Source organism: Muricaecibacterium torontonense, from assembly GCF_004793925.1.
GTDB lineage: Bacteria > Actinomycetota > Coriobacteriia > Coriobacteriales > Atopobiaceae > Leptogranulimonas > Leptogranulimonas caecicola.
Map to the genome: position 1 here is coordinate 1 of NZ_SRYE01000005.1, position 115,343 is coordinate 115,343.

The following is a 115,343-nucleotide window of genomic DNA, read 5'->3' on the forward strand; positions in this document are numbered from 1 at the left end:
GCGATTTCTGCACTGGGGTTTTGTAAAACCCCAGTGCAACTAGACGCACTAATAACGAGAAGGCGCCAATATCCTGCTGCCCCTTAGGCAAAACCATGCAAAAGCGGCTCTAATAACGAGATTGGCAAAGAGAAGGCCGCCTCTACACAAAGATATTGGGCAAAGCTTGATGAACCACCGATGGCGAGGAGCCGTCAGCCATCCAAGAAGTGCCGCATAAGAGCTGTAGTATGTGGCATACTACCAACACAGGTGGTTAGTTCTCAGGAAAGCCCATAACTTACGGCGTCGACGTTGGGCTTCGCTACTCCAATCAAAAGATACGCCTAACATAGATGAGAGCCGCTCAAAAGTGAGATTGCGCAATAACTCATCGCGACAAACGCTTCTGTCGATAACCACCATCTGAAAACCCAGGCGCTCCATGACGTCGCGGCGCCTTCGATCCCTCTCTATCTGGGATTCTTGAGTGTCGTGTTCTTGATAACTGTCGTACTCATAGCAAATTTGTTTATTTAACCAGAGGCCATCAGGGATTATATGTTTAGAACCATTCAAAATATAAGAGTGTTCTTCGCTGATCTCTATAGGGGTATTGAGGGAGGGAAGTGGCAGCCCGCAGCCTCCTAACTTTTTAGGCAGGCATAGTGCTAGTTGAATGACAGTTTCCATTGGAGAATGCGCCCTATTTGCAACATAGGGGAGCACATCTTTCACTGTCGAAACACCTCGGGTTTGTGCTGGCATCCTATCTGCTATAGCTTTGATGACTTCCACAGTGCTCAGGGGTGATGCCAGGTATTTTATCGAGTTCTGATGCGGTGCGCATAGGTAGTCACCGCAGAGAGTTGATATCAACACTGCAAGATCAATCATATCTAGATGGCGCGATCTCAAGATCACGTATCCTGCGGGTCCCACTATTTGCAGAGAATCCAGTGGTTTTGGTGCGTGGATATCAAATAGAAAGCCATTTGGCAGTGGTCCAGAGATGGTATGTAATACGATGCTTTTTTGTGCTCCATGAAAGTGCTTGGGAGTTACCAAGAGATGCATAGGTATCTCTTGGCTGGAAGGGGCTGCCATTAAGCTACGTCCCAATGCCGAAAAAGACTTCCACCAGGGCAGGGAGCGAATAGACTTTGCAGCTCCAGCAGTAGCGATAGCCCCAGAGAGGCGCTCTTGGGCTTGAGCTGCATTTAAAGGCGTCGCAGGCAGCTGGGATGCAAAGTACATCCATGCGACAATGTCACACACAATCGCGTTCATAGACTAGAGCGTAGTCTGAAGGCAAGTGTAATAAAGAGACAATTTTGAGGTCTTCTGACCATATTTTGACAAAAATCTGGCCGATTTCTGTCAAATTAGAATAAATTGTGCAACATATGTATAAATCATGCACGCTCAGAGGCCAACAGTCTCAGTCGAAAATAAGTACTAGCTCGCGTTTCATCGCGTTAGGCTGGTCTGTAGCTCCGCTTCTGCGTTCTCAGCTCGTTATTATTGCGATTTCTGCACTGGGGTTTTGTAAAACCCCAGTGCAACTAGACGCACTAATAACGAGAAGGCGCCAATATCCTGCTGCCCCTTAGGCAAAACCATGCAAAAACGGCTCTAATAACGAGAATCCCTTCGCCTAGTCTCACGATTGATGCCGGGAACAGGCAAGGGCGGCAAAAGCAGCAAGGGCGGCAAAAGCAGCAAGGGCCGCAGGTGCAGCGGTCCCCTTCGCATGAGTTAGATCTTGTGGAACACCAGTCCGCTTCGCAGCTTGGGCTCGAACCAGGTGGACTTGGGAGGCATCAGCTCTCCGGCGTCGGCGACGGCCATGAGCTGCTCTACTGAAGTGGGCCAACAGGCAATGGCCACGCCCTTCTCGGCAGCGGCGTCCTCCAGTGCGCCCAAGCCCCGAATGCCTCCCACAAACTCGATGCGCGGGTCTTCTCGGGGGTCGCCAATAGACAGGATGGGCGCCAGAATCTCGGCCTGCAATCGAGCCACATCCAACGAATCCGCCGCCCCCAGCGCGCCGCGGCGCGCCACAAGCTCAGGGGTGGGGGAGAGCTCGTACCAGTGGCCGTCGGTATAAAGGGTGAAATTGCCCTGCCGAGAAGGACTTGCCGCCTCAACCCGCGGCTCTAGGGTGTACCCGGCGTCCTCGACGGCAGCGAGCAGCTGGGCGGGGGTGAGCCCGGCGCGGTCGGCTACCACGCGGTTGTACGCCAGGATGGAGAGCTCGGAGGCGGGGAACAGCACAGCCATGAAGGCATCGGCGTCGTCGGCGGCATCGGGGTCGCCGGCGTGGCGCTGGGCCACCTTCACTGCCGAGGCCCCGCGATGATGCCCGTCGGCGATATAGGCGCACTCCAGCGCTCCGGCAGCCGTAGAAAGCTGTCCCAGCATCCAGGGATCGTCCACGCGCCAAAGGCGGTTGCGCACTCCCTCGTCGTCCACGAAGTCTGCCCAGGGCTCGCCTGCGCTGGCCGCATCCAACAGCTCTTCCAGCGAGCCGTCCTCGCGCTCGTCGTCGTAGGCCAAAAAGACCGGGCCGGTTTGGGCGCCCACGGCCTCGATGTGGGCAATGCGGTCGTTCTCCTTGACCACCCGGGTGTTCTCGTGGCGCTTCACCCGACCTTCCAGGTAGTCGGCGACACCTACCACGCACACCAGGCCCCGCTGGGAGCGCTCGCCGTCTTCCAGCTGGTAGATGTAGTAGTGGGGCTCGGCATCTTGGACGTAGTCGCCAGATCCCACAGCTGCCGAGAAAAGCTCCTGCGCCCGCTGGTAGACCTCAGGTGCGTAGGGGTCCTTGTCGGCTGGGAACCCGGTTTCTGCAGGCAGGTCGATGGCCAAGAAGCTCTTGGGGTGGGCGGCCACGGCGTCGCGGGCCTCCTGGGGGCTCACCACGTCGTAGGGCAAGGCGGCTACCTGGGCCATGAGGTCTGGGCGGGGATGGATGGCGGCAAAGGGTCGGATGTCCATGGGACCTCCCGGTGAGCAAGGGGTGGCAAGGGGCGTGAGAAAAAAAGGCGGCGCTCCAAGAAGGACACGCCGCCGCTACCTGCGAGTTTGGGCTACTGGATGACGCGCACGCGCCACATGTTGGGGATGGAGCGTAGACGCTCGATGATCTGGGGCTCCAGGTGCTCGTCGGTGTCAAACATGGTGTAGGCGGCGCGGCCGGAGTTCTCGTTGGTCATGCGCTGCACATTGGCCGAGGCGTCAGCCAGGATGGCGGTGATCTGGCCAATCATGTTGGGCACGTTGGCGTGGAGGCAGGCGATGCGGCTGGCGCCGCGGCAGGTGCCCATATGGCACTCAGGGAAGTTCACCGAGTTGGTGATGTTGCCGTTGGCCAGATAGTCGCACATCTCGTCCACGGCCATGCGGGCGCAGGAGGCCTCGGCCTCCACGGTGCCGGCGCCGGAGTGCGGGGTCACCAGCGTGCGGGGCATGTGGAGCGACTTGGGGGTGGCGAAGTCGGTGAAGAATTGCTTCACCTGGCCGGATGCCAATGCAGCCTCCATGGCGTCCTCGTCGATGATGTCCTCGCGGGCATAGTTGAGCACCACCGCGCCGGGGTTCAAGAGAGCCAGCTGCTCGGCGCCTATCATGCCCACGGTGTCCTCTTTGCGGGGCACATGCACGGTGAGGTAGTCGCACTCGCGGCAGAGCTCGTCTAGGTCGTTGATGGGGGTGACGTCGCGATAGAGCTGCCAGGCGTGGTCTACCGAGAGGTAGGGATCGTAGCCATAGACCTTCATGCCTAAGTCCACACAGGCGTTGGCCACCTTGGAGCCTACGGCGCCCAGGCCCACTACGCCGATCTTTCTGCCTTTGACCTCGCGGCCCACAAAGGCTTTCTTGTGGGCCTCGGCCTCGGCGTAGGCGTTGGGGTCGTCCTCGTGGGCACGACACCATTGCATGCCCCCCAGCACGTCGCGAGAACCCATCATAAGCAAGCCTATAACCAGCTCTTTCACGGCGTTGGAGTTGGCTCCTGGGGTGTTGAACACCACAATGCCCCGCTCTGCCAACTCGGCATGAGGGATGTTGTTGACGCCGGCTCCCGCGCGGGCGATGCAGCGGATGGAGGCGGGCATATCCATGCCGTGGATGTCGGTGGAGCGCATGAGGATGGCGTCTGCCCCCTCGACGTCGCTGGTGATCTCGTAGCCCTCGCCAATGGTGGTGAGGCCGTCTTTTACAATGTCATCGATGATCTTGATGGTGCGCATGGGACTCCTTAGAGGTGGGTGTGCGTGAGGCGGGCAAGCGATGGGATGGGCGGCCCGGTGGCGGAAGCGGCGTCTTGGGGATGCCGAGACGAACGCGCCCCCTCAACAAGGCGGCCCTAGAAAGATCGTGAGCCGTGGGCCAGCTCGAACGATTTCATGAAGCCTGCCAAGGCATCCACCGCCTCCGGAGTGACGGCGTTGTAGATGGAGGCGCGGATGCCTCCCACCAAACGATGACCCTTGAGTCCCATCAAGCCCTGGCCGGCCGCTTCCTGGCAGAAGGCGGCGTCGAGCTCAGGCGTGGGAGTGCGGAAGCATACGTTGGCGATGGAGCGGGAGTCGCGCTGGGCGGTGCCACGGTAGAAGTCAGAATCGTCAAGGGCGCCATACAACGTGTCTGCCTTGGCCTGATTGTACTGGCCCATGGCCTCAAGGCCGCCTTGGGCTTGCACCCATTCAAAGACCTTGGAGCACAGGTAGATGCCAAAGGTGTTGGGGGTATTAAGCATGGAGCCTTTGGCCAGCTGCTTGGAAAAGTCAAGGTAGGTGGGGCAGTAGGGACTTACCGGGCCAAACTCCACCAAGTCGCGGCGCACACAGATCACGGTGACGCCGGCAGGCCCCGCATTCTTTTGGGCGCCGGCGTAAAACAGGCCGTAGCGCTCGCAATTCAGCGGCAGTGAGAGGAAGCAGCTGGAGACGTCGGCCACTAGCGGCGTTGTGCCCGTGCGAGGCAGCTCATGGTACATGGTGCCAAAGATGGTGTTGTTCTGGCAGATGTAGGTGTAGTCAAGCCCCGCGCTCTTGGCCTCGATGGTGCCCAGGGCAGGAATGCGGTCGAAATGGGTCTCTGCGCTGGAGGCCAAGCATTCTGCGACGCCGTACTTCTCGGCTTCAAGCCAGGCGCTCTCTGCAAAATGCCCCGACACAATGTAGCCCGCGCGCCCTGCAGCCATGAGGTTCATGGGGATGGCGGCGAACTGGAGCGTGGCGCCTCCCTGCAAGAAGAGCACTCCGTAGGAATCGGGAATGCCAACCAGGGAGCGCAAGTTATTCTCGGCAGCGTCGATGACCTCCTGGTAGGCAGCCGACCTGTGGCTCATCTCCAGCACCGACATGCCTGAGCTCGCATAATCCAGAAACTCCCGCTGGGCTTCCTGGAGCACGGAGACCGGCATTGCTGCGGGGCCGGCAGAGAAGTTGTAGACGCGAGCCATAGCGAATCCTTCCTGTGCCAAGGCATGCTCGTCTCTTGAGAGCGAAGCATGGGGCCGTCGCGTTAGCTCACTAGCATAGACGGGCCCTATGTCGAGGAGGTAACGGCATTCTGCACCCCGGCTTGAGGGTGGGCGGCGTCGCGTGCGTCGGGTAAGCTACAAGGGACCTTAAAGGAGGAGTCATGATCGTAGGAACCAGCCGCGCTGCCGACCTTGCCGTCAATGCAGAGGTGATCCTCTTCGATTTCGACGGGACTATCGCCAACACGCCCGACGGCATCCGATTCACCGCCGTCAATACCTTACGCTCTCTTGGGTGGTCCGATGAGCGCATTGGCGACGTGAACCGTATCATTGGCCCTCCCTTCCCTGCTGCCTTCTCGCAGGTGTACGGTGTCGACGCCCAAGAAGCCGAGAAGATCACCCATCTCTACCGGGAAACCTATAAACAGCTAGGGCCTGAGGCCTGCATGCCTTATCCAGGAATCCCTGAGCTGCTGGAGCATCTGGCAGCCGCTGGCAAGCCTATGGGCCTTGCCACCTGCAAGCAAGAGCAGCTGGCCTGCTCCATGGCGCGCGCCCAAGGGCTTGACGGCTACTTCTCCCAGGTGGTGGCCAATCAGCCGGGACAAAGCATCGACAAGGTGCAGATTGTTGCGGGTGCTCTTCAGGCGTTCGACGTGAGGCCCCGCGAGGCGGTGATGATCGGCGACAGGGCAGACGACGTTCGTGGCGCCCAGGCCTATGGAGTCACTTCCATTGGAGTCACCTGGGGCGCCGGCGATGCGAGCGAGTTGAGAGATGCAGGGGCTGACCTTCTGGTGGATACTCCGTCAGAACTTGAAGAAGTGTTGTTGGGCCCTTAGTTGGGTACGTAAACTTGAATATGTGGATAGGGCCTTGCGCTGTGGCGCAAACTTCACAGTTAGGAGTTCAAGATGGCAGACAATCAAAAGAACGGCCTTGGCGACCTCGTGCACAACGCGTTTCTGGCAGGCGTAGGGGCTGCCGCCATCGTAGGCGAGAAGGCTGGCCAGGTGGTAGACGACCTGGTAAAGAAGGGCGAGCTTACCGTTCAGCAGGGCAAGGTGGTAAACGAGGAGCTTTCTCAGAAGGCTTCCGATGCCGTCTCCGAGACCGTCCAGGCTACCGTGAAGAGCACCCTCAAGACCATGTCCCCTGAGCAGCGCCAGAAGTTCATGGATGCCATGCAGGAGGCATTGGACGAGGTCAACGCTTCTGAGGCCGAGGAACCTGCGCCCACTGCTGCCGGCGTTGACGCCATGGAGTCTGAGGGCGGCGTAGATCCTGCCCAGGGCACCCCTACGGCAGAAGAGGTCGACGCCGTTGAGGCAGACGTGGTCGAGACCCCTGACGAGAAGTAAGAGAACCCCTACAAGGATCAATGATCAATGGCTGAAGACTCCCGCAAAATCTCGTTGCCTGAAGGTGTGGTGGCCCAAGACCTAGATTCCACCGGGTCCCAGGAGGTCCTTCTCGGCATTTTTGGCGAAAGGACCGTGAGCACCGGCGACCTTTCAAGGGGCGCCCGCCGCAAGCGCTTGCGGGAGATCTTTGGCATTTTGCGCAAGTACGACGTGGTAAAGGGGCTTACACCCCAAAAATTCGTGTCTATGCTGGAGGATCTGGGTCCCACCTTTGTGAAGGCGGGCCAGATCCTCTCTATGCGCTCGGAGATTTTGCCCGAGCCCTTTTGCAAGGAGCTTGAGAAGCTCCGCACCGACGTGGAGCCCATGACGTACGACACGGTGCTCGAGGTGCTGGAGCACGAGTACAAAAAGCCGGTCGCAGAGCTTTTTGAAGTCATTGACGAGAAGCCCTTGGGCTCCGCCTCGATAGCCCAGGTGCACAGGGCGCGCCTGACCACCGGTCAGGATGTGGCAATCAAGGTGCAGCGTCCGCGCGTGCGCGAAGTCATGGGGCAGGACATCGAAATCATGCGTATGGTGGTGCGCCATCTGTCGCCGTTTATGGGCGGCGATCAGTTTGTGGATCTCAAAAGCGTGGTGAGCGAGCTTTGGGACTCCTTTAACGAGGAGACCGACTTTTTGGTGGAGGCTAAGAACCTTCAGGAGTATCGGTCCAACAATGCGGAGATTCGCTACGTGACTGCTCCCAAGCCCTATCCAGAGCTGTGCACCCAGCATGTGCTGGTGATGGACTATATCGATGGCATCTCCATCTCCGACCCCCGTGCCATTGTCGCTGCAGGCTACGACCTCACAGAGATCGGCACCAAGCTGGTGGACAACTACGCCAAGCAGGTGCTGGATGACGGCTTTTTCCATGCCGATCCCCATCCAGGCAATGTCATGGTGGCCCATAAGAAAATCGTGTTCATCGACTGGGGCATGGCAGGTCATCTCTCAAGCTATTACCGCTCCATTTTGCGTTCCATGTTGCTGGCAGTGGCTTCCCATGATTCTGCGAGCTTGGAGCGGGGTCTGATCGAGCTCTCAGAAAACCACAGCTTGGATATCGACCATGCAGCCCTATTGGCCGAGCTGGACAATATCTTGGACACCTACGGCACCATGGATTTGAGCGATTTGGATCTAGGGGCGTTCCTAAGCGACCTTATTGGACTGGCGCGCCGCTATGCCATCGAGCTTCCGGGTGCCATGACCATGATTGCTCGAGGGCTTGTGACTCTTGAGGGCGTCATCGACGAGTTTTTGCCAGGCGTCTCGATGATCGAGATCATTGAGCACCACCTCAAAGATACCCAAGATGTCCAGCAGATGGCAGCAGAGGAGCTCAAAGAGCTGGCCTTGCAAAGCCGCAAGGCGCTCCATGGCACGCTGGAGGCGCTGTCTCAGGCCGGCCTTGTGACCGACATGCTTACCCGGGGCGAGCTCAAAATGAACCTGGACTTCTCGGGCTCCCAGGATCCCATTGAGGACCTGTCCCACATCGCAGACCGCCTTACTATGGGCATTATTATCGCAGGCCTGCTCATTGGATCGTCCATTGTGTATTTTGCGGGCGCTTCATTCACCATCATGGGTGTGCCGCTTTTGGGCTTTTTGGGCTACCTTTTGGCCATTGGCCTCTCGATCTACATGGTGCGCGATATCCTCAAACACGACAAAAAGCGGCGCAAGTAGCTGCGATATGCGTTAAACGCGCATGACAATCGGAAGCTTGCGAATAAATTCTTACGCTGATTGGCCTCAACCTTAAGAAGGGCATATCTTGCTGTTAGCTATCCTCATAACACTGATTATATACGTGCTGCCAGGAGCGACGTTGCTCTATGCTCTCACGCTTTCCTTCTGGTTCTCGATGGTGTTTTCGCCAGTTGCCTCAGTTGCTTTAGTTTCTTTATTGAGCATGGTTTATGGGGCGATTGGTATTCCCGCAGGGTTGCTATCTATAGTGATTGTGCCTTCTGGACTATGCCTTCTGATGGCATTGGGTCGTAGACAGTTCGGCCGGCATACATGGGCTTCATTAGAAACCAAATCCCAAGATGCCCATAATGGGCAAATTATTTCGGCACGCCCTTTTAGCTACTATAGGCTTGTCCGTGGGGTCTCCAGAGATTGTTGTCACGCAGGGAGGCTGCCTGTAGATTGGGGGATTCCAGCTCTTTACGTAGCTATCGGGTGCCTGCTGATGTGTTGCGTGTTTTTGTGCAACCTTTTAGATGTAAACATGATGATTCCAGCTTTCGATGGCCTCTTCCATGTGAACCTGATTAAGAACTTTTCTGATTCAGCCAACTATTCCTCGTTTGGCAGCTCTCTTTATCGCGGCCTTTCTGATGTCCGCGCTCCTATGGTTTACAGTGGTTTTTATCCCTCTGCTTGGCACGCCATGACTGCTCTGGGGCTCATTGGAGATAAGATTTCCGTGGCTTTGGCTGTCAATGCGTCTTTGTTTGTGATCGGCGCTTTCGTATTTCCTCTTGGTCTTTATGCCATGCTCGCATTTGTGTTTAATCACGACAAGAAAAAGCTGCTGGCTGGTTCCGTTGTAGCTCCAATGATTGCGGTATATCCCTGGTGGCTGTCCATCATGCAGGGATTTCAAGTGGCGCAATTACTGTCTCAGGCACTTGTTCCCTACGCTGCGGCACTTTTAGGATGGCTTGTGGTTCCATGGGTGTGTGGCGAGACAACAGGGAGGTTATTTACTGTCGGTTTGTTTGTAGTGCCTGGGATCATTGCCCTTCTTGCTCTGGGAGCCGTGGGGCTCTCGCAGCCCAATGGAGTCTTTGCCGTTGGGGTTTTTGGAGTTTCCTTCCTTATCGAAGCCCTCTATGCCAAATGGCTAAAGCCTGGAAAGAATAGGAATATCCTAAAGTATCTGGCATTTTTTGTTGTGGTTGGAGTTATCTGGGTTCTTCTTTATAAATTTCCTCCGCTTCGAAATGTCGTGCAGTTCAACTGGCAAGCCACCCAGATGCCAGAAGACGCTATTGGTCAAATTCTTTCTTTCACTTTTGATACTGCTGCGCAGCCTCAGTGGACGTTCACGGTCTTTTTGGCCATAGGCTTGCTTGTGATGCTTGCATATTCCACTCAGTGGTGGCCGCTGGTTGCTACTGGCTACTTTGCAACAGCCTACGTGCTCTCTACTGCTGCTGAGGGGTCCTTAAAACACCTTTTTGGCGGCTTTTGGTATACGGATCCGGCTCGTTTGGCTTCCCTCTGTCTTGTCGCCATGGTCCCAACGGTGGTATTAGGGTTTTGGGCGATTTGCTCATGGATGATAAAAGGTCTTTGCACACTTACCCAAGAGGCTCCTGCCTTGTCTATCAGAGTAGGTGATGAGACCCTGCTATCTAAAGGTGCCGAGAAAACCACGCCTTCAAACCGAGTAGCTCAAAAAGGCCTCGTTGCTTTTGGATGTGGTGTCGTTGTGTTTGTTATTGTGGCTATGCCAACCTATCAATCCTCTCCTGACGAGCGGATGGAAACTTCTTATGGCTACATTGAGGAGCAGATCGAGTGGCTGAGCGATCCCTCAAGCGAGACGTTGCTCAATGAGGCGAAACGGGATTTTGCTCAAGAGGCAAAGCAAATTGCAGGCAATAATCTGGTGATTAATAGTCCCGATGATATGAGCGCTTTCTTGTATGCCAAGGATGATTTGAATGTGTACTACCGGCGCAACCAGGTGCCCTCTGAAGAAGATAGACAACGGGGGGACGACACAGAGACATCCTTTAGTCGCACACTACGCCTGAAGCTAGCTGAATATGCCACTAATCCTGATGTTCAATATGCCGTTGAGTCTACTGGGGCAAAATACGTGCTCAAACTCGAGGGCAGCCATGAGACGGGGCACTTTCACACCTACCAAGCCAAAGATTGGGTGGGCATAGACTCCATTACTCCTGAGACACCTGGTTTCAAGTTATTGATTTCCAACGGCGAAATGCAGTTCTATGAGATCGAACCGCTTTCATAGCAGCTAGTTTGCTTTTTTTGGGTATTGCTCTCTCATACATTTGGCAAAGGGGTTGTTGCCGGGAAGCCAGCAACAACCCCTTTGTGCGTGTACACTCTTTCGGCAGGCTTATCAAGCCATAAAGAAATGATTATTTGAGGCCCCGCAGGGCGCGACCCATAGCCTTGAACACTTCACGTCGACGAGTGCCATAAGGCATAAGAGGGTCGATCACCTTGCGAATGGGGTTATCCTCGGCCATTACTTTGGGAGGGCGATCTGCCACTGGCACGTGCATCTTTGCGGGGGGAAGGTTCTTGGCCAGAAGGGCTGCCAGCTCTTCATAGAACGGTGTAAGTCGAGCATAGTGCCAATAAAGCGGTGCTCGGTCACAACGCACCATGTTCCAGGGCTTTTGGAAGCCTGCATAGTGGGTGATGCGGGCTTCTTGGCGGGCGCGCATAAAGTCATTGAAGATCTTGGCGGGAGCGAAGGAGAAGACGCGCTCGATGCGGTAGTCGCAATCGATCATGACATTCCAGCGCTGGTCTAAATAGAGTACTTGACCTTGGCATTCTGCATTAAGCACGTCCTGGTCGTTGTAGATGTACTCGTCGTTGGTGGCTTTTTGGAGCCACTGCTCCATGGTAAGCTTTTGGCGCATTGCGTTGGTGTTGAGTAGCAATACGCCGGCCTGAAAATAATCGTAGGGATCTTTGAGCCCTAACACCTTCTTGGCATAGGCCATGCGCTTGCCGTCGGGCATGTTGATGTTGCCCAAGAAGTCGATGTCGCGAGTGGCTGCCAGCAGGTAATCGTTGACATCGGTATCAAAGAGCTCAGCTACATCTCCAGTCACAATGAGGTCGGAATCAAGGTAGAGCACCTTGTTGTAGAAAGGCAAAAGCTCCTGGATGAGGAAGCGATAGTAGGTCTCATTGGAAATATGGGGGTTGTTGGTAGTGAGTTTGAATTTGGCAATGAACGGAGTGGCATCCACAAAGCGCACCGAGGCATCGCCATAGCTATCTACTAACGAAGAGATGAGGGTGCGGTTGTCACCAGAGATATTGTTGGTGAGCACCACAATGTCGTAGTGCCTGTCTTTGCTCGCGTTCTCCAGCATAGATGTGATAGTGGTGGTGAGCATAGGCACGTAATTGTCATCAGCAGCAAATGCTACCGGCACAATGGGTTTGGTGATCGAGGAAGGTAAGGGCTTCTCTGTGGCACGAGGAGCAGGATCTTCAAAATGCACTACCTGAAGCTCTTTAATGGCAAGAGAGCTTTGAGTGCGCTTCAGGTGAGCAAGGTAAATATTGAACAGACGCTCTGCCAGATGGCCTGGAGTGCGTACTCCCTCTACAGAGTAACGATCCATATCCAGATGCTTCATGGTCTCATCAAGGATGGGAAACACCCAGGCTGCATAGTCTTTGAATAGCTGACCACGCATGATGTACATATTGCAGAAGCAAGAGAAGTGGCCGTTGAGGTAGCTGTCGACATCCTCTGCGTAATCGGGATAGAGCGTTTTGGCAACCTCACCACAAAGGATAAGATCCTCCACATGAAGCTTGGGAGCATCAGCGTATTGCTCGAGTGGGGTAGTGGCTGCTCCAGGCATTTTGCGGATGTCTTGGATGGGCGCTGAGATAATGTCATAACCCTCGATGGCTTTGGCAATCGTGGCATCGTCTAGGCCATATTTTGCTTGAGCGACCTCATCGATGCGGCCATCCATGATTTCGCCGTAGGGGTTTTCTTTATAGCGCTTGTCAGAGAAGTTGAAGTAACGCCGATAATGGCAAAAACCAATGTAGGAAGCATTTACATGCTTCCAAGCCCAATACTGGGCAGTCATTTCGCAAAGCATGCGATTGAGTTTCGAGTCGTTGTCGCCTTCGTCGTCATGAAGCATGTTCTGGAAATGGGTAGATGCAAGAGCCGCGCCCACTTGAATCATCTGAAGACTGTCAGCATCAAAGTGGGCAAACTTGCGGTGGGCCGACACCAGGATGCGGTTAGGCTGAGCTGCTGCAGTGTCGACATAGTGTCGTTGAGCCTCTTCGTGAGCCCTTTGGTTGATGTCGTTTGCATGGTTGAAATAGGCGGTAGTGGCGTCCAAGTAACGATTAAACCAAAGCTCGTCATCCTTTTTCACGCCATGGATTTCTCGGCCGAGGTTGGCCCAGATGACAGGCGTAGGATCGTCCTGAAAGGATTTACCTTCAACCCATAGTGCATAGGCTCGATCTCGAGAAAGGCGCATAAGATTGGAAGCCATCTCGTTGGCACCCATAATCTGTGCGGCACTATAGGCCACGCTTGCTTTGTGTGCATCATCGATGCGGGCAGCCCAATCGTTGCTCACAATTTCAATTACTTTGTACTTAAGGCCTTGGGCGGCTTCTTCTATGAGGGGATTGGACTCCACGTCTGCCCAGGCCAAAGCTGCCTCCCAGCACTGGCGGGAGTATTCGACCTCCTTAAGATACTTGTTGGGAGCAAGGGGCTCGTAATTAATTATTCCGCGCCCAAGGTAGTAGTTGTATCCCAAGATGTCATTACGTGTGGCTTCCTCGTTGAGGAAGCTGCAAAGTACGAGGTATTCGTAGGCATCCTCAGCACGCTCAAGACGCTGGTCAGTCATCGCGTCGAAGGCTTTTTGGCACATGTCCCTGCGATAGGCATGGTTGGTGATGCGCCAATCACGGCGAAATCCACCGTCGATGCAAAAGACCATGCGAATAAGGTCTGTCTGCGACAGGGTTCCCTCGCCGGAGTTATTGAACGCTTCGAATGCCTGTGCGGCGGCGGCACTTGTGACACCTGCGGCAATGGCATTGAGACCGTAGTGAATAGAATCCACGGGCTCGTCTTTGAGGGCCTCATCAAGCCTCTCAAGGGTGTCGAGTTCGAGGCTGTCATCGCCATCCAAAGGCACGATATAGTCGCCAGTAGCTGCGGCAACACCGGTTTTGCGCGTGAGGTGACGGCCTTGGTTATACTCATGGCGAATCACACTAAAGCGAGAGTCATCCTGGGCAAATGAGGCGGCGATGCTATTGGTGGTGTCAGTGCTGGCATCGTCTACGATGATCGCTTCAAAGTCAGAGAAGGTCTGGTCTTTGAGGCTTTGGAGGCAGTCGCCCAGGTAAGAGCCTACGTTATAAGCCGGAATTACGAGGGAAAAACGAGGCATAAGTGCTCCTTGTAAGAGAGACGCAACGAGACCGTTCATCATCCATTGTGGTCAATATTCCTCGCAATGGGACAACGCCGACAAATTTAACAGGCTGCAGTAGAAAAGTTAGTCAGCGACTAGGGCTAATAATTTTGTCTACAGCTAGCCGTATCCTATGAAGCCAAGAGTCACTATTTTTCTCATTGGTGGACGTTATACGAGAATTGCTCTGAGGGCAAACTTGAGATGCCTGGTTTTCTGAAAGATACTCTGGCCACATTCTTAAATCCCTAAGATGACCCTGGGCAACAGCTTTCATAGTGTCATAACGATAGTGATTTGTGGCATCGAAAGATGAATGGGCTTCTACTTTTGTAACGATTTCCAACAGAGAATCGATGTGCTGCTTTTGCGTTTGGGCTTGGGGCGTCGCACGGTCTTCGGTTATCCAAAGACCGTAGGCCTCGTCACGGATAAAACGCCATAGTTCTGCAGCCATAGCAGGTAGTCCACCTACAGGCTGCCAGGCAGAGATAATGAGGTCTATGCCTGCTGGTCTATCCTTATCAGGGAGATTGTCATACCATTCGTTCATGGTATGAAAGATGATGCGTTCCTTAGCGTCGCGAAGCCGGTCGGCCCAATCTTTACGCATAGGTGCTTGAGGACTGTTGGCATAATCATCCATAAGCTTGTAGGCATCCGCTTCTGCTTGAGCAAGAGTTGAAAGGTGTTTGAGGTCCATGGCATTGCCAAAAGTGTCTCCCGCACCCAGATGATACCGATACCATGGAGCTTGAGGAATAGCACGATAGCTATGAGCCAATGAGTCAATAATGAAACAAAGATAGATATCATCTGACAAGATTAAAAAGGTATCGGCAGCGGCAGTATAAGCATTTTGAAGTAGTTCTCGGTCGTAAAGTTTGTGATGTACATGCCAGTCAAACCCATTGGATTCTGAAAACTGGATTTGAAGGATAGTGTCATCCTGAAGTGATCGTACCGGTGGAGTAAGAAAATGCTCCATGCCTGCAGCCGCCTCATAGGCCTTGTTATTTTCTGCAACTATCTCTACTCCAAAATGAAGGATTTGGGCTGGATCGGTCTTAGCTTCTTGAAGTAGCTTTTCTAGGGTTCCAGCAGCCAGTTCATCATCGGCATCCATGAGCATGACCCAGGGAGTTGTGGCTGATAAAACACCTTGTTTGCGATTGAGAAGCGTTCCTTGATTATGAGGGCTCACGATGAGCGAGATGCGCTTGTCATTTTGCGAAAGGCGTTCTACCACAGCCACGGTATCGTCAATGCTGGCGTCGTCACAAACAACTATGGCTACTTGATCATAAAGAGAAGATCCTTTTGGCGCTTGAGAAAGGACGCTGTCTACAGTCTTTTCTATGGTGTTGGCATGGTTGTAGGTAGGGATAATCACAGTGATGCTCATGAAAGCGACTCCGAAGAAAGAGAAATAAAATAGATATCACCAAAGCGTTATTGCTAAAGTGTCAGAGGTAAGTTGCAAACAACTTGTTGCCAAGAGCAGTGTATCTGCTCCTCTCAAGATCATCGCATTTTCCCTATGCTTCTGGGAAATGGCTCGAGGATATTCCTCCAAAGCCATTTTATTGTTTTCGTAGACAGGTTGACTCCCAACCTTAGCGAGACATTTTAGGCTGATTCGGCCTTTTCGTACTGTGACGGTGGCCAGTAACCTTCAAAGGCTGTATTTTGTATAGGAGAAAAACGCAGGATCAGCTATTCTGCAAGCCCATGCTCGGTGGGCACATGGTGCTCGTAGGTGACAAAGGACTCAAAGCCTAGGTCTCGCAGGGTCTGTTGAGCGTCGCTCAAATGGGCGCCAAGATGCTCCGGCTTGTGAGAGTCGCTGCCCAGGGTGAGAAGAGTCCCTCCTAGGTCGCGATAGAGTTTGAGCAGGGGCGTCGAGGGTTGCAGGTCGTCCAGCCGATAGCGCCAGGAAGAGGTGTTTACTTCCAGAGCCTTGTCCTGGGCGATGAGCTGCTCGAGGATGGCGGCCACTTGGTCGCGTGTGGCGTCGAAGGGATAGGGGCCATAAGGGTCGTAGCGGCGAATGAGGTCCATGTGGGCAAGGCTGTCCCAACCAGAGAACGCGTCTATGACGGCGAGCATCTCGTCGTAGTAGGCTCCATGGATTTGCGCCTGCTCGCGCCCTTGCTGGTAGTCGCCGTTCCAAAACTCCCGATCGCCCACTTGATGGATGGAGAGCAACACAAAGTCAAGCTGATCACCCCACTGATCGAGCACCTGCTCAAAGGCGGGAACGGTGTGGCGTTGGACACCAAATTCAAGACCAATGCCAATGGAGAGCCTGTGCTCCCACAATTCGCGAAGCGCGCCTAGGGCGGGGAAGTAGCGGGCGTAGTCCACGTTGGTGACGCCTTTGCCATTGTCGGGGTCGTAGCGCCAAGGAGTCTCACCGGCATCGGGCTTGACGCCGTAATCCACATGGTCGGTGAGCACAGGGCTTCAATGCCTTGCTCGTAGGCATCGCGGGCCACATTGGCCGCCTCGTAGACGGAGTCGTCGGAAAAGTTTGAATGCACATGAAAGTCTGCCAGCATGAGAGCCTCCTGCAGCGTATGAGTCCGGTCTTCATGCTTTGACTCTAGAGGGAGTCGTCAAGGTAGGTAAGAGGGGAGTTTGTTCTCGTTGGGCTTGCAGCAAAATCGCAGCTCAAGACTGGCATCCTGGGCTTCAGGCAGCCTTTGTCTGCACCTAAGGAATTAGTAGCAAAACGGATCGTCGTCCTTCTCGGCAGTGAGGATGTCAAAGCGCAGGTCGTGTCCGCACATGGCGCGAAGGCCATATTCCCAGCAGCGTCCCTGCTCGTCAAAGACCTCCCGTTCTAGGCGAAAGGCGGGCTGGCCAGGCTTGGCATCCAAGAGCGCGGCGTTGGCTGAGGTAAGAGCTACCGCACCCAGCACTTCACGGGCGTGCAGGGGGCCAGAGCCCGACTGGTGGAGCACCTGGGCCAAAGAGCCCGCGGCTTGGTCGACGTCAAGGGAGGGGACACGGGCGCAGGCCATACAAGAGCGCTCAACGATCCTGGGGCATCCATCGAGATAGTGGAGGCGTGTGATACGCCAGATGGGGCTTGCGGAGTCGATACCCAACCTATCTTGTTGGATGGTGGTGGGCGCCGCTTTCTCGATGCCGAGAAGCTCGCACCTGTGGTCGCAGCGCGCCTGGGCCAGCTGGAGCTGCTGGCGGGTGCCCAGAGTAAGCTCATAGACGTAGGCGCCTATCAGCTTACTCTAGCTCGAAGGCTCCAGTATAGAGCTGGTAGTAGGTGCCCTTCTTGGCGATGAGCTCCTCGTGATTGCCGCGTTCGATGATGCGGCCATGGTCGAGCACGATGATGACGTCGGCGTTGCGCACCGTGGAGAGGCGGTGGGCGATCACAAAGGTGGTGCGGCCCTTCATGAGGGCGTCCATGCCGCGTTGGACGATGGCCTCGGTGCGGGTGTCGATGGAGCTGGTGGCTTCGTCCAGGATCATGACTGGAGGATCGGCCACGGCAGCGCGGGCGATGGAGACCAGCTGACGCTGACCTTGTGACAGTTGCGCGCCATTGTCGGTAAGGAGGGTGTTGTAGCCCTCTGGCAAACGCTCGATGAAGTCATGGGCCCCTGCAAGCTTGGCGGCGTCGAAGCACTCCTCGTCGGTGGCGTTGAGGCGCCCGTAGCGGATATTTTCCAGCACGGTGCCAGTGAACAAGTTGACGTCTTGGAGCACGATGCCCAGCGATCGGCGAAGGTCGTTCTTGCGAATCTTGTTGATGTTGATGCCGTCATAGCGGATCTTGCCGTCTGCGATGTCGTAGAAGCGGTTGATGAGGTTGGTGATAGTGGTCTTGCCTGCGCCCGTGGCACCCACAAAGGCTACCTTTTGGCCAGGCTTGGCAAAGAGGGATACGTCGTGGAGCACGGTGTGGTTGGGGGTGTAGCCAAAGTCCACGTCGAAGAAGCGCACGTCTCCTGCCAGCAGGGTGTAGGTGGTGGTGCCATCATGATGGGGATGCTTCCAGGCCCAAAGGCCGGTGCGCTCGGGAGCCTCGGTGAGCTGGTCGCCTTCCATCTTGGCGTTTACCAAGCGCACATACCCAGAGTCGGTCTCGGAGGGCTCGTCGATGAGCTGGAAGACGCGCTCTGCGCCGGCCATGCCCATGACGATGGGGTTCACCTGCTGGGAGATCTGGCCGATCTGGCCGGCGAACTGCTTGGTCATGTTCAGGAAGGGCACGGCGATGGCGATGGTGAACGCGGCGCCCGAGATGGAGAGGCTGGGCACGTCCAAGGCAAGCAGTAGGCCTGCCACCACGGCAACGATGACGTAGATCACATTGCCCATGTTCATGAGGATGGGGCCCAAGATGTTGGCGAAGGTGTTGGCTTTGCGGCTGGCCTCATAGAGGCGCTCGTTGTAGCGGTCGAAGTCCGCCTCGCACTCCTTTTGGTGGCAGAAGACCTGCACCACGCGCTCGCCGTTCATGATCTCTTCCACATGGCCCTCGACCGAGGCGATGGCTCGCTGCTGGGCCAAGAAGAACCTGGCAGACCTTCCGGCCAGCGCCTTGGAGCACAGCGCCATGACCGCCACACCCAGCACCACCACGATGGTCATCCAGACCGAGTACCACAGCATAATGAAGAATGCCGATAAGAGCACCAGGCAGGTCATGGTCACTTGGGGCAGCGATTGGGAGATCATCTGGCGCAGCGCGTCGATGTCGTTGGTGTAGTAAGACATGATGTCGCCGTGCACATGGGTGTCGAAGTAGCGGATGGGCAGCGTCTCCATGTGGTCGAACATCTCTTCGCGCAGCTTCTTGAGGGTGCCTTGGCAGATGATGGCCATGAGGCGGTTCCAGGTGAAGTTGGCGGTGAGGCCTGCAGCGTAGCAGCAGGCCAGCGTGAAGGTGAGCTGGGTGAGGGGGCCTGCCGCAGCCGCCCAGTCGCCTGTCTGCCAATGGGCAGCCACGATGGTCAAGGCCTGCTGCATGAAGATGGCAGGCACGGCGTTGGTGAGGGCGTTGATGATGAGGCAGAGAAACACGATGGGCATGAGCACCGGGTAGAAGCGGAAGAGCGACTTGAACACCCTTCCTATGACCTGGGGCTTGATGGGCGAGCGCTTGGCAGCAGCCTGGGGTTTAGCGGGCATTGGCGGCCTCCTTGCGATCGATGTCGTCGAGCTTCTCGTCATGAGACTGCTTGTTTTGGGACAGGTACACCTCGCGGTAGATAGGGGAGCGGCGCAAAAGCTCCTCATGGGTGCCTATGTCTTGGATGGTGCCTCTGTCCATGAGCACGATGCGGTCTGCATCCTTCACCGAGCTGGTGCGTTGGGCGATGATGATCTTGGTGGTCTCGGGGATGTAGGACTCGAAACCCTGGCGGATCAGGGCGTCGGTCTTGGTGTCCACGGCGCTGGTGGAGTCGTCAAGGATGAGCACCTTGGGCCGTGCCAAGAGGGCGCGGGCGATGCAGAGGCGCTGTTTTTGGCCGCCGGAGACGTTGGTGCCTCCCTGCTCTATATAGGTGTCGTAGCCATCGGGGAAGCGCTCCACAAACTCGTTGGCTTGGGCCAAGCGGCAGGCTTCGATGATCTGGTCCATGGTGGCCTCTGGATTGCCCCAACGCAGGTTGTCGGCGATGGTGCCGCTAAAAAGCACGTTCTTTTGAAGCACCATGGATACGGCGTGGCGCAGCGTGTCCAGGTCGTAGTCGCGCACGTCTACTCCGCCTACCTTGACGGTGCCGGCTGTGACGTCGTAGAGGCGGGGGATGAGCTGCACTAGCGTGGACTTGGCAGAGCCAGTGCCGCCGATGATGCCTATGGTCTCGCCGCTCTTGATGGAGAGGTTGATGTCGTGGAGGGCCACGCGCTCGGTGGAACCGTTGTAGGAGAAGGACACGTCGTCAAACTCGATGGAGCCGTCCGCCACTGAGGCCACGGGGTTCTCGGGATCGTGAATGGTCGTGGTGGCCTCGAGCACCTCGCAGATACGCCTGGCGCTCTCCAGCGACATGGCGATCATGGCAAAGATCATGGAGAACATCATGAGGCTCATGAGGATCATGAAGCCGTAGGTGAAGAGCGAGGAGAACTGGCCGATGTTTACCAGGGTGCCGCGGCTGGTGATGATGGCCTGACTGGCAAAGTAGATGACGCACAGGAAGATGACCGACACAGAGAGGTTCATCATGGGGCCGTTTAAGGCCAAGAGCTTCTCGGCGCGGGTGAAGTCCATCTGCACGTCGGTGGCTGCCACGTCGAACTTCTTCATCTCGAACTTCTCGCGCACAAAGCTCTTTACCACACGAATGCCGGAGACGTTTTCTTCTACCGACTCATTGAGGGCATCGTACTTGCGAAAGACCCGGCGAAAGATAGGAAGTACTTTTCGGATCACGAAGAAGAGGCCGAAGGCCAAAGGAATGGTGACATAGACGTAGATCCAGGCGAGGGACCCGGCCATAGAGAAGGCCATGACCATGGCGAAGATGATGATCATAGGGGCGCGGATGGCGGTGCGGATGATCATCATGAACGACATCTGGACATTGGTGACGTCGGTGGTCATGCGGGTCACCAAAGACGGGGTGGAGAACTTGTCGATGGTGGCGAAGGAGAAGGTCTGAATGTTGTAGAACATGTCCTGGCGCAGGTTTTTGGCAAAGCCCGCCGCTGCACGGGAGCAGGTGATGCCTGCCAGGGTGCCAAAGGCCAAAGAGATGAGGGCCAACGCCAATAACAGGGCGCCCGCCTTCAAGATCTCAGGCATCTGGGCGCCGCCGTTGATGGCGTCGATGAGCTGAGCGGTGACAAAGGGGATGAGCACCTCGATGATCACTTCGCCGGTCACCAAGATTGGAGTGGCGATAGCAGGCCGCTTGTACTGGCGGACGCTTTGCATGAGTCGTTTAATCATCGCTCTCCTTTGCTTCGACATCGTTCCAATGGGCGCGCACCCTATCCAACAGGTCGCGAAGCTCTCGCTGCTCCTGATCGCTTAAACACGATAGGCACCAGGCACCAAAGGCATCGCGCTTCTTGATCTCTTCTGCTGCTGCGTGAGCCCCGCGCTCCGTGAGCTTCACGATGAGCTTGCGGCTGTCTTCCGGATCACGGGTGCGGCAGATAAGCTCCCCGTGCTCCATGCGCGTGAGCACCTCAGAGAGGGAACCGGGCGTGATTTGAAAGCGCTCGCCCAGATCGCGCTGGGTCAACTGGCCCCCATGGTCATAGAGCTCGCAGAGGATCTGCGGTTGCCCCGAGACTCCCCTGTGGTGAAAATAGAGCGTGTGCCCTAGCGATTTGATGTCACCCAAGATGGCTGCTACCAGCTCATTTCGCGACGATAGGTCGCCCATGGACACCCTCCCTCAAATACTTGTCAGTCCGGCTTTAGCATCCTATTCCCCTCTCCCAAAGATTGCAAGGTACCGAATCATTAGGCCCCAAAGTTATGTCATAGCTATGGAAGCAACTTGAAAGCATCGAGTTCCATGGGTGCCTTGAAGCGAGCAGAAGGTCTTTGGCTGCCGAGAAAAACGACCCTACCAAGAAGGGGGGGGCTTCTCGGCAGGGTCGTCTGAGAACAGTGCTTTGAGGCAAGGGCCTTTAGGCCAGCAGCGACTCCAGCGTGGCGCGGGAGGCGGCGAGCACCTCTTTGATGAGGGCTTCCTTGTGCTGATCCAACCTAAAGGCCGGGGTAGTCACGCCAATGCCCCAGGGGATCTGGTCGCCTTTGTGCACAGGCAGCGCGATGCAGGTGACGCCTTCGGAAGTCTCGCCGCGGTCATAGGCGAAGTCGCCGGCACGCACTTGGTCGAGCTCCAGGTGGAGCAGCTCCGGCGTGGCCAAGGTGTGGGAGGTGAGGCGCTCCCAAGGGATCTTTACCAGCTGATCCACCTCCTGGTTAGGGAGGGCGGAGAGAAGGGCTTTGCCAATGGCGGTGGTGTGCAAGGGGAGGGTGACACCCGGGACGCTGGCGAGCCTTACGGGCTGGGGAGAGTCCACGCGCAGCAGATAACGTACGTAGGAGCCATCGCGAAAACCCACTTGACAGGTCTCTCCGCAGGCATCCACCACCTGGCGGGCACACTCGTTTAACAACTTGAAGGTGCCATCGTTTTGCTCGAAGGCTCGGCCGCAAAGGGCGGTCATGGCACCCATATGATAGCGGCCGCTTGTGGGATCCTGGGAAAGGAACCGCTGGTCAGACATGGTTTTTAGGATGGGGTAGAGACTGCCTTTGGGGGCATCCATGGCACGGCAGAGATCGGTCAAGGAAAGGCCGTCTTTCTCGGCAGCTATCAAGGTGAGGATTTCGAGGATGCGTTGGGTGGTCCTGTGGGCAGGAGCGTGGGATGGTGCCATGTTACCTCGCTTACTATGAGCATTCAAATAGTTTTCAGATTGAGTGGTTAAGCCCCTAAAATAACCGTTCGCGGTCGAAAAGCATCCGTTCATGGTGTGCCTGGGGAGTCGACGCGCCCATTTGAAAACTTGCACCCTAGTATAGCAATCGTAATAACTAACTAAGTTCGTATATACGAACTTGCACAGAGCGACTAAACAGTTGCCTGCGAGGAGGTCTCCATGCGCAATGCGGTGCTTATCGATGACGCCGACAACGTAGTGGTTGCCATCGAACCCATTTCCGCAGGTTCTCCTGTGGCCTACGTCAACCGTAAAGGCGAGTCCTTCGAGCTTGTGGCTGCAGATGACGTTCCCCTGTACCACAAGGTGGCCCGTCGCCCCATCGCCAAGGGCGAAGCCGTGGTGAAGTACGGCGAGTACATCGGCCTGACCACCCAAGACATCGTCTCAGGCGCACATGTCCATACCCATAACTGCATGTCCACTGACGGCCTGCGCGCCGCTGAGGAGGTCGACCATGACTAAGACGTTCAACGGCTATCGCCGCGCCGACGGCCGAGTGGGCATCCGCAACCATGTATTGGTGCTGCCCACCAGCATCTGCGCATCCGACACCACCGAGCGCATCGCCAATGCCGTGGAGGGCTGCGTGTCCTTCCACAACCAGAATGGCTGCTCCCAGGTGCCGGCCGACCAGCAGATGACCATGGACGCCATGGCCGGCTTCGCAGCCAACCCAAACATCGCCTCGGTGCTAGCGGTGTCTTTGGGCTGCGAGGGCTGTCAGAACGACCTGGTGGTGGATGCCATCCGCCAGCGCACTGACAAGCCCGTTGAGACCCTGGTGATCCAGCAGGTAGGCGGCTCTATCAACGCCGTGGACGAAGGCATCCGCATCGCCCGCCGCCTGGCTGAGACCGCCGCTGCAGAGCAGCGCGTGCCCTGCGACATCTCCGAGCTTATCCTGGGCACCAACTGCGGCGGTTCCGACACCACCAGCGGCCTGGGCTCAAACCCCCTCATCGGCGAGGTGTCCGACTGGCTCGTTGCCCAAGGGGGCACCTCGGTGCTCTGCGAGACCTCCGAGTTCTTTGGTGCCGAGCAGATCTTGGCCAGGCGTGCCGCCACCCCTGAGGTGGGCCAGGAGATCCTGCGTATTGTGAAGGACTACGAGGATTACGTGCACCTTTTTGGCGCCGAGATGCGCCAGGGAAACCCCAGCCCAGGAAATATCGCTGGCGGCCTTACCACCTTGGAGGAGAAGTCTTTGGGCTGCATCCACAAGGGCGGTCACAGCCCCATCAATGCGGTGTATCCCTATGCCGGCCAGCTCAAGGCTCACGAAGGCCTCGTCATCATGGACACTCCCGGCAACGACCCCACCTCGGTATCTGGTCTTGTGGCTGGCGGCTGCCAGCTGGTGGTCTTCTCCACCGGCCAGGGCACGCCCACAGGCAACGCCATGGCTCCGGTCTATCGCCTTACGGCCAACCGCGTGACAGCCCGCACTATGGCCGACAACATCGACTTTGATGCAAGTGCCACCATCTATGGCCCCCAAACCATGGTTGAGCTGCGCGATGCCATGATCGACGAGCTCATCGAGGTATGCAACGGTCGTCTCACCTGTGCCGAGGCCATCGGCTACACCGAGACGGCGCTACCTCACCTCTGCAACTACATGTAGGCGTTTCCTGGGCGCCTGCCCAGTATCAAGTGTCATTCCAAATCGACCCTTGTGGCAAGAGCGGCCACAAGGGTAAGAAAGAAGGGAATCACCATGGATCTCCACCTCGAAGGCAAAGTCGTTTTTGTTACCGGCGGGTTCAAGGGCATTGGCAAGGGCATCGTGTTCGAGCTCGCCCGCGAAGGCGCCATCCCCGTGATCCTCAACCGCCAGGACGGCGCTGAGGACGAGTTTCGCAAGGAGCTCGAGGAGGTCACCTCTACCTACGAGATCTTCTTCATCGACCTCAACAACACTGACGAGATCAAGCCCATCGTCGATGAGGTCTACGCCAAGTACGGCCACATCGACGGCGTGGTGAACAACGCCGGCAAGAACGACAACAAGGATGTGGAGACCACCTCTTGGCGCGAGTTCGAGGAGTCCATCCACGGCAACCTCACCCATTACTACGAGCTGGTACACGAGACCTGCCCCTACCTCAAGGCGTCCAAGGGCTCCATCGTGAACATCTCCTCCAAGACCGCCCTCACCGGCCAGGGCAAGACCAGCGCCTATGCTGCCGCTAAGGGCGCCATCCTGGGACTCACTCGCGAATGGGCCGCCGCCTTTGCCGCAGACGACGTGCGCGTCAACGCCATTGTGGTAGCCGAGGCCTGGACTCCGCTCTACGCCAACTGGATCAAGACCTTTGGCGACGAGGCGGCACAGGAGGCTCGTCTCAAGGTGATCACCGACAAGATCCCCCTGGAGCACCGTATGACCTCCACCGAGGAGATCGCCGACGCCTGCGCCTTCCTGCTCTCCGACCGCTCCTCTCACACCACCGGCCAGTGGGTCTTCGTGGACGGTGGCTATGTGCATCTCGATCGTGCCCTGAGCTAATCCGGAGGTATCCCTATCATGACCTCATCTGCGGGCAAAGCTCAAACCAAGGGCGCCAAGGCTACCATCGCCATCGCTCTGGTGACCTCCCTGTTCTTCATTTGGGGCCTGGCTATGAACTTGGTCAACGGCCTCAACAGCCCCATGGAAAACTACCTGGAGCTCTCGGCTACCGAGGCCTCTCTGCTTCAAGTGGCTTACTATGGCGCCTACTTCGTCATGGCGATCCCTGCCACCATGGTGGCCAAGCGCTTTGGCTACAAAGGCGGCGTGATCTTGGGCATCGCCCTCTTTGCCATTGGCTCCTTCATCACGGTGCCTGCCACCAGCACTGCCAGCTACGCTATCTTTTTGGTCTCCATGTTTGTGATCGCCGCTGGCGCCTCCAGCCTCGAGGCCAACTGCAATCCCTACATCACTAAGCTGGGCGATGAGCGCCACGAGGCCATGCGCCTCAATCTGGCCCAGGGCTTCAACGGCGTGGGCACTATGGTGGGCCCCCTCATCCTGGCTCAAATCCTGGGCGCCACCGTCTCGGCGGGCCAGCCTGGCTTCGATGCGGCCAAGATGGAGTTCTTGACCTCCATGCGCACGGTCTACATCGTCATCGGCGTCGTGCTTTTGGCGCTTCTGGCCATCTTCATCCTGGTGAAGCTCCCCACTCCTCCCGGCGACGTGGCCGGTATGGAGTCTGGCGACGAGCTTCATGAAAAGGACGTCTCTTTGAGCGCCATCCTCAAGCGTCCTCACGTGGCGCTGGGCGTTGTCGCCGAGTTTCTCTACGTGGGCATCCAGACTATTGGTATGTCGCTCTTCTCGGGCGTAGCCCTCTCCCAGTGGGCCGGCCTTGAGGCAGGCGCTGCAGCCGCCATGCTCTCCATCCTCTCGCTGCTGTTCACTCTGGGCCGCTTTGCCTCGGTGCCCCTTTTGGCCAAGTTCGATGCTGGCAAGATGCTGGGCATCTACATGGGTGCCGCTGCCATCCTATTCTTCGTCACCTTCCTGGGACTTGGTCCTGTCTCGGTGATCGCGCTCATCTTGGCGTTCCTGTTCATGTCCATCGGCTATCCCACCGTCTTCTCGCTCACTCTGTCCGGTCTGCACGGCGCTGCTACCAAGACTGCGTCCTCCCTGCTCATCATGTCCATCGTGGGCGGCGCGCTCATTCCGCCTCTGGCGGGCGTGCTCATCGACGCCACCGGCAGCACCTGCTTCGCCATGATCGTCGCCGTGCCCTCCTTGGCCTATGTGGCCTGGTACGGCCTTAAGGGCTCGAAGCTTGGTTTGGAGGCAAAGTAACCATGGCTCTTCAACTCATTGACGCGCACTTTCACGTATGGGATCTCGACGCCCAGGAGCTTCCCTGGCTTGAAGGAACCGACGGCTCCATCACCCACACCTACACCCTTGAGGAACTCGAGGTGGCCTATGCCGCTATTGGCGGGGTAGATTTTCTCGGCGGCGTCTATGTGGAGGTCGACGGTGTAGATCCTTTGCTGGAGGATCGTCTTACCTGGGAGCGCATGAGTCAGGATCCCAAGATCCTGGCCACCATGATGCGCGCTCGCGTGGAGCCCTGGATGCGGCTGCCGGTCTTTGCCACCGGTGTTCGCGAACCGCTGCATATCGGCTCTCAGCCCAAAGATCGTGCCCTGGACCCCAACTTCATCGCCGGCCTTCGTGTGCTGGCCGGCGCAGGCAAGCCCTTCGAGTCCTGCAACCGGGTGGAGGACCTGCCCATCGCGCTTGAGGCATTCTCCCAAGTCCCTGAAGCCACCGTGGTCTTGAACCACCTGGGCAACGTGACTCCTGAGAGCTTCACCGAGGACTACCGCGCGACCATGGCCTCTCTGGCTCAGCTGCCCAACCTCTATCTCAAGGTATCTGGTTTCCCCACTGCCGATAAGGACTTTGCCACCTCGGTCCTCACCTTTGTGAAGGAGACCTTCGATCCTGCTCGTCTGCTCTATGCCTCCAACTGGCCTGTGGTTGGCATGTATTCCAGCCTGGCCGAGCACTTGGCAAGCGTCCGCGAAGTCTTTGGCGACGACGAGCGCCTCTTCTGCGAGAATGCCTGCGACTGTTACGGCATTCAGCTCTAGCGCATCTTTGGAAAGGAACCGTTGTGCTCAAAGGCATTTCACCTCTCATTCCTCCCAAGCTTCTCTGCGCCATGGACGAGATGGGCCACGGCGACACCCTGGTCATCGCCGACGCTAACTTCCCCGCGGAGTCCGTGGGCAAGAACTCCCTGGTCATCCGTTGTGACGGCCATGGCGGAGCCGAGCTGCTCCGTGCAATCCTCGCGCTCATGCCGCTGGACCAGTACGTGGACAACCCTGTCACCCTCATGGCTAAGGTTCCCGGCGACACCGTAGAGAGCCCCATCTGGGATACCTACGCCCAGCTGGTGGCCCGGGTGGATGACCGCGGGGCCGCAACCATCGGCATGGTGGACCGCTTCCCCTTCTACGAGAAGGCCTCCAAGGCCTACGTGGTGGTTGCCACCGGCGAGCGAGCGCAGTATGCCAATGTCATCCTGCAAAAAGGCGTGGTTTATGAAGGGGAAGCCCTGGCCTAACGCCTCACTCTAGCAATCAGAAAGTGTCAGGTGGCTCAAAGGGGCTGCCTGGCATTCTCGCGAATCGAAAGGACCGTCCATGTTTGACGGCGTGTTCTGTCCATCAATTACTATCACCAATGACGAGGGTGAGCTCGATCTCGAGCTTTGGGGCCGTCACCTGGACCACCTGGCCGAGGCAGGCATCACCGGCGTGCTGCTCTTTGGCTCCATTGGCGAGTTTTACTCGGTGTCCTTAGAAGACAAGAAGCGTGCTATCGACTTTGCCGTCAAGCACGTGGGCGGCCGCATGAAGGTCTTCGCGGGTATCGGCGACACCACCTATGCCAACGTGCTCGAACTGGCTCAATACTCTGAGAAGGCTGGCGTCGACGCGGTGCTCGCCGTCTCTCCCTACTACTTTGGCCCCAGCCCCGACTGTGCCCAAAACTACTTTGGCGGCATCGCCCAGGCCGTAGATGTCCCTGTGATCCTCTATAACTTCCCGGCCCGCACCGGCACCGACCTCGCCCCCGAGCTGGTTGCCACCCTGGCTGCGCGCTACCCCAACATCCTGGGCATCAAGGACACCGTGGACACCATCTCCCACACTCGCCAGATGATCAACGCCGTGCGCGCCGTGAACCCCCAGTTCTCCGTGCTCTCCGGCTTTGACGAGTACTACATCCCCAATCGCATCGCGGGCGGCAACGGTGTGCTTTGCGGCCTCACCAACGTGGTGCCCGAGATCTTTGGCACTATGGATCGTGCCTACAAGGTCCATGACCTGGATACCGCGTTCGCTTGTGCCGAGAAGATCTCCCGTCTCATGAGCGTCTACGACTGCGCAGACCTCTTCGTCTCGGCCATCAAGGGCGCGGTGAAGGCGCAGGGGCTTCCCATCTCCACCAAGATCTTTGACCCCGCAGTTCAACTTTCGGACCAGCAGCTCGCCAAGGTTAAAGCCCTTCTAGACGAGAATTAAGCTTGTCTTCATCCATACTGCAATAGAGCTGAAGGCCGTCAGAGGGGCGGCCTTTTTGAGAAAGGATTTGTCATGGCCAATCGAATCGTCTTGAACACGATTTCCTATCATGGCACTGGCGCCATCGCCGAGATTCCCGGCGAGCTTAGCCGCCGCGGCTTTGAGAAGGTTTTTGTGTGCACCGATCCCGATCTGGTGAAGTTTGGTGTGGTCACCAAGGTCACCGACTTGCTGGATGAGGCCGGTATTCCCTACGTGGTCTACTCCGATATCAAGCCCAATCCCACCATCAAGAACGTGCAAGACGGCGTGGAGGCGTTTAAGGCTTCCGGCGCCGACGCTATCGTGGCGGTGGGCGGCGGCTCTGCCATGGACACCGCTAAGGCCATCGGCGTCATCATCACCAATCCCGAGTTCGCCGACGTTCGCTCGCTCGAAGGGGTCGCTCCCACCAAGAATCATGCTGTCTTCACCATTGCTGTGCCCACCACCGCCGGCACCGCAGCCGAGGTGACAATCAATTATGTGATTACCGACCCCGAGAAGATGCGCAAGTTCGTGTGCGTCGACACCAACGACGCCCCTGAGGTCGCCGTGGTGGATCCTGAGATGATGGCCACTATGCCTGCCGGTCTCACCGCCGCCACGGGCATGGACGCTCTCACCCACGCCATCGAGGGCTATACCACCAAGGGCGCCTGGGAGATGTCCGACATGTTCCATCTCAAGGCCATCGAGCTCATTGCCAAGCACCTTCGTGACGCCGTAGCCGAGGCCAAGAGCGGCAAGCCCGGTTCTGGCCGCGAGGGGATGGCGCTTGCCCAGTACATCGCCGGCATGGGCTTCTCCAATGTGGGACTGGGCGTCGACCACTCCATGGCCCATACCCTTTCTGCCCATTACGACACGCCTCACGGCGTAGCCTGCGCCATGCTGCTTCCCATCGCCATGGAGTTCAACAAGCCTGCGGTGACCGATCGCCTCGCCGACGTCGCGGTTGCCATGGGCGTTGACACTACCGGCATGACCGCTGACGAGGCGGCCGACGCCGCCATCGCCGCAGTCAAGCAGCTTTCCGTGGATGTGGACATCCCCATCGTCTGCGATGCCATCGTAGATGACGAGCTCGATACGCTTGTAAACGATGCTATGGCCGATGCTTGTTTCCCCGGCAATCCTCGTGACGCTTCCTACGATGACGTGATGGGCATGTTCCGTCAGATCATGGCCTAGCCTATTGCACCGCTCGTGCATAGCTGTGCCTCTCTTTGACCGAAGGTCTATACAAAGACGCGCTGGCATCCAATCCAGCGCGTCTTTTTTGCGCACGGCCAGCTATGCCGTCATTAGGCAGGGGGTGGCCCATGTTGCAACGGTCTGTTTCTTGTCAGCCTGACGGGTGGCCCCTCATGATGGTGATAACGCTCATCTGTCCCAGGAGGAACCCATGGCCATGAAAGACGTCATCGTCTCTATTCGCAAGGGAGCCGGCATCACCCAAGAGGAGATGGCTCGGCAGCTCTATGTGACCCGCCAAGCGGTGTCAAGGTGGGAGACGGGCGAGACGGCTCCCGGCATCGATATGGTCAAGCTCATTTGCACGGTGTTCTCGGTGCCGCTGGAGCGCTTCTTCGAGATGCCCAAGGAATACTACTGCCAGTGCTGCTCTATGCCTATTCCCGATCCGGCGATCCACGGCACCGAGGCCGACGGAAGCCTCAATGACCACTATTGCAAGTACTGCTACTCAGACGGCGAGTTCACTTCTGGCGACGTGACCATGGACGAATTCATCGAGAGCACTGCCGATCTTGAGGCTCAGGCATTGGACATCTCCCGCGAGGAGGCGGTGTCGCTCATGGCCACGCTGCTGCCGCATCTGGATCGCTGGAAGGATTCGTGCAAGTGAGTAGGAAGGTTGCTTATCTAAATCATGGAAGTGGCGAGGGGCTTGGCACCACTTAGCGGCAGGCATGACGCCGCCTTTGGCACGAAACGCCATTAGGCGATGGCATGCATGACCGTGTCAGGACAAGCTAGTTGTTCTACCTGGGGTTTTGAAATCAAACTTTGGAAATCTATCGTCTAGAGGCGCTTTATGGCAGTTTTTCTATCGCCTAACCGCCTTTCGTGCCAATTGGAACCGCCACATCTGATAGATTAAAAAAGTATTGTATAAAACCCTACAGTGATCTGGATAAATGCAACGATCGTTGCATAGGCATCGCAAACCCATGCCAATCCAAGCCACTCCACCCTCGCTTATTGCTCAATGCATCAGCTGCTTGGCTGCCGGTCCACAAGAAAGCGCCGCCTACCTCGTGCAATACGGGGTAGGCGGCGCTGGCCATGGATGCAGATGCGGCGGCGCTGGCCGAAAGTGGAAAGAGAGCCGTTGCGACCCACCAGCCGAGAAACCCGCACCTCAAGGGTTGCAACTCCGGGGGCTCTGGCGCCCTTCGCGCAAGGCTGCGACCCTAGGGGTTTCCCGAGGCTTTTGGCGCAGGGGGCGCAAAGCGAGTGCCCTACTTCTTCTTGAACTGACTCTCGTGCTTGGAGAAGAAGTCGGTGCGAGGGGGCAGTTCCACCAGCTGGTGGCTGGCAGGGTCAATGCCGGCCGCCTCCAGCAGCTGCTCAATGCTTTCGAAGGCATGGTCCCAGCTAAAGAAGAGGGTCGGGTCCACCGCCAGGTGCTCGCAGATCATCTGGCAGCCAGTCGGGGCTGCGGGGTGCATGAGCAGGGTGAGGGTGCGAAGGGCGCAGAAAGCGTCGGCCAAGGCTTGCTCGTAGGCGACCTCGTTGTCCTTGGCGGCTTTGGAGGCTGCATCCCACAGCTTGTTGGCCTCGCGGCCAAAGTCCTCGGCGACGGCCATGGCGCGAGGGAAGTCCAGCTCATACATGGCCAGCTCGAAGGCCAGAGTGGCCTCATCTGAGGCAGAGACGGCGGCTGGGGTGGCCGAGCTTCTCGGCAATTTGCCGTCCAAGTGCTTTTGGGCGCCGTAGAAGCAGGAGCGGGCGAGGCGGTTAAAGATATTGGTGAGGAAGGCGCTCTCTTTAAGGGCGGGGTCCACTACGCGGGGATCGTCTTTTACCAGCACTTCCTCGCCGGTTTTCTTGTCTTTGTGCGAGACCGAGGTGTCGTAGGGCTTAGGCGCGAAAGAGACGGCCTTGGCGCCCAGGCCCAGCGAGAGCCAGTGGCAGCGCAGCTGCTCGGGGGTGTAGTGGGAGAGCAGGTCGGAAGCCATAGGCGGCTTGATGGTGCCCGAGCTGGAGGCCTTCTTGTTCATGAACAGAATGTGGTAGTTGGCCACCGGGGTGTCCTGGAAGAGATCCCAATCCAGCGCCTCCCAGATGGCGGGTTGGGCCACGCAGTAAAAGTAGATGTTGTCCTGGCCAATGAACTGGAAGACCTGGGCGTCTTTGCCCTCGCACCACCAGTCGTGCCAATCGCAGGAGCTGTAGGCGGCAGGCAGCACGGAAGGGTCGCAGGCGTTGGCCGCCGCGGTGACGGGGTCTTCTTGCAGCAGCGTCTGGGTGAACGAGATGGGCGCCCAGAGCGACTCCGGCCAGCACCATACGGTGAGGTCGGGCGTGTTGTCCAAATCCGGCGCCGGCACGCCCCAATCTATGTTGCCGGTGATGCGGAAGGGCAGCAGGCACTTGCCGGCCCTGAAGCGGATGGAGTGTGAATCCAGAGCCCCCCGGGCCTCATCGCGGGCATCCCAAGACTCAAAGGCTACCGAGAAGGACGCGGCATTGCCCTTTGGCTCGTGTACGGTGTGGGGCGGCAACTGCTGCGCGATGGCGTCGAATTGCGGCCGCAGCTCGTTTTTGATGTAAATGGCAGGGGGCACCAAGAACTCGCGCACGGTAGTGATCACCACGTCGCGCACCTGGGGATCGTGGGCCCATTCCTCATCGAGCTTTTTGAGGTCCTCCTCGAAGGCCGGCAGGTCAAAGTACCAGTTGGCCACGGGGCGAAGCTCGGGCACAGTGCCGGTGACCTGACTTATGGGGCTGATAAGGTCCTCGGGCTCGAACTGATGGCCCAGGTCGCACTCGTCTGCGTAGGCCTTCTCAGACTTGCAGCCGGGCACCGGGCAACGTCCCTGCACCTGGCGGCCATTCAAGAACTGATGGGCCTCGGTGTCGTAGAACTGCAGCGTCTCGCGCTTGGTAAGATAGCCGCGCTCATAGAGCCGCGTGATAAGGGCGTCTGTCATGGCCGCATGGACGGGCTTTGCCGGATCCAGTCCCGATCCGCCATAAAAGTTGAGCGATACCTCATAGGCAGCCAGCGCGTCCTTTTGGGCCTGATGGTTGGAGCTCACATAGTCTGTGATGGTGCCCTCATAGCCCTGAGCGGCCAATTTGCGGTAGCCCTCCATGATAGGGGAGCCATAGCAGTCGGTGCCGCTCACAAAGACCACGTTTTGAGGGCCAATGCGATCGCGCAGGAAGCGGGCATAGAAATCCGCCGGCACAAACACGCCGCCGATATGGCCAAAGTGCAGCCCTTTGTTGCCATAAGGCATGCCAGCGGTGACCACGGCGCGGCGAGGAAAATGCGGCCGCGAAGCAAATGAAGCTGTCATAGAGCACCTTTCGCACATCCCTTGCGCGAAGGCGCAAGAGGGGAGTGACTGCTTTCTCTAACTGCACCATTCTACTTGTTAGCGGGGGCTGCGAAACCCTCAAAGGCGCGCCTGGACCGCCTTGGGTCCTTAAGCCCTCTAGAGATGCTATAAGCTCCCAAAGGAATGCTTGAGACGGGCTAGAATGAGAGCCGCAGGAATGTGCTGCAACTGGCCAGCTGCAGTTATCTGGCCGCAACTGCCCAACTGCAGGATCGCCTGCGAGGACACAGCCCCCGACCTCAGGAAGGAGCCCTATGAAAGATGAATCAATGATCACTCTGGACTCCTTTCGAATGGTAGACGACACCGCAACCCTTGAGGCCATGGTCGCCCATTCCGGCTTCATCCTCGCCGCCGGGCTCGCCCTCACCATTCTCTGGCTCGCCCATGGATGGCCTCATGCTCCGTTTTCCTGGACTTGGGCAATCGTCGCCGTTGCCATCGGCCTCATCAGCCTCGCGGTGCTCCCTGCCCACGAACTCTTCCACGGGCTGGCCTTCAAGCTGTTGGGTGCAGGCGACGCCACCTTGCACTTTGGCTATCTCTCTTTGGGCATGCTCTATACCTCCTGTGAGGGGGCGGTCTTTTCTCGGCAGCGCTATATTGCGATCCTTCTGATGCCTGCGGTGTGCGTCACTGCGATTCTTATGACGGCAGGCATGTGGCTGGGCTATCCGCTGGCTGCCTTTATCTGCGCCTATCTTCACCTTGCAGGCTGCACGGGCGATTTCGCCATGGCACGCTACCTGCTCAAGACGCCTGTGCCTTACGTGCGCGACACTGCCTATGGCATCGATCTTGTGGAGCCGGCCTCCGAGCCTGCCACATCCAGGCCCACTTTGCCTACCATCTCCGGAGCCGATGCCCTGTGACCTCGTCTTTTGCCCTCTCATCCGTCGATGTCGCACAGCCGCAGGCTCCCAGTCTTGCTGCCGAGAAACCCACGCCCTCAGAAGCCGGGGGCTTTGGGCGCGATGGCAGCAATGGCCAGGTGACGCCCATTGCGGTGCATGTGTGCTGCGGACCCTGTGCGCTGGAGCCTGTGGCTCAGCTCAAAAGCGAGGGATTCTCCCCCACGCTCTTTTGGGCCAATCCCAATATCCAGCCGGTGGCCGAGCACGATCACAGGCTTCAAGTGCTTAAGGGGTGGGCAGCCCAAGAGGGCATAGACGTGGTGGAATGCGAGCAGGATCGCGCCGCTTGGGAGCGTGCGGTGGCGCCCAAGGGGTTCGAGCGGGAGGCGCGTTGCAGGGCATGTTATAGCCTTCGGCTGGCAGAGACGTGCAAGGCGGCTAAGGCAGCCGGCTTTGCCCATGTCACCACCACCTTGGCGGTGTCGCCCCATCAGCTTCATGAAGTGTGTGACGAGGCGCTGGTGGCAGTGGCCCATGCCCACGGATTGGAGCCGGTGGTTCGAGACTTTAGGCCTCGGTTTCAGCGGGCACAGGAGCGCGCGCAGGAGCTGGGCCTTTATCGGCAGAATTACTGCGGCTGCCGCTTCTCCAAGGTGGAGGCCACGCTGGAGCGCCTGGCAGCCCGGGCAAAAAAGCAACCGCCCCCAAAAAAGTAACCGCCCGCCTCGACAGCGGCGAGGCGGGCGGCGTGCAGTGGACCAGGCGGCTATTGGATGAGCATGGCGTCGCCAAAGGAGAGCATGCGGTAGCCCAGGTCGATGGCTTGATGATAGGCGCCCATGATCTGGTCGCGGCTGGCAAAGGCGCTCACCAGCATCATGAGGGTGGAGCGGGGCACGTGGAAGTTGGTGATCATGGCATCCACCACATGGAAGGTGGAGCCGGGCATGAGATAGAGGTTGGTGGTGGCGTTCTCTTTGGCCACCAGGTCGCCTGAGCGGGTGACGGCGGCGGAGTCAGGAGCCTCCTCAAAGTAGCGGGCCACCATGGGCGGGTCGCTTACCGGGGCCTCGGGATCGAAGGCGCTCTCCAGCGAGCGCACCGAGGTGGTGCCCACGGCAATGACGCGATGGCCGGAGGCTTTGGTGGCATGGATCAGGTCCACCACTTCCTGGGGGACATGGTAGCGCTCGGTGTGCATCACGTGCTGGGTGGGATCGTCTTCCTCCACCAGGCGGAAGGTGTCGATGCCCACTTCCAGCTCCACAAAGGCCATGGCCACGCCCATGGAGGCCAGACGGCCGATAAGGGCGGGCGTGAAGTGCAAGCCAGCAGTGGGGGCTGCGGCGCTGTGCTCCTCGTGCATGGCATAGACGGTCTGGTATTTCTCGGGGTCGCCCTGGTAATCGGTGATGTAGGGAGGCAGGGGCACATGGCCTGCCTCGTGCATGGCGCCATCCAGGGTACGGCCGCCCAAAGGCTCGAAGCGCACCAAGCGGCCGCCCTTGGAATCATCCACAAAACTCTCGACGGTGCCGCGCAAAATCACGGGAGCGTCTGTGGGGGCGTGGAGGCCGCCGGCGCGGTACTCGATGGTGGCGCCGGGCTTCAGGCGCCGGCCGGGATTCACCAGGCACTCCCACACATGGCCCAGAGGATCGATGTCTTCGCGGCGGGTGAGCAGCAACGTCTCGCAGACCGCGCCCGTGGGCTTGCGGCCCACCAGGCGCGCAGGCAGCACACGGGTTTTGTTGGCCACCAGAAGATCGCCGGGCTCCAGATAGTCGCAGATGTCGGTGAAGATGCGATGGGTCACCTCGCCTGTGGCGCGATCCAGCACCAAAAGCCTGCAGGAGTCGCGGGGCTCGGCGGGAGACTGGGCGATGAGGGTATCGGGAAGGTCGTAATCAAAATCGTCGGTTTTCACAGCAGGCCAATCAATTATAGGAGTGACAATCCAAAGAAATGAAGCGCCTGGTCACAGGGAGGCGTCGCCAGGCCGCAGGTAGAAGGTCATGCGACCCGGCGCTTCGAGGCGCCTTGGGCATCGCAGCGGCTCGTTAAGCTCCTTTGCCGCCAAAGAACACCAGGAAGAGCACCAAAAGCACGATAATGGCGGCAGCCACTACCAGGATGAAGGCGATGCGGCTGGTGCGGGTGCGCTGACGAAGCTCGTGCTCGTCGGCTGCCAGCGAGTCTACCTGGGCTTGCTGGAGCACGGCGGCCGCATTGTCGTCTGCCAGCTGCTCGAGGAGCTCTTGGGTCTTCTCGGGCGTATGGTGGATGTCGTTGGCCTCTGCGATGGCTTGCTCGGCCTCCTCTTTGGTCTTGGCGGTCTGGGCCAACCGGGCTTTGAGCGTCTTGAGATGCTTTTGCACCTCGATGACCTCGTCTTCTGCCGCCTGCTCGGCCGACTTTGCCGCATCTTCCATGCCTTCGAGGGTGTGGGCTTGCTTTTTAGCTTCGCGCTTGGCCGAGTCAGCCGCCTCCTGAGCGCCCTCCAGCCTGCGCTGGGCCTCATCTACTTGACGCTCCGCGGCGCTGATGGAGGCGCTGCTTTCATTGGGGGCCACCTGAGCGTCTTCCTGCGCTTTGGAGAGCCTGGCCATCTCTGCGGTGATCTCTGCCCTGAGATCGGCCAGCTGCTGCGGCGTGGCCTCGTCGTCGTGCTGAAGGTCGCTCAGATCCCCCTGCAGGCGGTTGAGGCGCTGGCGGGAGTTGTCCACCGCTTTGTGTGCCGCGCTCACGCGGCTATCGCGCCTGCCGATAAGATCGCGCAACGAGTTCTGGGCAGCCTTGAGGTCGCGTTTGGCGCCGGAGAGGGCCCGGGCCGCATCCTCAGAAGAGGCCTTGGCATTCCGCGCCAGCTTTTCATAGGGGCGCAGGTCCTTGGCGTTTTTTGCCTTGAGCTTATCGAGGGCCTCTTGCAGCTGGGCTTCTTGCTCTTGGGCTGCTTCCTGCTCCTCTTCCAGCGAGGCGATGGAGGCCAGCGACTCCTCGATGACCTCGCTGTTCTCATTGATTATCTGGTCGTAGCGAGCCTCCACATCTTGGCGATGCTCCACTTCCTGGGTGCGCGACTCGATAGAGCTCTTTAGCTCCTCCAGGCGCCCCCTCGCTTGCGCATGGGCGCGTTTGGCCTGGTTGACAGCCTTAAAGGCCGAAAGCCCGCTGGCCGTCTCTTGCCCCAGGGCGCCGGCTGCCTTGCGCGCGCCGTCCACCGCCGAGCCCGCCACCGCCTTGAGCTTCGAGGCTGCGCTGGACTCCTCGTCCTCCTCTGGGCCCCCGACCTCATCTGCTGCCGAGAAACCCTCCTCGCCGGGTTGAGACTCTAGGTGGGAAGGCTCGCCCTTCTCGGCAGGGGAGCTAAGGTCTGCCTGGGAGTCAGAGGCGGGTTGGGCGCCGATAGACTCCTCTGCAGTATCTTGTGAAGATGGCGCATCTGGGGCCGTCGCGTCGCCAGATTTGGCACCATGGGATGTCGAGGTGTCAAAAGGTGCGTGGCCGTCGCGAGGGTCGAGCGCGTTATCGTCGTTGGGTGTGGGCATGATACCTCCCAAGAGTGTGCGGGTCTCTTTTATGGTACCCGCCCAGCGGTCTGAGTGAGCCCTTCTGGGCCAGGCTGCGTTCAACCATCATGGAGGCAGGCAGATGAGCGAGCTGTTTTCTTTTGATATCGAGGCGGAGGACCCTCAAACCGGGGCCCGTGCGGGCGTGTTTCATGCTGCCCATGGCGACATTCCCACCCCCATCTTCATGCCAGTGGGCACCAAGGCTACGGTAAAGGGCATCCTGCCAGACACGCTCAGAGAGATCGGCGCCAAGGTCATCCTGGCCAACACCTATCACTTGAGCCAGCGGCCTGGCCCAGAGCTTATCGACGGGATGGGCGGCCTTCATGTCTGGGAGCGCTGGGACCGGCCCATCTTGACCGATTCCGGTGGGTTCCAGGTCTTCTCCCACAACGAGCACGTGAAGCTCTCCGACGACGGCGTCACCTTTAGGGTGGTGGACTACGACGGCTCCTACGTCACCTGGACTCCCGAGGAAAACATGCGCATCGCCCAGCTTCTGGGCTCAGACATCTGCATGCAGCTGGATGTGTGCCCGCCCTATCCCTGCGACCGTGCCTACCTCGAGCGTGCGGTGGACCTCTCCAGCGCTTGGGCCGAGCGCTGCTTCGCGGCCCATACGCGTCCCGATCAAACGCTCTTTGGCATCGTGCAGGGCGGCATGGACCTGTCCCTTCGCCGGGAGAGCCTCCATCGCCTGGAGACCATCGGCGACTTTAAAGGCTATGGCATAGGCGGCTACTCGGTGGGCGAGAGCCACCAGACCATGTTCGAGAGCCTGGCGCCCCTCTGCATGGAGTACATGCCTCGAACCAAGCCCCGCTACCTTATGGGAGTGGGCAACCCTCGCACGCTGGTGGAAGGTGTGGGCATTGGCGTCGATATGTTCGACTGCGTGCTGCCCACTCGCACCGCTCGCCTGGGCACCGCCTTCAGCGACGAGGGCCGCATGAACCTCAAGAACGCCCGTTTTGCCAAAGACGACCGCCCCATTGGCACAGATTGCGGGTGCCCCGCCTGCACCCAGGGCTTCTCCCGCAGCTATTTACATCATCTTATCAAGCAAAAAGAGATGCTGGGCGGCATCTTGCTGTCCATTCACAACCTCTGGTACCTGCTGGATCTCATGCGCCGAGCCCGGTGTGCCATCATCGACCACTCTTACAAGGCGTTTCAGGAAGCCTACCTAGACCGACTGGGCGATGCCCGAGACTTTTAGGTTTCGCAAAGGCGCCGGCACCCTCGGCGGGTGCGCCGGAGTGCCATACTAACAAGAGCACGGCAGCCAAAGGGTTGCTGGATCGGGGGCCACGGGTTTCTCGGCAGCGCGGCATGAGCTGTCTCACCGCACGCCGAGAAGGTCGCAGCCCCGGTGGCTGCCAGAGGTGTCTTGCAAGAAGAGGGGAGGGCTATGCCCGGTTTATACGCCAGTGATCGCTGGAAGGTGCGCGCACAAAACCCGGAGGCTGCCCGCTTCCTCAAGGACGCCTATGGGCTCGAGGGCTTGGTGGCTCGGGTGCTGGCGGCCAGAGGCATCACTGATCCTGAGCAAGTGGAGACCTATCTCTCGCCCTCTCTTGCCAGAGACTGGCATGATCCGTCAGAGATCCCCGGGCTCGAAGCGGTGGCCCAGCGGGTGGAGCAGGCCATAGTCGCTGGCGAGTCCATCGCAGTCTTTGGCGACTTCGATGTGGACGGCATGAGCTCGGCTTCGCTTCTGTGTTTGGCGCTGCGCGAGTTTGGGGCCAGGGTGCATGCCTTCATCCCCCACAGATTTGGGGAAGGCTACGGTCTTTCTGAGCAGGGCATGGCCCGGGTGATCCAGCAGTGCGACCCCTCGTTGGTGGTCACCGTAGACAACGGCATCTCCTCTGCGACAGAGGTGGACTATGTGCGCTCGCTGGGTATCGACGTGGCGGTCACAGACCACCATGAGCCTGGGGCTCAGGTGCCCCAGGGAGTGCCGGTGGCAGATCCCAAGCTAGATCCCCATAACTACTCTCGCGATCTGGCCGGCGTAGGCGTGGCGCTCAAGCTGGTGCAAGCCGTGGGCCGGCGTGTGGGCCAGCCCGAGCTCTGGCGCAATTACCTAGATTTGGCCAGTCTGGGCACAGTGAGCGATATGATGGAGCTCACTCGTGAAAACCGCGCGCTGGTGACCGAGGGCATCGCCCAGATGCGCCAAGGCCTGCGTCCGGGTTTGGTGGCCCTGGCCCGCACGGCACGCACGGATATCGCACGCATCAATGCAGATAACCTGCCTTTTTCCTTGGTGCCGCGCTTGAACGCCGCCGGCCGCATGGGCCAAGAGGACGTGGCCTTCAACCTGCTGCTCACCTCTGATCCTGTGGAGGCAGAGGCCCTCGCCTCCGAGCTGGAATCCATCAACGCCTCCCGCCGCTCCATCGAAAGCGAGATGGCTGCCGAGGCCTTCGCCCAGGCAGAGGAGGTATATGAGGAGGGGCCCTGTGTGGTGCTGGCCCACGAGGGGTGGCATGAAGGCGTCAAGGGTGTGGTCGCCAGTCGCGTGGCCAACCGCTACAAGGTGCCCACGCTGCTTTTCACCATCAAAGACGGCATTGCCTCTGGCTCTGGCCGCTCTGTGGGCCAAGTGGACCTGTTCCACGCTGTGGAGTCCTGCTCCGATCTGTTGCTGCGCTTTGGTGGTCATCCCAAGGCGGTGGGCGTCACTTTGGAGGCAGACAATCTTCCCCAGTTCAAAGAGCGCCTCACTGCGTGGCTCGATCAGGTGGACCCTGCGGAGTTCTTGCAGGTGGACGAGGTTGCCTGCACCGTGCGCTTAAGCGAGCTTAGCCTGGGTGCCGTGGCTTCACTGGATCTCTTGCGCCCCTTTGGCCAGGGCAACCGCGAGCCGCTTTTTGCTGCCTGTGGCCTTACTTTGCGAGGGGCAAGCCCCGTGGGTGCTCAGGGCGACCACGTGCACTTCTATGCCACCGACGGCATCACTTCTCTGCCCGCCATCATGTTCCGGGCCCCCAACGTGGCGCGGGTGCTTGCTTGGGAAGGCGTGGTGGACCTGGTCTTCGAGGCTACGGTGGAGCAGTGGCAAGGAAAATCAAAAGTCAAGCTTATGGTGCGGGACATCCTCTTCCGGGACGAGCAGCCCCAAGACCCCGGCGACCAGCAGCTCATAGAAGAGCTCTTTGCCTCTCCGGCTGCCCAAGACGCCGCTGCCGAGCAGACCGCAGTCTTCGCCGCCCGTCTGCCTGAGGCTGCTTTGGCCCTTTCGCCCGAGCCCTCGTTGGGCTCCCTTCCTCTGGAGGGGCTCACGGCTAAGCTCAAGGGTGCCTTCATTGGCGATCATGAGCTTTTGCCCTGCCAGGCCCAGGTGCTCGATGCCTTGGCCCAGGGCAAAAGCTGTCTGGCCATCATGGCCACCGGCCGCGGCAAGTCCCTTATCTTCCAGCTCCATGCCGCGCGCCTGGCCCTCAAGGAGCATAAGTCCAGCATCTTTGTCTATCCGCTGCGTGCCTTGGTAAATGACCAAGCCTTTCACCTAGAGGAGAGCTTTGGGGCCCTAGGCCTCAAGGTGCGCGTCCTCTGTGGCGAGACGCCTCAGGAGCAGCGCGACGAGATCTTTGGCCAATGGGCTGCAGGGCAGCTGGACACTCTGCTTACCACGCCGGAGTTTCTGGCGATCCACAGCGCTCAACTGGCCCAAGCGCCGGTGGGCTTCGTGGTCATCGACGAGGCCCATCACGCCGGCCAGTCCAAGGGCGGCAATCGCGAGGCTTATCAGGAGCTTCCCCGCGTCCTTCAGGAGCTGGGCGACCCTCAGGTGCTGGCCTGCACCGCTACGGCCACCAGCGCGGTGGCTCAGGAGATCTGCCGTCTGGCCTCCATTGATGCCGTCTTTACCGATCTGGCTTCCCGCGACAATCTCCATCTGGTAGATGAGCGCAATCCCGATGATGTGATAGCCTGCGCGGCCTCCCATCTTTCTGCCCAGCAGAAAGCCATCGCCTATACCAACACCCGCGACGCTGCCGTGCGGCTTGCCCGAGAGTTGCGTCGCCGGGTGCCCGAGTTGGGTCATCGCATCGCCTTCTACCATGGCGGCATGACCCGCACTCAGCGCCTGGAAGTAGAGCAGGCGTTCCGGGCTGGCAGGCTTTCCTGCATCGTGGCCACCTCGGCCTTTGGCGAGGGCGTCAACCTGCCCGATGTGCGCTCCGTCATGCTGTGCTCGTTGCCCTATGGGCGCGTGGAGTTCAACCAGATGAGCGGCCGTGCGGGCCGCGATGGCCAGCCCGCAGAGGTGTGCTTGCTTTATGGCTCTGCCGACATCGCTACCAACCAGGCAGTCCTTGGCGCTGCAGCCCCTTCGCGCCAGGTGCTGGTGGCCCTCTATCGCGCCTTGCGCACTTTAGAAGACCCCACAAGCCACAGGCTGGCCTTTGACGCTTCCCAGATACTGGGACTCGCGCGTTCCATCGACAGCTCTGCCACCTTGACGCCAGGGGCACTCGAGCAGGGAGTGGCTGTCTTTAGCGAGCTGGGGTTTTGCTCGGTAGATGGCTTTGGAGAAGATCGTGTGATCACCATGGTGGACAGCGCTGGCCGCATGGATCTGCTCTCCTCGGCACGCTATAGCGAAGGTGTGGCGGAGCAGCACGCGTTTGGCGAGTTCGCCTCTTGGGCTTTGGAAGCCACGGCTTCTGAGTTGGAATGCGCCGTCGACAGACCCATCGCGCCCGCAGAAGACGTGCCCCTTCCTTAGGGGAGTTTGAAAGCTTACGGTAACTAGCGATACTCTTAAGGACGTGAACGTTTCAGGCGTCGCATCACGGCGCCTTGCCTCTGCGGTCTCCTTTAAGGTGGCCCTTGAGGGAGACTCATTTCAGGGAGGGGAGCCATGACCGAGATAAGCGCTGCCACGCAGGCACGACCCATGCCTAAGGTAGGGGCTGACAGCTACCCGCAACTGCGCAGCACCTGCGAGTCCTACATGACTCCCGAGGCCATGGACCAGGTGGAGAAGGCCTATCTCTTTGCAGCAGACTTCCACTCAGAGCAAAAGCGCCGCAGCGGCGAGCCCTACATCAATCATCCGGTAGAGGTGGCGCTTATCCTCGCTCACGACCTGCGCATGGATGCGGATGTGGTCTCGGCCGCGCTGCTCCACGATACGGTGGAAGACACTCCGGCTACCAAGGAGCAGCTCATCGAGCTTTTTGGCGAGACTGTGGCAGATCTGGTGGACGGTGTGACCAAACTCACCAACATCGATGTCAACTCCATGGACGAGAAGCAGGCTTTGAATCTGCGCAAGATGTTTCTGGCCATGTCCAAAGACATCCGCGTGGTGATCATCAAGCTGGCAGACCGCCTGCACAACATGCGTACGCTGGCGGCCTTAAAGCCTGATCGCCGCCAGTTCAAAGCCCGCGAGACCATGGATGTCTATGCGCCCTTGGCAGACCGTCTGGGCATCAGCTCTATCAAATGGGAGCTCGAAGACCTTTCCTTCTTCTACTTGGAGCCTGAGGAGTATCAGCGCATCGCCCGCATGGTGCAGGAGTCTCGCGAACAGCGCGTAGCCTCCACCAATGAGGCCATCAAGGTGCTGGATGACGAGCTTAAAGCTGCCGGTCTCTCGGGCTATCAAATCAGCGGCCGCGCCAAGCACCTTTGGTCCATCTACCAAAAGATGCAGCGCAAGGGCAAAGACTTCACCGACATCTACGACCTTATTGCCCTGCGCGTCATCACAGAGACGGTGGGGGACTGTTACAGCGTCTTGGGCGCGGTTCACAGCCTGTGGCACCCGCTGCCCGGCCGTTTCAAAGACTATATCGCCACCCCTAAGCCCAATCTCTATCGCTCGCTGCATACCACGGTAGTGGGGCCCGAAGCCCGGCCCATTGAGATTCAAATTCGCACCAAAGAGATGCATGAGCAGGCCGAATACGGCATCGCCGCCCACTGGCTCTACAAGAGCGCCGGCAACTCCAACGGCGTCATGGCCCAAGACGACCAATCCATCGACTCCACCATCTCCCACATCCGCCGCTCCCTCGACTGGGCGGTGGAGGGCGAGATCGACGATCCCAGCCGCTACCTGCATGATTTGCGCGTGGACCTCTTTGACGAGGAGATCTTCATCTTCACCCCCAAGGGCGAAGTCATGAGTCTGCGGCGCGATTCCACGCCGCTGGACTTCGCCTATGCCGTCCACACCGAGGTGGGGAACCACTGCGTGGGCGCCAGGGTCAATGGCTCGGTGGTCCCGCTCACCTATCACCTCGAGATGGGCGATCGCGTGGAGATCCTCACCAACAAGAACTCCAAGCCCTCCGCCGACTGGGTGAACATCGTGCGCACCCCCTCGGCCCGCGCCAAGATCCGCAAGTACTTCTCCAGCGCCAACAAGAGCGCCGACGCCGAGCTGGGACGCTCCATGTTGGCTGTGGAGCTGCGCAAAAAGGGATACGGCATCTCCACACGCCGTTCGGTGCGCGCCATTGCCAAGGTGTGCGAACAGCTTAAATTCCCTGGCCAAGACGAGCTTTTCGCCGCCATCGGTTCCAACAAGCTCTCACCCAAGAGTGTGGCCAACAAGGTGGAGCAGATTCTTGAAGAGGGCTCGCCGGCCCAAATCGCCGCTGCCGAGAAGGCCACCCAGCAGGCTCGGGAACGCCAAAAGGTCTTCACCGAAGACCGCCCCATGCTCCCCACACACGCAGCCCAGCGCGCCCAGCGCGACCTCTCGAAACGCCAGCGCAACAGCTGCGGCGTAGTGGTGAAAGACGATCCGGACCTGCTGGTGCATCTGGCCCATTGCTGCAACCCTGTGGCTGGCGACGAGATCGTGGGATTCATCACCCGCGGCCGCGGCGTATCGGTGCATCGCGCCAGCTGCCCCAACGTCAAGGGCCTCATGGTACATCCTGAGCGCCTCATCGAAGTGGCTTGGGACACTTCGATGAGGCGCCACCCAGTTCCAGGTGGAGATCGTGGTAGAAGCCACCGATCGCATTGGCCTTCTCAAAGACGTCACCATCGCCATTGGCGACGCGGGCGGCAACATCCTTTCAGCTGCCACTCAGGTCTCTTCCGACGGTTTTGCCCGCCTGCGTTTCTTGGTACATATCTCAGACGCCAGCTTGCTCGACCCTCTCCTGGCCGCAGTAAGCCGCGTGCCCAGCGTCTATGACGCCCGCCGCATCATGCCTGGCGAGGGCGCCAACCAAATGAAACGGAGAGTCTAGCCATGGAAGACACTGCTGCCTCCACTGCAGCCAACACCCCTGCCCAGAACAACCAACCTCAAGAGTCAGAAATCACCGATCCTTCCGACACCCATGTGGAGATCCGGGCCTTTACCGTGGGACCCATCGAGACCAACTGCTACGCACTCATTTCCGACGGCCACGGGCTGGTGGTGGATCCCGGCGCTGCCGGTGCGGCCATCGCCCAGCACTTGAGTGACGTCACGGTGGATCTGGTGGTCGCCACTCACGGCCATGGCGACCATGTGGGCGGAGTGAAGGCTCTTATCGGCGCTTTGGGCGGCAACGTGCCTTTTGCCATTGGCGCTGCCGATGCCGAGCGTGCCATGAAAGCCGGAGGCGTGGGCAACCTGGGCGTGGCCTACGATGACGATGCGCCTGAGCCTTCCCGCGTGCTTCATGAGGGGGACACCATTACGGTGGGCGAGGTCACGCTGGTGGTAGTGGATGCTCCCGGTCATACCGAGGGCGGCATTGTCCTGTTGGGGGACGGCATCGCCTTCACTGGCGACACGCTCTTCAAAGGCACGGCCGGACGCACCGACTTCCCCGGCGGCGACGCCGACACCTTGGCTGCCACGCTCGAGCGACTCAAAGGCCTTCTGCCTGCCGACACCGTCATTTTGCCCGGCCATGGCGACGCTTCCACTATGGAGGAGGAGTTGGCCTCCAACCCCTTCTTACAATAGGGAAGCCCACTGAGCGTTGCGCAGGCGCCTGCTTTTGCTAGAATAAGTACTCGCGACTCGCCCGAGTGGTGGAATGGCAGACACGGAGGTCTCAAAAACCTCTGAGCTCGCGCTCATGTGAGTTCGAATCTCACCTCGGGCACCATGAAAACATGCAGGTCATCGTCTGGTTTGGCGGTGACCTGTTTTCTTGTTTGATTATGCAAAATCGGCTGAAGCGCCGCACTGGGTCGCAAGGCGCTTGCGAAGGTGCGCGAAGTGCATCAACTATGAAAAATTCACGCCATAAGAGGCGTGGCTGCAATGGGCAACGCGTGTGCCCATTGCCGATAATGCTCTAATAACGCGAATAGGAGCATTTGGGGCATCTCCACCACAGCTTATTAGTGAGGATATGGAGAATGGGGCGAATAGGTAGGGGCTATAGTTCCCCAACCAGGTCATCTACCTGCGCCTAGCAACCAACGGGCGCCTGAAATAAGTCAAAAATGAAGCCGCCGGTTGGTAGAATGAGCACCCTTGCACCTGCATAGTGAAGCCAGCGTTCTTCCCCAGATGGCCTGTGCACAGCCCAGGCCGGAAGCATGTGCACTGCTCGTCCAACCTCTGAAAGGCACATTATGAGCTTTCGTACCAACCTCTCCTACCTGCGCATGAGCCGATCCATGACCCAAGAGCAACTGGCCATGTTGTTGGGGGTTTCTCGGCAGTCGGTGACCAAGTGGGAGTCCGGCAAGTCTGCGCCCGAGATGGACAAGCTCTTGAAGCTCTGCGAGATCTTCTCCTGCACCCTGGATGAGCTGGTTTGCGGCGATCTTACCAGCCGAGAAACCCAAAACATTCCACCAGCCAGCTCGGCGCCGGTGGACCTTTGCGGCTACGATGAGGAGCGCACCGGCTTTGCCTGGAGCATCTCGCTGGGCGTGGGCTGCTTCATTCTGGGGCCGGCGCTGCTGTGCCTGATCCAATCCGCTGGCGATGTATTGGGAATAGCCGCCAAAACCTCTGAGACAGCGGGTGCCATAGGGCTGCTCGCACTGGTGGCAGTGGGCTTGGCGCTCATCATTCCTGCAAGCATGAGGCATGCCGCCTTTGTGAAGGATCATCCCTACATCGAAGACTTCTACACGGCTCAAGAGCGCGAGCAATGTCAAGAGAGCTTCATTCGCCACCTGGTGGGAGGCATCTTGCTCATCTTGGCAGGGGTGGGCATCTGCATACTCATCGAGAGTCTCCTGGCCAAAGACACGCTAGGTGCGGGTTTGCTGTTGGGCTGCGTGGCTCTAGGAGTATGGTCCATCATCTACGGCTCGATGCTCAGGGGCGGTATGGATATCGATTCCTACAACTCCCAATCGGCGGAGTTTGCAGAAATCCCTGTGGCCAACGATGGCGGCCTCACGCCCAAAGGCCGCCGCGATCGCATCGCCGGAGGTCTCTGCGGCGCCATCATGCTCATCGCCACCATCGCAGGGCTGGTCATGCTCTTCGTACCGGGCTATGCAACCCCCTATTTCTGGTTGGCCTGGCCTATCGGCGGCCTGCTGTGCGGAGTGGCCAGCAATCTCACTTCAGCCTTTGTGGCAGAAGGCTGAGGTGTCCAGAGCCCATCGGGTTTCAGAGGAGCGCCTGCCGCCTGCGGGAATGAAGCCTCCCACAGGCGCTCTCCAGCGTTGCAACTCATCAAAAGCAGGAACCCATCCCGGGCTATTCAACTAGGGTGAGCCGGGGCTTCTCGGCAGTGAGGATGTCTTGAGCGGTCACTGTGCCCCCAAGGAACTCGCCAATCAAGGACCCTAGGTCGGCCAAGGCTGCTTCGAGGTCCTGGGAGCGTGCCGGATCCACGTTCTCGATGACTAAAAAGGCGTCACGGGAATGGTCGGTAAGCGCCGTGCGCTGGCCGTCTCTCCAGTTGAGGCATCGGCATACCGCGCCCGCGTCGTCTCGATAGCACACCTCACCCGCCAGCGTGGGATCCTCAGCATCTTCGCCTAGGGGCAAAAACCCGTCGCCGCCCTCTGTGACACCTAGGCGCAGATCGCCCTCGAAGGCGTTGACGTCCTCGCCGCCCACCGGGAAGGCGTGGCGCAGGCTCACGATGTTGTACAGATCCACCGAAGGCGTGATGGGCTCCACCGGCTTGTCTTTGAGCACGCTGCGAAAGAGGTTCTCCACCGAGCAGCGGGCCCCACGCTTGGTCTTGAACTTCTTATAGGCGTCGCGCCATACCTTGATGGGCGCATTCTCAGAGAGGGCAGGCGAGTCCAGGTGGCGTGTTGCCTGGGTGTTTGCCTGGCTCAACAGCGTGGCGATACGCGCGCGGTCTTCCTGGCTCACCTCGTGGGCCGACTTCATGTCGCGCACGACTATACATCCTACTGAGGCTTCTGGAAAAAGATCCCAAAATGATGGTTCGATCACAAAAGACTGCATGACGCACTCCCTTCTCGGCCTGCAAAGACCGAGTTCGACGGTTGTCCCAATCTCGCTCGGCCGGCTGCAGCCACCCTAAGAGTGCCGGCGTCTCGACCTAGTCCTAGAATACCATGGAGTATCTTGCTAAAAACCTTTGCCTTGCCGAGAAGCTCGCATCTTCCCAGGCGGTATCATCTTCCTCGTCCCTGGGCATCCAGCGCCAAAAGCTGTGGCGATTCTTTGTGTCGTCCAAAGGTTGTAGCCCTTGGGGTGGCGGATCTTCTCGGCATGCAGTAGTATGTGTCACTGCGCAGAAACCTCTGCAGCTAAGTGGGACCTTGCGTCCCCACCTGATCGGCGCCTTTAGGCTGCTGGCTGGTTCTTACAAACGCATCTTTCGCCCTTTATGGGCTCACAAGATTTGTCTGTGGACCGGCGGCGCCCCTGTGGAGCCTCCGGTTTTTCTATGCGTCGATGTGGTGCCTCGCATCCTCGCGACGTAGTGACAGGCGATGCAAATCGCCCAGAAAGGTAGGTGTTTTAACATAGCCAAGAACGATGGACCTCGCATTAACGGCCAAATCAACGCCCGTACCTGCCGTCTCATTGGCGTCGATGGCTCGCAGCTCGGCCTCTTTGGCATTCGCGATGCCCAGCGCATCGCAGACGAGCAAAACCTCGACCTGGTAGAGATCGCTCCCAATGCCGAGCCCCCCGTATGCAAGGTGATGGACTACGGCAAGTACAAGTACGAGCAGGCTATCAAGCAAAAGGCCGCTCGCAAGAACCAGCAAAAGGTCGAGATCAAAGAGATGAAGTTCCGTCCCAAGATCGACACCGGCGACTATGAGACCAAAAAAGGTCACGTGCTGCGTTTCCTCAAGAAGGGCGCGCGCGTAAAAATCACCATCATGTTCCGCGGTCGCGAGATGGCGCATCCCGAGCAGGGTCTCAACGTGCTCGAGCGCCTCGCCGACGACCTCAAGCCCTATGCCACCGTAGAGTCTCAGCCCAAGATGGAAGGCCGCAACATGCACATGCTGGTTGCTCCCATCAAGGGCGCCTTCGACGAGAAGACCCCCGAAGACTCCCAGGATAAGAAGGAGAACTAGTATGCCTAAGATGAAGACCCACAAGGGCACCGCCAAGCGCTTCCGTCGCACCGGCACCGGCAAGATCATGCACGCCAAGGCCTTCAAGAGCCACATCCTCACCAAGAAGTCGCCCAAGCGTATCCGCAGCTTCCGCAAAGAGGAGCTCCTGGAGCCCTGCGACGCCAAGGTCGTCTCCCAGCGCATGGGCAAGTAGCTCGCGCTTTTCCCGTCCCACTCATGTCTTTGACCGCGTTGCGCGGTCCTTTGCGCCGCATCTTGCGGCCCCTGTTAGGAGTTGATTTTCATGGCACGAGTCAAGCGCGCCGTTAACGCCAAAAAGCGTCGTCACACTCTTCAAGAGCGCACCAAGGGCTACTACGGCACTTCTTCGCGCACCCTGCGCGGCATGAAGGAGCAGAGCCGCCACTCCATGCAGTACCAGTACCGCGATCGTCGCAACAAGAAGCGCGACATCCGCAAGCTCTGGATCCAGCGTATCAACGCCGCTGCCCGCATGAACGAGCTCAACTACTCCAACTTCATGCACGGCTTGAAGCTCGCCGGCATCGAGCTGGACCGCAAGGTGCTCGCCCAGATCGCCTACGAGGACGAGGCCACCTTCGCCCAGCTGGCCGAGGTCGCCAAGAAGGCCCTGGCCCAGTAACCTCGCATTGCCAATCGGCCCTGCATCTCTTTGGGTGCAGGGCCGTTTTTTATGCCGAGAAACCCTGCCGCCCAAGGTTGGAGCATATTTCGGCTTAAGGGACCCGGACAGAAAGTGCGCTATCCAATGCAGTAGTGCCCCAGCTAAAGGCTGCAGAATCGCCCCAGCTAAAGGCTGCAGAATCGGGCCGTTACATCCTAGTGGTAGGAGGGCTCGATGAAAAAGGTGGTCTGTGAGGCCTGCAGGACCAAGATGCAGAAGAGAGACAACGCTGGGGCCTACTAAGTACATTTCCTCCGTACATTTCCTCCAGCAGGCGCCTACTAAGTACAATTTAATATGAAACCAACTTTGTGAGCTTGGGTGATGTAATACTTAAATAAAATAAGACGCAGATTTTGGGCGAAATCGGCCTACTAAGTACTTAGTAGGCGCGAAATGGTACTTAGTAGGCATGAAGCGGCGCCCAGTCCAAACCTCATCTGTCCTGCGTTCCCATCTCACAGGCAGGTCTGCTTTTGAACTTCCGTTATTTAGCCGGGGTTTTGCAGTGTGAAAGCAGCCCTGCTTTCACACTGCCCCTCTTCTAGCCGCAAAGAGCACTTGTAAATCATGAAGGTAGATTTGGTCTACAGGTTAAGGGGTGTTGGCGCAGGTCTGACGCAAGTCAACACCCCTAATCACAGCGCACTATCTGTCCTAAAAGCCCATGTTATGTGCCATGCCCGAAGGCCATGGGAGGGGTGGGTCTATCCCTCCTAGCTTCAAACTGCTTCGCTGCGCGAAGAACTCGCTGGGCAAGATAGGCTCCGCCCCTTCAAGAATCTGGCTAGGAGTCCATGTGTTGGCGATGGGCCTCTTCTTTGAAGCTGGGGTCGTCGGGGCCAATGAGTTCATCATTGCCTTGGTCGTCATAATGGTGGAGCAGCACCGGCTGGAAAAGCTTGAGCTTGATCACAAAGACGGCAGACATGGCCACCAACAGGCAAAAGACCGCGATGCGGGGGCCTACCTCCACCTGGGTCATGATGACGGCGCCTAGGCAGAGGGCAGCGGTCCAAAGGTAGATGAGGACTACCGCTTGGCGCTGATCGAATCCTTCGGCAATGAGGCGGTGGTGGATGTGGCCGCGATCGGCTTGGCCCACAGAGACATGGGCGCGCTTACGGCGGACGATGGCCGAGAAGGTGTCGATGATGGGGATGCCGGCGAGCACCAAGGGCAGCAGCAGGGTGGTGATGCCTGCCACGCGGGTGACGGAGAGCAGCGATATGCAGCCCAGGCTGAAGCCTAGTAAGAGCGATCCGGAATCACCCATGAAGATGCAGGCGGGGGAGAAGTTGTAGCGTAAAAAGCCCAGGGTAGAGCCACAGAGGGCCAAGGCAAAGGTGGCGGCGTCTGCTCGACCGGAAAGCATGGACAAGATGAACATGGTGAAACTGGAAATGCAGGTGATGCCCGCTGCGAGGCCGTCCAAGCCGTCGATGAGGTTGACGATATTGGCGAAGGCTACCAGATAGATGATGGTCACAGGGTAGGCCAGGGGGCCTAAGGCGATCTCTGGGCCTCCAAAGGGGTTCACGATATTGCCTATCAAAAGGCCGCTGGCCGCAGCAATGGTGGCTGCCAAGATCTGGCCTATGAGCTTGGGGAGCGGTTTGAGCGACTTGACGTCGTCTACCAGGCCCACTATGAAAATGGCGACCATCGAAGCCACGATACCGTGGTAGGTAACAGAGAGCTTGGGGCTGGACACAAGCACCACCGGCCAACCCAAATAGGTGGTGCCAAGCCATTGCACGACAGCTGCAGCAGCCAAGCCGAGAAAGATGGAGATGCCGCCCATGCGGGGGATGGGATGCGTGTTGACGCGCCTGCGCGAGGGCACATCGATGGCGCCTGCGCGTACGGCAATCCTGCGAGCGGTTGGGGTGGTGATCACGCAACCCAAAAGCGCGGCCAGAAAGACACAGGCATAGGGAAACCACGATAGTAGGGCCACCTGTGCTCCTTTCTAGGGCGCTGCTCGGGCGCGCCTGTCATTGTCTTGGAGCTCTTAGTGTACGTCAGGCGAGCTTCTTCCCCAAATGCCCCCACAGACCTTGCGAGCTCGTAAAGGCCCGCCTGGGCATCCAGATGCCGTTTTCCGCAGAAATGGTAGCGTTTACGGTCTTCTGGAGCGTGCTCGTGACTAAAAAATAAGGGTTGGGTAAGATGAGGTTGTCGATCTTCGCGGTACAAACTGGGTGAACCGACAAGTTTTTTCAGGGAGTCCGCATCTCGATCTCAGTACAGGTATCCTCCGTTGATGAGGAAGCTGGAACCGACGACGAGGACACCCACCTGTGAGAGGTGGGTTCATTATCGTCCCGCGAGGTCGACTAGCAATTACCAGGCCAGGATGCATTCTTTTTAGCATCCTGGCCTTTTACATTGACAGCTTTGCCTGTGGTCTGCCATACTCAGCGATGCACTTCCCAAGGGGACGTAGCTCAGCTGGGAGAGCGCTGCCGTCGCATGGCAGAGGCCGAGGGTTCGATTCCCTTCGTCTCCACCACATACTTCAAGGCGCAATGCCTTTTTAAGAGGACGCTTGAGCAGAGCGTCCTTTTTTAGTTTGGAGCCCCTATGGCGCAGCTTCTCGACCCCGCTCTCTATCGCCAATGCACCCTGTGCCCTCGCAGGTGCGGCGTTGACCGCACGGCAGGTCAACGCGGTCTTTGCGGCATGACGTCCCAGATCAAAGTGGCGCGTGCGGCACTTCATTATTGGGAGGAGCCTCCCATCTCGGGAGAGGCCGGCTCTGGAGCCATCTTCTTCTCAGGATGCCCCATGGGCTGCGTCTTTTGTCAAAACCATGAGATCAGCTCTGGTGGCTTTGGGGTTGAGATAAGCGAGGGGCGCTTGGCAGCCATAATGCTCGAGCTGCAAGCCCAAGGAGCGCTCAACATCAATCTGGTTACCGCCCTTCACTTTGCACCCACGGTGGCTGCGGCAATCGCACGGGCCAAAGAGGCCGGGCTCATGCTGCCCATCCTTTGCAATAGCTCGGGTTTTGAGGATCCCCAGCTTATCTATGAGTTGGAACCCTACATCGACATCTGGCTTCCTGACTTCAAATACGCCTCAAGCCAGGTGGCTCAGCGTTTCTCGGCAGCCCCAACCTATCCCGAGGTGGCAACAGCCGCATTGCGCGCCATGCATGAAGTGACGGCTGCCAAAGGAGGGCGAGTGGAGCGCGAGGACGGCACGCTTGCTCAAGGCATTGTGGTGCGCCATCTGGTGATGCCCGGTCACACCCAGGATTCCTGCACGGTGCTTGACCGCGTATGGGAGATTTGCGGCAATGATTGCGATCTTTCGGTCATGAACCAGTACACCCCCAACGAGCGATGCCGGGCCCGCGATGACGAGCTGGCGCTCACAGTGAGTTCAGAAGAGTACGAACTGGTGCTCGATCATGCCGACGACCTGGGATTTGAGCGCCTGTGGTGGCAACAAGGCGGCACGGTGTCAGAGAGTTTCGTGCCCTCTTTCGACACCACGGGAGTGGAGGGCCCGGAGCTGTAGTCTCAAAAGCCTTCCGTCGGGGGACCCAACATAGATATGTTTACCTGCCACAGACCGTTGATTTATGAACGAATCCCTCATTTACGTCTCCGAGTTTTACAGAGATTGGGTAAAGCCCTTTTGTCCATCAGGCTTCAGGGTATAGACCACGCCAGATGATCGTGTCTGGCATCTTAGGAGGAGACATGTTCGATTACTTCGACCGTGACCAAGAGACTCAAGAATCCAAGAATCTCGACCGTCCCCAAGAGATGACCGAGGCTGAGCAGGAGGCGCTTGACAACCGCCACGAGGCTGCCAAGAAGCACCGCGAGACGCTCAACGCCGCTCGGGCAGACATGATCGAGAACGAGGAGAAGGGTTATCTTCGTCAAACGCAGTACGACTCTGACTATGAGACCACGCGCGATGAGGAGATCGGCCGTTAGCCTCAACTGTCGGCAGGGCGCCCACTTGTGCGCGCCCTCTTTTGTGAGGAGCCAACATGGCATATATCTATGATGAGCCGCTTAACAACCGTTCTGGTATTGGCGGCAAAGAAAAGATGGAGCGCGAAGAGGCCGTCAAGGCCGAGCACGAGCAGCTCGAGGAGCACGAGGGCAAGCTCGAGCATAGCCTTGAATCTGAGCGCGAGGCCGATAAGGCCGAGGCCAAAGCAGCCAAGGATGTCCTGGTCGCCGAGATGGAGGCTGAGGACAAGTAGCCTCGACCTCAACAGATTGGGAGACCTATGGCAGATCAGAACAACTCGCTCACTGATCAAGAGCGTGCCGAGCTAGAGCAGCTGCGTGCCGAGAAGGCCGCCCGCCAGGAGCAGGAAGCTGCTCAAAGGGAGCGTGCCGAGTTAGAGCGGCTGCGTGCCGAGAAGGTCCAGCAGGCTCAGCGAGCCGCGGAAGACGCTCAGCTCGAACAGGCACGTCAGCGTATGGAGCCAGACGATGATCTGCGTATGCCAGTGGCTCAAAAGATCGTGCTGGCCATTTGTTTTGTATTGCTTATCGCCGGCATCATCTATGTAGTTACCGCCCCAAAGTAGGCTTTGCTATAAGCTGCGGGCTTTGCGCCAAGGCACTCCCTATGAGTGCCTTGGCGCTTTTTTGTAGAAGGGAGCAGCATCGATGGCCGACATCTCTGAAGCAGCCGTTGCGCAGTGGCTCCGGTCCCTTAAACGAGACGCTGATTTAATTGCAACCCTATGTCCGCTTGATACTTAGGGCCGTAACAATTGCGCAAGCGCGTTACTATGGAAGGTATTCATGCCTTTCTAAGGCCTTGCGCTTTCAAGCTTTCTGACTGGAGGACCAATGTCCCTCACTGATCGCACCGTACCTACCGACGTGGCTCTCAACACAGACCTCTATGAGCTCACTATGGCTCAGGGGTTTTGGGAGGCCGGCATGACAGACACCCACGGTGCCTTCACGGTGTTCTTTCGCGAGAATCCCTTTGGCGGGGGTTATACCATAGCCTGCGGTACGGGCCAAATCGCAGACCTGGTAGAGAACTTCAAGTTCGCGCCAGACTCCATTGAGTACCTGCGCTCCCTTGAGGCCCCCGGCGGCGGCCCTATGTTCAAGGAAGAGTTCTTGGACTATTTGGCCGGCTTCTCCATAGATCTGGACATCTATGCGGTGCAAGAAGGCGACATCGTATTTCCTCGAGAGCCTTTGGTACGCGTCCAAGGGCCCATCATTGCCTGCCAGCTTATCGAAACTGCGCTGCTCAACCTGGTGAATTTCCAATCCCTGGTGGCTACCAAGACCGCCCGCGTGGTACAGGCAGCCGAAGGTCACGCAGTAAGCGACTTTGGCCTTCGTCGTGCTCAAGGTCCTGATGGCGGCTTGGCTGTGGCACGTGCCAGCTATATTGGTGGCGCCAGTTCCACTTCCAATGTGCTCGCAGGAAAGATATACGGCATTCCGGTCTTTGGCACCCATGCCCATAGCTGGGTCATGGCCTTTCCTAAAGAGATAGACGCCTTTCGTGCGTTCGCCAAGTCATTTCCCAAGAACTGCGTGCTGCTGCTCGATACCTATGACGTGGTGCAGGGCATAGAGAACGCCATCGTGGTGGCCAAGGAGATGGAGGCTGCAGGCGAGCGTCTGGCTGCCGTGCGCATCGACTCTGGGGATCTGGCGAAGCTCTCCAAGATGGCCCGTGCGCGTTTTTACGAAGAGGGCCTGGACTACGTAAAGATCAGCGCATCCAATGACTTGGATGAATACACCATTCAGTCCCTCTTTGCCCAGGGCGCCCCCATCGACTCCTTTGGGGTAGGTACTAAGCTGGCCACCTGCGATCCGCAGCCCTCTTTGGGCGGTGTCTACAAGCTCTCCGCCTACAAGAGCGCAGGTCAAAGTCAGTGGCAGCCCACCATGAAGCTCTCTGAGATGGCCTATAAGCGCACTATCCCAGGCGTCCAGCGACTGGTGCGCTACCGCGACGCCGCTGGCGTGCCCATTGGCGACGTGATTATAGATGACGAGTATCGCGATCCCTCCCAAGACGGCTTTGCCGTCAATGTCCTCGACGCAGACACGGTCTATGACTTTCGCGGCGCAGAGGCCTCAGACGTCCTGGTGCCCATGGTGCTGGGCGGCAAGGGTACCGGTGAAAACGGCACCATTGCCCAAGCGCGTCAGCGCTGCCGCGACGCGATGATGTATTTGGATGCGGCCACCCGCCGCTTCCTCAATCCGCAGCTCTATCCTGTAGGGCTCGAGCCCGGTCTCTCTTCTCTTCGCAGCCAACTGGCCCGCGAGGAGCGCGAGCGTGCCAGCCATAGCGAGCGACGAATCTAGCCCTGGGCTCGCCTTTTGCCCCTAGATGCTTCAATGTGCAAAGACCCGGCGCCCAATAGAACCTGCTGCCGGGGGCGTGTCTCAGGATGCTATGGTTTGTTTTGGATAAAATCGCTTACTTTATGAGATCGCGTATCTTGTGATTGCTCTTTTGAGAAGAAAGGATATCCCCATGCCCGAAACCATCGAGGAGCTTGTAAAACAGGCCATTGCTGCAGCTCAGGAAGCCGGTGTGCTGCCTGAGTTTGTGGTGGAGGACGCAGGTGTCGAGCGCCCGGCAGACACCTCGCATGGCGAGTGGACCTCTACGGTGGCACTGCGCTCTGCCCGCTTGGCCCGCATGGCTCCTCCTAAGATCGCTGCGGCCATCGTAGAATACCTGCCTGCCTCTGACGAGATTGAGAAAGTGGAGATCGCCGGCCCTGGCTTTATCAACTTCTATCTCAACACCGCTGCTCATAACGAGATCTTCGCCGAGGCCCGCGCTGAGGGCCCCGACTTTGGCCGCTCGGATATCGGACATGGTGAAAAGGTCCAGGTAGAGTTCATTTCTGCCAATCCCACCGGCCCTCTCCATGTGGGCCATGGCCGCTGGGCTGCCATTGGCGATTCCCTGTGCAACGTACTGGACTTCGCTGGTTACGATGTGCAGCGTGAGTATTACATCAATGATCACGGTTCTCAGATGGACGTCTTTGGCGAGTCCGTGGCCCAGCGTTACCTCCAGCTGGTGGAGGTCATGGAGAAGTTTGGCCTGGATGCTCAGGGCGCGGTGGACTACCTCATCCAAGACCGCGAGAACTACATCGAGGACGAGGACGATTCTCATCCTGAGACTCACCCCTACATGGACGCCTTCAATGAGGCGCTGGGCGGCAACTCCTACGGCGGAGACTACATCATCAAGATCGCCAAGCACTTCTACGAAGTGGATGGCAACAAGTGGGTGGATGTGGACGAGTCCGTACGCGCCCCTGAGTTCCGCGAGCGCGCCTACCAGCGTCAGCTGGCTGCCATCAAAGAGACCTGCGATTCGGTGCGCTGCCACTTTGATAACTGGAAGAGCGAGCGTGCCTTCTATGTGGAAGACGAGAACGGCGAGAGTCCCATCAGCCGCACCTTCAAGATGATGGAGGACAAGGGCCTTCTCTACCGCACCGATGACGGCGCCCTATGGCTCCGCACCACTGACTTTGGTGATGACAAAGACCGCGTAGTGGTCAAGTCCAACGGCGAGTACACCTACTTTGCCTCCGACGTAGCCTATACCTGGGACAAGCTCACCGAGTATGACTATGAGATCAACATTCTGGGCGCAGACCACCACGGCTACATCAAGCGTGTGCAAGCTGCGGCTGCCGCCTTGGGCTTCCCCGGTAAGTACGAGGTGCTGCTGGGCCAGTTTGTGAATCTGCTTCGCAATGGCGAGCCCGTGCGCATGTCCAAGCGCCGCGGCACCATGGTGAGCTTCGACGAGCTCATCGAAGAGGCCGGCCCTGACGCCACTCGCTACACCCTCATCTCCCGCAGCTCCAACCAGACCATCGACTTTGACATTGAGGCGGTACGCCGTCAGGACAGCTCCAATCCTGTCTACTATGTGCAGTACGCCCATGCCCGCATCTGCTCCATCCTGCGTCGCGCTGCAGGCGTGACCTATGAGGAGGCAGAGAAGATGGGCATGGAAGCCGTAGCTCAAAAGGCTATTGGCGAGGATCCCAACCTCTCTCTGCTCACCAACCCTGCTGAGGCCGAGCTGGCCCGTACTATGTCCAAGTTCACCGACCTTATCGCAGGTTGTGCCCGCGACCGTGCACCCTTCCGGATCACCCACTACGTGCAGGAGCTGGCTTCCAACTTCCATCGCTTCTACAACGAGTGCCAGATCCTGCCCTCTGAGAACAACCCGGTAGACCCCGAGCTTACCCGCGCCCGTTTGGCAGTCTGCGATGCGGTGCGCATCAACCTGGAAGTGGCTCTCAAGCTCATTGGAGTTTCAGCTCCTCACAAGATGTATCGCAACGAAGAGCCCCAAGAGGCATAAATCGTAACGATTCTGTGGCGGCGCAGGTGATAACCTGCGCCGTTATCTTTTTATGACCTGCGATTTGTAGATGTAATATAGATACAAAATGTATCTAAAAAAGACCTCCCTAAATTTCACTATAACTGTACATAATTACAGGTAATAATACAAAAATAATAAAAATAAATAGTGCTAACAAATGAATAATAGTTACACAATAAACTAAAATTTCTGAGGTAATTGAACAGATACTGACCTATCCAATTTTACTTTTCTAATAAATAGAAGGAGTAATCTCGCTCTTTTGGTTGTACTATGTACCTGTATATAAGCAATATGTTTTCGCATTAGGTGCGAGGGCGGCGCAAATTGCGCCGCTAAAAGGAGCTATTGGGATACGGGAGGCACGGAATGGATCTTAAGGAATACATGTCAGTACGTTGTGCGTGCAACGTCGTAAGGCAGGAGACTCCGGCCAAGGAGCGCCTGACCTTCGATGAGTTCGCTATTCTCTGTCACCTTTATGAGGCCGGCGAAGAATTGCGTACTTCCGAGATCGCCGATTATCAGGGCGTATTGCGTCCTACCATGACCCATCGCACCAACCACTTGGCGCGCTTGGGCCTCATTACCCGCCACGAGGGCGAGTCTGACCGCCGCAACGTATGCTGCAAGATCTCTGAGAAGGGCATCGAGGTCAAAGATCAGCTCTGCGCAGAGGTATGCAATAGCATCCAAAACGGCGCTCCTCTTCACCGCTCCAGCCCCGAGCGCATCTGCAAGTTCGTGGATGCCATGGGCACCATGTTCTGCATGTCCGGCGACCTGGTGCTTTTGGCTCTCCAGCTCTCCGGCGATGACTCCATGAGCGTCTCTCAGATCGTGCGCACCCTGGGCCTTCTGCAGCCCACGGTGTCCATGTCGGTCTCCAGCCTGGTAGACCGCGGTCTGGTAAGCCGCAACCGCGCCACCCCTGATGCCACCCGCACCCTGCAGGTGGGTCTCACCCCCGAGGGCAAGGCGCGTGCCCTAGAGCTCACTGCCGAGGTCAACAAGATCGTCGTACGCCGCAATCGCCGTGGCCGCAATGAGGAAGAGGAGACCGCTTCCGAGTAGGCCTTCTGCCTCCTTTGCCTGCCGAGAAACCCTTGCGCCTCGCTCCTCGAACCGCGTGCCTGATCCCCAAGGAGCAACGAGGGTCCGGACGGAAGGGCGAGACCTTCTCGGCGGCGAGATGAAGCGCTGCTCCCGTTGGCTTTCGCAGCGCTTCGCCTGCATGTTCCCAAGCTTAACCCCGCAGAAAGATAGGCAAAACGCTTCTTTCTGCGGGGGATTTTTTTGGCAGGAGGAACCACCTGACCTCGGAGCAGATCGATTAAGTTAGCTTTCATGCTCTAGGGAGTCTTGTTAATTTACCGATGGGCTCTGTTGCGGATGCGGATATATTTTTGAGTGTGCTATAGTCAAGACCCGTGCAACCCTTAGTGGTGCCATGTTTTGGGGCTTTGCTGTAAGGGCTTTGATCCCGCTTATTACCCTGTGATCGGCATTATTTCTTAATCCATCGCCGCTTGATCCCAGGGGTCTTCCATGTATGCATATGCCTTCTGGGCAATCATAGACTGTGCCGGTCGACAAGGAGTACAAAACGGTGTCTGGCAAAGATTCTGGTAATTCGTCGTACAATGGGCGCTATGAGCGTCAGGGCCGTCCGGGCCGCCATCAAGAATCGGCTCCTAAGAGCTACAAAAACAATCAAGATAGGCCTGGTAGGTTTAACCGTCATCCTAAAAAACCGCAACCGTTGCCCCCGCTGCCTCGGGAGGAGCTCGAGCTGTTGAAGCTCCCGGCCCTGCGCGAGCGTGCCGGCCTGCTGGAGATCCCCTTCCAGGGCATGCGCAAAAGCGAGCTGGTAGATGCCATTGTGCAGTCCTCCATTAAAGAGGGTTATCGCACGGTCAAAGGCATTCTCGAGATCACCAATGAGAACTACGGGTTTGTGCGTACCAACAATTTCATGCAGGGCGATGAAGACGCCTTCGTGCAGCAGATCACCATTCGTACCTATGGCCTTCGCCGCGGCGACCTTATCGAGGGCACGGTGCGCCCGGGTAACTCCAGCAACAAGTTCCCGCCGGTAGCTACCATCACTTCCATCAACGGCAAAGACCCTGAGCTGGCACTTAAGCGCCCGCGCTTCCGTGATCTCACTCCCATCTATCCCAATGAGCGCCTCTACATGGAGCATGGCAAAGACTCCATCACCGGCCGCGCCATCGACTTGGTGGCTCCCATTGGCAAAGGCCAGCGTGGCCTCATCGTGTCGCCTCCCAAGGCAGGTAAGACCACGGTGCTCAAGCACATCTGCCAGTCCATTGCGGCCAACAACCCCGAGGTGCACCTCATCTGCCTTCTGGTGGACGAGCGCCCGGAGGAAGTCACCGATATGGAGCGTTCCATCAAGGGTGACGTGGTGGCTTCGACCTTTGACATGCCTGCCGATAACCACACCCACGTGGCAGAGCTGGTGATTGAGCGTGCCAAGCGCCTGGTAGAAGAGGGCGAAGATGTAGTGGTAGTGCTCGACTCCATCACTCGCTTGGCTCGTGCCTACAACCTGGCCGCTCCTGCCAGCGGTCGCATCCTTTCTGGCGGCGTGGATTCCGCCGCGCTTTACCCGCCCAAACGCTTCTTGGGCGCCGCCCGCAATATCGAGAACGGCGGCTCCCTTACTATTCTGGCCTCTGCGCTGGTGGATACCGGCTCCAAGATGGACGAGGTCATCTTCGAGGAGTTCAAGGGTACCGGCAATATGGAGCTCAAGCTGGACCGCGAGCTGGCCGACAAGCGCATCTTCCCGGCAATCGATCCTGTGCAGTCCGGCACGCGCAACGAGGACCTGCTCATTACCCCCGACATGCAGCCGTTGGTGTGGGGCCTGCGCCGCGTGCTGGCAAACCTCAACAACATCGAGCGTGCCGAAGCCTCTCTTATCAAAGGTCTGCGCCAAACCAAGTCCAATGAGGACTTCCTCATTCGCTCGGCAAAAAAAGCCGCTCAGACAGACTACATCGCCTAAAGATTGTGCGAGACGGCTTGCAGGACGCAAGGCGAATTGAAAGGAACGCCCAGCCTCTTTACATGAGACTGGGCGTTTTGGTTTGGCTGGCTCGTGGGGAAAGCGACGCCCTAAAACGCGAACGTGCTACTTTCCCAACCGCTCAGCCAGATCGCTCACCAGGCTTTGGGCCTTCATCACCGCAGGGGTGGGCAGGAGCTTAGAAAAGAAATGAAATACCTTCACCGAGGGCGAGGTGATAATGCACACCTTGCCTGCCACCGACTGCCTGAGTGCTTTCGCTGCACAGGCTGCAGGGTCTTCAAAGCCCACCCACTCCAGGCGCTTCAAGGTTTGGGCATTGCCGGGCTTGTCTAAGAAGTGGGTGTCCATGAACTTGGGGCACAGGGCGCTCACATGAATGCCTGCACTGCCCAGCTCTCCATCGAGGGCATAGGAGAAGTCCAGCACAAAGCGCTTGGTGGCGCTATAGACCGCCAAACCAGGCTGGGGCACCAAAGCAGCCAGACTTGCGATATTGATGATGCGAGAGCCTGCATGCATATAGAGCAGGCAGCTGTAACAAAGCTCCACTACCGCCAGGCAGTTGAGCTTCACCATGTTGCCGTTGGCTACTGCTCCGATAGAGGTAAAGGGGCCAAACTTGCCAAAACCGGCGCAGTTGACAAGCCATTGGACGTTGAGGTCTTTCTCGGCAGCAAGGGCGGCGTCGAGGGCGGCGAAGCTGGAGCTGTCGGTGAGATCGAGTGCCAGGCACTTTACGGGCGTCTTGAGGGTGGCGGCCACCTTGTCGAGCTTGGAGATGTCGCGGGCGATAAGCCAGATCTCTTGCAGGGGTCCGCCGGCTCCGCGATCTAGGAGCTTGACGAACTCTTTGCCTAAACCCGAAGAGCCGCCAGTAACTATGGCGATGTGTTTCATAGGTCCTCCTCTAGAGGTGCGCGGGAATGCGTCTAAAGAATGGGCGCCCCAAAGGGCGTGGGCAGGTGGTGTCAGCCGCAGGGCGCGGCTGGACTCTTGGTATTAAGAGCACATACCCCCTAGCCTGGGGCTTAGAAGGCGACAAGAGGCCATGTCATCATATTTGCATCGGTGGCAGGTGGCTTGGGGTGGGGGAGCGGCGAGCGGCAGCAGAGGTTTTTGAGCGCTCTTGATCTATGTAAGGCCATAATGCGCCAAAAATGGCAGCTAGAGAAGTCGTTAGGGTTCTAGGTTTCCTGTAGAGAAGTAAAAAATGAAGGATCTGCCTGCACTTTTCCAAAAATGTGCTCGCAAGAAGGTTAACGGATCGTCTATGATGGGAACCATTCATAGGTACGCGACGGTACACGCAGCCAATAAACACACCTCGCCGTTGCCCTGAAGATCTTGCAGCCGTGCTCCCTTGGGGCGCCTGTAGAGCTTCATCGCTTAAAGTTTTATTACCTTACCGAGGGATCTAGGTTTCGCGCCGTCATAAGACGTATCGGTGCTTGGCGCGAAGGGGTCCTTATGGTTTCATCACACACATCCCGCGCAGTGTTCGCCGGCCTTGCCGGTGCTGCTGCGTTGTGGTCGGTGCCTACCATGGCTATGGCGGCGCCCGCTGCTGCCGATTCCACTTTGGTGGCAGGGGCTTCTGCTGCTGCGGGCTTTGCAGTAGGCGCAGCCTGGGTGGCCATGGTGAGCCATCGCACTCATAAGGCCCAGTCTGAGGCGCTAGAAGCACGCATCCGCCTGCTGGAGGCCCAGGTTGCCGCACAGGCAGCAGGCACTCAGGTCATCCCGGCAGATCCCTGGGACGAGTACGCCGACGCTTCCACCCAGTTTGCTCCCACCCAAGGCGCCGCTTCCTACGAGCCCGCAGATCAGAGCGCCCAGCTTCTCTTCCCAGCAGAAGAACCGGCTGCCCCAGAAGCCCAGTCGCCAGAGGCCGAGGGGGCGTCTGCTGCCGAGAAGTCCGCACCATCCAAAGTCGGACCTTTCGCCCCCAAAGTCGATGCCGGCGGCTTGCTGCATTTCCCCGACAAAAGCGGCTCGCTGCCCAAGCTGGCAGCAGAGGCTCCTGAGCCCCAGATGTCTGGGTACTGCAGCAAGCACGTCAAGAGCCCAGACGAGAGCTTCTCGGTAGATGAGCTGTTGGCTCGCTGGCAAGCCGAACGCGCTATCAGAGTGCAGTCTCCCGAAGACGCTGGAGAGTCCCCTGTGGATGCTGTTCGACAGAGCGCTGCCACAGCGACTCCAGAGGTCCCAAAAACCTCCGAGCCGGTAGCAGCTCCTGAGGCCTCGGAACCCTTCGAGCAAGCTTCGGCCCCTGAGGTTCAGGGCTTCTCGGCAGGGAAGAGGATCCCCCATCTGCCCGAGCTGGAAAGCGAGCCTGTGCCTGCAGCCTCGCAGGCTCCGGAGGCATCCGAAGGTCATGACGGAATCCACGCGGCAGCCAGCGTGGACTATGAGCGGGTGGCCTCGGAATATTTGGATCGCAAGAGTTTCAAGAATCGTATGCTAGCCCTTTCCAAGGGCGTCTCGCGCGTGCTTGCTGAGCGTCTGGGCGGCGACATGATGGACGATCTGCCCATGATCCAGCGGGCCGACGGCACGGTGGCCGACCTAGGCACCTCCTGGTGGGAGGCCGCAGCCCAAGCCAACGACCTGGAAATCTCTCGCGACCTAGGCGTGGAGCTGGACGGCCTCTTTGATAGCGGTACGGTGCTGGAGACTGCCGAGGAGGCCGTCAGCGCGGTGAGTGCCACGGCCAGCTTCCAAAAGCCCTTCTCCTTCGCCGCCGAGCGCTACGGCGCCCCTGCCGAGAAGAGCGCCCAGCCTGCCAGCGCGAGCGCGGCTGCTCAAGCCCAGCCTGCCGCCTCTGAGGCGCCCCAGAGTTCCTCGTCCATCTTTGATACCGACGCCTTCCTCGCCCAGGTGGGCTACACCTCCAAAGTGCCGGCCCAGGCGCCGGTGGCCAGCTCGGAGATCTTCCCAGAGACCGAGCTTGCTATGGATCCTTCGGAGGACGTCTGGCAAGAGGCGCTGGACGCCATGGACGTGCGCTTTGACGACAACCTGGTGTCGGGCTCTCGCCGCGTCTCCGTCAAGATCCACTCCAGCGCTCCCGAGCCGGTCAAAGGCGACTTCTTCGACCTCATCGGCGGCGCCGACACCCTGGATGAGCCCGACGGTCTTGAGCCCGACACCCAGTTCTTGACCTTCCGCACCCCTGCAGGCCACCCCGAGGTCCAAGACACCAACAGCTATATCAACTATTTGGTGGAGCACGAGATGGAGGGCAATTCCAGCCAGGTGGTGCGCGACCGCGCCCGCCGCTACTTCCAGGACGGCACCGCTGCCCGTCAGGTGGTGTAGGCCTGCGTGACCAACCATCGCATCTCTTCGCCCACTGGTCCTTCTGCCCAGGAGCCTGTCTCTTCGCCGAGGCAGGCTCCTACCACATCCCCTTCCGAGAAACGCCCCCGCCACTCTTGGCGCCGCTGGGCGAAATGGGGACTTGTGGCTGGGTGGGTCCTCTTCATTTGGAGTCGCTCGCTGGTGCCCGGCGCAGCTTCGAGTCATGAGAGCCTGCGAGTGGTGAACCTGGTGGCCCCCTGCCTGGAGGCGTTGGGTCTCACATCGTTGGACGCCCAGCAGTTTGTGGTGCGCAAGTTGGGACACTTCACAGAGTACTTTGTGCTGGGCGCGCTCACACAGCTGCCCCCGGCGCCTCATACCAGGCGCCAGCGCTGGATCCAAGCGATACTTCTCTGCACGGTTCCTGCCCTCGACGAGACGCTGCAGCTCTTTGTGCCCCTGCGCGAGGGGGCGCTGCGCGACGTGGCCATCGATATTGCGGGTGCTGCCTGCGGTCTTTTGGCAGCCTTGCTCATCCAGCGGCTGACGTCGCACAGGCGCTCCCGCAAAAGCGCCCGCTAGCGCTCGCAGAGGATAACCCCTTGGTTGTCTGCCATGAGAATGTGGGCGGCCACCGTGGGGGAGAGCTGCCGCACAGCCTCGCAGAGGTCGGCAGCCGTCTGCTCGTCCAAGCAGGCGGCTATCATAGTGGAGCCTGAGCCGGAGATCCAAAAGGCAGCGGCGCCGAGGCGCAAAGCCAGTTCTTTGAGAGGCTCGTAATCAGGGATGAGCGTCTTGCGATAGGGCTCATGAAGCCTGTCTGTGCAGGCGGCTCGCAAAAGCGCGCCGTCGCCGGTCTCCAAGGCTCGAATGGTCCCTTGGCAGCGGCCCAAACACCACACCGCATCTTCCAAGGGCACCGAGGGTGGAAGCACCCGCCTGGCTTCGGAGGTGCGCACCTCATAGGCAGGGGATAGCGCCACGAAGCGCCAGCGCTTGTCTACCGGGTTCTCAAGGCTCACCACCTGGCCCTCTGGTGCGATGAAGGAGCAGGTGAGGCCTCCTAGGCTGGCAGGAGCCACGTTGTCTGGGTGGCCTTCTGCTCGGGTGGCCCTCTCCAGCAGCTCCTCGCGAGCAAGGGCCACGCCGGCCATGGCATAGGCGGCCACGATGCCTGCCACAATGCAGGTGGAGCTCGATCCCAGCCCGCCCGAGAGCGGCACTTGACTGGCGCAGGACAGATGCACTTTGGCAGGGTCGCACAAGGCCGCAGACCCTCGGGATTCATCGGCCAGCGAGCGCAGCGTGCGCCGCCAGGTGGTGTAGGCCAGGTGATGGTCGTTGGCAAAGCGGGCCTCGCAGCCCTCAAAGGAGAGCTGGGGCGCCGCCTCAAACAGAAACTCGTTGTAAAGGGTGAGCGCCATGCCCAGAGAGTCGAAGCCACAGCCCAGATTTGCCGAGGTCGCGGGCACCCTCACCCGCGCACGTGTCGCCGGTGCCCCTGCGTCCAGGATGAGGTCTGAGGCGCTCACGGCTACTCCTGGCTCTCTGCTGCCGAGAAGGACCCGGCCTCAGGGGCTATGGGTTTCTCGGCATCGGAAAGATCGAAGACGGACTGGCAAGCGTGCTCCACCACCTGGGTCATGGCAGGGCGCTCCACCACCTGGGTGAAGCGCACGGGCAGGGAGCGCAGGCCCGAGAGCTGTGCGGGCGGTTGGGTATGGGTGAGGGCTGCCAGCCGATCCATGGCCTCGAAGCCGTCGGCAAAGGTGGCAGCGGGGTCCAGGGCGCGCAAGACCTCGGCGGAGAACTTGTAGGGGCTGGCGGTGGAGAGGACCACACGTACGCGGCCCTCAGGCTCGGTGGCGTCAAGCACGGTCTTGGCCACAGCGGTGTGGGGGTCTATGAGCACGCCGGTCTCATTCCAGGTGCGCGCAATGGTGGCGCGGGTCTCCTGGTCGGTGGCCTTGCCGCCGCTGAAGGTCTCGCGGATGGTGTCCATGACAGGCTGAGGCACCTGGTAGACGCCGTCTTTTGCCAAAGAGTCCATAAGGGAGGAGACCAGCTCCACGTCGCCGTCGGAAGCATAGTAGAGCAGGCGCTCCAGATTGGACGAGATGAGGATATCCATGGAGGGTGAGATGGTCTTGTGGAAGTCGCGGCGGCGATCGTAGACGCCGGTCTCCAAGAAGTCGCAAAGGACGTCGTTGGCATTGGAGCACACGTAGAGGCGGCCTACCGGAAGCCCCAGGCGCTTGGCATAGTAGCCTGCCAGCACGTCGCCAAAGTTGCCCGTGGGCACATAGAAGTCCACAGGATCGCCCAGCTTTAGAGCGCCCTCTTTTGCCAGCTGGCCATAGGCGTCAAAGTAGTAGACCACCTGAGGCGCCAGCCTGCCGATGTTGATGGAGTTGGCGCTGGAGAGCACGCAGCCCTGGGCCTCCAGGCGCCCTGCCAGCTGATGGTCGCCAAAGATGCGCTTGACTTCGCTTTGGGCATCGTCGAAGTTGCCCTCTACGGCGCAGACCTCCACGTTATGGCCGGTCTGGGTGGCCATCTGCAGCTGCTGGACGTCGCTCACTTTGCCATGGGGGTAAAACACGGTGACGCCGCAGCCCTCGACTCCCGCAAAGCCAGCCAGCGCCGCCTTGCCGGTATCGCCCGAGGTGGCGCACACGATCATGATGTCTCGCCCGTCACCTTGGCGCGCCACGCCCATGAGCTGGGGCAGCATTTGGAGCGCCACGTCTTTGAAGGCGCTGGTGGGGCCGTGATAGAGCTCCAGCAAGAAGTCATCTCCCACAGGAGTCACCGGGGTCACTGCAGGGCTTGAAAAGGTGGACCCATAGGCGCGGCGCACGCAGCCCGAAAGCTCCTGTGCCGAGAAATCGCGCAGCAGTCTTCCCAAGATCTCTGCAGCGTGCTCCTCATAGGTGCCCGCCAACATATCTGAGAGCTCAACGAGGTCGTCGAAGGCGCCATCGGACACGAAAAGGCCTCCGTCGGGCGCTATACCCTCAAGAATTGCTTGCTTGCTTGTTACGGGTTGCGAGAAGGAGCGAGTGCTGTGGTAGAACGATTTCATCGAGACGACTCCCTTAGGGTTCGTTGGATGCGTCTCTCCCATGGTACCTAAGGACGCGGCCGGCTATAAGACGCGCGGCCAACGGAAAGATTGGATTAACAAACATGAGGATCGCCCTTCTCGGCGCAGGCACCGTTGGTGGCGGCGTCATCGAGATCGTAGACAGCGCCGTGCCCTCATTGGAGGTCGTCAAAATCCTTACGCTACCCAATACCTATGAGGACCCTCGCGTAACCTACGACATCAAAGACATCGTGGAAGACCCCACCATCGACTGCGTGGTGGAGGCCATGGGCGGCCTTGAGCCCGCTCACAGCTTCATTATGCGGTGCCTGAACGCAGGCAAGTCGGTAGTCACCGCCAACAAGGCCGTGGTGGCCGCCTATCTGCCGGAGTTCAGCCAGGCGGCTTCCAAAGCAGGGGTGGGCTTCTTTGTAGAGGCCAGCTCGGGCGGCGGCATTCCTTGGATCGCCGCTATCGAGAAGGCCCGCCGCACCGATACCATCACCCAGATCTCCGGCATTCTGAACGGCACTTCCAACTACATCATCTATCGCATGGCCACCCTGGGCGCCTCCTTTGACGAGGTGCTCAAAGAGGCTCAGGCGCTGGGCTATGCAGAGGCCGATCCCTCCGCGGACATCGACGGCATCGACGTGGTCAACAAGTGCATCATCGGCACCACCCTGGCTTTCAACACCCTTTGCCGCCGCGATATTCCCGTTATGGGCATCCGCAACCTTGCCAAAGAGGATCTAGAGGCCTTCGGCGCCATGGGCTATGGCGTGCGCCTTATGGCTCGTGCCACCCAGGACGGCCAAGGCTATGCGGCGGCGGTGGAGCCCGTGCTGGTGCCTGCTGCCTCTCTGGAGGCCAACGTGCCTGACAACTTCAACCTGGCCACGCTGGTAGGAAACTTCGTGGGCCCCCTCAAGTTCTTTGGCCAGGGCGCAGGAGCCCTGCCCACCGGCGACGCCATCGTTCAGGACCTTCTGGACTGCGCCGCGGGCCAAAAGCCCGTCTATCCCCGCGAGGAGCGCTTGGCCTGGAAGCCTGAGCTGCTCACCTCCAGCTACCTGGTGCGCACCCAGGCACAAGACCTTCTTCCCGAGGGCGCTCAAGTCCAAGAGAGCGGCCTGGTCCTGTTGGATGGCCTCACAGCCGTAGCGGCCGCAGGGCTTTGCCAGAAGCTTCTGTCCCAAGACCCGACCACTTTCATGGCTGCGCTCGCCACCCAAGACTAACGGCCCTTGAGGGTACGTGTTTCTCGGCAGCTTGCATGCCCTGCGCCCCCGTCCTTGTCTCATCGCGCCACCTACATGAGGGAGACCCCATGCTCAAGATCACAAAGTTTGGCGGCTCCTCGGTTGCCTCGGCCGAGCAGTTTCGCAAAGTCAAGTCCATCATCGCCGCAGACGACGCCCGCCGCTTTGTGGTGGTCTCCGCGGCAGGCAAGCGCTTTTCTGGCGACAACAAGGTCACCGACCTGCTCTATCTGGTGAACGCCCACCGAGAGTACAACGTCGACTGCACGGCGCTTCTGGACGACATCGAGCAGCGCTTCGTCGATATCAAGGAGGATCTGGGACTCACCTGGCCGGTGGCCCAGAAGTTCGCCGACTTCAGGGCGGGCCTGGCCTCCGACTCCCCGGAATACATTGTGAGCCGCGGCGAGTGGTTCACCGCCCACCTCATGGCCGAGTACCTGGGGCTTCCCTTTGTGGATGCCGCCGACGCCATCGTCTTTCACCACGACGGGTCGCTGGATCTGGAGCGCACCGCTGACCGTGTCCATGAGCTGGTGGTGCGGGTGGGCCACTTTGTGATGCCGGGCTTCTACGGCGCCACCACCGACGGCGAGATCAAGCTGTTGGATCGCGGCGGCGGAGACATCACCGGCTCCATCTTGGCCAACGCCCTCTCGGCAGATCTTTATGAGAACTGGACGGACGTCTCGGGCTTCCTCTCTGCCGACCCCCGCATCGTGGACAGGCCCCGCACCATCGAGTCCATAACCTTCGACGAGATGCGCGAGCTCTCCTACATGGGCGCCAACGTGCTCCATGAGGAGGCTATCTTCCCGGTGCGCGAGGCCAACATTCCCATCGCCATCCTGAACACCAACGCGCCCGAGGAGGGTGGCACCATCATCCGCGAACGCGTGGAGGCCACCCCTGACGATCCGGTGATCACCGGCATCGCCGGTCGCAAGGATTTTCTCTCGGTCTACATCGCCAAGACCCACATGAGCGACGCGGTGGGCTTCATGCGCCAGGTGCTCTCCATCTTTGAGCGCTACCACGTCTCCATCGAGCATGTGCCCACGGGGATCGATTCCTTCTCAGTAGTGGTGAACGGCAAAGACGTGAAGGACTCCATCTATTCCATCGTGGCCGACATTCAGCGCGAAGTAAAGCCGGACACCGTCAAGGTCATCGACACCTTGGCTCTGGTGAGCGTGGTTGGCCGGTCCATGAGCTCCAGGCCCGGTTCCTCGGGCAAGCTTTTGGGCGTGCTTGGCAACGAAGGCATCAACGTGCGCATGATCACCCAGAGCTCCCAAGAGATCAACATCATCATCGGTGTGAACAACGAGGATTTCGAGCGCACCGTCCAGGCAGTCTACGACGCCTTCATCGAGTAGCGGCGGCCTTTTGGCGGCCTTTTGGCTGCCGAGAAACCCGCCCATCGTAGGTAGAAACCCAAGATCTTTAAGGGGGATCTCGTGGCAGATCAAAAAAACGTGACCATTCTGGGCGCCACCGGCGCCGTGGGCCAGCAGATGATGCAGTGCTTGGAAGAGCGCGACTTTCCCGTAGGCGAGCTGCGCCTTTTGGCCAGCGCGCGCTCGGCAGGCGCCATCATCGCCTGGAACGGGCGGCTGGTGCGAGTGGAGGAGGCCACACCCGACTCCTTTGCAGGGGCAGACATCGTATTGGGCGCTGCAGACAATCCTGTGGCCGAGGCCCTTCTGCCTCACGCGGTGGCCGCAGGCGCCTGCGTGGTGGACAATTCCAGCGCCTTTCGCCTAGACCCTGACGTGCCGCTGGTGATCCCCGAGATCAACCCTCAAGACGTGGCCCTCAACCAGGGCATCATCGCCAACCCCAACTGTGCCACCATCATCGGTTTGGTGTGCGTTGCTCCGTTGGCTGCAGCTGCTGGCGTGACGCGCATCATCTGTTCTACCTATCAGGCGGCCTCTGGCGCCGGCCTTCCCGGCATGGAAGAGCTTCAAACAGAGAATCAAGCCATTGTGGAGGGCATGCCCATGCCCAAGCCTCGCGCCTTCGCCTATCAGCTGGCCTACAACCTGATCCCCCAGATCGGCGGCTTTGACGGAGCAGGCTATACCTCTGAAGAGATGAAGATGCAAAACGAGGGCCGCAAGATCATGCACGATCCCAATCTGCGCGTGAACTGCACCTGCGTGCGCGTGCCGGTAGCCCGCTCTCACTCCGAGTCCATCACGGTGGAGCTGGAGCGTCCGCTCACCCCGGCAGAGGCTCGCGAGATTCTCGCAGCAGCCCCTGGAGTCAAGGTGGTGGACGATCCAGGAACCCAGCAATACCCAATGCCGCTTGAGACCACCGACCAAGACCTGGTCTATGTGGGCCGCATCCGCGAGGACCTCTCTGCTGCTCCCGGCACCCACGGCCTCACCTTCTGGTGCTGCGGCGACCAGATCCGCAAGGGAGCCGCCACCAACGCCGTCCAAATCGCCGAGCTGTTGCTAGACCTTTAGCGCAGGCTGCCCTTCATCGAGCAGAGCCACCGTGCACCTTCGAGTCTGTGGCCTGGCGCCAAGAATTGCAATTTCTTGATAGGCGGCCAGGTCAAAATGACCTAAAGTAAGTGTGCTGCAGGACCTACGAGGATCTAGAGCCTCTCCTGCGGCAGGCAGGCGTTTCTCGGCAGGACAAGCGGTCCAAGAGTCAAAAGCCTCCCAGATAGGCGCCCGTAGCTCAATGGATAGAGCATCGGTCTTCTAAACCGAGTGTTGACAGTTCGATCCTGTCCGGGCGCACCAGATACCAATAAAGGCAGGTCACCTAAGATGCGGTGACCTGCCTTTTGCATGAGCGCGAATGCCTCGAGCCTTAGGCGGGCGGACCTTGAGGGGATGGTTTCTTCTCGGCAGATTGAGAAGAGAGGATCTCTGAGATCTCGCGGTCTGCCTGGGCGCGAGCTCCGGCATCGCGTACGGTGTTGGCGCGACGGCGCTGGCGGGGATTGCCATACTCGTCCAGCAGCAGCTGGATGGTACCGATGACCGGGGCGTAGTCTTTCTCGCGCATCTTATCTAGCATGTAGACCAAGCAGGTAGGCAGCACCTCTTGAAGCATGACGCTGTCTTCCGTCTCACGGCGCAGGCGCGACCCCTTGTTTTTGGGGGCGTCCTCGAACAAAGCTTGGTTGACCGCCGTGCGCAGAAGCTTGTCATTGTTCATGCGAAAGGCGAGCGATATCTCCAACAGCGTGTCTGCAGAGGGGGAGAAGGGCTCAAGCGCCTCTATGAGGTTGTAATAATCGTGGTTGTCACAGGCATCAAAAACTGCTTGAATGCCTGCGCTGGTAGCGCCAAATTCGCGCAGTGTGCTACTTTTTTTGGGAGCTCGACTGGCATCAAATCCCAAAACGTCGCCTTTGCTCATGCCACCCCCTTTCTTTAGATGGGTGTAGAGCGTTGGTAAGAGTATCCCACAGCGGGGGCATTCTAAGCCTTAAGACCAGCCAGAAAGATGGCAAAAGATAGAGATAATGGCTCTATTGGGCAACCAGTGGAAAACGCGCAGGTCCACCGGCCAAATAATCCGGCCAGCGGCGCGCCCAAGGCGCTGGGACGGGCGATGAGAAGCGCAGGCAAATAGTGGAGGCCTCGCGCAGGGGCAATGGCGGCCTTGTGAGTGGGTATCTAGTAGCGCAGATATGGCATGGTGCAAGGGACTTTTGCTCCTGGCACCCAAAAGCGATGGTCGCTGGGGCCGCAAGGCTTCAGTCAAGGTTTTGAGGAGCAGCTATGGCAACGGTGTTTTACGGCACGATGAGCATTTCTGAGGATCTGGCAGACAACCTGGAGTTCAAGCCCATCTGGCAGGCTGCCCTTGACAGCTATGACGAGGACAAGCTGGAGTGGGGCATCACTTCGGTCTATGGCCAAGATCCTGAGGACGGCCAAGTAGTCTACACCATAAGCGGCTCTACTCCTGACAGCTTTGACGACGAGGTGGCCACTGCCTCTGCGGCTCGCTCTCGGTGGCTCAGGCCGGCGAGCTTATGGAGCAGCTGGAGGCCCAGAAGGCCGTTATTGCCTTTGACATCTATGAATACGATGCTGACGAGGACCAGCTCACCCACGAGAGGTGCAAGGCTGCCATCGCAGGGGGCGAAGCCATGCTCTCCCAGACCACCTATGAAGATGAAGAGGTGACCTCCAAGCGCCTCTGCGACCTGGGTTTTGCCGATGAGAGCGAGATGGATGATGAGGAGCTGGCAGTGATGCTCTCTGCCGAGCACCCAGACGGCCCTGAGGCCGACGACCTCGTCGACGCCATCGAGGACGTGCGCAACGACGAGCGCCACCAGGGCGTCTTCACCCAACAGGAGACCTCAGACCCTGTGGCCTTCTCTCAGATGATCGAGGCCGCCACTGCCGATGAGGACGACATCTACTAGCGTTACTGTTCTAAGGCAGGCCCTGAGTCACCCGGTGCGTGCAACATGTTTTAGGGTGGGGCTTCTCGGCAAGAAATAGGCGAGCGAGCCTGCCAAGGGCTACAATAGGCACGCTGTTCTCAGAGTCGCAGGCTCAAAGGACGGCTATGGAGAACGCCACTTTGCGAAAGGGTACAGCTGTGTGTGACCTGCCCAAAAACTATGACCCGCAAACTGTCGAGCCGCAGCTCGTGGAAGCCTGGATCAACGGTGGATGCTACCAGCGCAACAAGGGTGTGGGCGACTGCACCGTAGTGATTCCGCCCCCCAATGTGACCGGCGTGCTGCACATGGGCCATGCCATGGACGACACCATTCAGGACGCCTTCATCCGCTACAACCGCATGAAGGGCGTCTCTACCCGGTGGATCGTGGGCTTGGACCACTCCGGCATCTCTACCCAGACCAAGGTGGACAAAAAGCTCAAGAGCGAAGGCATTTCTCGGCTGGAGCTGGGCCGCGAGAAGTTCATCGATGCCTGCTGGGACTGGACCCGCGACTACGGCGGCACCATCATCAAACAGATCAAGCGCATGGGCTGTTCGGCAGACTTCTCGGACGAGCAGTTCACCATGAGCCCTGAGTTTTCCTATGCGGTGCGCAAGGTCTTTTGCGACTGGTACCATGCGGGGCTCGTCTATCGCGGCAAGCGCATCGTGAACTGGTGCCCTTCCTGCACCACGGCGATCTCTGACGACGAGGCTGAGTACAAGACCGAGAAGGGCCACCTCTGGTACCTGCGCTACCCCCTCAAAGAGCCGGTAGACGGCAAGGATTACATCGTGGTGGCCACCACCCGTCCTGAGACCATGCTGGGCGACACCGGCATTGCCGTGTCTCAGGACGACCCTGAGTCCTCCAAGTTCGTGGGCGCCACTGTGGTGCTGCCCATCGTGGGCCGTGAGATTCCCATCTTCTCCGATTGGCATGTGGACGCCGGCTTTGGCACCGGCTTTGTGAAGGTCACCCCCGCCCATGACCCCAACGACTTTGCCATGGGCGAGGCTCATGGCTTGGAGAAGATCAACATCTTTGATGAGCATGCTCGCGTGGTGGACGGCTACGGCGATTTCTCCGGCATGGACCGCGATGAGGCCCGCACCGCCATCCTGGCGTGGTTCGAAGACCACGACCTGCTGGATCATGTGGAAGACCACGAGCATTCGGTCATGCACTGCTATCGCTGCGACACCACGTTGGAGCCTTGGCTCTCTGAGCAGTGGTTTGTGGCGGTGGACAAGCTCAAGGGTCCGGCTACAGATGCCGTGACCTCCGGTGCCATCACCTTCCATCCCACCCGTTGGGAGCAGACCTACCTCACCTGGATGGACAACGTCAAAGACTGGTGCATCTCCCGCCAGCTGTGGTGGGGTCATCGGATCCCGGTGTTCACCTGCCAGGACTGTGGCTGGGAAGACGCCTCCATGGACGATGTCGAGGTATGTCCTAAGTGCGGCAGCCATCATGTGGTTCAGGACCCCAGCGTGCTGGACACCTGGTTCTCCTCGCAGCTGTTCCCCTTCGCCACCCAGGGCTGGCCGCAGCATCCTGAGGAGATGGAGGGCCATTATCCCACCAAGGCCCTGGTCACCGCCCGCGACATCATTGCGCTTTGGGTGGCCCGCATGGTGATGAGCTCGCTCTACTTCACCGATCAGATCCCCTTCGAGGACGTGGTCATCTACGCCACAATCCTGGCCAAAGACGGCAGCCGCATGTCCAAGTCCAAGGGTAACGGCGTGGATCCCATGGATCTCATGGCCAAATATGGCGCAGACGCCATGCGCCACAACCTGCTCACCCTCATCACCAACAACCAGGACGTGCGCTTTGACGCCGAGTTCGACAAGAAGACCGGCGAGTTTGCCGGCAGCCCTCGCACCGAGCAGGCCCGCGGCTTTGTGACCAAGATCTGGAACGCCAGTCGCTTTGTGCTCATGAATCTTGAGGGCTACGAGCCTGGCCAACCCACCGCTGCCACCGCCGAGGATGCCTGGATGCTCTCTCGCCTGGCCAAGATCGTGGACTCTACCACCCGTGCGCTGGACGAGTATCGCTTTGGCGACTATGCCCGCGACCTGCAAGCCTTCTTCTGGAACGACTTCTGCGACTGGTACGTGGAGCTGTGCAAAGGCCGTCTCAACTCCGACGATTCCCAGGTGCGCCTGGCCGCTCAGCGCAATCTGGTCTACACCCTGGACGTCTCGCTGCGCCTGCTGCACCCCGGCATGCCTTTTGTGACCGAGACTATTTGGGATGCCCTGCCCGTCTCTGGCTTGGACCTCTATGAGGCTGCCGACAAGCCCTCCCTCAAGCCAGCCCATGAGGGCCGATTCTTGATGATGAGCCTCTGGCCCGATCCTTCGCTGGTGGCTGAGTTCATGAATGACGAGGCAGAGGCAGATTTCGACATCGCCAAGCGTCTCATCTCTGGCCTGCGCTCCATCCGCGCCCGTTATCGTCTGTCTCCTCGCGAGGCGGTGGATGTGGTGGTAAAGGCAGCCCCTCAAGAGTCCGCTCGTCTGGAAGCTCAGCGCGACTTCATCTCCAAAGTTGGCTTCGTCACTTCGCTCACCGTAGGCGAGCATGTGGAAAAGCCTGGTTCCTCGGTCTCTCTGGTAGACCCAGACTTCGAGGCCTATGTGCAACTCGAAGGGCTTATCGACTTTGGCGCCGAGGCCAAACGCCTGGAGAAGGAGATCAAGAAGGCTACTGGCGAGCTGGCGGGTATCGAGAAGACCCTGTCCAACCCCGGCTTCATCGCCAAGGCCGCCCCAGAGATCATCGAGGCCAAGCAGACTCGCAAGGCTGAGCTGGAGGCCACGTTAAGTCGCCTTGCCGCACAGCTTGAGGATCTCTCCGAGTAGCAATGCGCTCCGTCAGACTGCCGAGCGCCTCGTAGGCTTGCCTGCGAGGCGCTTTTTCTAGGGAGTTCCTCTTGTGTTCAGGTATTATGTACACGATTACACAAGGAGTTGCCTAGAGTAGGGGGCAGCCTTATGGCCACCATCAAAGATGTCGCAAAGATTGCCGGCGTAAGCAGCGCCATGGTGTCTCGCTACTTAAACGATGGCTATGTAGCTGCCGAGAAACGCCCTCTCATTGCTGCAGCCATTATGGAGTGCGGCTATCGCCCGTCGCAGCAAGCCCGCAACCTGCGCCGAGGCCGCTCTAAGCTGGTGGGTGTAGTGGTCCCCCGCATCAACTCTGAGAGCGTGGCCCGCATTACTGCCGGCGTGGAGCAAGGGCTTTCTGCTGCCGGCTACCAGATGCTTTTGGCCAATACCGACAACGACCCTCAGCTAGAACTTGACTACCTCGAGCTTTTTGCCGCCTACCCCGTGGACGGTCTCATCTTGGTGGGCACCACGGTAGACCAAGCCCACAAAGACTTCTTTGAGCGCTGCCAGGTGCCTGCGGTGGTGGTGGGGCAGCGCTATGAGGGGGTCAGTTGCGTGCTCCAGGATGACTTTGGAGCCGCTCGCAGCCTTGCTGCAAAGCTCGCAGCCGCAAAACCTGGCGCACGCTTTGCCTACCTGGCAGTGGATCCCCAGGATGAGGCGGTAGGCGTTTCTCGGCTTCGAGGCTTCAAGGAGGGGCTTGCTGAATGGGGCGCCTCGCTGGACCCTACCTATATCAAGCGCTGCGAGTTTTCCTCAGAGTCCGGTCTTCAGGTCACTCGGCAGCTGCTGGATGAGGCAGCTGCCGCTAAAACTAACATCGATTACATCTGCTGTTCTACCGATCTCATTGCCGCAGGCGCACTTCGTGCGGTAGGGGAGCGAGGGCTGCATCAGGGAAAATCTGCCATTACCGTGACGGGCTTTGGCGACAACCAAGTGGTTTCCATGCTTACCGGTGGCATTCCCACGGTGCATTTCACTTATCGTACCAGCGGAAAAAAGAGTGCAGAAATGCTTATTGAGCAGCTAGAGCATCCGGGCGAGCTGCCAGTGAGCACCATTATGGGCTATCGCGTGGTGGCTCTATAGGCATCAAGAGCGGTAGCAAAGGAGATCCTTGGCGCAGGAGGAGTCGAAGGACAAAGGGCCCGTGCAAGGTGTCCACCATTTATCCCTTAATTGCTACCGTTGGCGGGACAGGAAGGGAAAAAGAAGGCTATTTTCCGTTGTAAAGTATGAAAACGTTTACAGTACCTAATCAAGAGACAGGGCAGCATCGGGGGCTGTCCTAAGAGAGAAAGGATTGGGTATGGACTACGCCAAATCCGCCAAAGAGGTGTTGGAGCTTGTGGGAGGGCCCGCCAATGTGGCGTCGGCCGCTCATTGCGCCACCCGTCTGCGTCTGGTCATCGCCGACAACTCGAAGGTGAACAAGGAAGCCATCGAGGACGTCGAGGGCGTCAAAGGCGTATTCGAAGCTCAGGGCCAGCTGCAGATCATCTTTGGCACTGGCACGGTAAACAAGGTCTACGATGAGTTTGTGACTGCCGGCGGCATTACCGGCGTCTCCAAAGCCGAGGCCAAAGAGGCTGCTGCTGCCAAGCAAAATCCCATCATGCGCGGCATCAAGCTCTTGGGCGACGTCTTTGTGCCCATCATCCCGGCCATCGTGGCCTCCGGCTTGCTTTTGGGCATCATGAGCACGGTGAACTTCATGGCGGCCAACGGCTTCATTCAGCTGGACACCACCAACGAGTTCTACGTGGTGGCAAATCTGGTATCTTCCACCGCATTCACCTTCTTACAGGTGCTCATTGGATTCTCGGCTGCCAAAGCCTTTGGCGCCAACCCCTTCCTCGGCGCAGTCATGGGCGCCCTGATGATCCATCCCAGCCTGGAGAGCGCCTACAATCTTGCCGAGCTCTCAGCTCAGGGTGCGGTGCCTCAACAATCCATGCTCTTTGGTCTCATTTCGGTGGACTGGATGGGCTATCAAGGCCACGTGATTCCCATTGTCATCGCCTGTGCCATCCTGGCCTTCCTCGAAAAGCGCTTGCACAAGGTGGTTCCCGAGGCCATCGACCTCTTTGTGACCCCTCTGGTCTCCGTCTTTGTGAGCGCCTACCTTACTCTGGGCTTTGTGGGGCCCCTCTTTGTAGTGCTTGAAAACGCGGTGCTGGGCGCCGTCCAGTGGCTCATTACGCTGCCCTTTGGCCTGGGCGCCCTGGTGGTGGGCGGCTTCTACGCGCCTACGGTGGTTACCGGCCTGCATCAGATGTACACCGCCATCGACCTGGGACAGCTGGCTTCCTACGGCGTCACCTACTGGCTGCCCATTGCCAGCGCCGCAAACATCGGCCAAGCGGCTGCCTGCCTGGCTGTCTCCGTCAAGACCAAGAACCCCAAGGTCCGCGGCCTGGCGTTCCCCGCCGCCCTCTCCGGGATCATGGGCATCACCGAGCCGGCCATCTTTGGCGTGAACCTCCGCTACTTCAAGGTCTTTGTGGCTGGATGCATCGGAGGCGCGGTAGGCGCCCTCATCTGCTCGCTCACCGGCCTTGCCGCAGCAGGCACGGGCGTCACCGGCCTCTTTGGCATCCTGCTCTGCCTCAACATGCCTTTGCAGTACATCATTATGTTCGCTGTCACCACTGCCGTGGCCTTTGGCCTCTCCTTCATGCTCTATGCCGATGAGCCCCAGGCTGCCAAAGCCGCCCCTGCTGCCGAGAAGAGCTCCCCTGAGCCAGCTGCCGCCTCTCAGTTGGATGTCGCTCCTCAGATGCTTGCCGCAGAAACCCTGGTGGCCCCTCTGGCGGGCTCACCCATCGCTGCCCAAGAGATTCCCGACCCCACCTTTGCCGCCCAAATCTTGGGACCCACGGTGGCTATCGAGCCTGGCGAGATCGATCGCTCGGCAGTGGTGGCTCCCTGCGGCGGTGTGGTCACCACAGTCTTTGATACGGGACATGCCGTGGGCATCACCAGCGACTCTGGTGCCGAGATCCTCATCCACGTAGGTGTGGACACCGTCAAGATGGCTGGCCGCGGCTTCTCCAAGCGCGTCACAGAGGGTCAACGCGTAGCTGCCGGCGACCTGCTGCTGGACGTGGACTTTGCTGCTCTGCGCCAGGAAGGCTACCCCACTACCACCATGATGATCGTCTCCAACGCCGACGACTTCGAAGTGGAATGCCGCGAGATTATGGATTCTGTGGAGCCCGGCAAGAGCTCTGTCATGGACCTCGCTCGCAAAGGATAAGGCGCACCCATGCTGCTTCAAACCTCACCGACTCCCACCGCCACGCGCACTCACGGCCCTTGGGCACAGCGCTTTCATCTCATGCCTCAGGCAGGTTGGCTCAACGATCCCAACGGCCTCTGCCAAAAGGACGGCACCTTTCATGCCTACTTCCAAAACTCTCCTGACCAGGTAGACGGAGGTCTCAAGCATTGGGGCCATGCCACCAGTCGCGATCTGGTGCGATGGGAGCCAGATGGGGTGGTGCTGTCTCCTGACACCCCTTATGATGCCCAGGGTGTCTACTCTGGCTCGGCGCAGGTCCACGACGGTCGAATTTGGGCCTTTTACACAGGCAACGTCAAGCATGCGTCTCACGAGGTTGCCTTTGATTACGTGACGAGCGGTCGAGACGCCAATGTCTTGTTGGCTACCAGTGACGATGGCTCTCACTTTGGCCCCAAGCAGCTGCTCTTGACTCCCGCTGACTACCCGGCTCACCTCACCTGCCATGTGCGCGACCCCAAGGTCTTTGCCAGCCCCTACGCTCAAGGCCCTGCCTACCTCATGCTGCTGGGCGCCCGCGCCAAGGGCCTAGATCGTGCCCATGACAGAGGCGAGCTTCTGGTCTTTGGCTCGGAGGACCTCACCCGCTGGCGCTTGGAAAACCAGATCGTCTCCCCAGAGCCCATGGGTTACATGTGGGAATGCCCGGATTTTCTCGGCTTGGGAACCACCTCTGCTACCAGTGCCGAGAACCGCTGTCCCCAAAAAGAGCCGCTCAACCTGCTGTCGGTAAGCCCCCAAGGGCTGGAGGGCCCTGAGGCAGGCTCCAATGTGTATCCCAGTGGCTACATGGCCTTTGCAGGGTCTTTGGTAGGCGCCTATGAGCTGGGTCGGTTTCATCTCTGGGACGGTGGGTTCGATTTCTACGCGCCCCAAACTTTCATGGCCCAAGACGGCCGGTGCATCCTCATTGGATGGATGGGCATGCCCGACTGTCCCCAACACCGCAATCCCACCGTCTCCTGTGGCTGGCAGCACTGCTTCACGGTGCCCCGCGAGGTGGTCACCGATGGCGCCCAGGTATTCCAGCGCCCGGTGCGCGAGCTCTATGACTATCGCAGCTCGCTCTGGCTGGGAGACGGGAGCCTGCAGGTCAGCGGCGTGCCCTGCTTTGACCTGGAGATAGCGCGCATCGTTGATTCCCAATGCTCGGTGACTGTGGCTGGTGGTCTCACCGTCTCTTACGACCAGACCTCCCATGAGATCGTGGTGAGTTTTGAGGATCGGCTAGCCGAGTCTTTGGGAGGGGGTCGCGGTGAGCGCCGACTCGCCGCCCCCGCTCTCACCTCCCTGCGCATCCTGGGGGACGCCTCTTCTGTGGAGGTCTTTTGCAACGGAGGCGCCCAGGTTTTTTCCAGCCGCTATTACCCGCGCAGCTATTCGGTGCAGGCGAGCGCCCCTAAGGCCGCCATCCGCTGCTGGCAACTGGATGTCTAAGGCTCGCCAACTTTGCTCTTGAGGGGCCTGCAGGCCGTTGATCCCAAGGCAGCTCGAGCCCCTCACCAGCGACTTCTGTGATTCGTGGTACTGCCAATACCGTTCAGGGCATCTACAGGATTTATACTGCCCCGTGCAAATTGTATCGTTATAAACTACTAAGCAACGCGCTCCCAAATATCACGGGCGCATCTGCAGCCGCCTCAAACCCCCGTGACACGTAGAGAGCGATGCTCTGCGAACCGCCTAGGAATGGAGACCCTATGACCGAGAAAAGCACCCTTCGCATTGGCTGCCTTGAGGCTGGCGGCACAAAGATGGTGATGGCTGTGGCAACCCCTGAGGGCATGATCCTCGAACGTGAGGAGATTCCTACCAAAGACCCTGCTATCACGGTCCCTGCTATTGTCCAGTGGTTTTCTGAGCGCTCCATCGACGCATTGGGCGTAGGCGCCTTTGGTCCCACCGGCGTTGATCCTAACTCCGACACCTATGGCTGGATCCTGGAGACCCCCAAGACTGCCTGGCGCCACTACGACTTTTTGGGCGGCCTCTCTGCCCTTGATGTGCCGGTGGGCTACGACACCGACGTCAACGCTGCTTGCCTTGGCGAAGCTACCTACGGCATTGCCAAGGGTCTCGACACCGTGGTCTACATCACCATTGGCACCGGCATTGGCGCAGGCGTACTTGCAGGCGGCAAGCTGCTCCATGGCATGCTTCACCCCGAGGCCGGCCATATTCTTTTGCGCAAGCGCTCCTACGATACCGGCGCCTCTGTGTGCGCCTACCACGACTCCTGTTTCGAGGGCCTGGCTTCTGGCCCCTCCATCGAGCAGCGCTGGGGCGCCAAAGGCTTTGAGCTTGCCGATAAGGCCGAAGTCTGGGAGCTTGAGAGTGACTATATCGCTGAGGCTTTGGTGGACTACGTGATGGTCTATTCTCCCGAGCGCATCATCTTGGGCGGCGGCGTCATGAAGCAAGAGCAACTCTTTGATCTGGTGCGCAACAAGTTCACCGAGCTGCTTAACAACTATATCTCGACTCCACAGGTAAAAGCTGTGGACAGCTATATCGTGCCTGCTGGGTGCAATGGTGATCAGGGCATCTTGGGATGCTTGGCCCTGGGCGTTGCAGCACTGGAACAGTAGGGAGTAGATGCATTTCCCTTAGTTTGAGTTTGGGTTTCGTTAAAGCCTGGGTCCGGATCAAGGGTCTGCTCGCCTCAGAATAAATGCTTCATTAGCTACATCATTATGTAGCTAATGAAGCATTATTAAAATTGTAAGGTATAAAGTTACTGCATACGCTACAAAATAATGTAGCGTATGCAGTAACAATTTAGAGGGAGCACAAGGGCAAAAGCCCTACCGTCATGCGTTTGGCATCGGCAAGGAACATTCAACCCCAGTTGCATTACTCCCACTGTATCGCCGCCCTAAGTGATGTTGATGTTATGCAGCTCGGCGCGCGATCCCACATTACGCGAAATTGAATACTCAAATGGCAGGCCGGTATCCACAAAGCCAATCTGTTCGATCTCTAAGAGGGGAGAGCCTTCTTCAGTCTCAAGCCACTGGGCTTCTTCGAGAGTGGCGGGTACAGCACGGATGATCCGGTGAAAGCTGGAAAGGTGCAATCCTAGATCCTGAGTAAGATAGCGATAGATAGAGCCTTCCAAGTGATGGCGTTTGAGGCCGGGAATGAGCTCCAAAGGCATGTAGGTGTTCTCCACCACGATGGGAATGTCGTCTAGACGACGCACGCGAATGTCGTGATAGGCGAAATCATCGGGTCCCATATCTAGGCGTTGGGCGATTTGCTCCGGGGGCACGACAATGGAAAACTCAATGATGTCAGAGCTGACTTTTTTATCTTGAAGCGCGTATTCGTTGGTAAATCCCACAGATCGATCTGAGCGACCGGTGTAGAGGACGTCACCAGCATGTAGGTCACTTTCTACACCCAAAGCTTCTGGCGTGGTCTTCACATAGGTGCCAGAGCCTCGACGGCTAGAAACCAAGCCTTGCTCTGCCAAGATGTCGATGGCTTTGCGCACAGTGATTTTGCTCACACCATAAAGGTCGCAGAGCTCTACTACGGTGGGAAGGCGGTCTCCGGCTTTAAGGCTGCCATCCAAAATAGATCCTTGAATATCTGTGGCAATGTCTTCGTATTTAGACATGGTTCATCACCTTGACCTCGATAAATAGCGGTCAGTCGTTTACATCATAGGATAGATGAGAAATTAGAGCGCGTTCCTTACAAATTGAGTATGGATACCGTTTATAGGGGATATGAGACCGCTCGCCGGGAAGCTCCATAGAAATCGAGCTGTGAGATCGCTATGCAAACAATTAGAGCGCTACAATACAAACCAAGAAACGGGACGCATCTATAATAAGAACGATATGAATATCAATCCCTATAGATGCAATCACCAATAAGCGCAGGTAGTGCACTTATTTCTGCAAGTGGTAGTCCTGTCTGCTTGCCTCGGGTGCAGTATCGCGAGCCTGCCTTACCAACGCCAAGGAGTACGCATGAGCAACCCCACCCTGCCTCAAGACTTCTTTTTGGGTGCCGCTTTTTCGGGCCCTCAAACTGAGGGTCGATGGGCCGAAGACGGCAAATTGGAGAATCTCTGGGACACCTGGTCCATCGAGAACATCGATGACTTTTACAACAAGGTGGGCTCGTACGTGGGCAATGATTTCATGACCATGTATGAGGGCGATCTCAAGCTCTATAAAGAGACACTGGGGCTCGACTCGGTGCGCACCTCCATCCAATGGAGCCGCTTCTTAGATGAGAACGGCGAGATCAATCCTGCAGGCGCCGAGTGGTACCACCGTCTATTTGCCGCCGCCAAAGCCGCTGGTATCGAGATGTTCGTAAACCTCTACCACTTTGATATGCCCACTTACCTGTTCCGTCGCGGCGGCTGGGAGAACCGCGAGGTGGTGGATGCTTACGAGAACTATGCGCGCAAGGCCTTCGCCGAGTTTGGCCAGGAGGTCCGCTGCTGGTTCACCTTCAATGAGCCTACGGTAGAGCCTGAGCAACGCTACCAGGAGGGCAACTGGTGGCCCTTCATCAAGAACTTCAATCGCGCCCGCACCGTCCAATACAACATCTCCATTGCCCATGCCAAAGGCGTGCAGGCCTTCCGCGAGGCACAATCTGCTGGTCTCATGCTTCCTGATGCTCGAATCGGCCTTATCAACGCTTTCATGCCTCCCTATACCAAGGAGAACCCCTCTGAGGCAGACCTCGAGGCGGTGCGCATGATCGACGGCATCAACAATCGTTGGTGGCTCGACCTGGTAACCAAGGGCCAGCTTCCCCAAGACGTGGTAGAGACTCTGGCTGAGCGCGGCTGCGTGCTCCCCATTCGCCCGGGCGATGATGAGATCTTGGCCCGCGGCACGGTGGACTGGCTGGGCTGCAACTACTATCAGCCCACTCGCGTGCAGGCGCCTTCCCGCGACGTAGACGAGGCTGGTTGTCCGGTCTTTGCAGACAAGTATGTCTGGCCTGACGCCGTCATGAATGAGAGCCGCGGCTGGGAAGTCTACCCCAAGGGCATCTACGACTTTGGCATGACCGCTGCCCGCGATTACCCGGACCTGGAGTGGTTTGTCTCTGAGAACGGCATGGGCATCGAGGGTGAGTACAAGAATCGCGATGAGGCCGGCCAAATCCAGGATGACTACCGCATCGACTTTGTGCGCCAGCACCTCACCTGGATCGCCAAAGCCATCGAAGACGGCGCTCATTGCGTGGGCTATCACTACTGGGGCGCCATCGACAACTGGTCCTGGAACAACGCCTTCAAAAACCGCTATGGCTTCATCGAGGTAGACCTTATGGAAGGCTACCAGCGAATTCCCAAGAAGTCTGCCGCCTGGCTCCACGAGGTAGCAGCCACTCACGTGATTTCGTAGCACATCACAGTTTGGCTCTTAGGCCTTTGGCAACACCCGGACCAAAGGTTGGGTTTTTAAAACGTAGAGAGAAGGAGAATCCATGGCTAACGAAAGCGGGCAGTCATTCCTCGATAAATTTGCCGAGGTATCTGCCAAGGTGGGCAACCAAGTGCATCTGCGCTCTTTGCGCGACGGCTTCGCCACCATCATGCCAATCTATATTTTGGCTGGCATTGCAGTATTAATTAACAACGTGGTCTTCCCCCTCTTTTTAGCTGACGGCTCTGCCGAGTTGGCGGCTGCTCAATATTGGGGAAACGCCATCACCCAAGGTACCTTGAGCTTCGCCGCCATCCTTCTGTGCGGCACCATTGGCTACTGCCTGGCCAACAACAAGCGCTTTGGCAACGCCATCGCCTGCTTGGTAGTGTCTATCTGCTGCTTAGTCATCATGTTCCCGCAAACGGTGACCACCACCGTGGCCAACCTGACCTATGCCACCAGCTCCGGTGAGGTGGCCGCAGGGGTCGAGACCCTCGAGGCTGCAGACCTCGCCGCCACCCTCAACATGGCTGAGGACACCACCTTCGAGACCAGCGTCTCCGGCATGATCTCCACCAGCAACACCGGTGCTAACGGCCTGTTCGCCGCCATCATCGTGGGTCTTGTGGCCACCACCGTCTTCATCAAGATCTCCAGCGTCGAGAAGCTCAAGATCAACCTGGGCGAGGGCATTCCTCCCGCGGTGGGCAAGTCCTTCAACGTGCTCATCCCTCTGCTTTTGAGCCTCTCCATCTTTGGTCTTGTGGCTGCCCTGCTCAACGGTATCTTCAACACCAACCTCATGACCCTCATCTCCGAGTGCGTCGCCGCTCCTCTGAAGGGCGTCATGAACGCAGGCCCTCTAGCCGTCATCGTCATCTACACCGTCGCCAACCTGCTCTTCTGCCTCGGCATCCACCAGTCCACCATCTCCGGCGTGCTCGCCGAGCCCATCTTGACCGTCCTCATCGTCGAGAATATGGCCATGTATCAGGCTGGCCAGGTCATCCCTGCCGACCACTACATGAACATGCAGATCGTCAACTCCTTCGCCTTGATCGGCGGCTCCGGTTGCACCTTCATGCTTCTTCTGGACACCTTCCTGTTCTCCAAGAACAAGGCCTCCCGCGACATTGCCAAGCTCTCCATCCTGCCTGGCCTCTTTAACATCAACGAGCCTGTTATCTACGGTTATCCCATCGTCTACAACATCCCGCTGATGGTGCCCTTCGTCATCCTGCCCGATATCTTCATCGCCGCCACCTACGGCCTCACCTGCATCGGCTGGATCGCCCCCTGCGTCGTGCAGGCTCCCTGGACCACGCCTCCCGTGCTCTCCGCCCTCTTCTCCACCGGCTTTGACTGGCGTGCCGGCGTGTGGCAGGTCATCGAGATCGCCATCGGCATGGCAGTGTGGCTTCCCTTCATGCACATCTCCGAGCGCGCCACTGCCAAGCAGATGGAGATGCAAGACGCCGCCTAAGAGCTGTTGCTTAACACGCTACCCTGAGTTTTCCTGCGGCATTTTCAAAGGTTCGCCCGGAACTTCTGTAGCACGCCTCCCACCCCGTGCTCCTAGGGAAGGGGAAACGGTGTCCGGTCGCCGTTTCCCCTAGGGGAATCGCCTTGCGAGCGGCTCTCTAGGAGCACCTTTAATTACGAGGTTGCTCAGGCATTTTAGAAAAAGCTTTTTGACCCCAGAAAAATCAGGGTGCTCAGGACTTGCGCGTCGTGAGCCCCGTGCACCGCAAACAAGGCACATCCCAAGGCTTGCGAGCCCAGGCCTTGGCCCAAGACCCGGAGGCGGATGCCTCCCATCCCTAAGGAGACCTCAATGAAGAAGATCATGCTTGTGTGCAACGCCGGTATGTCCACCTCTCTACTCGTGCAGAAGATGCAAGCTGAGGCCAAGAATCGCGGCCTGGACGTCGAGATCGAGGCCCGTCCCATGGCCGAGGCCATGGAGAACATCGACTCCGCCGACATCCTGCTTTTGGGCCCCCAGATTGGCTATGCCAAGGGCGACTTCGAGAAGGCCGTGGATGGCGCCAAGCCCGTCGAGGTCATCGCGATGGTGGACTACGGTCGCATGAACGCCCCCAAGATCCTGGATGCTGCCCTGGCCGAGATCTAGGAGCTATCCCTGCGTTTTATATCCGTCCCGTTGCAACCCGATGAGGAGATCTGCTGCACCATGGAAGATATGAATGAGCTTCAACTCACTTGCTTCGAGATCATCAGCTATGTAGGCACCGCCAAGTCCTGCTTTGTGAACGCTATGACCAAGGCGCGCGAGGGAAACTTTGAAGAGGCCGCCAATCTCATAGCTGAGGGCGACAAGGCCTTCGCCGAGGGCCACGACGTACACCTCAAACTGCTCCAGGCCGACGCCGCCGGCGAGCGCGAGCCCGACGCCCCCCTCATCCTCCTGCATGCTGAGGATCAGATGGCAGGCACCGAGACCGTGCGCATCATGGCCACTGAGTTCATCACTCTCTACAAGCGCCTGGATGGCGTAGAGGAGTAGCGCACAACCCCTAGAGAGGGTGGTTGCGCCGCCCCTTATTCTTGCTGTGCCTGGCGATGGCGCTTGTGTAATTACTGCCATCATTAGCTGCCGATAAGCCCTAGCGCCCAGGCGTTGGGGCTTATTTCTTATCGGCAGATGCAAAGGGTTGAGGACTGTGAGCTTGTACTGTCGACTCTTGGCCGCGGGCGTCCTATCATCTGTGTCATGACATCTTTTGCGAATTTTCCACATAGATCTGAGGCTTCGGACCTTCCAACAAGCGAGTGGCGCGCTGCAAAGAAAGCTATGCTACGCTCGGAGCTTTTGGCTAGGCGCAACGCTCTATCTGCAGCCGAGCGCGCCGCCGAGGAGCACTTCGTCAATGAGCGGGTGCAGAGATGGCCCCAGTGGGAAAGGGCCGCGACTGTCTGCGGTTATGCGGCCATGGGTTCGGAGATATCATGCAACCAGTTGCTCAATAAAGCCTTGGAATTAGGCAAACAGGTGCTATTGCCAGCCTGTACCTCGGACAAAATGCTTAAGTGGTATCAGATAGAACCCGGTTGGCGCTCTCGTCTCATCCCTCACCCCTTTGGAATGGGAGAGCCAAATCCCTCCCAGTGCCTTTTGGTAGACCCTGTGGCACTCGATCCTGCAACGCTTCTGGTCATCGTGCCGGCAGTGGGGCTAGATCCTCAGACTATGGGCCGGCTAGGCTATGGAGGCGGCTATTACGATCGCTTCCTAGCCACGCTTAATCCAACGGTCACAACACTGGGTATTGGCTATAAATGCCAACAGGTAGCCTTATCAAATATCCTAGAGACTACCGATATTCCTTTACACAGAATCATCAGCGCTTCGCCCGATCTGTGCGGCTGGCGTCAAAAGGAGCATTCATGACTCATGTAGGCACTTTGAGCTATCCCTATCGCATCCCCTTCGACTTTGTGCCCATGAGCTACTCCGAAGCACTGGACCATCTGGCCCACATTCTGCGACTGGGTATTTGCCCCATGCTGGAGACCGTTGAGGAAATGTTGGATGAGCTTGGCCGCCCCGACGCCTACTTTGACATCGTCCAGATCGCCGGCACCAACGGCAAGACCTCAACGTCGCGCTACACTGCTGCTGTTCTAGGGGGAGAGGGGCTGCGCTGCGGCCTTTACACCTCGCCTGAGCTTGTGTCCTACACCGAACGCATGGAGGTTGACGGCGCTCCCATCGTTCCCGATGCCTTTGGCCTCTCCATCGCTGCCGCCGTCGAGGCGGGCAGGCGCGTCAACAGTCGCCGCATCATCCGGGATCTTCGACCCTACGACGTCACTGAGTTCGATACCCTTACCGTTGCCGCCTGTGTGGCCTTTGCCCTGGCAGAGATAGATGTGGCAGTGCTTGAGGTGGGTCTTGGCGGCCGCTGGGATGCCACCACGGCCACCCATCCTCAAGTGAGTGCCGTGACCGGCATCGGACTGGATCACACCCATATCCTGGGAGATACCCTGGGCCAAATTGCTGCCGAGAAGGCCGCCATCATCAAGGCCGGCCAGTCCTGTGTCCTTGGCACGGGCACCCAAACGCCCGAGGTGGCCCAGGTGCTTTTGGGCCGCTGCAAGGAGCAGGGGGTTGTTCCTCAGCTGGTACGCCAGCTGACCTCGGATGCCTGGGACCGTTTTGTAGAGACGGGCCAACAACCCGATCAGTCAGCCTGTCTTGAAGCCGTTGCGCTCCCTGAGGCGTCAACGCCCTCCGCAACGCCTTCCGACCAGCCCTCGCTTCCCAACGAGGCTGTGCGCCTTGAGAAAGCCTTGCTCCCACAAGAGGCCGCGCTTCCCAAGGGCTACTTCACGATCCGTCAGGAGCCCGCGTCTTTGGCCGACGCGCTGGTATTCGACCTGGTGACTCCTCGGTCTACCTACCGCGACCTGGCCGCTCAAAAACCCTACTACCAGGCACAAAACATCGCCTGCGCTGCCCTTGTGGCAGAAAACTACCTGGGCCGCCCCCTCCACCCCGAGGGCCTAGCAGCTTCTGTGGCCCGCTGCCCCACGCCTGGCCGCTTCGATGTGCTTAGAAGCGATCCTCTGCTGCTGGTCGATGCGGCACATAACCCCCAATCCATAGCCGTCTTCCTTGACGGGCTGCGCCGTTTGGCGCCTCAGGTGAAGGATCGCCCCGCACTTCTCTGTGCCGTCCTTGCCGATAAGGACTGCTCCGGGATCGCCCGTCTTTTAGGGCCAGAATTTCCTCAGGTCTATGTATGCCAGACCTCATCTCCTCGTGCGCTGGAAGCTTCAAAGCTGGCAGCCCTCTTCTTGGAAGCAGGCGCTCCTGTGGCAGGGGTCTATCCCTCTGTGGCCCAGGCGCTTGAAGCTACCTGGGGGACCGCTTTGGTGGCCACGGGCTCCATTACGCTGGCAGGAGAGGTGGCGGCACTTCTCGGCAGGAAATGAAAAGTGAGCTTCGAAGCACGTTCGGGCACGCTTGCGTGCGCTCGGACACGCCTTGGCGTGAGGGGCGATCAGGTGGCGGGGGAAGGGCTTCTCGGCAGCTGAAGGGAAACTTACTAAATCGTCACTGCGGCGGCCGTGGAATGACGGTGACGATGGCCTGAGGACCTGAGGCTTTCGGTACAATGAGCAGCGATGGCTATCTGTCGGGATATGATACTTGGCGGTGCGCCTGCCTACCTTCGCGCTCTAATTGGACTAAAAGGAGCCAGTTCATGCGAGAATTGCTGGATCAACTTATTACGCCTGAGGTGCGCATGGTGCTTTACCTCATGCTGGCGTGCGTGGTAATGCTCTACATGCTCTCCATCGTCTACGTGATTCGCGATGCTCAGCGTCGTGGGGCGGAGCCTTGGTGGCTGTGGGCCATTATCTCGGTGGTGCCCATCGTAGGCCTTCTGGCCTATGTGATCTTGCGTCCCAGCTCCTACTTGGTGGATCGCGAGGAACAAGACCTGGATATCGCGCTCCGTGAGCATCAGCTGTCTCACTATGGCATCTGCCCCAAGTGCGGTACGCCCATCGATCGCGACTTCATTGTGTGCCCCATCTGCAACACCCAGGTGCGCAACGTATGTCCCACCTGCCATCGGCCGCTCAATGCAGACTGGAAGGTATGCCCCTACTGCCGCACTCGCATCCAGTAACGGCTTGGCCAAGAAGCAGCTCGAGTAGCAGCCTGGCCACAATCGGTATTTGCAGGGCCCGCTCATTGGCAGTGGGCCTTTTTCATAGAGAGGAGCTCTTTATGCCTCGTGAACTTATGGCCCAAAAACGCCAGCGTGCAGCCCAGATTGAGGATCGCATGTTTGACTATTACGGAGAGGGCGCCTGCTCGCTAGACTACGACGATCCCTTCAGGCTGACGGTGTCTGTAGTGCTCTCGGCCCAGTGCACCGATGCGGCGGTTAACAAAGTGACCCCATCGCTCTGGGAGCGCTTTCCTACGCCTGCAGATCTTGCAGCCGCTTCCCTAGAGGAGATAGAAGAGATCATCCGACCTTTGGGCTTTTATCACGCCAAGGCCACCAAGCTCAAGGGTTTGGCTCAGATGAGCGTGGCAGAGTATGGGGGTTCCGTGCCCCACGACATCGACGAGCTCCAACGTCTTCCCGGGGTGGGGAGAAAGACGGCCAACTGTGTGATGTGCGAGGCCTTTCGCGATCCCCAAGGCATCGCGGTGGATACCCACGTCTTTAGAATCGCCCATCGCTTGAAGTTCTGCGGCCCCGCTGCCAAGACTCCCGAGAAGGTCGAGGATGCTCTTTTGCGCCTTTATCCTCAGGAACAATGGCTCTATATAAACCACCAGTGGGTCCACTTTGGCCGAGAGTTCTGCCGCGCCAAAAAGCCGCGCTGCTCCGAGTGCTTTATCTCTGACCTTTGTCCCAGCTTTCCTGAGAAAGACAGCGTTTAGCGCGCAGTGCAAGTGTTGGGAACGCGATGAGCGGGGAACCCGAGGATGATCTGGGGCTCGGAAGACTTAGGAGCGGTCTCAGGACTCGAGAGTCTTGGAGCTTCTTGATGGTCGCTCCATTACACCCCACCGCTTCATTGCGCTTGAGACTTCCAACTGCATCCGCTGGTCCCTTCATTTAACTATGGTTATTGATGTGGGACGTGGACGGTGGCGCCTTTAGTTGAATAAGGGGGTAGGAACCCTTCGAACGATTTATTCGAAGGAGGCCCCTATGGCCAAGCAAGACAAACATAATAAGCGTCTCGACCCCAATGAGGTGGGACGTCGTGTTCAGGAAGAGCTTGAGAAGGTGAGAGCTACGCCGGTGAAATCCTCTGATGACACATTGGCGCAGGATGACGATCTGGAGATGGCCACCGTGGAGGAGGTATTGCCACCTGCTCAGACCACTCCTCAGGAACTAGAGAACGAGCTGGCTGCCTACCTGATCGATACTGCGGTGCGCTCGGTAGACACAGAGAACCAGCGTGGCCGCTCTATTGCTTCCTACTCCAGCCGTCTGCTCATTGGTATTGCGGTACTTGCCATTGTGGCACTTGCGGTTGCTGTCCCCACCATTCTCATTCTGGCTCCCGGTTGGGAAGCCGTGCTTATGACGGCTCTCTTTACCGGCGTTTTGGTACCACTGTTGGTAGCGTTTTTGCTGGCAGTGACTGCTGGCGCAGGATCGGCCCGGATGGTCAAGGGTGTGCCGGCCGATCTCTTTTCCACTTCTATATCTGCCCCAGTGAAGACCAAGATGGAGCTGGCCAAGCGCATTTGCGCCGCCGAGCAGGAGCGTTACGAGGAAGCCAGCCATGTTCACGACCGCGTGGCCGGCGCGCTTACCGCTGCTCGCATCCTCATGCTCATTGCAGTGGGCTTCTTTGTAGTGGCGTTGGTATTCCTCTGCGTCATCATGCTCATACACGTTGCCTAGATTTGATCTCACAGCTTAAAGGCGTGAGGTGTGGCGGCAGGACAGTTTAGGCTGTCCTGTCGCTTTTTTATTGCGGGTTGGTAGGGCATATTGCGAGTGGCGAGGATTTTCAGATTGCTTGGAGAGTGCAGGGGAGGTCTGGCGCTTGCAGCTCGCACTCCATATGCACGTGCGGTGGGTCTCAATTCGCATTTCGTGCTTCGTATGCATGCGAAATGATTCCGAACCCGTATATCGGCCAGCTGGTGAGCTGGGGTTTTGTAAAACCCCAGCACACATAGGCTGCGAAATACGAGACTGGAGCGCTCGGGCATGCAACTGCGCCGCCATATGCGAATCCCGCGATGAAGCGTGCGCATCTACTCCCTGTGCATCCCGCATCAACTCCCCGTACTCCGCGCCAAAACCCCGCATCCCCTCGGCACACAAATACAAAAGCGGTTTAGCGCGACATCCTTTTTCCAAGAGGGGTACCATGACTGGGAGCCGGCAGAGGGCTGGCATTTCAGGGAGGGTTGTTAGCGATGCAGCAAGGCATGAACAAGCACCTGGGCCACAGGTTGGTGGTCGCCTGCGTGCATTCGCTCACGCTCACTCAAACTATCTAGGCGCCCCGGCAGGGCTGCACAGGCAGCCGTTCGGTGAGCGCCGTCTTCTCAGGGCTTGGGGCAACGTATGCCTGCGCAAGCCCTATTTCGTCGTCCAACGGCCATTGTGAGGCCGAGAGATTAAGGGAGAAGTACCCATGTCCAATCAGATTTCTGTACAGCTGCCCGACGGCTCCGCTCGTGAGTTGCCCGTTGGCGCCGCCGCGCAAGATCTGGCTGCCTCCATTGGCGCCGGTCTGGCAAAGGCTGCGCTGGCCGCTAAGGTCAACGGCGTCCCGGTGGATCTGGCCTGCCCCCTTCGTGATGGCGACCAGGTAGAGATTCTCACGCTCAAGAGCCCAGATGTCCTGCCAATTCTTCGTCATTCCTGCGCTCACATCATGGCTGAGGCCGTGAGCGAGCTCTTCTCCAACGTCGCCCTAGGCATTGGCCCTGACGTTGAGAATGGTTTTTACTACGACTTCCAGACGCCTGATCAAATCTCTTCCAACGACTTTGAGCGTATCGAGGAGCGGATGCGCGCCATTATCCGCGAGGATAAGCCCTTCGTGCGCGAGGTGGTCTCTCGCGATCAAGCCCAGGAGATCTTTGCCGACCAGCCCTTGAAGCTCGAGCTCCTCGACGATATCCCTGCCGAGGAGGATGTCACCATCTATCGCCACGGTGACCACATGGAGCTGTGCCGCGGGCCGCATGTAGCAAGTGCGGGCAAGATCCCTGCCGACTCCTTCGAGCTCCAAAAGGTGGCTGGCGCCTATTGGCGCGGTGACGCCAACAACGAGATGCTCCAGCGCGTCTACGGCGTCGAGTTCGCTACCAAGAAGGAGCTCAAGGACTACAACCATATGATGGAGGAGGCCAAGAAGCGCGATCACCGCATTCTGGGTCCCAAGCTGGGCATCTTCGAAACGTTGGACGAGGTGGGCCCCGGCCTGCCCCTGTTCTTCCCCAAGGGCGCCCGCGTGGTGCGCACCATGCAGGAGTGGCTGCGCAAAGAGCTCTATCGTCGTGGCTACGAGGAGGTCATCACCCCGCATGTCTACAAGTCCGGCGTGTGGAAGACCTCGGGCCACTATGACTTCTATAAAGAGAACATGTACTTCTTCAACGTCAACGAGGGCACCGACGACGATCCTCGTCTGTCCGAGTTTGGCGTGAAGCCCATGAACTGCCCCGGCCACGTGCTGCTCTATCGCTCCAACCTCCACAGCTATCGCGACCTGCCCCTGCGCTACTTCGAGTTTGGCACAGTCTATCGCCACGAGCTCTCCGGCGCGGTCAACGGCCTGTTCCGCGCCCGCGGCTTTACCCAAGACGATGCCCACGTCTTCTGTCGCGAGGATCAGGTGGTAGACGAGGTGGAGTCCATCATGGGCTTGGTAGATCAAATCATGGGCACCTTCGACCTGCCCTATGAGTGCGAGATCTCCACGCGCCCAGCTCACTCCATCGGCACTGACGAGATGTGGGACAAGGCCGAGTCCTTCCTCAAGGAGGCCCTGGAGAAGCGCGGCGTCCCCTACGACATCAACGAGGGCGACGGCGCCTTCTACGGCCCCAAGATCGACGTCAAGGTTAAGGACTCCATCGGCCGCACCTGGCAGTGCTCCACCATCCAGGTGGACTTCAATCTGCCTGAGCGTTTTGATCTCACCTATCGCACGGCAGACAACACCGTCGAGCGCCCCTGGATGCTCCACCGCGCCATCTTTGGCTCCATCGAGCGCTTCTTGGGCATCCTCATCGAGAACTACGCCGGCGCCCTGCCTCTCTGGCTGGCTCCGGTCCAAGCCGAGATAATCCCCATCGCCGACCGCCACTTAGACTATGCCGAGGACGTCGCCAAGAAGCTGCGCGCGGTAGGCGGCCGCATCGAGGTAGACAGCCACTCCGAGCCCATGCGCGCCAAGATCGCCAAGGCTCAGGAGCAGAAGGTGCCCTACATGCTGGTAGTGGGCGACAAAGAGGCGGAGGAGGGCACCGTCTCTGTCCGCGAGCGCACCGAGGGCGACCAAGGCACCATGACGGTGGATGACTTTGAAAAGATCATCGCCGACGCCCAGGTTTAACGCCAGCTCTCTCGCCAGCGCGCAAGGCGAAAGCGGCACATGGGTAGCGATAACCATTCGCTGAGCCGCAGCCCTTGGCGTTCCTTGCCGAGAAACCCAAAGCCCACGGGATTGCACTTCTCCCGTGGGCTTTCTGTTTGGGAAGTGAGGGGACGCCTTTCTTCAGAAACGGTAAGCTGTAGCTATGTGCTCGCTGCCAAAACCTCGAAGGCCGGGTGAAAGCCATGGCTCCACCTCCCGTGTTTGTGCTGTGTCCAGATTCTTTCAAGGGCACATTTTCCTCTACCCAAGTGGCGAGGGAGTTGAAGAAAGCGGCTCAGGCCCGATTTCCCGGCTGCGTGTGCCGAGTGCTGCCTGTGGCTGATGGCGGCGAAGGCACTGTTGACGCGCTGGTGGACGCCCTAGCCGGCCGCAAAGTCACGGTGGAAGTCTCCGGTCCTTTGGGAGACCCTCTTCTTGCGACCTTTGGCCTGGTGCGTCCCAAGGTCGCGCTCCCTTATGATCCAGCTTCGCTCCAGTCTCATGATCCGGGCTCGCCTCAGCCCCTAGAGGCCATCATCGAGATGGCAGCCGCCTCGGGATTGCCGCTGGTAGAAGGCAGGCAAGATATCCTCTCTGCCTCCACCTACGGCACCGGCTAGCTCATTCAGGCTGCTCTGGACGCCGGAGCGAACGCGATCACCTTGGCCGTGGGCGGCTCGGCTACTAATGATGGGGGCATGGGGCTTTTGAGTGCCCTGGGCGTAACCTTTGCCGATAAGGAAGGAGTCTCACTGTCGGGAGGCGGTGGCTCCCTGGAGCAGGTGGCTCGGATCGATCTCTCCGGTCTCGATCCTCGACTGGCTCATACTCCCATAAAAGTGCTCTGTGATGTAAACAATCCTTTACTGGGATTCCAGGGATGTGCCCGAGTATTTAGCCCTCAGAAAGGGGCAACTCCCTCGGAGGTGGAGCGCCTCGAGAGAGGTATGGCATTCTATGCTGACGCTCTTGAAGAGGCTGCAGGGCGGCAGGCCCGAGAGCTTCCCGGAGCTGGTGCCGCCGGCGGCTTGGCCTTTGGCTGTGTGGTAGGCCTCGGGGCCCAGCTGGTAAGCGGCATAGAGCAGGTGCTGCAACTCGTGGGTTTTGAAGAGATCGCAGCCACCGCAGACCTGGTAGTCACGGGCGAGGGGCATCTGGATGCTCAGACCTCTCATGGCAAGGTGTGCGCCGGCATTGGAGCGGTATGTCAGACGCTCCGGGTGCCTTGTGTGGCCCTCGTGGGCAGTGCTGCCATTGATGCACCGGAGATTCCGGGTATCCAGGTGGTCGTGCCCTGCGTGGGCGATGTCATGGATCTAGATGAGGCGCTGGCCCAAAGCCAGCGCACATTAGCCCAGGCGGCCGCGAGACTCTTTGACTTGCTGGCGTTGGGAGCAAAGCTACAGACATAGCTGCGGCAGATTCCTATACTTTAAGGGACCCGCCCACCCCAACCCCAACCACTGCCTGATCGTCCGTCCCCACTCAGGATCCCCAGGAGGTTCCATGAAGTTTGCCGACGTCACGCCCACTAAAATTTCTGTTGCCCCTAATGTCTCCCTCAATGTCTGGGATGCCGGCCCCAAAGACGCCCAGACCCTGCTCTTTATTCCCGGCCTCACCTTTTCTGGCGCAGTCTTTTGCCACCAGTTGGATCACTTTTCGGATCGTTATCGCGTGGTGCTGGTAGACCCCCGAGGTCAGGGTGACTCCACCACCTGTTCCGAAGGCAACAACTACATGGCCCACGGTGCCGACCTCATCGAGCTCTGTCGCCAACTGTCCATTCACAAGCCTGTGCTGGTGGGGTGGAGCTGCGGAAATCTGGAGGCCTGGAGCTTTGTGCGCCAAGCCGGCTGGGATGCGGTGGCAGGTCTGGTGACGGTGGACATGAGCCCGCTGCCGTTGAACAGCGATCCTTCCGCCTGGACCGAGGGCACCCCCGACGAACTCCGCGCCGTAGGCACCCAAGTGCTCACCAATGACGAGGCTGCCGCCGGTTTTTGGGACGAATACCTGCGGGAAGTCATGTGGCAAGGCCCGCTCACCCAAGCGCAGTACGACTACTTCATGGGCCTTGGCGCCGGCTGCACCCGAGCCACCTGCCACGAGCTCTTCTGCGACGCCATCCTCTCTGACTACCGCCCTGAGGCTCAAGATGCCGATAAAAACCTGCCCACCCTCATGTACGTCGCTGAGCACTGGGCAGACGTAGCGGTGCCCTGGTTTAATACTCTATGCCCCAACACGCCCACCGAGGTGCTCGGCGCCCATCTCATGGCCAATCAGTACCCCCAGCAGTTCAACGCCCGCCTCGAGCAGTTCCTCCAAGAAGCGAATCTCTAGGGGAGTAGCAAGCTCGCTTAATCTTTCCATCAGCAATTCGCTGTAGCCAATAAAGCCTCGGACTCCAAATTCGAGGCCTTATTGATTATTAGTCCTGCCAGACCTTGCGCTCTACATCTGTCATGGTTGTTTGAAGCCATGGATCACATGGCTCAGAAGTGTTTTGCGCATTATTGGCAAGAAGTGATTCCAAGGTTATCGAACGATCTGCTTTTACTCTCCTATGATCCCTGGAAGTACTGTTGCTATCTATCTTGGCTTCACTTGGTACATTCATTTATTATTCCCCTCTCATTGGGTTCATCCAGTTTAAACGAGCGATATACAAAAGCCGCCCTATTCACCACAAGTGGCAAATAGGGCGGTGCGTTTTGCACAGGAGCCAACCATTCCTGCACCCATTAAGGGTCAATAGGTAAGCGCGGTCGCAGTCGCTTAGCTTGCCATTGCTACAGCTCCCTCGTTGGCAAACCCGTGGAACACTGCCTTGTGCTCGTGATAGCTATAGACGCCTTCAAAACCCAGCTCCTGAAGCATTGCTTCAAGTTCATCCACACCACGGCCAATCATCCAGGATTCTGTGGCCAGGCTGCCCAGGGTAATGAAAGAGCCACCTAGCTCACGATAGAGAGCCAAAATGTCATAGAGTGCCTTATCGCGAGTCAGACCAGAGCGCACGCAAGATCCGTCAATGGCAAGTGCGCAGTTGTGAGAGATAAGGCTCTTCAGGATCTGAACCACAAAGGGCTTGATCTGCTCAAAAGGCACCAGCGCAGTGTAGCGGCGCACCAGATCCACCAGAGCCAGAGCATCCCAACCTTCCAGCCTATCTACCACGGCGCAAAGCTCCATGTAGTAGCGCTGTTGAGCCTCTGCCGCATCGTGCTCAACAGTGAAGCTTCCAGCTACCTCTTCATCCATTATCTTGTCCGCGTAAAGCATTATGACATCGGCTTCGTGAGCCTCATCGATGGCCCTTTGGGCTTCAGCGATCCTATGCGCCTGGGCATCCACCATAATGCCCCGAGTCACTTTCATGCCTGCAGGTGCATAAGCGGAGGCCTTCGCCAAGGCACTGGCTCCTGCGGCGGTGCAGCTGGTGGCGTGACGAACAAGGCACACTTCCGAGGCACCTTGCCCAGCAGCTTTATGAACCACTTCGGCGAGAGCGACAGGGGAGGACATGCCAAGGCTGCAAGCGATGGAAGAATCAACAATCATGGGGGCATCTCCTTTATTGGAGTCATTACTTTTGATGCCCCCCCATACTAGGGCTAATAGCATACAAATTGTATGCTTAGATTTGTATCTCTTTGCGCTATCGCTCTCGCAGCGAAAACGCCCACTACAATGCCCATATATGCTGGTAAGTCACAGATATATTGTCACTTTGTATGGATGAAGATCCCCACACAACTCCGCATCAGTACAAGACTAGCAAAATACAAATGGCTTACAAAGAGACGCTTAATACCTATGGGAATAGCTCACTTCATCTGGCCTTATGTCGATGTCAAAGCGCGTGTTCTCACCCGTCTCATACCTCACGGCAGATTCCCAAGCACGCCCTTCTGCATCATAGGTAGTCCGCTGAATCCTAAAGCACGGCGCTCCGGCATCAATTCCCAATACCTCAGCCACCCACTCTGGCAAAGAGGCAACGCCGTAAGCCTCATGAATCCGCTCCAGTGATGTGCCTGCATCTTCCATTGCCTCTGAGAACATCTCGTAGAACGACCTGCCCGCTGTCTCGCTATCAAGCTCAGGCATCAGCTCCACAGGCACAGCCACGTTGGCGACACACAGCGGAATACCATCCGCATAATCTGCCCTCACGATGTCCCATACAGGCTCAGGTATCGACAATCCCAATCCCGCCATCTGAAACGTGGTAGGCCGCACCTTTTTAATTGAAAGAATCTTGCTTGAAGGCTCATAGCCCAGAGCACGCATCTCGCTATGAAAGCTCGGAGCGCCCTCAAAACTTCGATGGATCCGGCGTCTCTTTACAAACGTTCCCTGACCAGCCCGCCGAGTCACGCTTTTCCACTCAATAAGCTCGTTATAGGCTTTTCGCACCGTGGAGCGGCTCAAATCCAACGCTTCACAAAGCTCCATCTCAGTAGGTAGGGGATCGCCAGGCTGCAGCGTTCCATCAGCCAGCCCAACCTCAATCGCCTTGCTCAGGGCATCGGCCAGCTGCCTATAGAGCGGCACCTTTGACCCATAGTCAAGGTCATCTTTAGTCACAAGCATGCCGGCCCCCAAGCGTTATCCCACGGCATAATCCCACGTCATGCGCTGCTTCTATGCTACCCACCATCGCAAGGCTAGTCCAACGCCTCAAAGCGACTCGCCGCTTGTCGCTCCATGGAGAAACGCAAGGGCTGCATTTATGCATCATTAATACAACCAACACGATGACTGCGTTAGTAACCCCTCTGTGCAACTAACGTAGAACATTTCCAGAGGGACAAAATACTCTCAATAACCTAGCAAATTAAAACCCTTATGAACTGCAGCCCATCGGCGCCACTCTCCCTACCGCAGCCGATCCTTCGCCCGCGTCTTCACCTGTGTCAGCGCATAGGGCACCGCGCTTACCAGCACCATGCCTAGTATCAGCATGCCGGCTACCGCCAGCGCCTGCAGCCCCCACTCAAACCCAGAGTCCATCTTGCCTTGCAACAGCGCCACCATCATGCGGTACACGTCCCCGCCAGGCACCAACGGGATCAATGCTGGGGCGGTAAACGTTGTGATGGGCACTCTCGCCACCCGTGCGCATACCCAAGAGGCGCAGGTAAACGCTACTGCGCCGTAAAATGCGGCTGCAGGCTCTTCAAGCCCCTGATTCACCACGCTCTGGTACACTGCCGTGCCCAAAGCTCCAATACAACCGGCGCACAGCAGCAGGCGCCAATCCCGCACGTTATAGAGCAGCCCAAAGGCAGCCGAGGCCAAAAATGCCCCCACCGCCGCCATCATGACAGGGACCATGAGAGCACCCCCGTATAATGCAGCACCACAGCCGACCCTATAGCAATGGCAATGCCCACTAGCAGCGCCTTGCCAAACCGAGCCGTCGCAGACAAAAAGTTTCCCGAGAGCGTATCCAAAATCCCCGTCGCCAGCGTCATGCCGGGCACCAGCAGCATCAGCACTGGAATCAACAGCTTGTCGATACCCAGGGCCCATAGCCGCTGGCAAAGGCAGCAGGCAGCCGTTGCTAACAGCGCTTGCACCAGGATCGTCAGCGAAGAATTGGGGAGGAGCCTCGATGCATAATGCCCTGAAATCTGCGTCACAAATGCGATGATCGCCACGCATGCCAGCGCATCCAGCGAGGTCGTTCCATAGAAAATCGCAAATCCCACCGAGCCTACCGCAGCGGCCGCCCCCAACGCAGCGGGGGAGAAGCGCGGCCCTTCCCGCACCTCCCGCAACTTAGTCAATAACTCCCCGGCTTCCAACTTCCCCTGCTCGCACTGCTGCTCCAGCGCAATCACCCGATCGGTCGCCCAAATGTTATGGGACACCCCATCCAGCCGCGCAATCCGAGTCACCGTCTCACCCTTTGCCACCACGCTCACCATGATTCCCGTAAGCATTACAAAGACAGTGCACTCATCCACCTGCCGATAAGAACTCCCCATCGCACTGGCGGTATCTTCTGCCAGCTGAGTCTCACAGCCGCCTTCCACAAGAATTGTTGACGTCAGTAGCACGGCATCGGCCACTACCTCCAGCAGTGCACCTGCATCTCGACCTATGGACTCACGTGTCTCTCGGACTGTCGCCGATTTCCCCATGGATAACATCCTTTCGTACTTCCTTGGATCCTACCCATGCCACACCCCTCCCAAGGGCGTATTTTGTAGTACCAATAGGGCGTAAAATGTAGTGTCAACACGGCGTATAAAAGGAGAGAAGCCACTCTCTGTGACTTCTCTCCTCAAAACCCAACGCTATTTCTGCCTGACCATCACTACCGCCGACGCACCTACTACCAGCGTTGCCAGCCCCACAAGCACAGCTGGCATCAGTGTGCCTTCATCTCCTGTACGAGGAATGGCCGCAGCCTTCAGCGGGACGCCTCGAGTACGCACCGGCGGAGTCTTCTTTGATCCCGGCTCCTTCGTATCGGGCTTCTTTTGATTCTCCGGCTTTTCAGGATCTTCCTTTGGCACTTCCCGAAGTGTATTGGTGACCGTAAATCCCTCAGTGGCATCACCGGCAATCTCTGAGTCATAGCCCTCTACAGGATCCTCGGTCACTGTATACGCAATCTCGTGACCATCTGCGGCAAACTTCCTCAGCCCGCCAAAGCTGCCTTTCCAGGCATTCACTCCAGATAACGTCAGCGTTTTACCGGTATCTTGGCCATCTGCATAGAGATGCACCGTCACCGATTCCGCGATTCGTCCTTTCCACACCTTGGTTACAGAAACCGCAGTGCGCACCGGATCGTTTGCCACCGTCACCGAGGCTTCGAGCCCCTCGCCTTGTACCTGCACCTCGTAGACCTTGTCACTTTTCTCATAGCCTACCGGCGCCGACTTCTCCCTTACCTTGTACGTGCCGGGAGCAATGATTCCTGAGACAATCGTGCCGTCCTCACCAGTAGTTAATTCAAAAGTAGTGCCATCGGGCCTTTGTACCTCGAAGACTGCGCCAGGAAGCCTCAAAGAGTCATCCTCTGAGGAAGTCTTGATAATGCGAATTTTTCCACCAAGATCGCCTTGTCCCCGGCCTCCAGAATCTGCCGTGCGCACCGTGGAGTTCCTGGTTTCGCTCTTTTCAGAAGAAGCAAGATTTACTTCATTCCTCAGTACTGTACCGCGAGTATAAGTGGTGCGGTAATTAAGTTGATAAGAGTCACCATTCAGATCACCCAGATCCACAGAATAGGACCTCCCATCAGGTGAGATGGTGAGCCGTCCTGCAGTGTCAACCGTTTCCAATACTCGGGTGACGTGGCCCCTCGCATTCATCTCCACCTTGCGAAGAATAAAGCTATCGGCTATGTACTTTTCAGAGCCGGTACCTCCGCTTAAGCGGTCGCTGATCTTCGCACCGGTAAGGTTTTGCTTATCGTGGTTGATGCGCACAGTCCAGTGAGCCTCTGGGTTGTTTGCATCAGGGCTTCCCCATTTTGCAAGCACTTCGTTCTGAATATCTCGGGGGCCTGCAACATCAATGGTTTTTTCGATAACCTTTCCGGCCACTGTGGCATGAATGGTGTTCTTCTCATCTAATTTCAGCTTGGTAGTATCAAAACGGGCTGCAAGATAGATCGAACCACGCACATTCCTTCGCCCCTCCACCCAATTGGTGAAGGTGACCCGCACAGTTCCTCCGCCAGTGGCCCCCGGCTCTACATGGGCTTTGGCAATCACTGTCGTGCCATCTTCTCCGTAGATGTTGAAATCCCTGGCGGTGCTTTCAGAGGGAAACACCATTTGATCGGGGAGGGCCATATCAAAGTAATCGCCCTCATGAAGCTGGTCCCCGTTTGCCGAAGCATCCCAGGTCATCGCAAGATAAAAACGATCTGTATAGTAGATGCGATCCGTATCCTCATGATTTAAGTTTTGAAACGAGAACCGCTCTACATTCACATCCACCGGTTTAGGTGTTGAGGCGGGCCTCGCAATTGCAGACGTGATTCCACTGAGCAGTGTAATTGATGCAATAAGCACCCCAAACAAGATATAAACAATGGGCTTTCTTTTCATGGGGCGTAACCTCCGATTCTCCAACACCATATGTGCACAAAAAAGTAATTCAGTGCTACAATGGCAAGGAATGTTAGGCGCAATGAGCTGCGCTTCCACAAATTGTAGTTACGCAAAGGCTACTGTATATATTTATGAATGTAGAAGAGCCTTCAGAAAAGATGCTTATGAACTTAAAGCAATAGTAAGAAAGATGCACTATGCACTTTGTTCCCTCATTTTATGCATATCTAGATTGCGGCGTCCTCCGACTTCCAACGCATTGTCTGAGGGCTCTGTCTCATTGAACTTATCTCTTCTTCCCAAAGACGTGCTCTAGGCCAACCATTTGCTCGCAAGCTGGTCTTTCTGAAAGATCGCAGCCTCTTATGCCCCTATTTCCATAGCGGGTAGTAAGGCAGCTATCGCTTATTTGGCTGCGTGATGTCGATTTGTGAAACGGCGATTTCTCCGGACATGAGTTTCGGCAAAAGGGCATCTCGCAAATGTGACAGCTGAGAACTCTCCTTTGCGTTTGCCACAATTTGAAGCCGCATCGGCTCAGCAACTTTTGCGAACTTCATGAGATCATCTCTATTTGGTAGAGGAACATTCAAAGCTTCCAAATCGCTTTTCCCCATGTGCGCTACCGTAGTACCTGAAGCGTAGTTTTGGATGAAGCCAAGAAGAGGCTTGAGTACAAAAAAACAGGTAGCTCGGCGTGATTTCGGTTCCAGCTAGAGGTGCAAAATAACAAACTCGTTAATTTAGGACTGCCTTATCACCGAGCCAAAACGTTGGAGCGAACTCGGCATCCATTCCAGCTATTACAAAACCAGGTTCTATGAAAGTGCATTTAGGGTGCTCTTCTGTCGTAAAGAATTGCGGCGTATATGTGCTAAGATCGCGAATCCTAATTAGCGGATATCCGTTCCCGTCCTCATTGAAGAGGGGGGATTAAAAGCCGCCCCGTAAATCACATTTGCGATGTCATAGATGCTACCAATTACTGGGTTATCGTAGCTAAAAAGTTCATCATAGAAGACCTGCATACACTCAAGTAAATAATCATTTGCCATATAAGTGGCACTACATTTTCAAGTGTAAGTATCTGCGGTTGATCAAGTGCATAGGATCTGATCTCTTCGGTTGCGAATGCACCTTAAACAATCAGGTAGTATTAAGAAATCATCTGGTTGGTTAAGGAGACTCTGAATGATAGATCCTAAAAAATCGCTCTGGGGAGCATTGAAGAACATCGATGTACAAGGTCTTGTGGATGGAGCTGCACAAATGGCTGAAGGTGCCACCCAGATTGCCACAGAGGTTGGTTCTGCTTTAGGTGAGACAGCAGAGAGGGTCGGTGCGGGCGTAAACGGCGCAATCGAGGGATTCTCTAAAGGGTTTGGATCGGAGAAGCCTGATAAGGAAAATCTTGATAGAGACGATGTTGATGACATTTCTGATGCCAATGAAGAAATGGCTGACCTTCTAGAAGATATCGAGATTGAGGATTCTGAAGAGGAATTTGCCGATCGATCCTTTGTGGATGGAGATCTTCAAGATGTCATGGATCGGCAGGATCAAGAAGCTGAGGCATTTGCTAAGAAGTTTTTGCTCTCTGCGATCAGGTTGAGGGGCGTCAAGATTGAGCGAGAGGCATTCTTGCAGCAGGAGTTGGCAAAGAGGGGTCTTTCTCAAGCACAGATTGACTTGGCTATAACTGAGCGTCCCGCAGTTGCAGGAGTTGATCCTGAGATTCTTGATGCTATCGCACGTGAATCCATCGCCCTTGAAACTAATAAATCTTCCTGGATGTCCTTTGCTGCCGGGCTTCCCGGTGGTTTAGCTATGGTGGGAACCATTCCTGCTGATATCACCCAGTATTATGTCCATGCATTTCGCATCATGCAGAAGCTTGCCTATACTTATGGTTGGGATAATTTCCTTGACCAAGTTGACGAGACTGATGATGAGACGCTTGCAAAGCTGGCGTTCTTCTTTGGCTGCATGGTAGGTGTTGGAGGAGCAGCTGTTGGTCTTAAAGCCTTTGCAAACAACGCAGCTAAGGCCGTGGCTAAGAATGTAGCTAAAGCCACCCTTACTAAGACAACTTGGTATCCAGTTTTGAAATCGGTTTTGCGTGCAATAGGCGTGAAGGTAACTAAAGTTGGTGTAGGAAAGGCTGTTGGTAAGGTCGTGCCTCTTGTTGGAGGAGTGGTAAGCGGTGCCATGACTTACGTGACCTTAAAGACCGAATCAGGAAAGCTTCTAGAGCAGTTGAAGAAACTTCCTCAGGCTCAGCCAGTGCCTGAGGAAGTCATTGAAGAAGAGGATGTGGTTGTGGAGGAAACCATCGAAGAGGAGGATTAGCTCTAAGGACTATCTTTCTGCAGCTTGGGGGGTGCGATTTTCTCGGCAGCTTGGACGGATTGATTAAGAGTTCGGAGCTTGGTGAGTGAGATGGGTCGTTGGCTTGTCTTTTGCTGCTTGCCGCAAGCTTCCCAGACTTGCTTGCCAGGGCCGTTGCAGATCTCTTCGAAGGATCCGTCGGGATGGATCAGAAGAACAATTAAATAGTTGGGCTCTTCATTCAAGGAGACTCGGGTTCCCTGGGTTGCCTTGATTTGTATGAGTCGACCCTGATGGTCTTCTGCGTCATGGACGGGACGGGAAGCCTCGAAGAGCTTGAGGCCGTAGTAGTCAGCGGCAACTACCTCGCCAAGGCTTCCGACCATGTGACCATCGGGGGTGAAGTGCCTGCCTGGGTAAAGGTTGTTGAGACGATTGGTGATGGCGTAGAGGTCATGGATGGCCTGGGCAGTCTCGGGGTTAGGGTGAATGAAGGTGGCCATGAATGCATCCAATCAAAAAAGAGTAGGTTTGGACTATTCTTCGAAACTGACAGTAAGGCATACAAGAGACGCAAAGGCCTACCGCACAATATAAATCTGTATCTATGTTAGTGGAATAGGCAGGGGCAATTGCAGTGCCAATACCGTACTACGATGGGGTACAATCGTTTTGGCTAAGAGAGTGTGGTTAAGGAAGGTTTGCTATGGCCATGACGAGCGCTGCAATTAGGTTTGCACCTGAAGAGCGTCAGTGGATACAAGCTTATGCTGACATGCAAGGAAAGTCTTTCTCCGAGGTAGTAAGAGAAGCAGCATTAGAGGCGGTGGAAGACGCTTGTGATTTGGCGGCTTATCGAGATGCTTTGGCAGAAGATGACGGCACTCACTATTCCTTGGAGGAGGTCATCGAAGCGGCCATGAAGGCTGAGTGAGCTGGAGAGTAGAGTTCACAAAGCGAGCCGCTAAAGAAGTGGCTGCAATACCTAAAAAGCAACGAATAATGATCCTTGCCTGGATTCAAAAGAACCTAGCAGACTGTGATAACCCTCGGGCGATTATTGGAGGAAAGCAACTGGTAGGAACGCAGGCTAGCTGGCGTTGGCGAGCTGGTAGCTATCGGATTCTTGGACACCTAAAAGATGGGGTCTTGCTTATAGAAGTGGTGCGAGTAGGTCATAGGCAAGGAGTGTATGAGAATGTGCCAGAGCAGTAATTACATATTAGATGTTGTAGTTCTTATCGGCAGTTTAAGATTTGCGTTTGTTGCGCCTTAGAATGCGCTTGGTTTCTTTGATCTCGTGTTCGTCATGGCCCTTAAGGGCTTCGATGCCTTAGTCAAGGCCGTCGACATGGGGTTGCTCGCGGTCGAGCTTGGCCTTGTGAAGGAGGTCTGCCATGAGAGTGATCCTAGATGAGGAAGTGTAAAACGCGTTTTGCACTTAGGGCGAAAAGAGTGCGATCTGTAAAGCGTATTCTACGGTTTTGGATTCTTTTGGCCATGGAGGGTTTCCCAGAGCCAGAGGCCTTCGGCGGAGAGATCGTCTGTGGTGAAGTCGCTGGTCTTGGTACAGTCGGGCTTGAAGAGAGCCGAGGCTTCGTTTTTGTTGGAGAGGTTCCAGCAGACGTAGCTGATGTCGAGAGAGTCCATGAGGTCGACCCAGGCGTTGGCGGAAGCGTAGTCGATGGTGCCAGAACCGGAAGCGTCACAGATGCCAAACTCGCTCACAAAGATGGGGAGGCCGGCTTTGTTGGCGGCAGAAAGCGTGTCGCGAAGATCCTGCTGATGAGTGGCAGCGTAGAAGTGCAGGGTGTACATGATGTTGTCGAAGTCGAGAGGGCTGGCGGCTGCTTCATCTACCCGTTGGGACCAGTTGGGAGTACCTACGAGGATCACGGCGTTGGGAGCATGCTGGCGGATGACCGGGATGACTTGATTGGCGTAGTTTTTGACGTCGTTCCAGGTGGTGTCGCCATTGGGCTCGTTGCAGATCTCGTAAATGATGTTGGTGGAGTTGGCGTACTTCTCGGCAATGGTAGAGAAGAAGGTTTTGGCGTCGTCCACGTGGGTGAGGGGATTGTTATCTGAGAGGATGTGCCAGTCGACGATAACGTAGAGGTCGGCGGCGGTGGCCTGGTCGATGCCGTCCTCGACCAGCTGGGTGAGCTTGATGCGGTCGCCGTCGGTACAGTAGCCGCCGGAGTCTGCGGTATAGAGCGCCAGGCGCACGACATTGGCGTTCCAGTCTTGGCGCAACTGGTTGAAGAAGGGCTGGTTGACGTACTGGGGGAACCAGGCGAGGCCGTGGGTGGAGACGCCGCGGAGCTGGACGGGCTGGCCGTCGTCGCCTAGGAGCTGCGTGCCTTTGACTGAGAGGGTACCTGTGATGGAGGGGGCGGCATCGCTGGGATCTCGGGGCTTTGGCGCCGGCGTGCTTGCCGGCTGGGAATCGCTGGAGGTGTCTTGGGTGGGGGTATTGGAAGGTGAGCTGCACCCGGCGAGGAGCGCCAGAGTGATGGTGAACAAAGCAACGAGCATTGCGGTGGGGCGGCAGGGATGGTGCATAAGGGGCCTCTCGGTAGGGTGACTAGAGGTGTTGCGTTTACCCGATTTGAGGTTATTCGATTTGGGCTGGGAGGCGGGAATTAAATATGGAAGTTGCCCGCCCAAGCTAGATAACAGAGAGTACCAGGTAGACGGCTACGCCCACAGCAGCACAAAGGGCGAGGGATTTGGTTTTGACGGCACAAAGGGCCACTACCGCTGAGGCTATGAGGGGCATGGCGCCGGTCCAGAGGCTTTGGGCCCAGAGTTCGGGTTGGCATAGGTCGTTGGCTACCAGAGCCGCAAAGGCGGCGGCTGGAATGAGCTCAAGGGCGCGGGTGGTGCGCACTGAGAGCTGGCGCTTGCCAAGGACAAAGGTGGGGGCACAGCGACAGAGAAGCATTCCGACCAGCAATACTGCGTAGGCAGGCCAGAACCATGCGAGATCGGTCATTGGCGGTCACCTCCGGGAGTGGAGGGGGCGTCTGGGGTGTGCGAAGGATGGCTGGCGTCTAGGTGGGAGGGCGCGGGTTTCTCGGCAGCAGAAGGATTTTGATGGATGTCGAGGATTACGCCTGCAGCTACTCCCGCGAGGGCTCCGGCGACAATGGCCATAGAGCCAAGGCCTGCCAGCTTGCAGATGATCACCACGAGGGCCGAGACTGCCACCACGAGGATGGTAGGGGTGGTGAAGGTCTGGGTGAGCAACAGGCAGATGAAGATGGAGGTCATGGCAAAGGAGGCCACGGCAGTGGAGATGGGCAGAATGTCGCCGGCGATGGCGCCCAGGGTGTTGGCGGAAGCCCAGGCGAGCATGGAGAGGATGTTTGTGAGGGTGGCGTCGGTGGCAGACCAGGTGGGATCTTGGGCGAAACGGCTTGTGTTGACGCCAAAGGACTCGTCGGTGACAGTGGCGGTGCAGAGGGCTTTGAGAGGTGCAGGTGTGGTGGCCAGGCGCGGAGCCAGCGAGGCGCTATAGAGCAGCTGGCGCAGGTTGACCAGCGAGATGGAGAGGGCGATGGAGAGGGGGCTTTGGCCAGCGATCCACATGTTTGCCAGCATAAATTGCCCGGCGCCGGAGTAGTAGGTGGCGCTCAAGAAGAAGGCCATGGGGGCGTTGAGGCCCATCTGAGCTTCGAGGATGCCGGCGGGAATGCCAATGACCACGTAGCCCAACATCACCGGCAGCGCAGCGGGCAGCGTGCGTTTGATGAGGGAGACAAAGGGCATGGGCGGCTCCGGGGGTTAGGGCGGGCAGTAGGCTATTCAAGTGGCATTCAGAAAGCCATGAATAGTCATAGTACTCTTTTTTGCGGCATGGGCATCGAAGTTTGAGCTGCTGGACGCCTTGAGATGGGGGAGCACCAGTGCGGGACAGATGAACTGCGAGGGGACCTCCCGATGCAGAGAGCCTACGGGTTGGTGGATGGGAACTGTTCAAAAAATGACAATTGCTGAACAGTGCCGAGCTCAAGGAAACTTTCCTGGGACATGAGGGTAGTGTAACTGCGCAATTGATGATCCGCCGCATGGATTGTAAGAAGGGGCAAAGGGGCTGTCATGAGCGAAGCTGATGAAACTAAAGGCGGCAAGAAAGAAAACGCCCACTTGCAAGGTGCTGACGCACGGGATGCAAGTGCGGGAAATGCCGAGGTGCATGACACTAAGTGGCGCAGCGCATTCTCAGATGCATCGTTCGCTATCGCTATTGTGATTGCGGTGGTTATGGCCTTAGCGGCGACGGGCTATGCTCTCTTTGATGCCCATCAAAAGGCGATTGCTGTTACTGCGACACGCGCCAAAGTCGAGGCATTCAATCAATATGTAGACTACCTCAATGTCACTGCCGAGCATTTTTTGTATGGGGGAGCCAAAGCAGTGGAGGCCGGTGGTCTGGTGGAAAGCGTTTGGAGCTCTGCGATCAACAATCCCAACGGCAGCTGGGATGAAGATATTGCGCCCTATAAAGCGGCCGATCCCAACCAGGCGCTGTCCAAGCTGATGACATCCAATGCCTATAACGGGCTTTGTCATGAGATGGAGAGCACAGAATGCTCTATAGACGACTCGTTCAAGCAGCTGGCCTCTCCTCCGGAGGGCTGTGACGAAGCCTATGACACCGTGAGGGACATGCAAAAAGAGTACAAGGTCCTGTGTGAGATGGTGAGAAGGCCTTCGGGAACCTTGGAGAATTATCGGGAGGACTTTGGGAACGCCCATAAGGAGCTAGTCTCTTCCTACGAGCTTTTGAAGACTCAAATCCCTGACAAGATGGATGTTTCTGCCTAGATAGCCGGGTTTGCGGCTAGTTGGGGCAGTAGGCTGCGCGGTGGGGTATATAGCGCGTATTGTGCGAAACCCTTCAAGGGGAGGAGTCCTATGAGTCAAACCTTTATGACACTCTCGGCCTATGAGACCAGCGCCGAGGACTTTTTTACCAAGTTGATCGACGCAAAAATCGACCTGTTGGTGGATGTGCGACTTCACAACACCAACCAGCTTTGCGGCTTTACTAAAGAGCGCGACCTTGCCTACTTCGTGAAGACCATCGTGGGGGCTGCCTATGCCCACGATGTGGACCTGGCGCCTACTACTGACTTGTTGGAGCCTTATCTGCATCATCACATTGACTTTGACGAGTATGCGAGCGGCTATAAGGCCCTGATAGATTCCCGCGGGTCGCTGGCAGATTTCTCTACCAAGTATGGCCAGTACCAAAACATCGCTATTCTAGGTACTGCTACTCATAAGCGCCGGAGCCATGCCGAGGTGCTGGCAGAGCTTCTGACAGAGAAGCCCAAGGCAACCCACTAGGCGTTGTGAATCTTTAGAAAGGGACCAATTCATGGCCAAATCAACCCCCAAGTCTTCTAACTACCGCTTTGACGACGACACCATGACGCTGGTAAAAGCTGTGGTGGATGCCACTCCCGACGACAATCTGCTGGCGCTGTTTGATCCGGCTTCGGGCATGTCCTACTTTGGCATCCCTGGTTCTCTCATCAAGTCCCGCCTGGTGGGTGGCCGTGATTCCAAACGCTATACCGTCAAGGAGTACGACTTTGGCCGCGACGTGAAAGGCCATGTCTATAAGGCGTGGATGCCCTCTCAGCATGCTCGCCTGGAGATGCTGGTGGCAGAGAATGAGAAGCGTGCGCTGGAGGAGACCCACGACGTGGACGATCCCGCTGACGACACCACGCCGGATCCGGAATAGCCGCCATTCATGAGTGCCATGACCTCCACCCCTGTGGCACCCGATGCCGCAGGGGTGATTTCTACCAATTTGGGCAAACGATGCCAAAAGACCTGGCTAGTGGCCTCTTCTGCTTCTGAGCTGAGAAGTGCGCTCACATCTGAGGTGCCTCGTGTGTCTGAGTGCCTTGAGACGATGGACCTTGCAAGCTTTGCGGTAGGCGACATCAAATACGCAAAGGCGGCGTTGCGTGGTGGGGGATCTGCTTTAAGCGGGGGATCTGTCGGTGATGGGGCTCCTGGAGCCTCGTGGCTTTTGGCAGATAATTCACGCGTGGGCTCGTTTACCTGCCCTGCCATCATGCGCGGGGTAGACGTGGTGATAGATGACCTGACTAGCCTGGCAGAGGCACCTGTAAATCTCTGCGCTCTATCGCTTTCCCGTGACGTGTGTCAAAACGAGCAGATCTACGGTGCGTTGGAGGCGTTGGTGCGGCAGTGGGGGACTCCTGCCCATGAGCCGCAGTTGGAGGAATACAACGCGCTCTGCCTTACGCGAAACCACAACGCTCAGGCGGTGGTGGCAGATCTTGCCTGCCATCCGGCAGTGAGTGCGGTGAGGTATCCGGGTTTGCCGGAAGATATCTCGCACCCGGTAGCGCTGAGAACCTTCGAGCATGGGTTTGGTCAGTGGGTGCGCTTTAGTCTGGCAGGACCTCAAGAGGTCCAAGGGGCTCTTGAGGTAGCCTCAGGTCTCGAGACCGGAGGGGCGGCCCGGGTGCGAAGCGCGCTTTTCTCGGTACCTGGTGATGAGGCCTCGCTGTTGTTGGCAGTGGGGGATGAGGATCCACTGGCCATTGTGATGTGGTTGGAAGCGGTGTTGGATCCGGCCTAGAGGAGTCGTTGGCGTTTATGACACCAGCGATGCGTGGGTGCCAGAGAGCTAGGTTGACTATCAGATAGTATCCAGGTGTATGATAAAGAAATAAAGGGACTCGTACATCAGAGACGGCTGGTCTGAAGAATTTGTGTAGTCATCAATAATCGTATGAATTATTCTGAGGTGCGAGCGGTGAATTTTGGAAGCCAAGGGTTTCTCGGCATAAATTGCCGTAGTACCTGGGAGTGATACCCAAGATTACCTGCGGCGTTGGGTTAAAAAAATCCAACTTTGAAAAAGCGATATATCTGCTAGAGGGCTTAAATGACTAGTCGAACCTATACCTATAACATAAGTAATTATATTTAATGCTGAGAGCAGTTTAGAAGAATTGCAGCTAGATATAGGTGTCAATAGCCAATCGGCCAATGGTTCATGTGTTGGTCAACCCTCAAGGCACTCTAGTATTTGCCCTAGAGGTTTGAGCTGTTCGTCCTGGGCGCTAAGGATGCCCAGGCGGGATGGTTCACGATAGAAGCGCCTATCCAAGGTTAGATGGAGGTCATGCATGGCTAATCCAGACCAGGTTCTCGATACCGTCGAGACCATCGACAGCGTCGACTCCCTGAAGGCGGCTCTCGCCGAGATGCGCACTGCTCAGGAGGAGTTCGCTACCTTTACTCAGGAGCAGGTCGACGAGATCTTCTTCCAGGCTGCTATGGCAGCCAACAAAGCCCGTATTCCTCTGGCCAAGATGGCCGTCGAGGAGACCGGCATGGGCATTGTGGAAGACAAGGTCATTAAGAATCACTATGCCTCTGAGTACATCTATAACGCTTATAAGAACACCAAGACTTGCGGCGTCATCGAAGAGGATGCAGCTGGTGGCTATAAGGTGATCGCCGAGCCCATTGGCATTGTGGCGGCAGTTATCCCCACCACCAACCCCACTTCTACCGCGATCTTCAAGACCCTCATCTCTTTGAAGACCCGCAACGCCATCATCATCTCGCCGCACCCCCGCGCCAAGAAGAGCACCATCGAGGCTGCTCGCATCGTGCGTGAAGCCGCTGAGGCTGCCGGCGCACCCAAGGGCCTCATCCGTTGGATCGAGGAGCCCAGCCTGGAGCTCACCAACGAGCTCATGCGTGACGCCGATATCATCCTGGCCACCGGCGGCCCTGGCATGGTGAAGGCCGCTTACAGCTCCGGCAAGCCCGCCCTAGGCGTCGGCGCTGGCAACACCCCCGCCATCATCGACTCCTCGGCCGACATCAAGCTGGCCGTCATGTCCATCTTGCACTCCAAGACCTTTGACAACGGCATGATTTGCGCTTCCGAGCAGTCTGTGATCGTGCTGGACGACATCTACAAGCAGGTCAAGGACGAGTTCAAGCGTCGTGGCGCCTACTTCTTGAAGGGCGACGAGCTGGACAAGGTGCGCAAGACCATCATCATCAACGGTGCTCTGAACGCCAAGATCGTGGGTCAGTCCGCTCACACCATCGCTGAGATGGCCGGTGTGAACGTGCCCAAGAACACCAAGGTGCTCATTGGCGAGGTGGACTCCGTGGAGCTCTCCGAGGAGTTCGCTCACGAGAAGCTCTCTCCTGTGCTGGCCATGTACCATGCCAAGGACTTCGACGACGCCGTCGCCAAGGCCGAGCAGCTCATCGCTGACGGCGGTTACGGCCACACCTCCTCCCTCTACATCGACACCATGAATGAGAAGGAGAAGATGGCCAAGCACGCCGAGGCCATGAAGACCTGCCGCATCGTCATCAACACCCCCAGCTCTCAGGGCGGCATCGGCGACCTCTACAACTTCCGTCTTAAGCCCTCAATGACCCTGGGCTGCGGCTCGTGGGGCGGCAACTCCATCTCCGAGAATGTAGGCGTGAAGCATCTCATTAACACTAAGGTTGTGGCAGAGAGGCAGACCAATATGCTGTGGTACCGCACCCCTGAAAAGATTTACTTCAAGCGCGGGTGCATGCCTGTTGCTCTGGACGAGCTGGGCACCATGGGCAAGAAGCGCGCCTTCATCGTCACCGACCAGTTCCTCTACAAGAACGGCTACTCCAAGGCCATCGAGGACAAGCTGGATCAGCTGGGTATCGTGCACTCCTGCTTCTGGGACGTGGCCCCCGATCCTACCCTGCAGTGCGCCGAGGAGGGCGTGAAGCAGATTCGCTCCTTCGAGCCCGACTGCATCATTGCTCTAGGCGGCGGTTCCGCTATGGACGCAGCCAAGATCATGTGGCTCATGTACGAGCACCCCGAAGCCCGCTTCGAGGACATGGCCATGGACTTCATGGACATCCGCAAGCGTATCTACACCTTCCCCGAGATGGGTCAGAAGGCTTACTTCGTGGCCATCCCCACCTCTTCTGGTACCGGCTCCGAGGTAACCCCCTTCGCCATCATCACCGACGCCGAGACCGGCATCAAGTGGCCTTTGGCTGACTATCAGCTGCTGCCCAACATGGCCGTGGTCGACGTGGACAACATGATGAACCAGCCCAAGGGCCTCACCTCTGCCTCTGGTATGGACGTGCTCACCCACGCGCTGGAGGCGTTGGTCTCCATCATGGCCAGCGATTACACCAAGCCGGCTTCTCTCCAGGCCATCAAGCTGGTCTTCGAGAACCTGCCTGCTGCCTACGACAAGGGCGCTGCCGATCCCGTGGCTCGCGAGCACATGGCCAACGCCTCCTGCCTGGCCGGTATCGCCTTCGCCAACGCCTTCCTGGGTGTCAATCACTCCATGGCTCACAAGCTGGGCGCCTTCCATCACCTGCCTCACGGTGTGGCCAACGCTGTGATCCTCACCCGCGTCATGCGCTACAACGCTGCCGATGTGCCTGTGAAGATGGGCACCTTCCCGCAGTACGCCTATCCCCAGGCCAAGGAGCGTTACGTCGAGGCCGCCCGCTATGTAGGCATCACCGGCAAGGATGACGACGAGGTCTTTGAGAACTTCCTCAAGGCCATCGACGAGCTGGGCGCCCACGTGGGCATCAAGCCCACCATTGCCGACTACGGTGTGGACGAGACTTACTTCAACGACACCCTGGACGACATGGTCGAACAGGCCTTCAATGACCAGTGCACCGGTGCCAACCCCCGCTACCCGCTCATGAGCGAGATCAAAAATCTTTACCTGGATGCCTACTATGGCCGTGAGCCAAAG

90 protein-coding genes, 3 tRNA genes and 3 pseudogenes (1 of these 96 running past the window's edge) are annotated in these 115,343 nt (G+C 58.0%); 65 read left to right on the forward strand and 31 right to left on the reverse strand.

What is annotated here, in order from left to right; all coding sequences use genetic code 11:
- Positions 1-240: 240 nt before the first annotated feature.
- The 4 genes from E5334_RS07585 to serC all read right to left on the reverse strand — a co-directional run bounded on the left by E5334_RS07585 (position 241) and on the right by serC (position 5,455).
- Positions 241-1,257, reverse strand: coding sequence for a hypothetical protein (locus E5334_RS07585; protein ID WP_167604349.1), 1,017 nt, complete (start codon positions 1,255-1,257; stop codon positions 241-243).
- A gap of 480 nt (positions 1,258-1,737) precedes the next feature.
- Entirely contained in the window at positions 1,738-2,982 is a 1,245-nt protein-coding gene (locus tag E5334_RS07590) for a DUF1015 domain-containing protein (RefSeq protein WP_136012996.1), read from the reverse strand.
- 92 nt (positions 2,983-3,074) lie between these two features.
- On the reverse strand, positions 3,075-4,238 hold the full coding sequence (locus E5334_RS07595) for a phosphoglycerate dehydrogenase (RefSeq protein ID WP_136012997.1): 1,164 nt from the start codon (positions 4,236-4,238) through the stop codon (positions 3,075-3,077).
- 116 nt (positions 4,239-4,354) lie between these two features.
- Positions 4,355-5,455: a 3-phosphoserine/phosphohydroxythreonine transaminase gene (gene serC / locus E5334_RS07600; RefSeq protein WP_136012998.1), complete on the reverse strand. Its 1,101-nt coding sequence runs from the start codon at positions 5,453-5,455 to the stop codon at positions 4,355-4,357.
- Positions 5,456-5,637: 182 nt separating this feature from the next.
- Here serC and E5334_RS07605 point away from each other — a divergent pair, with 182 nt between their 5' ends.
- From E5334_RS07605 to E5334_RS07620, 4 genes are all read left to right on the forward strand, one after another.
- Complete coding sequence (locus tag E5334_RS07605) at positions 5,638-6,321, forward strand: HAD family hydrolase (RefSeq protein WP_136012999.1); 684 nt, start codon at positions 5,638-5,640, stop codon at positions 6,319-6,321.
- Positions 6,322-6,393: 72 nt separating this feature from the next.
- Positions 6,394-6,840, forward strand: a complete 447-nt coding sequence (locus E5334_RS07610) for a phasin family protein (protein WP_136013000.1) — start codon at positions 6,394-6,396, stop codon at positions 6,838-6,840.
- 27 nt (positions 6,841-6,867) lie between these two features.
- Complete coding sequence (locus E5334_RS07615; RefSeq protein ID WP_136013001.1) at positions 6,868-8,583, forward strand: ABC1 kinase family protein; 1,716 nt, start codon at positions 6,868-6,870, stop codon at positions 8,581-8,583.
- Between the two features lie 124 nt (positions 8,584-8,707).
- On the forward strand, positions 8,708-10,894 hold the full coding sequence (locus tag E5334_RS07620; RefSeq protein ID WP_338041729.1) for a DUF6541 family protein: 2,187 nt from the start codon (positions 8,708-8,710) through the stop codon (positions 10,892-10,894).
- A gap of 130 nt (positions 10,895-11,024) precedes the next feature.
- Here the strand turns inward: E5334_RS07620 and E5334_RS07625 are convergent, their stop codons facing one another.
- The 8 genes from E5334_RS07625 to E5334_RS07660 all read right to left on the reverse strand — a co-directional run bounded on the left by E5334_RS07625 (position 11,025) and on the right by E5334_RS07660 (position 22,487).
- A complete protein-coding gene (locus tag E5334_RS07625; RefSeq protein WP_167604350.1) occupies positions 11,025-14,078 on the reverse strand; it encodes a DUF4422 domain-containing protein in 3,054 nt (1,017 codons plus the stop codon).
- 112 nt (positions 14,079-14,190) lie between these two features.
- Complete coding sequence (locus E5334_RS07630) at positions 14,191-15,507, reverse strand: glycosyltransferase family 2 protein (RefSeq protein WP_136013004.1); 1,317 nt, start codon at positions 15,505-15,507, stop codon at positions 14,191-14,193.
- 311 nt (positions 15,508-15,818) lie between these two features.
- The gene (locus E5334_RS07635; protein WP_275438990.1) at positions 15,819-16,562 is read right to left on the reverse strand and encodes a histidinol-phosphatase HisJ family protein; all 744 of its coding nucleotides are present in this window, start codon (positions 16,560-16,562) and stop codon (positions 15,819-15,821) included.
- A gap of 263 nt (positions 16,563-16,825) precedes the next feature.
- Complete coding sequence (locus E5334_RS07640) at positions 16,826-17,350, reverse strand: UTRA domain-containing protein (RefSeq protein ID WP_136013005.1); 525 nt, start codon at positions 17,348-17,350, stop codon at positions 16,826-16,828.
- Between the two features lies 1 nt (position 17,351).
- Positions 17,352-19,265, reverse strand: a complete 1,914-nt coding sequence (locus E5334_RS07645; protein WP_136013006.1) for an ABC transporter ATP-binding protein — start codon at positions 19,263-19,265, stop codon at positions 17,352-17,354.
- Positions 19,255-21,036 (reverse strand): ABC transporter ATP-binding protein, encoded by a 1,782-nt coding sequence (locus tag E5334_RS07650; RefSeq protein WP_136013007.1) that lies wholly within the window; start codon positions 21,034-21,036, stop codon positions 19,255-19,257. Before E5334_RS07650 ends, E5334_RS07645 begins: the two co-directional genes overlap by 11 nt.
- A complete protein-coding gene (locus E5334_RS07655) occupies positions 21,029-21,478 on the reverse strand; it encodes a MarR family winged helix-turn-helix transcriptional regulator (protein WP_136013008.1) in 450 nt (149 codons plus the stop codon). The genes E5334_RS07650 and E5334_RS07655 overlap by 8 nt, the downstream gene beginning before the upstream one ends.
- A 250-nt stretch (positions 21,479-21,728) precedes the next feature.
- Positions 21,729-22,487: an IclR family transcriptional regulator gene (locus E5334_RS07660; protein WP_167604351.1), complete on the reverse strand. Its 759-nt coding sequence runs from the start codon at positions 22,485-22,487 to the stop codon at positions 21,729-21,731.
- 222 nt (positions 22,488-22,709) lie between these two features.
- Between E5334_RS07660 and E5334_RS07665 the strand changes: the two genes are divergently transcribed.
- The 9 genes from E5334_RS07665 to E5334_RS07705 all read left to right on the forward strand — a co-directional run bounded on the left by E5334_RS07665 (position 22,710) and on the right by E5334_RS07705 (position 30,516).
- Positions 22,710-23,015 carry a UxaA family hydrolase gene (locus E5334_RS07665; RefSeq protein WP_136013010.1) on the forward strand — a complete coding sequence of 102 codons (306 nt, stop codon included), beginning with the start codon at positions 22,710-22,712 and terminating at the stop codon, positions 23,013-23,015.
- On the forward strand, positions 23,008-24,177 hold the full coding sequence (locus tag E5334_RS07670; protein WP_136013011.1) for a UxaA family hydrolase: 1,170 nt from the start codon (positions 23,008-23,010) through the stop codon (positions 24,175-24,177). Before E5334_RS07665 ends, E5334_RS07670 begins: the two co-directional genes overlap by 8 nt.
- A 93-nt stretch (positions 24,178-24,270) precedes the next feature.
- Complete coding sequence (locus tag E5334_RS07675; protein ID WP_136013012.1) at positions 24,271-25,062, forward strand: SDR family oxidoreductase; 792 nt, start codon at positions 24,271-24,273, stop codon at positions 25,060-25,062.
- Positions 25,063-25,080: 18 nt separating this feature from the next.
- Positions 25,081-26,361: an MFS transporter gene (locus E5334_RS07680; protein WP_136013013.1), complete on the forward strand. Its 1,281-nt coding sequence runs from the start codon at positions 25,081-25,083 to the stop codon at positions 26,359-26,361.
- A 2-nt stretch (positions 26,362-26,363) separates the two neighbouring features.
- Entirely contained in the window at positions 26,364-27,164 is an 801-nt protein-coding gene (locus E5334_RS07685; protein WP_136013014.1) for an amidohydrolase family protein, read from the forward strand.
- Positions 27,165-27,187: 23 nt separating this feature from the next.
- A complete protein-coding gene (locus E5334_RS07690; RefSeq protein WP_136013015.1) occupies positions 27,188-27,643 on the forward strand; it encodes an RbsD/FucU family protein in 456 nt (151 codons plus the stop codon).
- Positions 27,644-27,722: 79 nt separating this feature from the next.
- Positions 27,723-28,607: a dihydrodipicolinate synthase family protein gene (locus tag E5334_RS07695; protein WP_136013016.1), complete on the forward strand. Its 885-nt coding sequence runs from the start codon at positions 27,723-27,725 to the stop codon at positions 28,605-28,607.
- Between the two features lie 72 nt (positions 28,608-28,679).
- Positions 28,680-29,840 (forward strand): lactaldehyde reductase, encoded by a 1,161-nt coding sequence (gene fucO / locus E5334_RS07700; RefSeq protein ID WP_136013017.1) that lies wholly within the window; start codon positions 28,680-28,682, stop codon positions 29,838-29,840.
- Positions 29,841-30,054: 214 nt separating this feature from the next.
- Complete coding sequence (locus tag E5334_RS07705) at positions 30,055-30,516, forward strand: zinc ribbon domain-containing protein (protein WP_136013018.1); 462 nt, start codon at positions 30,055-30,057, stop codon at positions 30,514-30,516.
- 616 nt (positions 30,517-31,132) lie between these two features.
- Here E5334_RS07705 and E5334_RS07710 read toward each other — a convergent pair.
- The gene (locus tag E5334_RS07710) at positions 31,133-33,202 is read right to left on the reverse strand and encodes a class I tRNA ligase family protein (protein WP_275438991.1); all 2,070 of its coding nucleotides are present in this window, start codon (positions 33,200-33,202) and stop codon (positions 31,133-31,135) included.
- A 296-nt stretch (positions 33,203-33,498) separates the two neighbouring features.
- On the opposite strand from E5334_RS07710, the gene E5334_RS07715 reads away from it, so the two are divergent.
- Entirely contained in the window at positions 33,499-34,116 is a 618-nt protein-coding gene (locus E5334_RS07715) for a DUF3267 domain-containing protein (protein WP_136013020.1), read from the forward strand.
- Positions 34,113-34,814 carry an epoxyqueuosine reductase QueH gene (locus E5334_RS07720; RefSeq protein ID WP_338041727.1) on the forward strand — a complete coding sequence of 234 codons (702 nt, stop codon included), beginning with the start codon at positions 34,113-34,115 and terminating at the stop codon, positions 34,812-34,814. Before E5334_RS07715 ends, E5334_RS07720 begins: the two co-directional genes overlap by 4 nt.
- 50 nt (positions 34,815-34,864) lie before the next feature.
- Here E5334_RS07720 and queA read toward each other — a convergent pair whose 3' ends face one another.
- Positions 34,865-36,025, reverse strand: a complete 1,161-nt coding sequence (gene queA / locus E5334_RS07725) for a tRNA preQ1(34) S-adenosylmethionine ribosyltransferase-isomerase QueA (RefSeq protein ID WP_136013021.1) — start codon at positions 36,023-36,025, stop codon at positions 34,865-34,867.
- A gap of 133 nt (positions 36,026-36,158) precedes the next feature.
- Complete coding sequence (locus tag E5334_RS07730) at positions 36,159-37,646, reverse strand: coiled-coil domain-containing protein (RefSeq protein WP_136013022.1); 1,488 nt, start codon at positions 37,644-37,646, stop codon at positions 36,159-36,161.
- 103 nt (positions 37,647-37,749) lie between these two features.
- Here E5334_RS07730 and tgt point away from each other — a divergent pair, with 103 nt between their 5' ends.
- The 6 genes and pseudogenes from tgt (at position 37,750) to E5334_RS07760 (ending at position 47,207) form a co-directional block, all read left to right on the forward strand.
- A complete protein-coding gene (tgt, locus tag E5334_RS07735) occupies positions 37,750-38,889 on the forward strand; it encodes a tRNA guanosine(34) transglycosylase Tgt (RefSeq protein WP_136013023.1) in 1,140 nt (379 codons plus the stop codon).
- Between the two features lie 192 nt (positions 38,890-39,081).
- Entirely contained in the window at positions 39,082-42,411 is a 3,330-nt protein-coding gene (recJ, locus tag E5334_RS07740; RefSeq protein ID WP_136013024.1) for a single-stranded-DNA-specific exonuclease RecJ, read from the forward strand.
- Between the two features lie 135 nt (positions 42,412-42,546).
- A pseudogene (locus E5334_RS07745) lies at positions 42,547-44,902 on the forward strand (RelA/SpoT family protein).
- A gap of 2 nt (positions 44,903-44,904) precedes the next feature.
- Positions 44,905-45,612 (forward strand): MBL fold metallo-hydrolase, encoded by a 708-nt coding sequence (locus E5334_RS07750; protein WP_136013025.1) that lies wholly within the window; start codon positions 44,905-44,907, stop codon positions 45,610-45,612.
- A gap of 59 nt (positions 45,613-45,671) precedes the next feature.
- A tRNA-Leu gene (locus E5334_RS07755) sits at positions 45,672-45,757 on the forward strand.
- A gap of 475 nt (positions 45,758-46,232) precedes the next feature.
- Positions 46,233-47,207, forward strand: coding sequence for a helix-turn-helix transcriptional regulator (locus E5334_RS07760; protein WP_167604352.1), 975 nt, complete (start codon positions 46,233-46,235; stop codon positions 47,205-47,207).
- A 112-nt stretch (positions 47,208-47,319) separates the two neighbouring features.
- On the opposite strand, the gene E5334_RS07765 is transcribed toward E5334_RS07760, so the two are convergent.
- Positions 47,320-48,045 (reverse strand): B3/B4 domain-containing protein, encoded by a 726-nt coding sequence (locus E5334_RS07765; RefSeq protein ID WP_136013027.1) that lies wholly within the window; start codon positions 48,043-48,045, stop codon positions 47,320-47,322.
- A gap of 494 nt (positions 48,046-48,539) precedes the next feature.
- Between E5334_RS07765 and infC the strand changes: the two genes are divergently transcribed.
- The 3 genes from infC to rplT all read left to right on the forward strand — a co-directional run bounded on the left by infC (position 48,540) and on the right by rplT (position 49,785).
- Positions 48,540-49,139: a translation initiation factor IF-3 gene (gene infC / locus E5334_RS07770; protein ID WP_136013028.1), complete on the forward strand. Its 600-nt coding sequence runs from the start codon at positions 48,540-48,542 to the stop codon at positions 49,137-49,139.
- Between the two features lies 1 nt (position 49,140).
- A complete protein-coding gene (gene rpmI, locus E5334_RS07775; RefSeq protein ID WP_136013029.1) occupies positions 49,141-49,335 on the forward strand; it encodes a 50S ribosomal protein L35 in 195 nt (64 codons plus the stop codon).
- A 90-nt stretch (positions 49,336-49,425) separates the two neighbouring features.
- Positions 49,426-49,785 carry a 50S ribosomal protein L20 gene (rplT, locus tag E5334_RS07780; protein ID WP_136013030.1) on the forward strand — a complete coding sequence of 120 codons (360 nt, stop codon included), beginning with the start codon at positions 49,426-49,428 and terminating at the stop codon, positions 49,783-49,785.
- Positions 49,786-50,614: 829 nt separating this feature from the next.
- Here the strand turns inward: rplT and E5334_RS07785 are convergent.
- Entirely contained in the window at positions 50,615-51,787 is a 1,173-nt protein-coding gene (locus E5334_RS07785) for a glycosyltransferase family 4 protein (RefSeq protein WP_136013031.1), read from the reverse strand.
- 479 nt (positions 51,788-52,266) lie between these two features.
- Between E5334_RS07785 and E5334_RS07790 the strand changes: the two genes are divergently transcribed.
- From E5334_RS07790 to rho, 9 genes and pseudogenes are all read left to right on the forward strand, one after another.
- Positions 52,267-52,342 (forward strand) — tRNA-Ala (locus E5334_RS07790).
- Positions 52,343-52,413: 71 nt separating this feature from the next.
- The gene (locus E5334_RS07795; RefSeq protein ID WP_136013032.1) at positions 52,414-53,355 is read left to right on the forward strand and encodes a radical SAM protein; all 942 of its coding nucleotides are present in this window, start codon (positions 52,414-52,416) and stop codon (positions 53,353-53,355) included.
- A gap of 185 nt (positions 53,356-53,540) precedes the next feature.
- Positions 53,541-53,783 carry a hypothetical protein gene (locus tag E5334_RS07800; protein WP_136013033.1) on the forward strand — a complete coding sequence of 81 codons (243 nt, stop codon included), beginning with the start codon at positions 53,541-53,543 and terminating at the stop codon, positions 53,781-53,783.
- Between the two features lie 56 nt (positions 53,784-53,839).
- Entirely contained in the window at positions 53,840-54,058 is a 219-nt protein-coding gene (locus tag E5334_RS07805; RefSeq protein WP_136013034.1) for a hypothetical protein, read from the forward strand.
- Between the two features lie 27 nt (positions 54,059-54,085).
- The gene (locus E5334_RS07810) at positions 54,086-54,391 is read left to right on the forward strand and encodes a hypothetical protein (RefSeq protein ID WP_136013035.1); all 306 of its coding nucleotides are present in this window, start codon (positions 54,086-54,088) and stop codon (positions 54,389-54,391) included.
- Between the two features lie 268 nt (positions 54,392-54,659).
- Positions 54,660-56,156 carry a nicotinate phosphoribosyltransferase gene (locus E5334_RS07815; protein WP_136013036.1) on the forward strand — a complete coding sequence of 499 codons (1,497 nt, stop codon included), beginning with the start codon at positions 54,660-54,662 and terminating at the stop codon, positions 56,154-56,156.
- 172 nt (positions 56,157-56,328) lie between these two features.
- Positions 56,329-58,200, forward strand: coding sequence for an arginine--tRNA ligase (gene argS, locus E5334_RS07820; RefSeq protein WP_136013037.1), 1,872 nt, complete (start codon positions 56,329-56,331; stop codon positions 58,198-58,200).
- 393 nt (positions 58,201-58,593) lie between these two features.
- Positions 58,594-59,298 (forward strand): MarR family transcriptional regulator, encoded by a 705-nt coding sequence (locus E5334_RS07825; protein WP_136013038.1) that lies wholly within the window; start codon positions 58,594-58,596, stop codon positions 59,296-59,298.
- A gap of 556 nt (positions 59,299-59,854) precedes the next feature.
- Positions 59,855-61,261: pseudogene (gene rho / locus E5334_RS07830) on the forward strand (transcription termination factor Rho); the annotation flags it as partial.
- Between the two features lie 126 nt (positions 61,262-61,387).
- Here the strand turns inward: rho and E5334_RS07835 are convergent.
- On the reverse strand, positions 61,388-62,182 hold the full coding sequence (locus E5334_RS07835) for an SDR family NAD(P)-dependent oxidoreductase (protein WP_136013040.1): 795 nt from the start codon (positions 62,180-62,182) through the stop codon (positions 61,388-61,390).
- Between the two features lie 570 nt (positions 62,183-62,752).
- Between E5334_RS07835 and E5334_RS07840 the strand changes: the two genes are divergently transcribed.
- Together E5334_RS07840 and E5334_RS07845 are read left to right on the forward strand one after the other, a co-directional pair.
- Positions 62,753-64,603: a hypothetical protein gene (locus tag E5334_RS07840; RefSeq protein ID WP_136013041.1), complete on the forward strand. Its 1,851-nt coding sequence runs from the start codon at positions 62,753-62,755 to the stop codon at positions 64,601-64,603.
- Between the two features lie 144 nt (positions 64,604-64,747).
- Complete coding sequence (locus E5334_RS07845; RefSeq protein ID WP_136013042.1) at positions 64,748-65,167, forward strand: VanZ family protein; 420 nt, start codon at positions 64,748-64,750, stop codon at positions 65,165-65,167.
- On the opposite strand, the gene thrB is transcribed toward E5334_RS07845, so the two are convergent.
- Positions 65,164-66,117: a homoserine kinase gene (gene thrB / locus E5334_RS07850; RefSeq protein WP_136013043.1), complete on the reverse strand. Its 954-nt coding sequence runs from the start codon at positions 66,115-66,117 to the stop codon at positions 65,164-65,166. The two genes, E5334_RS07845 and thrB, sit on opposite strands and share 4 nt — an antisense overlap.
- A 2-nt stretch (positions 66,118-66,119) precedes the next feature.
- Complete coding sequence (gene thrC / locus E5334_RS07855) at positions 66,120-67,670, reverse strand: threonine synthase (protein ID WP_136013044.1); 1,551 nt, start codon at positions 67,668-67,670, stop codon at positions 66,120-66,122.
- A 104-nt stretch (positions 67,671-67,774) separates the two neighbouring features.
- Here thrC and E5334_RS07860 point away from each other — a divergent pair, with 104 nt between their 5' ends.
- From E5334_RS07860 to E5334_RS07875, 4 genes are all read left to right on the forward strand, one after another.
- Positions 67,775-68,914, forward strand: a complete 1,140-nt coding sequence (locus tag E5334_RS07860; RefSeq protein ID WP_136013045.1) for a homoserine dehydrogenase — start codon at positions 67,775-67,777, stop codon at positions 68,912-68,914.
- 89 nt (positions 68,915-69,003) lie between these two features.
- Positions 69,004-70,314, forward strand: a complete 1,311-nt coding sequence (locus E5334_RS07865) for an aspartate kinase (RefSeq protein WP_136013046.1) — start codon at positions 69,004-69,006, stop codon at positions 70,312-70,314.
- A gap of 81 nt (positions 70,315-70,395) precedes the next feature.
- Complete coding sequence (locus tag E5334_RS07870) at positions 70,396-71,415, forward strand: aspartate-semialdehyde dehydrogenase (protein ID WP_136013047.1); 1,020 nt, start codon at positions 70,396-70,398, stop codon at positions 71,413-71,415.
- Positions 71,416-71,624: 209 nt separating this feature from the next.
- Positions 71,625-71,700 (forward strand) — tRNA-Arg (locus E5334_RS07875).
- Between the two features lie 70 nt (positions 71,701-71,770).
- Here the strand turns inward: E5334_RS07875 and E5334_RS07880 are convergent.
- Positions 71,771-72,325 carry a hypothetical protein gene (locus E5334_RS07880; RefSeq protein WP_136013048.1) on the reverse strand — a complete coding sequence of 185 codons (555 nt, stop codon included), beginning with the start codon at positions 72,323-72,325 and terminating at the stop codon, positions 71,771-71,773.
- A 601-nt stretch (positions 72,326-72,926) separates the two neighbouring features.
- On the opposite strand from E5334_RS07880, the gene E5334_RS07885 reads away from it, so the two are divergent.
- The 6 genes from E5334_RS07885 to E5334_RS07910 all read left to right on the forward strand — a co-directional run bounded on the left by E5334_RS07885 (position 72,927) and on the right by E5334_RS07910 (position 82,180).
- Positions 72,927-73,346, forward strand: coding sequence for a hypothetical protein (locus tag E5334_RS07885; protein ID WP_136013049.1), 420 nt, complete (start codon positions 72,927-72,929; stop codon positions 73,344-73,346).
- A gap of 146 nt (positions 73,347-73,492) precedes the next feature.
- The gene (locus E5334_RS07890; protein WP_275438992.1) at positions 73,493-76,252 is read left to right on the forward strand and encodes a valine--tRNA ligase; all 2,760 of its coding nucleotides are present in this window, start codon (positions 73,493-73,495) and stop codon (positions 76,250-76,252) included.
- Positions 76,253-76,384: 132 nt separating this feature from the next.
- Positions 76,385-77,377 carry a LacI family DNA-binding transcriptional regulator gene (locus tag E5334_RS07895; RefSeq protein WP_136013050.1) on the forward strand — a complete coding sequence of 331 codons (993 nt, stop codon included), beginning with the start codon at positions 76,385-76,387 and terminating at the stop codon, positions 77,375-77,377.
- Between the two features lie 220 nt (positions 77,378-77,597).
- On the forward strand, positions 77,598-79,547 hold the full coding sequence (locus tag E5334_RS07900; protein WP_136013051.1) for a PTS sucrose transporter subunit IIABC: 1,950 nt from the start codon (positions 77,598-77,600) through the stop codon (positions 79,545-79,547).
- Between the two features lie 9 nt (positions 79,548-79,556).
- Positions 79,557-81,029 (forward strand): glycoside hydrolase family 32 protein, encoded by a 1,473-nt coding sequence (locus tag E5334_RS07905; protein WP_136013052.1) that lies wholly within the window; start codon positions 79,557-79,559, stop codon positions 81,027-81,029.
- Positions 81,030-81,292: 263 nt separating this feature from the next.
- Positions 81,293-82,180, forward strand: coding sequence for an ROK family protein (locus E5334_RS07910; protein WP_136013053.1), 888 nt, complete (start codon positions 81,293-81,295; stop codon positions 82,178-82,180).
- 287 nt (positions 82,181-82,467) lie between these two features.
- Here the strand turns inward: E5334_RS07910 and E5334_RS07915 are convergent, their stop codons facing one another.
- The gene (locus E5334_RS07915) at positions 82,468-83,214 is read right to left on the reverse strand and encodes a GntR family transcriptional regulator (protein WP_136013054.1); all 747 of its coding nucleotides are present in this window, start codon (positions 83,212-83,214) and stop codon (positions 82,468-82,470) included.
- A 358-nt stretch (positions 83,215-83,572) separates the two neighbouring features.
- On the opposite strand from E5334_RS07915, the gene E5334_RS07920 reads away from it, so the two are divergent.
- The 12 genes and pseudogenes from E5334_RS07920 to E5334_RS07980 all read left to right on the forward strand — a co-directional run bounded on the left by E5334_RS07920 (position 83,573) and on the right by E5334_RS07980 (position 97,462).
- Positions 83,573-84,976: a glycoside hydrolase family 1 protein gene (locus E5334_RS07920; RefSeq protein ID WP_136013055.1), complete on the forward strand. Its 1,404-nt coding sequence runs from the start codon at positions 83,573-83,575 to the stop codon at positions 84,974-84,976.
- Positions 84,977-85,058: 82 nt separating this feature from the next.
- The gene (locus tag E5334_RS07925) at positions 85,059-86,483 is read left to right on the forward strand and encodes a PTS sugar transporter subunit IIC (protein WP_136013056.1); all 1,425 of its coding nucleotides are present in this window, start codon (positions 85,059-85,061) and stop codon (positions 86,481-86,483) included.
- A 351-nt stretch (positions 86,484-86,834) separates the two neighbouring features.
- On the forward strand, positions 86,835-87,134 hold the full coding sequence (locus tag E5334_RS07930; RefSeq protein ID WP_136013057.1) for a PTS sugar transporter subunit IIB: 300 nt from the start codon (positions 86,835-86,837) through the stop codon (positions 87,132-87,134).
- A 60-nt stretch (positions 87,135-87,194) separates the two neighbouring features.
- Positions 87,195-87,527: a PTS sugar transporter subunit IIA gene (locus E5334_RS07935; RefSeq protein WP_265591347.1), complete on the forward strand. Its 333-nt coding sequence runs from the start codon at positions 87,195-87,197 to the stop codon at positions 87,525-87,527.
- Between the two features lie 288 nt (positions 87,528-87,815).
- Positions 87,816-88,412: a 5-formyltetrahydrofolate cyclo-ligase gene (locus tag E5334_RS07940; protein ID WP_167604353.1), complete on the forward strand. Its 597-nt coding sequence runs from the start codon at positions 87,816-87,818 to the stop codon at positions 88,410-88,412.
- The gene (locus E5334_RS07945; RefSeq protein WP_136013059.1) at positions 88,409-89,962 is read left to right on the forward strand and encodes a bifunctional folylpolyglutamate synthase/dihydrofolate synthase; all 1,554 of its coding nucleotides are present in this window, start codon (positions 88,409-88,411) and stop codon (positions 89,960-89,962) included. The genes E5334_RS07940 and E5334_RS07945 overlap by 4 nt, the downstream gene beginning before the upstream one ends.
- Before the next feature lie 272 nt (positions 89,963-90,234).
- The gene (locus E5334_RS07950) at positions 90,235-90,666 is read left to right on the forward strand and encodes a zinc ribbon domain-containing protein (RefSeq protein WP_136013060.1); all 432 of its coding nucleotides are present in this window, start codon (positions 90,235-90,237) and stop codon (positions 90,664-90,666) included.
- A 101-nt stretch (positions 90,667-90,767) separates the two neighbouring features.
- Positions 90,768-91,436 (forward strand): endonuclease III, encoded by a 669-nt coding sequence (gene nth / locus E5334_RS07955; RefSeq protein ID WP_136013061.1) that lies wholly within the window; start codon positions 90,768-90,770, stop codon positions 91,434-91,436.
- A gap of 274 nt (positions 91,437-91,710) precedes the next feature.
- Positions 91,711-92,418 carry a hypothetical protein gene (locus E5334_RS07960; RefSeq protein WP_136013062.1) on the forward strand — a complete coding sequence of 236 codons (708 nt, stop codon included), beginning with the start codon at positions 91,711-91,713 and terminating at the stop codon, positions 92,416-92,418.
- Between the two features lie 745 nt (positions 92,419-93,163).
- Entirely contained in the window at positions 93,164-95,095 is a 1,932-nt protein-coding gene (gene thrS, locus E5334_RS07965) for a threonine--tRNA ligase (RefSeq protein WP_275438993.1), read from the forward strand.
- A 224-nt stretch (positions 95,096-95,319) separates the two neighbouring features.
- A pseudogene (locus E5334_RS08850) lies at positions 95,320-96,528 on the forward strand (glycerate kinase family protein).
- 94 nt (positions 96,529-96,622) lie between these two features.
- On the forward strand, positions 96,623-97,462 hold the full coding sequence (locus E5334_RS07980) for an alpha/beta fold hydrolase (protein ID WP_136013065.1): 840 nt from the start codon (positions 96,623-96,625) through the stop codon (positions 97,460-97,462).
- A gap of 435 nt (positions 97,463-97,897) precedes the next feature.
- On the opposite strand, the gene E5334_RS07985 is transcribed toward E5334_RS07980, so the two are convergent.
- From E5334_RS07985 to E5334_RS08665, 5 genes are all read right to left on the reverse strand, one after another.
- Positions 97,898-98,683: a PHP domain-containing protein gene (locus E5334_RS07985; RefSeq protein ID WP_136013066.1), complete on the reverse strand. Its 786-nt coding sequence runs from the start codon at positions 98,681-98,683 to the stop codon at positions 97,898-97,900.
- A gap of 246 nt (positions 98,684-98,929) precedes the next feature.
- Entirely contained in the window at positions 98,930-99,712 is a 783-nt protein-coding gene (locus E5334_RS07990) for a GntR family transcriptional regulator (protein ID WP_167604355.1), read from the reverse strand.
- A 291-nt stretch (positions 99,713-100,003) separates the two neighbouring features.
- The gene (locus E5334_RS07995) at positions 100,004-100,462 is read right to left on the reverse strand and encodes a threonine/serine exporter family protein (protein WP_136013068.1); all 459 of its coding nucleotides are present in this window, start codon (positions 100,460-100,462) and stop codon (positions 100,004-100,006) included.
- Entirely contained in the window at positions 100,447-101,283 is an 837-nt protein-coding gene (locus E5334_RS08000; RefSeq protein WP_136013069.1) for a threonine/serine exporter family protein, read from the reverse strand. The genes E5334_RS07995 and E5334_RS08000 overlap by 16 nt, the downstream gene beginning before the upstream one ends.
- A 147-nt stretch (positions 101,284-101,430) precedes the next feature.
- The gene (locus E5334_RS08665; RefSeq protein WP_167604356.1) at positions 101,431-103,200 is read right to left on the reverse strand and encodes an Ig-like domain-containing protein; all 1,770 of its coding nucleotides are present in this window, start codon (positions 103,198-103,200) and stop codon (positions 101,431-101,433) included.
- A gap of 1,194 nt (positions 103,201-104,394) precedes the next feature.
- Between E5334_RS08665 and E5334_RS08010 the strand changes: the two genes are divergently transcribed.
- Positions 104,395-105,552 (forward strand): hypothetical protein, encoded by a 1,158-nt coding sequence (locus E5334_RS08010; RefSeq protein WP_136013070.1) that lies wholly within the window; start codon positions 104,395-104,397, stop codon positions 105,550-105,552.
- Positions 105,553-105,554: 2 nt separating this feature from the next.
- Here the strand turns inward: E5334_RS08010 and E5334_RS08015 are convergent, their stop codons facing one another.
- Positions 105,555-106,034, reverse strand: a complete 480-nt coding sequence (locus E5334_RS08015) for a DUF6998 domain-containing protein (RefSeq protein ID WP_136013071.1) — start codon at positions 106,032-106,034, stop codon at positions 105,555-105,557.
- Between the two features lie 203 nt (positions 106,035-106,237).
- On the opposite strand from E5334_RS08015, the gene relB reads away from it, so the two are divergent.
- Positions 106,238-106,465 carry a type II toxin-antitoxin system RelB family antitoxin gene (gene relB, locus E5334_RS08020; RefSeq protein WP_136013072.1) on the forward strand — a complete coding sequence of 76 codons (228 nt, stop codon included), beginning with the start codon at positions 106,238-106,240 and terminating at the stop codon, positions 106,463-106,465.
- On the forward strand, positions 106,462-106,746 hold the full coding sequence (locus E5334_RS08025) for a type II toxin-antitoxin system RelE family toxin (protein WP_136013073.1): 285 nt from the start codon (positions 106,462-106,464) through the stop codon (positions 106,744-106,746). The genes relB and E5334_RS08025 overlap by 4 nt, the downstream gene beginning before the upstream one ends.
- Before the next feature lie 261 nt (positions 106,747-107,007).
- Here E5334_RS08025 and E5334_RS08030 read toward each other — a convergent pair whose 3' ends face one another.
- From E5334_RS08030 to E5334_RS08040, 3 genes are all read right to left on the reverse strand, one after another.
- On the reverse strand, positions 107,008-108,096 hold the full coding sequence (locus E5334_RS08030) for a glycoside hydrolase family 5 protein (protein WP_136013074.1): 1,089 nt from the start codon (positions 108,094-108,096) through the stop codon (positions 107,008-107,010).
- A 106-nt stretch (positions 108,097-108,202) separates the two neighbouring features.
- The gene (locus E5334_RS08035; protein ID WP_136013075.1) at positions 108,203-108,529 is read right to left on the reverse strand and encodes an AzlD domain-containing protein; all 327 of its coding nucleotides are present in this window, start codon (positions 108,527-108,529) and stop codon (positions 108,203-108,205) included.
- A complete protein-coding gene (locus E5334_RS08040; protein WP_275438994.1) occupies positions 108,526-109,305 on the reverse strand; it encodes an AzlC family ABC transporter permease in 780 nt (259 codons plus the stop codon). The genes E5334_RS08035 and E5334_RS08040 overlap by 4 nt, the downstream gene beginning before the upstream one ends.
- 330 nt (positions 109,306-109,635) lie before the next feature.
- Here E5334_RS08040 and E5334_RS08045 point away from each other — a divergent pair, with 330 nt between their 5' ends.
- From E5334_RS08045 to adhE, 5 genes are all read left to right on the forward strand, one after another.
- Complete coding sequence (locus E5334_RS08045) at positions 109,636-110,364, forward strand: hypothetical protein (protein ID WP_136013076.1); 729 nt, start codon at positions 109,636-109,638, stop codon at positions 110,362-110,364.
- A gap of 90 nt (positions 110,365-110,454) precedes the next feature.
- Positions 110,455-110,889: a DUF488 domain-containing protein gene (locus E5334_RS08050; RefSeq protein ID WP_265591327.1), complete on the forward strand. Its 435-nt coding sequence runs from the start codon at positions 110,455-110,457 to the stop codon at positions 110,887-110,889.
- 31 nt (positions 110,890-110,920) lie between these two features.
- Positions 110,921-111,292: a hypothetical protein gene (locus E5334_RS08055; protein WP_136013077.1), complete on the forward strand. Its 372-nt coding sequence runs from the start codon at positions 110,921-110,923 to the stop codon at positions 111,290-111,292.
- Between the two features lie 9 nt (positions 111,293-111,301).
- Positions 111,302-112,165: a PLP-dependent aminotransferase family protein gene (locus tag E5334_RS08060; RefSeq protein ID WP_136013078.1), complete on the forward strand. Its 864-nt coding sequence runs from the start codon at positions 111,302-111,304 to the stop codon at positions 112,163-112,165.
- Between the two features lie 553 nt (positions 112,166-112,718).
- A protein-coding gene (gene adhE, locus E5334_RS08065; protein WP_136013079.1) for a bifunctional acetaldehyde-CoA/alcohol dehydrogenase crosses the window boundary here: on the forward strand, positions 112,719-115,343 show its 5' portion. It continues 15 nt past the right edge of the window; 2,625 of the gene's 2,640 nt are visible here — the first part of the coding sequence; it begins with the start codon at positions 112,719-112,721; the stop codon falls past the right edge of the window.

Coding starts and splice junctions, on each gene's coding strand:
- E5334_RS07985 (WP_136013066.1), bottom strand. CDS start 98,683: ATGATTGTTGATTCTTCCATCGCTTGCAGCCTTGGCATGTCCTCCCCT.
- tgt (WP_136013023.1), top strand. CDS start 37,750: ATGAGCGAGCTGTTTTCTTTTGATATCGAGGCGGAGGACCCTCAAACC.
- E5334_RS08010 (WP_136013070.1), top strand. CDS start 104,395: ATGATAGATCCTAAAAAATCGCTCTGGGGAGCATTGAAGAACATCGAT.
- E5334_RS07810 (WP_136013035.1), top strand. CDS start 54,086: ATGGCAGATCAGAACAACTCGCTCACTGATCAAGAGCGTGCCGAGCTA.
- E5334_RS07625 (WP_167604350.1), bottom strand. CDS start 14,078: ATGCCTCGTTTTTCCCTCGTAATTCCGGCTTATAACGTAGGCTCTTAC.
- E5334_RS07615 (WP_136013001.1), top strand. CDS start 6,868: ATGGCTGAAGACTCCCGCAAAATCTCGTTGCCTGAAGGTGTGGTGGCC.
- E5334_RS07860 (WP_136013045.1), top strand. CDS start 67,775: ATGAGGATCGCCCTTCTCGGCGCAGGCACCGTTGGTGGCGGCGTCATC.
- E5334_RS07610 (WP_136013000.1), top strand. CDS start 6,394: ATGGCAGACAATCAAAAGAACGGCCTTGGCGACCTCGTGCACAACGCG.
- recJ (WP_136013024.1), top strand. CDS start 39,082: ATGCCCGGTTTATACGCCAGTGATCGCTGGAAGGTGCGCGCACAAAAC.
- E5334_RS07825 (WP_136013038.1), top strand. CDS start 58,594: ATGGATCTTAAGGAATACATGTCAGTACGTTGTGCGTGCAACGTCGTA.
- E5334_RS07795 (WP_136013032.1), top strand. CDS start 52,414: ATGGCGCAGCTTCTCGACCCCGCTCTCTATCGCCAATGCACCCTGTGC.
- E5334_RS07880 (WP_136013048.1), bottom strand. CDS start 72,325: ATGAGCAAAGGCGACGTTTTGGGATTTGATGCCAGTCGAGCTCCCAAA.
- relB (WP_136013072.1), top strand. CDS start 106,238: ATGGCCATGACGAGCGCTGCAATTAGGTTTGCACCTGAAGAGCGTCAG.
- E5334_RS07765 (WP_136013027.1), bottom strand. CDS start 48,045: ATGCAGTCTTTTGTGATCGAACCATCATTTTGGGATCTTTTTCCAGAA.
- E5334_RS07750 (WP_136013025.1), top strand. CDS start 44,905: ATGGAAGACACTGCTGCCTCCACTGCAGCCAACACCCCTGCCCAGAAC.
- E5334_RS07940 (WP_167604353.1), top strand. CDS start 87,816: ATGCTACGCTCGGAGCTTTTGGCTAGGCGCAACGCTCTATCTGCAGCC.
- E5334_RS07815 (WP_136013036.1), top strand. CDS start 54,660: ATGTCCCTCACTGATCGCACCGTACCTACCGACGTGGCTCTCAACACA.
- E5334_RS07930 (WP_136013057.1), top strand. CDS start 86,835: ATGAAGAAGATCATGCTTGTGTGCAACGCCGGTATGTCCACCTCTCTA.
- E5334_RS07655 (WP_136013008.1), bottom strand. CDS start 21,478: ATGGGCGACCTATCGTCGCGAAATGAGCTGGTAGCAGCCATCTTGGGT.
- argS (WP_136013037.1), top strand. CDS start 56,329: ATGCCCGAAACCATCGAGGAGCTTGTAAAACAGGCCATTGCTGCAGCT.
- fucO (WP_136013017.1), top strand. CDS start 28,680: ATGGCCAATCGAATCGTCTTGAACACGATTTCCTATCATGGCACTGGC.
- E5334_RS07920 (WP_136013055.1), top strand. CDS start 83,573: ATGAGCAACCCCACCCTGCCTCAAGACTTCTTTTTGGGTGCCGCTTTT.
- E5334_RS07590 (WP_136012996.1), bottom strand. CDS start 2,982: ATGGACATCCGACCCTTTGCCGCCATCCATCCCCGCCCAGACCTCATG.
- E5334_RS07945 (WP_136013059.1), top strand. CDS start 88,409: ATGACTCATGTAGGCACTTTGAGCTATCCCTATCGCATCCCCTTCGAC.
- E5334_RS08015 (WP_136013071.1), bottom strand. CDS start 106,034: ATGGCCACCTTCATTCACCCTAACCCCGAGACTGCCCAGGCCATCCAT.
- E5334_RS07800 (WP_136013033.1), top strand. CDS start 53,541: ATGTTCGATTACTTCGACCGTGACCAAGAGACTCAAGAATCCAAGAAT.
- E5334_RS08045 (WP_136013076.1), top strand. CDS start 109,636: ATGAGCGAAGCTGATGAAACTAAAGGCGGCAAGAAAGAAAACGCCCAC.
- E5334_RS07595 (WP_136012997.1), bottom strand. CDS start 4,238: ATGCGCACCATCAAGATCATCGATGACATTGTAAAAGACGGCCTCACC.
- E5334_RS08040 (WP_275438994.1), bottom strand. CDS start 109,305: ATGCCCTTTGTCTCCCTCATCAAACGCACGCTGCCCGCTGCGCTGCCG.
- E5334_RS07950 (WP_136013060.1), top strand. CDS start 90,235: ATGCGAGAATTGCTGGATCAACTTATTACGCCTGAGGTGCGCATGGTG.
- E5334_RS07715 (WP_136013020.1), top strand. CDS start 33,499: ATGAAAGATGAATCAATGATCACTCTGGACTCCTTTCGAATGGTAGAC.
- E5334_RS07730 (WP_136013022.1), bottom strand. CDS start 37,646: ATGCCCACACCCAACGACGATAACGCGCTCGACCCTCGCGACGGCCAC.
- E5334_RS07710 (WP_275438991.1), bottom strand. CDS start 33,202: ATGACAGCTTCATTTGCTTCGCGGCCGCATTTTCCTCGCCGCGCCGTG.
- E5334_RS07685 (WP_136013014.1), top strand. CDS start 26,364: ATGGCTCTTCAACTCATTGACGCGCACTTTCACGTATGGGATCTCGAC.
- E5334_RS08055 (WP_136013077.1), top strand. CDS start 110,921: ATGGCCAAATCAACCCCCAAGTCTTCTAACTACCGCTTTGACGACGAC.
- E5334_RS08665 (WP_167604356.1), bottom strand. CDS start 103,200: ATGAAAAGAAAGCCCATTGTTTATATCTTGTTTGGGGTGCTTATTGCA.
- nth (WP_136013061.1), top strand. CDS start 90,768: ATGCCTCGTGAACTTATGGCCCAAAAACGCCAGCGTGCAGCCCAGATT.
- E5334_RS07925 (WP_136013056.1), top strand. CDS start 85,059: ATGGCTAACGAAAGCGGGCAGTCATTCCTCGATAAATTTGCCGAGGTA.
- rplT (WP_136013030.1), top strand. CDS start 49,426: ATGGCACGAGTCAAGCGCGCCGTTAACGCCAAAAAGCGTCGTCACACT.
- E5334_RS07665 (WP_136013010.1), top strand. CDS start 22,710: ATGCGCAATGCGGTGCTTATCGATGACGCCGACAACGTAGTGGTTGCC.
- E5334_RS07980 (WP_136013065.1), top strand. CDS start 96,623: ATGAAGTTTGCCGACGTCACGCCCACTAAAATTTCTGTTGCCCCTAAT.
- E5334_RS07660 (WP_167604351.1), bottom strand. CDS start 22,487: ATGGCACCATCCCACGCTCCTGCCCACAGGACCACCCAACGCATCCTC.
- E5334_RS07695 (WP_136013016.1), top strand. CDS start 27,723: ATGTTTGACGGCGTGTTCTGTCCATCAATTACTATCACCAATGACGAG.
- thrC (WP_136013044.1), bottom strand. CDS start 67,670: ATGAAATCGTTCTACCACAGCACTCGCTCCTTCTCGCAACCCGTAACA.
- E5334_RS07680 (WP_136013013.1), top strand. CDS start 25,081: ATGACCTCATCTGCGGGCAAAGCTCAAACCAAGGGCGCCAAGGCTACC.
- E5334_RS07705 (WP_136013018.1), top strand. CDS start 30,055: ATGGCCATGAAAGACGTCATCGTCTCTATTCGCAAGGGAGCCGGCATC.
- serC (WP_136012998.1), bottom strand. CDS start 5,455: ATGGCTCGCGTCTACAACTTCTCTGCCGGCCCCGCAGCAATGCCGGTC.
- E5334_RS07905 (WP_136013052.1), top strand. CDS start 79,557: ATGCTGCTTCAAACCTCACCGACTCCCACCGCCACGCGCACTCACGGC.
- E5334_RS07840 (WP_136013041.1), top strand. CDS start 62,753: ATGGTTTCATCACACACATCCCGCGCAGTGTTCGCCGGCCTTGCCGGT.
- E5334_RS07995 (WP_136013068.1), bottom strand. CDS start 100,462: ATGGTCCCTGTCATGATGGCGGCGGTGGGGGCATTTTTGGCCTCGGCT.
- E5334_RS07915 (WP_136013054.1), bottom strand. CDS start 83,214: ATGTCTAAATACGAAGACATTGCCACAGATATTCAAGGATCTATTTTG.
- E5334_RS07865 (WP_136013046.1), top strand. CDS start 69,004: ATGCTCAAGATCACAAAGTTTGGCGGCTCCTCGGTTGCCTCGGCCGAG.
- E5334_RS07960 (WP_136013062.1), top strand. CDS start 91,711: ATGGCCAAGCAAGACAAACATAATAAGCGTCTCGACCCCAATGAGGTG.
- E5334_RS08035 (WP_136013075.1), bottom strand. CDS start 108,529: ATGACCGATCTCGCATGGTTCTGGCCTGCCTACGCAGTATTGCTGGTC.
- E5334_RS07670 (WP_136013011.1), top strand. CDS start 23,008: ATGACTAAGACGTTCAACGGCTATCGCCGCGCCGACGGCCGAGTGGGC.
- infC (WP_136013028.1), top strand. CDS start 48,540: ATGCAAATCGCCCAGAAAGGTAGGTGTTTTAACATAGCCAAGAACGAT.
- E5334_RS07835 (WP_136013040.1), bottom strand. CDS start 62,182: ATGAAACACATCGCCATAGTTACTGGCGGCTCTTCGGGTTTAGGCAAA.
- E5334_RS07890 (WP_275438992.1), top strand. CDS start 73,493: ATGGAGAACGCCACTTTGCGAAAGGGTACAGCTGTGTGTGACCTGCCC.
- E5334_RS07675 (WP_136013012.1), top strand. CDS start 24,271: ATGGATCTCCACCTCGAAGGCAAAGTCGTTTTTGTTACCGGCGGGTTC.
- E5334_RS07805 (WP_136013034.1), top strand. CDS start 53,840: ATGGCATATATCTATGATGAGCCGCTTAACAACCGTTCTGGTATTGGC.
- E5334_RS07605 (WP_136012999.1), top strand. CDS start 5,638: ATGATCGTAGGAACCAGCCGCGCTGCCGACCTTGCCGTCAATGCAGAG.
- E5334_RS07630 (WP_136013004.1), bottom strand. CDS start 15,507: ATGAGCATCACTGTGATTATCCCTACCTACAACCATGCCAACACCATA.
- E5334_RS07935 (WP_265591347.1), top strand. CDS start 87,195: ATGGAAGATATGAATGAGCTTCAACTCACTTGCTTCGAGATCATCAGC.
- E5334_RS08030 (WP_136013074.1), bottom strand. CDS start 108,096: ATGCACCATCCCTGCCGCCCCACCGCAATGCTCGTTGCTTTGTTCACC.
- E5334_RS07650 (WP_136013007.1), bottom strand. CDS start 21,036: ATGATTAAACGACTCATGCAAAGCGTCCGCCAGTACAAGCGGCCTGCT.
- E5334_RS08000 (WP_136013069.1), bottom strand. CDS start 101,283: ATGTTATCCATGGGGAAATCGGCGACAGTCCGAGAGACACGTGAGTCC.
- thrS (WP_275438993.1), top strand. CDS start 93,164: ATGTCCAATCAGATTTCTGTACAGCTGCCCGACGGCTCCGCTCGTGAG.
- E5334_RS07900 (WP_136013051.1), top strand. CDS start 77,598: ATGGACTACGCCAAATCCGCCAAAGAGGTGTTGGAGCTTGTGGGAGGG.
- E5334_RS07645 (WP_136013006.1), bottom strand. CDS start 19,265: ATGCCCGCTAAACCCCAGGCTGCTGCCAAGCGCTCGCCCATCAAGCCC.
- E5334_RS07895 (WP_136013050.1), top strand. CDS start 76,385: ATGGCCACCATCAAAGATGTCGCAAAGATTGCCGGCGTAAGCAGCGCC.
- rpmI (WP_136013029.1), top strand. CDS start 49,141: ATGCCTAAGATGAAGACCCACAAGGGCACCGCCAAGCGCTTCCGTCGC.
- E5334_RS07910 (WP_136013053.1), top strand. CDS start 81,293: ATGACCGAGAAAAGCACCCTTCGCATTGGCTGCCTTGAGGCTGGCGGC.
- E5334_RS07760 (WP_167604352.1), top strand. CDS start 46,233: ATGAGCTTTCGTACCAACCTCTCCTACCTGCGCATGAGCCGATCCATG.
- E5334_RS08050 (WP_265591327.1), top strand. CDS start 110,455: ATGAGTCAAACCTTTATGACACTCTCGGCCTATGAGACCAGCGCCGAG.
- E5334_RS08060 (WP_136013078.1), top strand. CDS start 111,302: ATGAGTGCCATGACCTCCACCCCTGTGGCACCCGATGCCGCAGGGGTG.